At 72.9% G+C, this 115,343-nt stretch carries 90 protein-coding genes and 2 pseudogenes (2 of these 92 cut by a window edge); 48 read left to right on the top strand and 44 right to left on the bottom strand.

Annotated features, from left to right (window positions below; all coding sequences use genetic code 11):
• Both pknB and GA0070618_RS19155 read left to right on the top strand, forming a co-directional pair.
• Nucleotides 1–1,033 carry the 3' portion of a Stk1 family PASTA domain-containing Ser/Thr kinase gene (pknB, locus tag GA0070618_RS19160; RefSeq protein ID WP_088982858.1) on the top strand. 974 nt of this gene lie to the left of the window's left edge, so the window shows 1,033 of its 2,007 coding nt (coding positions 975–2,007); its start codon lies beyond the left edge, outside the window; the stop codon is at nucleotides 1,031–1,033.
• The gene (locus tag GA0070618_RS19155; protein ID WP_088982857.1) at nucleotides 1,034–1,897 is read left to right on the top strand and encodes a deoxyribonuclease IV; all 864 of its coding nucleotides are present in this window, start codon (nucleotides 1,034–1,036) and stop codon (nucleotides 1,895–1,897) included.
• Nucleotides 1,898–2,070: 173 nt separating this feature from the next.
• Here the strand turns inward: GA0070618_RS19155 and GA0070618_RS19150 are convergent, their stop codons facing one another.
• From GA0070618_RS19150 to GA0070618_RS19135, 4 genes are all read right to left on the bottom strand, one after another.
• Nucleotides 2,071–3,090, bottom strand: coding sequence for a threonine aldolase family protein (locus GA0070618_RS19150; RefSeq protein WP_088985663.1), 1,020 nt, complete (start codon nucleotides 3,088–3,090; stop codon nucleotides 2,071–2,073).
• Between the two features lie 141 nt (nucleotides 3,091–3,231).
• The gene (locus GA0070618_RS19145) at nucleotides 3,232–4,638 is read right to left on the bottom strand and encodes a class II 3-deoxy-7-phosphoheptulonate synthase (protein WP_088982856.1); all 1,407 of its coding nucleotides are present in this window, start codon (nucleotides 4,636–4,638) and stop codon (nucleotides 3,232–3,234) included.
• 169 nt (nucleotides 4,639–4,807) lie between these two features.
• Complete coding sequence (locus tag GA0070618_RS19140) at nucleotides 4,808–5,317, bottom strand: hypothetical protein (protein ID WP_088985662.1); 510 nt, start codon at nucleotides 5,315–5,317, stop codon at nucleotides 4,808–4,810.
• A gap of 374 nt (nucleotides 5,318–5,691) precedes the next feature.
• A complete protein-coding gene (locus GA0070618_RS19135) occupies nucleotides 5,692–7,299 on the bottom strand; it encodes a glycosyl hydrolase family 18 protein (protein ID WP_088982855.1) in 1,608 nt (535 codons plus the stop codon).
• Between the two features lie 227 nt (nucleotides 7,300–7,526).
• Between GA0070618_RS19135 and GA0070618_RS19130 the strand changes: the two genes are divergently transcribed.
• Complete coding sequence (locus tag GA0070618_RS19130) at nucleotides 7,527–8,021, top strand: glutathione peroxidase (protein ID WP_088982854.1); 495 nt, start codon at nucleotides 7,527–7,529, stop codon at nucleotides 8,019–8,021.
• Between the two features lie 139 nt (nucleotides 8,022–8,160).
• Nucleotides 8,161–8,595 (top strand): MarR family winged helix-turn-helix transcriptional regulator, encoded by a 435-nt coding sequence (locus GA0070618_RS19125; protein WP_088982853.1) that lies wholly within the window; start codon nucleotides 8,161–8,163, stop codon nucleotides 8,593–8,595.
• 67 nt (nucleotides 8,596–8,662) lie between these two features.
• On the opposite strand, the gene GA0070618_RS19120 is transcribed toward GA0070618_RS19125, so the two are convergent.
• From GA0070618_RS19120 to GA0070618_RS19110, 3 genes are all read right to left on the bottom strand, one after another.
• Complete coding sequence (locus tag GA0070618_RS19120; RefSeq protein ID WP_231931370.1) at nucleotides 8,663–9,403, bottom strand: SGNH/GDSL hydrolase family protein; 741 nt, start codon at nucleotides 9,401–9,403, stop codon at nucleotides 8,663–8,665.
• A 193-nt stretch (nucleotides 9,404–9,596) separates the two neighbouring features.
• On the bottom strand, nucleotides 9,597–10,814 hold the full coding sequence (locus tag GA0070618_RS19115; protein WP_157748962.1) for an McrC family protein: 1,218 nt from the start codon (nucleotides 10,812–10,814) through the stop codon (nucleotides 9,597–9,599).
• On the bottom strand, nucleotides 10,811–13,516 hold the full coding sequence (locus GA0070618_RS19110) for an AAA family ATPase (protein WP_157748961.1): 2,706 nt from the start codon (nucleotides 13,514–13,516) through the stop codon (nucleotides 10,811–10,813). Before GA0070618_RS19110 ends, GA0070618_RS19115 begins: the two co-directional genes overlap by 4 nt.
• A 240-nt stretch (nucleotides 13,517–13,756) precedes the next feature.
• Here GA0070618_RS19110 and GA0070618_RS33540 point away from each other — a divergent pair, with 240 nt between their 5' ends.
• Nucleotides 13,757–14,590 carry an exonuclease domain-containing protein gene (locus tag GA0070618_RS33540; RefSeq protein WP_157748960.1) on the top strand — a complete coding sequence of 278 codons (834 nt, stop codon included), beginning with the start codon at nucleotides 13,757–13,759 and terminating at the stop codon, nucleotides 14,588–14,590.
• A 133-nt stretch (nucleotides 14,591–14,723) separates the two neighbouring features.
• Here GA0070618_RS33540 and GA0070618_RS19100 read toward each other — a convergent pair whose 3' ends face one another.
• From GA0070618_RS19100 to GA0070618_RS19075, 6 genes are all read right to left on the bottom strand, one after another.
• Nucleotides 14,724–21,665 (bottom strand): laminin G domain-containing protein, encoded by a 6,942-nt coding sequence (locus GA0070618_RS19100; protein ID WP_088982850.1) that lies wholly within the window; start codon nucleotides 21,663–21,665, stop codon nucleotides 14,724–14,726.
• A gap of 850 nt (nucleotides 21,666–22,515) precedes the next feature.
• Nucleotides 22,516–22,950 carry a DoxX family protein gene (locus tag GA0070618_RS19095; protein WP_088982849.1) on the bottom strand — a complete coding sequence of 145 codons (435 nt, stop codon included), beginning with the start codon at nucleotides 22,948–22,950 and terminating at the stop codon, nucleotides 22,516–22,518.
• Between the two features lie 611 nt (nucleotides 22,951–23,561).
• Nucleotides 23,562–24,380 (bottom strand): pyrroline-5-carboxylate reductase, encoded by an 819-nt coding sequence (gene proC / locus GA0070618_RS19090; RefSeq protein WP_088982848.1) that lies wholly within the window; start codon nucleotides 24,378–24,380, stop codon nucleotides 23,562–23,564.
• A gap of 109 nt (nucleotides 24,381–24,489) precedes the next feature.
• Nucleotides 24,490–25,518, bottom strand: coding sequence for a 6-phosphofructokinase (locus GA0070618_RS19085; RefSeq protein ID WP_088982847.1), 1,029 nt, complete (start codon nucleotides 25,516–25,518; stop codon nucleotides 24,490–24,492).
• Between the two features lie 180 nt (nucleotides 25,519–25,698).
• Entirely contained in the window at nucleotides 25,699–26,202 is a 504-nt protein-coding gene (locus tag GA0070618_RS19080) for a pyridoxamine 5'-phosphate oxidase family protein (protein ID WP_088982846.1), read from the bottom strand.
• Nucleotides 26,203–26,363: 161 nt separating this feature from the next.
• Entirely contained in the window at nucleotides 26,364–26,861 is a 498-nt protein-coding gene (locus tag GA0070618_RS19075; RefSeq protein WP_088982845.1) for a polyadenylate-specific 3'-exoribonuclease AS, read from the bottom strand.
• 443 nt (nucleotides 26,862–27,304) lie between these two features.
• Here GA0070618_RS19075 and GA0070618_RS19070 point away from each other — a divergent pair, with 443 nt between their 5' ends.
• On the top strand, nucleotides 27,305–27,997 hold the full coding sequence (locus tag GA0070618_RS19070; RefSeq protein WP_088982844.1) for a Crp/Fnr family transcriptional regulator: 693 nt from the start codon (nucleotides 27,305–27,307) through the stop codon (nucleotides 27,995–27,997).
• A 220-nt stretch (nucleotides 27,998–28,217) separates the two neighbouring features.
• On the opposite strand, the gene GA0070618_RS19065 is transcribed toward GA0070618_RS19070, so the two are convergent.
• Complete coding sequence (locus tag GA0070618_RS19065; RefSeq protein ID WP_088982843.1) at nucleotides 28,218–28,406, bottom strand: hypothetical protein; 189 nt, start codon at nucleotides 28,404–28,406, stop codon at nucleotides 28,218–28,220.
• Between the two features lie 227 nt (nucleotides 28,407–28,633).
• Between GA0070618_RS19065 and GA0070618_RS19060 the strand changes: the two genes are divergently transcribed.
• The gene (locus tag GA0070618_RS19060; RefSeq protein ID WP_088982842.1) at nucleotides 28,634–32,278 is read left to right on the top strand and encodes an adenylate/guanylate cyclase domain-containing protein; all 3,645 of its coding nucleotides are present in this window, start codon (nucleotides 28,634–28,636) and stop codon (nucleotides 32,276–32,278) included.
• A gap of 41 nt (nucleotides 32,279–32,319) precedes the next feature.
• Here GA0070618_RS19060 and GA0070618_RS19055 read toward each other — a convergent pair whose 3' ends face one another.
• Nucleotides 32,320–33,012 carry a lysophospholipid acyltransferase family protein gene (locus tag GA0070618_RS19055; protein ID WP_088982841.1) on the bottom strand — a complete coding sequence of 231 codons (693 nt, stop codon included), beginning with the start codon at nucleotides 33,010–33,012 and terminating at the stop codon, nucleotides 32,320–32,322.
• A 369-nt stretch (nucleotides 33,013–33,381) separates the two neighbouring features.
• On the opposite strand from GA0070618_RS19055, the gene GA0070618_RS19050 reads away from it, so the two are divergent.
• Both GA0070618_RS19050 and GA0070618_RS19045 read left to right on the top strand, forming a co-directional pair.
• Nucleotides 33,382–34,212: a DUF308 domain-containing protein gene (locus GA0070618_RS19050; protein WP_088982840.1), complete on the top strand. Its 831-nt coding sequence runs from the start codon at nucleotides 33,382–33,384 to the stop codon at nucleotides 34,210–34,212.
• A 190-nt stretch (nucleotides 34,213–34,402) separates the two neighbouring features.
• Nucleotides 34,403–35,806: an alpha,alpha-trehalose-phosphate synthase (UDP-forming) gene (locus GA0070618_RS19045; RefSeq protein WP_088985659.1), complete on the top strand. Its 1,404-nt coding sequence runs from the start codon at nucleotides 34,403–34,405 to the stop codon at nucleotides 35,804–35,806.
• Nucleotides 35,807–35,870: 64 nt separating this feature from the next.
• On the opposite strand, the gene GA0070618_RS19040 is transcribed toward GA0070618_RS19045, so the two are convergent.
• The 6 genes from GA0070618_RS19040 to GA0070618_RS19015 form a co-directional block, all read right to left on the bottom strand.
• On the bottom strand, nucleotides 35,871–36,701 hold the full coding sequence (locus GA0070618_RS19040; RefSeq protein ID WP_088982839.1) for an alpha/beta hydrolase: 831 nt from the start codon (nucleotides 36,699–36,701) through the stop codon (nucleotides 35,871–35,873).
• A gap of 52 nt (nucleotides 36,702–36,753) precedes the next feature.
• On the bottom strand, nucleotides 36,754–38,163 hold the full coding sequence (locus GA0070618_RS19035) for a flavin-containing monooxygenase (protein WP_088982838.1): 1,410 nt from the start codon (nucleotides 38,161–38,163) through the stop codon (nucleotides 36,754–36,756).
• A 106-nt stretch (nucleotides 38,164–38,269) separates the two neighbouring features.
• On the bottom strand, nucleotides 38,270–38,962 hold the full coding sequence (locus tag GA0070618_RS19030) for an endonuclease/exonuclease/phosphatase family protein (RefSeq protein ID WP_088982837.1): 693 nt from the start codon (nucleotides 38,960–38,962) through the stop codon (nucleotides 38,270–38,272).
• On the bottom strand, nucleotides 38,962–39,918 hold the full coding sequence (locus GA0070618_RS19025; RefSeq protein WP_172900308.1) for an ROK family glucokinase: 957 nt from the start codon (nucleotides 39,916–39,918) through the stop codon (nucleotides 38,962–38,964). Before GA0070618_RS19025 ends, GA0070618_RS19030 begins: the two co-directional genes overlap by 1 nt.
• A gap of 59 nt (nucleotides 39,919–39,977) precedes the next feature.
• Entirely contained in the window at nucleotides 39,978–40,619 is a 642-nt protein-coding gene (locus GA0070618_RS19020; protein WP_088982835.1) for a hypothetical protein, read from the bottom strand.
• Nucleotides 40,620–40,658: 39 nt separating this feature from the next.
• Nucleotides 40,659–41,114, bottom strand: a complete 456-nt coding sequence (locus GA0070618_RS19015; protein WP_088982834.1) for an SRPBCC family protein — start codon at nucleotides 41,112–41,114, stop codon at nucleotides 40,659–40,661.
• A gap of 153 nt (nucleotides 41,115–41,267) precedes the next feature.
• Here GA0070618_RS19015 and GA0070618_RS19010 point away from each other — a divergent pair, with 153 nt between their 5' ends.
• The 5 genes from GA0070618_RS19010 (at nucleotide 41,268) to GA0070618_RS18990 (ending at nucleotide 48,264) form a co-directional block, all read left to right on the top strand.
• The gene (locus GA0070618_RS19010; RefSeq protein ID WP_088985658.1) at nucleotides 41,268–43,079 is read left to right on the top strand and encodes an AMP-dependent synthetase/ligase; all 1,812 of its coding nucleotides are present in this window, start codon (nucleotides 41,268–41,270) and stop codon (nucleotides 43,077–43,079) included.
• A gap of 14 nt (nucleotides 43,080–43,093) precedes the next feature.
• Nucleotides 43,094–44,794 carry a sensor histidine kinase gene (locus tag GA0070618_RS19005; protein ID WP_088982833.1) on the top strand — a complete coding sequence of 567 codons (1,701 nt, stop codon included), beginning with the start codon at nucleotides 43,094–43,096 and terminating at the stop codon, nucleotides 44,792–44,794.
• A gap of 7 nt (nucleotides 44,795–44,801) precedes the next feature.
• A complete protein-coding gene (locus GA0070618_RS19000) occupies nucleotides 44,802–45,470 on the top strand; it encodes a response regulator transcription factor (RefSeq protein ID WP_088982832.1) in 669 nt (222 codons plus the stop codon).
• A gap of 186 nt (nucleotides 45,471–45,656) precedes the next feature.
• Nucleotides 45,657–46,463, top strand: a complete 807-nt coding sequence (locus GA0070618_RS18995) for an SAM-dependent methyltransferase (protein WP_088982831.1) — start codon at nucleotides 45,657–45,659, stop codon at nucleotides 46,461–46,463.
• Nucleotides 46,464–46,551: 88 nt separating this feature from the next.
• Nucleotides 46,552–48,264: a putative bifunctional diguanylate cyclase/phosphodiesterase gene (locus tag GA0070618_RS18990; protein WP_088982830.1), complete on the top strand. Its 1,713-nt coding sequence runs from the start codon at nucleotides 46,552–46,554 to the stop codon at nucleotides 48,262–48,264.
• Nucleotides 48,265–48,409: 145 nt separating this feature from the next.
• Here the strand turns inward: GA0070618_RS18990 and GA0070618_RS18985 are convergent, their stop codons facing one another.
• From GA0070618_RS18985 to GA0070618_RS18970, 4 genes are all read right to left on the bottom strand, one after another.
• On the bottom strand, nucleotides 48,410–49,534 hold the full coding sequence (locus tag GA0070618_RS18985) for a glycosyltransferase family 4 protein (protein ID WP_088982829.1): 1,125 nt from the start codon (nucleotides 49,532–49,534) through the stop codon (nucleotides 48,410–48,412).
• Nucleotides 49,531–50,790 (bottom strand): M48 family metallopeptidase, encoded by a 1,260-nt coding sequence (locus GA0070618_RS18980; RefSeq protein ID WP_088982828.1) that lies wholly within the window; start codon nucleotides 50,788–50,790, stop codon nucleotides 49,531–49,533. Before GA0070618_RS18980 ends, GA0070618_RS18985 begins: the two co-directional genes overlap by 4 nt.
• A gap of 138 nt (nucleotides 50,791–50,928) precedes the next feature.
• Nucleotides 50,929–51,138 carry a hypothetical protein gene (locus tag GA0070618_RS18975; RefSeq protein WP_088982827.1) on the bottom strand — a complete coding sequence of 70 codons (210 nt, stop codon included), beginning with the start codon at nucleotides 51,136–51,138 and terminating at the stop codon, nucleotides 50,929–50,931.
• Nucleotides 51,139–51,321: 183 nt separating this feature from the next.
• Entirely contained in the window at nucleotides 51,322–52,749 is a 1,428-nt protein-coding gene (locus GA0070618_RS18970) for an NYN domain-containing protein (protein ID WP_088982826.1), read from the bottom strand.
• Nucleotides 52,750–52,877: 128 nt separating this feature from the next.
• Between GA0070618_RS18970 and GA0070618_RS18965 the strand changes: the two genes are divergently transcribed.
• The 5 genes and pseudogenes from GA0070618_RS18965 to GA0070618_RS18945 all read left to right on the top strand — a co-directional run bounded on the left by GA0070618_RS18965 (nucleotide 52,878) and on the right by GA0070618_RS18945 (nucleotide 58,716).
• Nucleotides 52,878–54,632, top strand: a complete 1,755-nt coding sequence (locus GA0070618_RS18965) for a DEDD exonuclease domain-containing protein (RefSeq protein ID WP_088982825.1) — start codon at nucleotides 52,878–52,880, stop codon at nucleotides 54,630–54,632.
• Between the two features lie 129 nt (nucleotides 54,633–54,761).
• Nucleotides 54,762–56,546, top strand: coding sequence for a RelA/SpoT family protein (locus GA0070618_RS18960; RefSeq protein ID WP_088985657.1), 1,785 nt, complete (start codon nucleotides 54,762–54,764; stop codon nucleotides 56,544–56,546).
• 55 nt (nucleotides 56,547–56,601) lie between these two features.
• Nucleotides 56,602–57,123, top strand: a pseudogene (locus tag GA0070618_RS18955) (NUDIX hydrolase); the annotation flags it as partial.
• Between the two features lie 149 nt (nucleotides 57,124–57,272).
• Nucleotides 57,273–58,121 (top strand): nucleotidyltransferase family protein, encoded by an 849-nt coding sequence (locus GA0070618_RS18950; RefSeq protein ID WP_088985656.1) that lies wholly within the window; start codon nucleotides 57,273–57,275, stop codon nucleotides 58,119–58,121.
• A gap of 307 nt (nucleotides 58,122–58,428) precedes the next feature.
• Entirely contained in the window at nucleotides 58,429–58,716 is a 288-nt protein-coding gene (locus GA0070618_RS18945) for an Lrp/AsnC family transcriptional regulator (protein ID WP_088982823.1), read from the top strand.
• 122 nt (nucleotides 58,717–58,838) lie between these two features.
• On the opposite strand, the gene GA0070618_RS18940 is transcribed toward GA0070618_RS18945, so the two are convergent.
• The 5 genes from GA0070618_RS18940 to ctaE all read right to left on the bottom strand — a co-directional run bounded on the left by GA0070618_RS18940 (nucleotide 58,839) and on the right by ctaE (nucleotide 64,025).
• Nucleotides 58,839–59,576, bottom strand: a complete 738-nt coding sequence (locus GA0070618_RS18940; protein WP_088982822.1) for a DUF4142 domain-containing protein — start codon at nucleotides 59,574–59,576, stop codon at nucleotides 58,839–58,841.
• A gap of 180 nt (nucleotides 59,577–59,756) precedes the next feature.
• Nucleotides 59,757–61,382 carry a cytochrome bc1 complex cytochrome b subunit gene (gene qcrB, locus GA0070618_RS18935; protein WP_088982821.1) on the bottom strand — a complete coding sequence of 542 codons (1,626 nt, stop codon included), beginning with the start codon at nucleotides 61,380–61,382 and terminating at the stop codon, nucleotides 59,757–59,759.
• The gene (qcrA, locus tag GA0070618_RS18930; protein WP_088982820.1) at nucleotides 61,379–62,458 is read right to left on the bottom strand and encodes a cytochrome bc1 complex Rieske iron-sulfur subunit; all 1,080 of its coding nucleotides are present in this window, start codon (nucleotides 62,456–62,458) and stop codon (nucleotides 61,379–61,381) included. Before qcrA ends, qcrB begins: the two co-directional genes overlap by 4 nt.
• Nucleotides 62,459–62,525: 67 nt before the next feature.
• Complete coding sequence (qcrC, locus tag GA0070618_RS18925) at nucleotides 62,526–63,362, bottom strand: cytochrome bc1 complex diheme cytochrome c subunit (RefSeq protein WP_088982819.1); 837 nt, start codon at nucleotides 63,360–63,362, stop codon at nucleotides 62,526–62,528.
• A gap of 63 nt (nucleotides 63,363–63,425) precedes the next feature.
• Nucleotides 63,426–64,025, bottom strand: coding sequence for an aa3-type cytochrome oxidase subunit III (gene ctaE, locus GA0070618_RS18920; RefSeq protein WP_088982818.1), 600 nt, complete (start codon nucleotides 64,023–64,025; stop codon nucleotides 63,426–63,428).
• A 129-nt stretch (nucleotides 64,026–64,154) separates the two neighbouring features.
• Here ctaE and GA0070618_RS18915 point away from each other — a divergent pair, with 129 nt between their 5' ends.
• The 4 genes from GA0070618_RS18915 (at nucleotide 64,155) to GA0070618_RS18900 (ending at nucleotide 67,273) form a co-directional block, all read left to right on the top strand.
• On the top strand, nucleotides 64,155–65,084 hold the full coding sequence (locus GA0070618_RS18915; protein ID WP_088985655.1) for a cytochrome c oxidase assembly protein: 930 nt from the start codon (nucleotides 64,155–64,157) through the stop codon (nucleotides 65,082–65,084).
• Between the two features lie 94 nt (nucleotides 65,085–65,178).
• Nucleotides 65,179–65,586, top strand: a complete 408-nt coding sequence (locus GA0070618_RS18910; protein ID WP_088985654.1) for a response regulator — start codon at nucleotides 65,179–65,181, stop codon at nucleotides 65,584–65,586.
• A 117-nt stretch (nucleotides 65,587–65,703) separates the two neighbouring features.
• The gene (gene trpD / locus GA0070618_RS18905) at nucleotides 65,704–66,750 is read left to right on the top strand and encodes an anthranilate phosphoribosyltransferase (protein WP_088982817.1); all 1,047 of its coding nucleotides are present in this window, start codon (nucleotides 65,704–65,706) and stop codon (nucleotides 66,748–66,750) included.
• A gap of 316 nt (nucleotides 66,751–67,066) precedes the next feature.
• On the top strand, nucleotides 67,067–67,273 hold the full coding sequence (locus GA0070618_RS18900) for a hypothetical protein (protein ID WP_088982816.1): 207 nt from the start codon (nucleotides 67,067–67,069) through the stop codon (nucleotides 67,271–67,273).
• 121 nt (nucleotides 67,274–67,394) lie between these two features.
• Here the strand turns inward: GA0070618_RS18900 and GA0070618_RS18895 are convergent, their stop codons facing one another.
• Both GA0070618_RS18895 and ctaC read right to left on the bottom strand, forming a co-directional pair.
• The gene (locus GA0070618_RS18895) at nucleotides 67,395–67,820 is read right to left on the bottom strand and encodes a cytochrome c oxidase subunit 4 (RefSeq protein WP_088982815.1); all 426 of its coding nucleotides are present in this window, start codon (nucleotides 67,818–67,820) and stop codon (nucleotides 67,395–67,397) included.
• 10 nt (nucleotides 67,821–67,830) lie between these two features.
• Nucleotides 67,831–68,805, bottom strand: a complete 975-nt coding sequence (ctaC, locus tag GA0070618_RS18890; protein ID WP_088982814.1) for an aa3-type cytochrome oxidase subunit II — start codon at nucleotides 68,803–68,805, stop codon at nucleotides 67,831–67,833.
• 196 nt (nucleotides 68,806–69,001) lie between these two features.
• Here ctaC and GA0070618_RS18885 point away from each other — a divergent pair, with 196 nt between their 5' ends.
• The 3 genes and pseudogenes from GA0070618_RS18885 to GA0070618_RS33535 all read left to right on the top strand — a co-directional run.
• A complete protein-coding gene (locus GA0070618_RS18885; protein WP_088982813.1) occupies nucleotides 69,002–70,153 on the top strand; it encodes a cysteine desulfurase family protein in 1,152 nt (383 codons plus the stop codon).
• A gap of 146 nt (nucleotides 70,154–70,299) precedes the next feature.
• Entirely contained in the window at nucleotides 70,300–70,527 is a 228-nt protein-coding gene (locus GA0070618_RS18880) for a sulfurtransferase TusA family protein (RefSeq protein WP_088985653.1), read from the top strand.
• A 312-nt stretch (nucleotides 70,528–70,839) separates the two neighbouring features.
• Nucleotides 70,840–71,040: pseudogene (locus GA0070618_RS33535) on the top strand (Scr1 family TA system antitoxin-like transcriptional regulator); the annotation flags it as partial.
• An 89-nt stretch (nucleotides 71,041–71,129) separates the two neighbouring features.
• Here GA0070618_RS33535 and GA0070618_RS18875 read toward each other — a convergent pair.
• From GA0070618_RS18875 to GA0070618_RS18865, 3 genes are all read right to left on the bottom strand, one after another.
• On the bottom strand, nucleotides 71,130–72,107 hold the full coding sequence (locus GA0070618_RS18875; RefSeq protein ID WP_088982812.1) for a carbohydrate kinase family protein: 978 nt from the start codon (nucleotides 72,105–72,107) through the stop codon (nucleotides 71,130–71,132).
• Nucleotides 72,108–72,373: 266 nt separating this feature from the next.
• Nucleotides 72,374–72,742, bottom strand: coding sequence for an iron-sulfur cluster insertion protein ErpA (gene erpA, locus GA0070618_RS18870; RefSeq protein WP_088982811.1), 369 nt, complete (start codon nucleotides 72,740–72,742; stop codon nucleotides 72,374–72,376).
• Between the two features lie 226 nt (nucleotides 72,743–72,968).
• Nucleotides 72,969–74,129 carry a glycerate kinase family protein gene (locus GA0070618_RS18865; protein WP_172900307.1) on the bottom strand — a complete coding sequence of 387 codons (1,161 nt, stop codon included), beginning with the start codon at nucleotides 74,127–74,129 and terminating at the stop codon, nucleotides 72,969–72,971.
• Nucleotides 74,130–74,172: 43 nt separating this feature from the next.
• Between GA0070618_RS18865 and nadA the strand changes: the two genes are divergently transcribed.
• The 3 genes from nadA (at nucleotide 74,173) to GA0070618_RS18850 (ending at nucleotide 77,669) form a co-directional block, all read left to right on the top strand.
• Nucleotides 74,173–75,348: a quinolinate synthase NadA gene (gene nadA, locus GA0070618_RS18860; protein WP_088985651.1), complete on the top strand. Its 1,176-nt coding sequence runs from the start codon at nucleotides 74,173–74,175 to the stop codon at nucleotides 75,346–75,348.
• 213 nt (nucleotides 75,349–75,561) lie between these two features.
• Complete coding sequence (gene murA / locus GA0070618_RS18855) at nucleotides 75,562–76,917, top strand: UDP-N-acetylglucosamine 1-carboxyvinyltransferase (RefSeq protein ID WP_088982810.1); 1,356 nt, start codon at nucleotides 75,562–75,564, stop codon at nucleotides 76,915–76,917.
• Between the two features lie 113 nt (nucleotides 76,918–77,030).
• Complete coding sequence (locus tag GA0070618_RS18850; protein ID WP_088982809.1) at nucleotides 77,031–77,669, top strand: DUF3043 domain-containing protein; 639 nt, start codon at nucleotides 77,031–77,033, stop codon at nucleotides 77,667–77,669.
• 104 nt (nucleotides 77,670–77,773) lie between these two features.
• Here GA0070618_RS18850 and GA0070618_RS18845 read toward each other — a convergent pair whose 3' ends face one another.
• From GA0070618_RS18845 to GA0070618_RS18835, 3 genes are read right to left on the bottom strand one after another with little or no spacing between them, the layout of a single operon-like run.
• Nucleotides 77,774–78,745, bottom strand: coding sequence for an ABC transporter ATP-binding protein (locus GA0070618_RS18845; RefSeq protein ID WP_088982808.1), 972 nt, complete (start codon nucleotides 78,743–78,745; stop codon nucleotides 77,774–77,776).
• Entirely contained in the window at nucleotides 78,742–79,557 is an 816-nt protein-coding gene (locus GA0070618_RS18840) for an ABC transporter permease (RefSeq protein ID WP_088982807.1), read from the bottom strand. The genes GA0070618_RS18845 and GA0070618_RS18840 overlap by 4 nt, the downstream gene beginning before the upstream one ends.
• The gene (locus tag GA0070618_RS18835) at nucleotides 79,550–80,401 is read right to left on the bottom strand and encodes an ABC transporter permease (RefSeq protein WP_088982806.1); all 852 of its coding nucleotides are present in this window, start codon (nucleotides 80,399–80,401) and stop codon (nucleotides 79,550–79,552) included. Before GA0070618_RS18835 ends, GA0070618_RS18840 begins: the two co-directional genes overlap by 8 nt.
• Before the next feature lie 162 nt (nucleotides 80,402–80,563).
• Between GA0070618_RS18835 and GA0070618_RS34740 the strand changes: the two genes are divergently transcribed.
• Nucleotides 80,564–85,798 (top strand): WG repeat-containing protein, encoded by a 5,235-nt coding sequence (locus tag GA0070618_RS34740; RefSeq protein WP_231931368.1) that lies wholly within the window; start codon nucleotides 80,564–80,566, stop codon nucleotides 85,796–85,798.
• 61 nt (nucleotides 85,799–85,859) lie between these two features.
• Nucleotides 85,860–86,858: an aldo/keto reductase family protein gene (locus tag GA0070618_RS18825; RefSeq protein ID WP_088982805.1), complete on the top strand. Its 999-nt coding sequence runs from the start codon at nucleotides 85,860–85,862 to the stop codon at nucleotides 86,856–86,858.
• Nucleotides 86,859–86,972: 114 nt separating this feature from the next.
• Here GA0070618_RS18825 and GA0070618_RS18820 read toward each other — a convergent pair whose 3' ends face one another.
• Together GA0070618_RS18820 and GA0070618_RS18815 are read right to left on the bottom strand one after the other, a co-directional pair.
• Nucleotides 86,973–87,770 carry a site-2 protease family protein gene (locus GA0070618_RS18820; RefSeq protein WP_088982804.1) on the bottom strand — a complete coding sequence of 266 codons (798 nt, stop codon included), beginning with the start codon at nucleotides 87,768–87,770 and terminating at the stop codon, nucleotides 86,973–86,975.
• Nucleotides 87,767–87,967, bottom strand: a complete 201-nt coding sequence (locus GA0070618_RS18815) for a hypothetical protein (RefSeq protein ID WP_088982803.1) — start codon at nucleotides 87,965–87,967, stop codon at nucleotides 87,767–87,769. Before GA0070618_RS18815 ends, GA0070618_RS18820 begins: the two co-directional genes overlap by 4 nt.
• 211 nt (nucleotides 87,968–88,178) lie before the next feature.
• On the opposite strand from GA0070618_RS18815, the gene GA0070618_RS18810 reads away from it, so the two are divergent.
• The 6 genes from GA0070618_RS18810 (at nucleotide 88,179) to GA0070618_RS18785 (ending at nucleotide 96,770) form a co-directional block, all read left to right on the top strand.
• Nucleotides 88,179–90,029: an AMP-dependent synthetase/ligase gene (locus tag GA0070618_RS18810; protein WP_088985649.1), complete on the top strand. Its 1,851-nt coding sequence runs from the start codon at nucleotides 88,179–88,181 to the stop codon at nucleotides 90,027–90,029.
• 52 nt (nucleotides 90,030–90,081) lie between these two features.
• Nucleotides 90,082–92,031, top strand: coding sequence for a bifunctional adenosylcobinamide kinase/adenosylcobinamide-phosphate guanylyltransferase (locus GA0070618_RS18805; RefSeq protein WP_088982802.1), 1,950 nt, complete (start codon nucleotides 90,082–90,084; stop codon nucleotides 92,029–92,031).
• A gap of 191 nt (nucleotides 92,032–92,222) precedes the next feature.
• Nucleotides 92,223–92,996: an adenosylcobinamide-GDP ribazoletransferase gene (cobS, locus tag GA0070618_RS18800; protein ID WP_088985648.1), complete on the top strand. Its 774-nt coding sequence runs from the start codon at nucleotides 92,223–92,225 to the stop codon at nucleotides 92,994–92,996.
• Between the two features lie 65 nt (nucleotides 92,997–93,061).
• Complete coding sequence (locus tag GA0070618_RS18795) at nucleotides 93,062–94,351, top strand: DUF2314 domain-containing protein (RefSeq protein ID WP_088985647.1); 1,290 nt, start codon at nucleotides 93,062–93,064, stop codon at nucleotides 94,349–94,351.
• A gap of 119 nt (nucleotides 94,352–94,470) precedes the next feature.
• Nucleotides 94,471–94,884 (top strand): effector-associated constant component EACC1, encoded by a 414-nt coding sequence (locus GA0070618_RS18790; RefSeq protein ID WP_088982801.1) that lies wholly within the window; start codon nucleotides 94,471–94,473, stop codon nucleotides 94,882–94,884.
• Nucleotides 94,881–96,770, top strand: a complete 1,890-nt coding sequence (locus GA0070618_RS18785; RefSeq protein WP_088982800.1) for a caspase family protein — start codon at nucleotides 94,881–94,883, stop codon at nucleotides 96,768–96,770. Before GA0070618_RS18790 ends, GA0070618_RS18785 begins: the two co-directional genes overlap by 4 nt.
• A 157-nt stretch (nucleotides 96,771–96,927) precedes the next feature.
• Here the strand turns inward: GA0070618_RS18785 and gcvT are convergent, their stop codons facing one another.
• Entirely contained in the window at nucleotides 96,928–98,058 is a 1,131-nt protein-coding gene (gene gcvT, locus GA0070618_RS18780) for a glycine cleavage system aminomethyltransferase GcvT (RefSeq protein ID WP_088982799.1), read from the bottom strand.
• 158 nt (nucleotides 98,059–98,216) lie between these two features.
• Between gcvT and GA0070618_RS18775 the strand changes: the two genes are divergently transcribed.
• A complete protein-coding gene (locus GA0070618_RS18775) occupies nucleotides 98,217–99,785 on the top strand; it encodes a leucyl aminopeptidase (protein ID WP_088982798.1) in 1,569 nt (522 codons plus the stop codon).
• A 171-nt stretch (nucleotides 99,786–99,956) separates the two neighbouring features.
• Here the strand turns inward: GA0070618_RS18775 and GA0070618_RS18770 are convergent, their stop codons facing one another.
• Nucleotides 99,957–100,292, bottom strand: a complete 336-nt coding sequence (locus GA0070618_RS18770) for a hypothetical protein (protein ID WP_088982797.1) — start codon at nucleotides 100,290–100,292, stop codon at nucleotides 99,957–99,959.
• A 122-nt stretch (nucleotides 100,293–100,414) separates the two neighbouring features.
• Here GA0070618_RS18770 and lpdA point away from each other — a divergent pair, with 122 nt between their 5' ends.
• From lpdA to GA0070618_RS18750, 4 genes are all read left to right on the top strand, one after another.
• Complete coding sequence (gene lpdA, locus GA0070618_RS18765) at nucleotides 100,415–101,860, top strand: dihydrolipoyl dehydrogenase (RefSeq protein WP_172900399.1); 1,446 nt, start codon at nucleotides 100,415–100,417, stop codon at nucleotides 101,858–101,860.
• Between the two features lie 74 nt (nucleotides 101,861–101,934).
• Nucleotides 101,935–103,782: a 2-oxoglutarate dehydrogenase, E2 component, dihydrolipoamide succinyltransferase gene (gene sucB / locus GA0070618_RS18760; protein ID WP_088982795.1), complete on the top strand. Its 1,848-nt coding sequence runs from the start codon at nucleotides 101,935–101,937 to the stop codon at nucleotides 103,780–103,782.
• Between the two features lie 263 nt (nucleotides 103,783–104,045).
• On the top strand, nucleotides 104,046–104,390 hold the full coding sequence (locus GA0070618_RS18755) for an antibiotic biosynthesis monooxygenase family protein (RefSeq protein ID WP_088982794.1): 345 nt from the start codon (nucleotides 104,046–104,048) through the stop codon (nucleotides 104,388–104,390).
• A gap of 112 nt (nucleotides 104,391–104,502) precedes the next feature.
• A complete protein-coding gene (locus tag GA0070618_RS18750) occupies nucleotides 104,503–105,420 on the top strand; it encodes a TIGR01777 family oxidoreductase (protein WP_088982793.1) in 918 nt (305 codons plus the stop codon).
• Nucleotides 105,421–105,672: 252 nt separating this feature from the next.
• Here the strand turns inward: GA0070618_RS18750 and GA0070618_RS18745 are convergent, their stop codons facing one another.
• Complete coding sequence (locus GA0070618_RS18745; RefSeq protein WP_088982792.1) at nucleotides 105,673–106,881, bottom strand: extracellular catalytic domain type 1 short-chain-length polyhydroxyalkanoate depolymerase; 1,209 nt, start codon at nucleotides 106,879–106,881, stop codon at nucleotides 105,673–105,675.
• Nucleotides 106,882–107,060: 179 nt separating this feature from the next.
• Between GA0070618_RS18745 and GA0070618_RS18740 the strand changes: the two genes are divergently transcribed.
• Nucleotides 107,061–108,887 (top strand): glycosyltransferase family protein, encoded by a 1,827-nt coding sequence (locus GA0070618_RS18740; RefSeq protein ID WP_088982791.1) that lies wholly within the window; start codon nucleotides 107,061–107,063, stop codon nucleotides 108,885–108,887.
• 140 nt (nucleotides 108,888–109,027) lie between these two features.
• A complete protein-coding gene (gene lipB, locus GA0070618_RS18735) occupies nucleotides 109,028–109,666 on the top strand; it encodes a lipoyl(octanoyl) transferase LipB (RefSeq protein ID WP_088982790.1) in 639 nt (212 codons plus the stop codon).
• A 140-nt stretch (nucleotides 109,667–109,806) separates the two neighbouring features.
• Here the strand turns inward: lipB and aspS are convergent, their stop codons facing one another.
• Nucleotides 109,807–111,093 (bottom strand): aspartate--tRNA(Asn) ligase, encoded by a 1,287-nt coding sequence (gene aspS / locus GA0070618_RS18730; RefSeq protein ID WP_088982789.1) that lies wholly within the window; start codon nucleotides 111,091–111,093, stop codon nucleotides 109,807–109,809.
• Between the two features lie 426 nt (nucleotides 111,094–111,519).
• On the opposite strand from aspS, the gene lipA reads away from it, so the two are divergent.
• The 4 genes from lipA to GA0070618_RS18710 form a co-directional block, all read left to right on the top strand.
• Nucleotides 111,520–112,506, top strand: a complete 987-nt coding sequence (gene lipA / locus GA0070618_RS18725; protein ID WP_088982788.1) for a lipoyl synthase — start codon at nucleotides 111,520–111,522, stop codon at nucleotides 112,504–112,506.
• Between the two features lie 148 nt (nucleotides 112,507–112,654).
• Nucleotides 112,655–114,142, top strand: coding sequence for an NAD(P)/FAD-dependent oxidoreductase (locus GA0070618_RS18720; protein ID WP_088982787.1), 1,488 nt, complete (start codon nucleotides 112,655–112,657; stop codon nucleotides 114,140–114,142).
• A 64-nt stretch (nucleotides 114,143–114,206) separates the two neighbouring features.
• Nucleotides 114,207–114,896: a DUF4191 domain-containing protein gene (locus GA0070618_RS18715; protein ID WP_088982786.1), complete on the top strand. Its 690-nt coding sequence runs from the start codon at nucleotides 114,207–114,209 to the stop codon at nucleotides 114,894–114,896.
• Between the two features lie 77 nt (nucleotides 114,897–114,973).
• On the top strand, nucleotides 114,974–115,343 hold the 5' portion of the coding sequence (locus tag GA0070618_RS18710; RefSeq protein WP_088982785.1) for a SigE family RNA polymerase sigma factor. 170 nt of this gene lie beyond the right edge of the window; 370 of the gene's 540 nt are visible here — the first part of the coding sequence; its start codon is at nucleotides 114,974–114,976; its stop codon lies beyond the right edge, outside the window.

Below are 115,343 nucleotides of genomic sequence, written 5' to 3'. Positions count from 1 at the left end.
GCCGGTCCGGCCCGCCGAGCGTCCCTCCTGGGCCCGGCTGCCCGAGCCGAAGACCGGCCGCCGGTCGCGGGACACCACCGCGCCGGACCGACCGCACCGGCGTCGGGCCGTTCCCGACGGGGACACCCCGTGGAGCCGGCTGCGCCGGCAGCTGTCGGAGGCCACGTCGGGCCGGCTGCCACTGATCGCCGCCGTGCTGGTGGTCGCGCTACTCCTCGCCGGCGGTGGCTGGTGGTTCGGCGTCGGGCGGTACACGGCCGCCCCCGAGCTGGTCAGCCTGACCAAGGCCGAGGCGGAGGCGCAGGCCTCCCGTGCCGGGCTCTCCCTCACCTACGCCGAGCCGAGGTACGACGCGAAGGTGCCCCGCGACAGCGTCCTCACGCAGGACCCCCCGTCGGCCGACCGCATCGTCCGGGGCGGCACCATCACCCTCACGCTCTCCCTCGGGCCGGATCGTCTCCCGGTGCCGGACGTGGTGGGCAAGGAGTACGAACTCGCCGAGGCGGACCTGCGCCATCTGGGCCTGGAGGTGGTCAAGGGCAAGGCCCGCTACGACGACAACCTGCCGGCCGGGGTGGTGCTGGACACCGACCCGAAGGCGGGCGCCGAGGTCAACGTCGGCGCCAAGGTCACCGTGGTGCTGAGTCGGGGACGCGCCCCGATCACCGTGCCGAACCTGGTCGGCAAGAGCGTCACCGACGCCCGGAGGGAACTCCAGCAGCTCGGCCTGGTGCCGGTGGAGACCTACCGCGACTCCGACCGGCCGAAGGACGAGGTGATCGGGCAGTCGCCCGCCGACGGCTCCGGCGTGGAGAAGGGCACCGACGTCAAGCTGGAGGTCAGCAAGGGGCCGGCCCCGGTTGCCGTACCCCGGGTGGTGGACATGCCCTGCCCGCAGGGCAAGCAGGTGCTGGAGAGCCAGGGCTTCCCGGTGGTGGTGCAGTTCAACCCCAACGGCGTGGTCCGCTTCCAGAACCCGGGCGAGAACTCCCAGGTCGCTCCGGGCACCCCGATCACCATCGGGTGCTTCTAGATGGCCGGCACCGACCGGCCCGTCGGATCGCACACCCCCACCTCGGGCGGGTTGGCGAAGGCGGCCCTGCCGTACGCCGACGCCGCCGGCTCCGAGGTGGTGCAGGTCTACGTCTCCAACTCGCGGGGCTGGGCGCTGCCCCCCGGCGACCCGGCCCAGGACGCCCGCTTCACCGAGGGCTGCGCGGCCCGGGGGATCCCGGTCTTCATCCACGCGTCGCTGCTGGTCAACCTCGGCTCCCCCACGCCGGCGACGGTGACCCGTTCGGTGGAGACCCTGGACCACGCGCTGCGGCGGGGCCGGGCGATCGGGGCACGGGGGGTGGTGTTCCACGCCGGCAGTTCGGTCGACGCGGCCCACGACGCCGCCGCCATGCGGCAGGTCCGTGAGTCCCTGCTGCCGCTGCTGGACGCCGCCGCGGCGGCCGGCGGGCCGATGCTGCTGGTCGAACCGAGCGCCGGGGGCGGCCGGTCACTGGCGTCACGGGTGGAGCATCTCGGGCCGTACCTGGACGCGGTGGACCGGCATCCCGGGCTCGGGGTCTGCTTCGACACCTGCCACGCCTGGGCGGCCGGGCACGACCTGGCCGCCGAGGGCGGGATGACCGCGACCCTGGACACCCTGGTGGCCACCGTCGGGGCGGACCGGCTGCGGCTGGTGCACGCCAACGACTCGAAGGATCTCTGCGGCTCGACCCGGGACCGGCACGAGAACATCGGCAAGGGCACCATCGGCGAGCCCGCCTTCGCCGAACTGATGACCCACCCGGCCACCGCCGGCGTTCCGGTGGTCGTGGAGACCCCGACCGAGAAGCACGTCGGCCACGCCGCCGACATCGCCACCCTCCGCCGCCTGCGTCCCTGACCCCCGCCCTCGACCCGCCCCGCCCCCGACCCGCCCCGGCCCCGTCGATCATGGAGTTCGGGCACCACCCGAACCTCGCGATCGTCACCACATCGCACACCACAACTCCGTGATCGACGAAGCGGTGGTGGGGGGCGTGACGGGTGGCGGGCTGGTACGGCGCGTCGGCTACGTCAGCCGGTCAGGATCCGGGTCAGCACGGCGATGGCACGGTCGATGCCGGCGTCGTCGACGTCCATGTGGGTGACCAGGCGGGCGGTACGCGGCCCGAGCACCGACACCAGCACCCCCTCGGCACGGGCGGCGGCGGCCAGCGCGTGCGCGTCGAGGGACGCCTTGGTCAGGTCCAGCGGGACGATGTTGGTGCGGACCGTGGTGGCGAGCAGCCCGAACGGGGCGATCGCCTCGGCCAGCCGGGCGGCCTTCGCGTGGTCCTCGGCGAGCCGTGGCACGTGGTGGGCCAGCGCGTACCGGCCGGCGGCGGCCAGGACACCGGCCTGCCGCATGCCACCGCCCATCCGCTTACGGATGAAGCGGGCCCGCTCGATCTGCTCCGCGCTGCCGATCACCAGCGAACCGACCGGCGCGCCGAGCCCCTTGGAGAGGCAGACCGACAGGGTGTCGAAGAGCGCGCCGTACTCGGCCAGGGGCACCCCGTCGGCGACGTGGGCGTGCCAGATCCGGGCGCCGTCGCAGTGCAGGGCCACCCCGGCGTCGTCGGCGACCCGACGCAACGCGCGCAGGGTGTCCAGCGGGATCACGCCGCCACCGCCCCGGTTGTGGGTCTGCTCCACGGCGATCGCCCGGGTCGGCACCGCCCAGTAGCCGTCCGGGCGGACCATCGCGGCGACCACGTCCGGGTCGACGTCCCCGCCGACCGCCGGCCAGGTCCGCGACGAGATGCCGCCGTACGCCGCCGCCGCGCCGATCTCGTACGTGACCACGTGCGCGTCGGCGTCGCAGAGCAGCTCGTGGGCCGGGGGCACGACCAGTTGCAGGGCGATCTGGTTGGCCATCGACCCGGTGGGGGCGAAGAGCGCCGCCTCGTGCCCGAAGAGCGCGGCGACCTCGGCCTCCAGCGCGTTGACCGCCGGGTCCTCGCCGTAGACGTCGTCGCCGACGTCGGCGGTGGCCATCGCCTCCCGCATCCCGGCGGTGGGCCGGGTGACGGTGTCCGAGCGGAGGTCGACGATCGTGCCCACAGGCTCACTCCTCGCGTCAGCCACGGTGCCTCCTTCGGCTGTCGACTGCGGGGCTCGCAAGCTCACTCCTCGCGTCAGCCACGGTGCCTCCTTCGGCTGTCGACTGCGGGGCTCGCAAGCTCACTCCTCGCGTCAGCCACGGAGCATCTCCGCCACCAGGAAGGCCAGCTCCAGCGACTGCTGGGTGTTCAGTCGCGGGTCGCAGGCGGTCTCGTACCGGCCGGGCAGGTCGAGATCGGCGATGTTCTGCGCACCACCGAGGCACTCGGTGACGTCCTCGCCGGTCAACTCGACGTGCAGCCCGCCCGGGTGGGTGCCCAGGTTGCGGTGCACCTCGAAGTAGCCGAGCACCTCGTCGACGATCCGGTCGAAGTGCCGCGTCTTGTAACCGTTGGAGGACTCGTGCGTGTTGCCGTGCATCGGATCGCACTGCCAGACCACCTTCGCCCCGGCGGCGTCGACCTTGGCGACGATCGGCGGCAGCGCGTCCCGGACCTTGTGGTTACCCATCCGGCTGATCAGGGTGAGCCGGCCGGGAACGTTCTCCGGGTTGAGCTTCTCGCAGAGCTCCAGCGCCTCGTCCGGCGTGGTGGTGGGGCCGAGCTTCACGCCGATCGGATTGGCGATCCGGGAGATGAAGTCGACGTGCGCGCCGTCGATCTGCCGGGTCCGCTCGCCGATCCAGAGGAAGTGCCCGGAGAGCCCGTACGCCCGGCTGTCGGAGACCCGGGTCAGCGCCCGGTCGTACTCCAGAGCGAGGGCCTCGTGGGAGCAGTAGAGCGTGACGGTGCGCAGCGCCTCCTCGTCGGTCATCCCGCAGGCGCGGATGAAGGCCAGCGCCCGGTCGATCTCCCGGGCGATCGCCTCGTAGCGCTCACCGGCCGGGGAGTGCTTGACGAAGTCCTTGTTCCAGTCGTGCACCGCGTGCAGGTCGGCCAGCCCACCGGCGAGGTACGCCCGGAGCATGTTCATCGCGGCGGCGGAGTTCGCGTACGCCCGGATCATGCGCTGCGGGTCGGCGACCCGGGCCTCCGGCGTCGCCTCCAGCGAGTTGATCATGTCGCCGCGGTAGGCCGGCAGGCCACGCGCGTCGGTCGGCAGCGACCGGGGCTTGGTGTACTGCCCGGCGACCCGGGCGACCTTGACCACCGGCAGGGACGCGCCGTAGGTCAGCACGATCGCCATCTGGAGCAGGGTGCGGGCGTTGGCGAGCAGGTGGCTCTCGGTGTTGTCGGCGAAGGTCTCCGCGCAGTCGCCGCCCTGGAGCAGGAAAGCCCGCCCCTCGCAGACCAGCGCCAGCCGGTGGCGCAGCTGGTCGACCTCGTACGGGGCGACGACCGACGGGACGGTGTCGAGCACCGTGCAGACCTCGGCGACCGCCGCCGGGTCGGGCCACGGCGGGGTCTGGGCGCGCGGGAGGCTCCGCCAGTGGTCCAGGCCGAGCGCGGCGTCCTCGGCGGAGTCCGCGGTCGGGCGGCTGGTCTGGAGTCCGGGGCCGCCGACGGCGGGGTGGGTCAGCTGATGCCACTCTTGGCGCATGCCGGAAAGCCTACGGCGACGACGACGGCGGGTCCCCGCCGAGGGGGCGGGTTCCGGTGGTTGGGAGCCACCCCGGCGGCCCGCCCGCCGGGGCGAGAGGCACCTGCCGGGGTAGGCCCGGCAGCGGGTGCGGGCCGGGCGTGACCACCGGGACGACGCCCAGGGGCAGCTACGGCGCGGACGAGGTGCTCGGCTCCGCGGTCGCTCCCGGCGGGGCACCCGGAGCCGTCGGGTCGCCCGGGACCTCGTCGGCGATGCACCAGTCGGCACCGGTGCGGGTCACCGTGAACACCAGCGCGCGGGTGGTCGACTGACCGCCGACGGAGACCGTCACGGAGGCGCTGACCTCCTGCCCGCGCGCCCCGGACCGGACGTCGGTGACGGTCGCGGCCGGGACGGTGAAATGCTCGGCGAAGTCGCCGTTCGGGCTGGTCGCGGCGGCGTCGAAGGCCGCGTGCGCGGTGGCGCAGAACTGGCTGCGTCCGGCGGCGACGTCCTTCGCGACCATCGCGTCGAGGTACGCCTGCACCCGCTCCCGGGACCGGGTGGCCGCCTCCTCGGCGGGTGCGCGGTCCGGCTCCTCGGCCGGCTCGTCGTCGCCCATCCCGCAGCCGGACAGGGCGAACGTCAGCGCGGCCAGTACGACCGCCAGGGGCAGCGCCCCCCGCTTCACCGCCATCAGAGCCTCCTCGCACGCCACGTCGAGCCGACCGAGCCGCGAGTCTGTCACATCGACTCTCTTCCAGGCGATGTCACCATCGACTCGGGCGTTCGGCCACCTCCGTCCGCCGTCGGCCGGAGCATCTGACGGATCAACGACGCAGTGCCCCGCACCGTCGCACCACCGGCCGGTGCCGCGTCGCCGGCTCGACGCCGCCCGCCGCGGGGTGACAGCCACCCCGCCACGTGGTAGCAGGGGTCCCCTGTTCTGCAAAAAGCGGTAACAGGGGACCCCTGCTACCACACACCCCGCAGGGAGCCAGCCACCGGCACGGCGTCGGGGGTGGGGATCGGCTGGGCCGATCCCCACCCCCGACGGGTGGTGCGGTCGGGTCAGCCGAGGCTGCCCTTCATGGCACCGATCAGTTCACCGTTGCTGGTGTCGCCGGAGAGTTCCCAGAAGAACGCCCCACCGAGGCCCTGGTTCCTCGCGTACGTCATCTTGCCGCCGATGGTGGCCGGGGTGTCGTAGCTCCACCAGTTGCTGCCGCACTTGGCGTACGCCGTGCCGGCGACGGTGCCGGTCGACGGGCAGGTGTTCTTGAGCACCTTGTAGTCCTCGATGCCCTGCTCGTAGGTGCCCGGCGCCGGTCCGGTGGCGGTGCCGCCCGGGGCGGCCTGGGTGACGCCGGTCCAGCCTCGGCCATAGAAGCCGACACCGAGCAACAGCTTGTTGGACGGGATGCCCTTGCCCTTCAGTTTCTGGATCGCCGCGTCGGCGTAGAAGCCCTGCGTCGGGATGCCGTTGTACGAGTACAGCGGCGAGTGCGGGGCGGTCGGACCCTGGGCGTTGAACGCGCCGAAGTAGTCGTAGGCCATCACCATGATCCAGTTCAGGCTCCCGGCGGCACCGGCGTAGTCGGCGGCGTCGATCTTGCCGCCGTTGGTGCCGTCGGCGGTGATCGCGGCGGTGACCAGGTTCGAGGAGCCGAACTTCGACCGCAGCGCGGAGGCCACGTTCTTGAACGCGGCCGGACCACTGTTGTCACAGGTCAGGCCGCAGGCGTTCGGGTACTCCCAGTCGATGTCGATGCCGTCGAAGACGTCCGCCCAGCGCGGGTCCTCGACCAGGTTGTAGCAGCTCTCGGCGAACGCGGCCGGGTTCTGCGCGGCCTGGGTGAAGCCGCCGGACCAGGTCCAGCCGCCGAAGGACCAGACCACCTTCAGGTGCGGGTACATCTTCTTGAGCTTGCGGAGCTGGTTGAAGCTGCCGCGCAGCGGCTGGTCCCAGGTGTCCGCCACACCGTCCACGCTCTCCGCTGCGGTGTACGCCTTCTCGTAGTCGGCGTAGCTGTCACCGATCGTGCACCGGCCCCCGGTGGTGTTGCCGAAGGCGTACATGATGTGGGTCAGCTTGGCGGCCGAGCCGCTGGTGTGGATGTTCTTGACGTGGTAGTTCCGGCCGTAGACGCCCCACTGGGCGAAGTAGCCGACGAGCTTCTTGTCCCCGGTCGGCGGCGGCGTGGTGGGGGGCGGGGTCGTCGGGGGCGGGGTGGTCGGCGGGGCCGTGGTGGGCGGCGCGGTGGTCGGCGGTGGGGTGCCACCGCCACACGGCGCGCCGTTGATCGTGCAGCTCAGCGGGGCCTTGTACGCCCCGGTGCCGTTGTAGCCCCAGCTGAAGGTGGCACCCGGCGCGATGCCGCCGGCCCAGCTCTTCTTCACCGCGACGTACCGGTTTCCGCTGCGGGTGACGTCGGCGTCCCAGGAGCTGCTGACGCTGGTGCCCGAGGGGAGCTCGAACTCGATACGCCAGGTGCTGACCGTGGCGTCCGAACCGTTGGTGATGGTCACCCGCGTTTCGTGGCCGGTGCCCCAGTCCGATGCCTTGGTAAAGGTGGTGGTCACGCTGCCGGCGCCGAAGGCCGAGGTCATCGGGACCGCGGCAACGGTCACGGCGACCACGGCGCTGGCCCAGAGGGCTCGGCGGAGTGATCTTCTCATGCGGCGTCTCCCTAAACAGTTAGGAAACTTTCCAGATGGTGGTTGAGACGCTACTCACGCCGTCATCACTTCGTCAAGATGCGCATGTATCGATTTACATCTCGGATCCCCGCCGGTCAGCGGGGCAGACCCCGCACAGCTTGTCGACCAGCCGTCACCCGGGGTTCATCGCCCCGGCCGGCCCGTCGTCTGCCCAGGTACGCCTACGCGGCGGTAACCTCGCCGGCATGAGCGTCTTCGACATCGAGATCAACGCCCTCGCCGGCGGCGCGGCCGATCTCTCCGGCCACCGGGGGCATGCGCTCCTCGTGGTGAACGTGGCCTCCCAGTGCGGCCTCACCCCGCAGTACGCCGGCCTACAGAAGCTGTACGACGCCTACGCCGGACGCGGGCTGGTGGTGCTCGGGGTGCCGTGCAACCAGTTCGCCGGACAGGAGCCCGGCACGGCCGACGAGATCGGCGAGTTCTGCCGGATCTCCTACGGGGTGACCTTCCCGCTGACAGAGAAGGTCGAGGTCAACGGTCCCGGCCGGCACCCGCTGTACGCGCTGCTCACCCAGACGGCGGACGCCGACGGCCACACCGGCGACATTCGCTGGAACTTCGAGAAGTTCCTCGTCGCGCCGGACGGCACGGTGGCCGCGAGGTTCGCCCCCACGGTCGAGCCGGACGCTCCGGAGCTGCACGCGGCGATCCAGCGGGTCCTGCCGGCGACGGACTGAGGTCCACGCCCCGTCCGGCACGCCCGACCGACCGAGCCGGGACACCCCACCCCTACACCTCGCCTCGACCGGGTCGATGGCGCGTCCGTCCACACTGCGGACCGACCATCGTCCCGCACGTCGAGCGACCGGGAGCGCCATGAAACCGACCAGCCGGCCCATCGGCTACTGGCTGCGACACCTACACAACCTGATCGAGGCACAGTTCGAGGCCGCTCTCGCCGAGGACCGGCTCGGCCGGCGGCACTGGCAGACCCTGCACCTGCTGCACGAGGCCGCGCGGACCCGGGCGCAACTGGACGCCGCCCTGGCCCCGTTCGGCACCGACGGCGACGGCGCCGTGGACGATCTCGCCCGGCGCGGCTGGGTGGCGCGGGACGACGACGGCCGGCTCGGTCTGACCACCGCCGGTCAGACCGCCCACGCGCAGGTGGCCGCCCGGGTCGAGGAGGCCCGCGCTCGGCTGATGTCCGGGCTCACCACCGAGCAGTACGTGGAGACGGTCCGGGTGCTCGCGGTGATGGCCGGCAACCTGGAGTCGGCCTCGCCGACAGCCGGGGCGGAGACCCGGTAGGGGCGCACCGACACACCGGGCCCGCCGCGTCGGTGCGCGGCGGGCCCGGTGCGGACGAGATTCCGGTTCAGCCCGCGACGGAGCGGAAGACCGGGTAGTTGCCGCCGGACTGACCGGCCGCGGTCGGGTGGTACGAGACGCCGATGTCCAGGATGTTCAACGCGTGCAGCCACTTCTCGCCGTAGCTGCACAGCTGGTGCCCGACGAAGGCGCTGCGCACGTCGGCGAAGCGGAAGCCGTGCGAGGTCGCCCGGCTGCGGATGATGTCGTCCACCAGGTTGATGCCCTCGTTGATCTTCGCCCGCGCGGTGTCGGTGAGCCCGACGCAGGGGGTGTTCAGCTGGTAGAACACCGGGTAGCCGACGACCACGACGCGGGCCGAGGGCGACCGGGTCTTGATGCCGTTGTAGACGTTGTCCAGCAGGCGCGGCAGGTCGTTGCGGGCCTTGACCATGGCGGCGTCCACCGAGGCCACGCACTGGCTCGTGCCGTAGAGCACGCAGGTGGTCATGATGTTGGCGAAGCCGACGTCGTTACCACCGACCTGGACGCTGACCAGCGTGGTGGTCGAGGTGAGCGCCGAGAGCTGGGTGTTGATGACGCTCGTGGTGGTGGCCCCCGAGCAGGCGACCGACTTGTAGGAGGCCGGCTTGATGTTGGCGGCGTACAACGCGGGGTAGGCGTTGGTACTGCGCTTGCAGCTGCCGCTCTCGCTCGTGTAGCTGCCGGCACCCACGCCGGAGGCGTACGAGTCGCCGAGGGCGACGTAGCGGTCGGTGGCCGCCGCCTGGGCGGGAACGGCCGTCACGATGGTGGCACCGAGAGCCGCTGTGAGGCTCAGGGCGAGGGTTACCAAGCGGGATCTCCGCACGTCGCACACTCCCGGGGGCTAGGAGAAAGATCAGCAAGAGATAGATATCACTTAATGGCCCCGCCCGGAAGACCAAGTAGGGGTGTCCGTCGATATTTTTCGATTCCGAACCCCTAGCCGAAGATCGTCGTCAGGGTGCGCCACCCCGGTCCGGGGCGCCCCTACCCGGTGCGGATCGAGCAGACTCGGCGGCGATCTCGGCGGCCAGGTCATCGACCCGGGCGAGTAGGTCCGCTGGGCGGAGGTCCAGGTCGAGCAGGTGGCAGACGATCTCCACGTCGACATTGCGGACTAGGTGCCGTCGGGGCAGGTCTTTGCCGGCGACGTAGACGAGATGTCCGCGGGGCAGGCCGTACGCGACGCAGTAGGCCAGCATCTGGTACGTGTCCCCACGCGCCTCGTCGAGTTTGTACTTCGCGTCGACGATCGCCGCGTACCGGCCGGCCGGGTCACGCCACAGCACGTCCGGGCGCAGTTCCAGGCGTTCCGCGTGGTCGAGATGGTGCCGGTGCTGCGCGAGCACCGTGCCACCGTGCCGTGCCTCGATGGCCGTGCGCAGCGCCTCGGCGAGGAAGTCCTCGTACACCCGCCACATGTCGAGCAGAAAGCCGTTGGCGAGAGTACCGCCACGTCCCGCCTCGACACTGGTTCCCGAGAGCACCAACTCGGCCAGCCGGAGGGCCACCCGCAGGTGCGCGTTGAGCCGGGTCGGTCGCCAGATCGGCGCGGGCACGCCGGCCCGCAGCCGGGTCACCCCGACGAACCGGGCCGCGAGACGCCGCAGCATCCGCCGGGACTCCGGATCGATTCCGGGTACGCGCAGCATCCGGTCCACGGCGGTGGCCAGGATCCGGTTTTCCGTGGTGTCGACGGTGTACTCGTCGTACCGGATCTCCAGCGGCTGCGGTGCGGTGAGCCAGCGGCTGAGCTGAGCGGTCTCCCGCAGCCGACCGCGCAGCACCGGCGAGGTCGCGTCGAGCGTGCGGTAGCCCTGAATCAGGCCGGGACGCAGCGCCCGCTCGGTCTGCCGCCACAGCGCGATGGCGAGCGCCGGTACCAGGTCCTTCTCATCGGGCAGGGCGACCGTCTCGTCCCGCCACCGCTGTGGATTTCGGGCGTACCCGAGCAAGAAGAGCAGCCGGGCGACCGGCACCTTCGGCGTGATGTGCAGCTCCACCCCGCCGATCCGGGCCACCCCGACCTTCCGGCCAGCCCGGACCACCCACCGGCCCGGGTCCGGCCCCGGGCGCACCTCGACCACGTCGGTGGCACCGAGCAGATGGGCATCCCCGACGTCCAGCGGCACCGTCACCGCCGGGCCGAGTTCCGCCAACCGGAGAACGGTCACGGCTGGTCGGACGGCAGGGAGGCGAGCAGGTCGTCGAGGTTGTACCGCTTGTCCACGTCGACGTCGTCGGCGTAGTGGTGCTCGCGCAGCAGGGGCAGAACGTCGTACTCCCACACCTGCCGCAGAGCGTCCGGACCGGCGTGGACCGAGGGACGCATCAGGTACGAGGGGCCGACCGCATAGTCGGCGTCGTCAAGCCGGACGTTGAGCGCGTCGAGGAGGCCGGCCCGGCTGGGGTCGAGGCCGTGGCGCTCCAACCAGCGACGCAGCAGCCCGTTCACCGGCGGCTTCGCCGGGTGCAGCTCCACGAACGCGAAGCGGCGACGCATCGCCGCGTCGAGCAGCGCGATCGAGCGGTCGGCGGTGTTCATGGTGCCGATGAGGTAAAGGTTCGGCGGGAGGGTGAAGGGCTCGGCCGAGTACTGGAGCCGGATGGCCTCGTCACGGTACTCCAACAGGAAGTACAACTCGCCGAAGACCTTCGCCAGGTTGCCCCGGTTGATCTCGTCGATCACCAGCACGTACGCGGTGGAGGGGTGTTCCCGGGCCTCGTCGGCGAGTTGCCGCAGCGGCCCGGGGGTCAGCTTGAACCGCAGCGTGCCGTCGTCGGCGCTCTGCGGCCGGAAGCCCTCGAAGAAGTCCTCGTACGTGTACGACGGGTGGAACTGGACGAGCCGCACCGCGTGCGCCTCGGTCAGCTTCGCCGCCAGCCGGGTCGCCAGGTACGTCTTCCCGGTGCCGGGCGGCCCGTAGAGGATGACCTGCTTCCGCTCGGCGAGCAGATCACGCAGTCGGGTCAGCCAGTCCAGTTCGGTGAGGAGTTCGGCGGCGACGTCCTCGGTCACCTGCGCCAACCGCGCCTCGGGTGCCGGGGCCGCCGGCGGAGCCTCGGGCGTCAGGTCCGCGTGGAGCCGCTCCACCGCGTCGAGCGCGTCGGTCAGGTCGATCAGATCGTCCTGGTTCTGGAGCAGGGTGGGCAGGGAGCCGGTCAGCTCGGTGAGGTCCCGCGCGGCGTCCACGGTCAGCCACTCCACGTCCCGGCGCAAGTTGGAGCGACGGTCCGGGGACTCGACGAACCGGGCCGGGCCGTCGACTAGGCCGAGGTGGATCTCGCCCTGCTCCACGGTCAGCACGAAGTCACCGGGACGTATCCCGCGCAGGAACGCCTCGAAGTAGCCGCGCAGCTTCTCCCGGACCGAGTAGCTCTTGTGTCGGTACTCCTCCTCAATGATCTGCGCGAGCCGCTGCGGGCCGACCGCCTCGACCGCACCGGTGAGCTGGGATGCCGCCAGGGAGACCCACCCCTCGGCCAACCAGCGGGGCACCAGGTCGTACCCGTCGACGTTGGCACCGCGCACCAGCCACGCCCGCCGGGCCACCGCTTCCGTCGCCGGGGACGGCTCCAACTCACCGCGCAGCAGGTCGGCGGGGATCCGCTGCTCCTGGTTGGCCGTGCGACCGGTGAACTCGACGCTCTCCTCCACCAGCCGCGCCCGCAGGTCGGAGCCCCGGTGCCGGACGTGCTGATGCTCGGCCGGCGGTATCCGGCCGGCGGCGTCGAGCACCCGGTGGGAGTTCTCCACGTACGTGTCGGCGAGCAGATGAGCGATGTCGTCGGGGGTGCCGTCCACCAGTTCGGCGAGATCGTCGTACGCCGTCCATGAGCCGGGTTCGACTCGCTGCAACGCCGCAGCTAGCACGTGCAGCCGGTTGTCGTACTTTTTCCGGGCCTGCTTGCGGTTGCGGTAGACCTCGCGGTAGCGGCGGCCGATCTCGGCGTAGAACTCGTCCCGGCCGGGATACTCCTCCAGCGCAGCCCGACCGGCATCGGTGATCCACCAGTCACCGGCCCGCTTCACCATCCAGCCGATGGTGGCGGCGTCCCCGGTGTGGAAGCGGGCGGCAATGGTCCAGACCGGCACACCGCTCTTGTGTGGCCGCAACTCGGCCTCGGTCAGCGTGATCCGCTTCGCCACCTCGTCGAGGACGGTCCTGCCGTGCATCCGTTCGCCGCTGTCGCTCAGCACCTCCAGGCAGGTCCGCACCAGCAAGGAGTTGCGCATGGTGTCATCGACCACCGGCGGATCGACGGGAACGGTCCGGCCGAGCACCGCGTCGGCGAGCGGGTAGTTGTGATGACGGGCGTGGCTCGTCCGGCCGGTCAGCAGATCGGTGGCGAGTGCCCGCGCGGCGGCGGCGAAGGTCTCGTCCGCGAAGGCCGCGACCAAGGCGCGACGCGGGCCGAGTACGCGGATCTGGTCCTCGCCCGCGTCGTGGTACGGGCTGTCGGTGCGGAAACTCAGCCCCGGATACTGCTGTTCCAGAGAGCGGCCTGGAGGCAGCGCGGCCTTGAGCACCGACTGTCGGACGCTCACGAACCCGGTGACGTCCCCGTCGCCGAGGATGACCGGTTCCAGGAGTACGAGAACCTCCATCGTCCGCATGCTGAGGACGGAGAGCCGCTGGGTGTGCGCGTTACCCGGCAGGCAGGTGAGCACCCACCGTTCACGTTCCGTGACCGCCGCGTCGGGCACGGCGGCGGCCAGGTAGGCGCGGTTCGCCTCGACCACGGCCGAGAAGTACGGCCCGGAGTGGAGTCTGTCGAACCTCGCCTGTTTGGCGGGGTCTTTCCGCAGCTCGGCCTCAGCCGTCGACATCTCCGTCAACTTCGTCCCGCCTGCCTCTCCGGTCGGCTCACGCACGCGATCACCTTAAGGGCCGGGTCGACTCCATACAGGACGAAAGACGATCCGACGGCTCGGGACGGTCTGGCCGGTTCGGCATCAGGCCCCGCCGGACACCGCAGACTGTCCACTAAGGTCGGTAGTCGACCTGTTCGGCCGCGCCGCGACCGGGCAACGGCCGGTCACCATGATCCGGATTCCCGTACGCGGCGGCCGGCACGGCCCCACGTCACCAGCCCCACCAGGAGACGACAGAACGTGATCAACAAGTACGGCGGAAGCTGCGGCGCGTGCCGCACCTGGGTCGAGGCCGGAGCCGGCCAGGCGATCAGGGTCGATGGCCGCTGGAGTTCGTACCACCACCGGTGCGCTCCGGCGCGGACCGCGCCGCCCCGGGGCGCCCATGCCGGCTGGCACGACCTGCCGCTGGTCGGCTTCGACCTGGAGGCGACCGTGCCGCAGCCGATGCGGACCCGGATCGTGTCGGCGGCCCTCACCCACACCGACGGCACCGAGCGCACCTGGCTCATCGATCCCGGCGTGCCGATCCCGCCGGACGCCACCACCCTGCACGGCATCAGCGACGACATGGTCCGGGCACACGGCCGGCCGGCCCGCGAGGCGCTGGCCGAGATCGGCACCGCAGTGGCGAAACTGATCGCCGACGGCACCCCGCTGGTCGCCTTCTGCGCGTCCTACGACATCACCGCCCTGCACACCGAACTCGCCCGGCACGGCCTGCCGTCGATCGCCTGGGACCAGGCCGTCGTCGTCGACCCGTCCGTGCTGCACCGGGAGGTGGAACGGTACTGGTCGGGCGGACGGCAGCTCGGCGACCTCTGCCCCTACTACGAGGTCGAGCTGGACACCGCACACGAGGCGACCAGTGACGCCCGCGCCGCCGTCGGCCTGGCCCGCTCCATCGCCGCCCGGCACGAACGCATCGCCCGGATGCCGCTGCCCGAACTACACCAGGCCCAGATCGACTGGTACGCCGAACAGGGCCGCGACCTCCAGCGCTACTTCGACCGCACCGGCCAGGGCAAGACGGTGAGCCTGGAGTGGCCGCTGGAGACCGTGGACCGCGACTGACGCCCACTCCGCCCCGCCACCCCGGCACCTCGCCGATCTTGGACAGTTACCGTCGTATCCGAGCGGTAACTGTCCAAGATTCACCGCCACCTCGTCCGCTTTCCGCCGCCCATTCGCAGCGTGGCTCCTGTGGTTACCGGTCGATGCCGAGGTAGCGGGCGACGTGGACGATGATCTCCTGGGTGTGGGGCGTGAGTCGGTACAGCTTCTTGGTGACGATCTCGGTGGTGGCGGTGGTCAGGCTGGCGAGGCTGGCGAGGTTCGCGGGGCTCTTCCTGACGTCGGGTTCGATGGTCTGGATCAGGTCGTAGATACTGCTGAACCCCTCGCTCTGCAGTGCCTTGGCCAGGGATGCCGGGGCGTAGGGGCCGGCGGCGACCGGGTCGAGGAGGCGGCTGACGAAGGTGACCCGGTGGAAGACGCGCCAGCAGGGCGGTTTCTGATCGGCCTGGTGCGCCTGGCGGAGGGCAGCGGCCTGGGGTGAGGTGGCGAGCCAGATCGGGTCGACGACCTTGCCGTAGAAGTCCTCGAAGTTGTCCTTGGTGACATCGAGGTAGAAGGTCATGAATCGGTAGGCGTCCACCCTGCCGGGGCTGGTGACGGGCTGCTTGGTGGTGGGGTCGTAGACGGGGACGCCAGCGTCGGTGTAGCGCTGGAGGTCCCGGCCACCGGTGCAGGCGACGTCGAGCCCGAACGTCTTCGTCGACGACTTGGCCCTGGTGCGGGTGACGCTGGTGCCGCCGGCGATGCTGGCCTCGAAGCCCAGCTTCATGCCGCCGGCGGCTCCCTTGACCTCGAACATGCCGCCGCCGCTGATGGTGCCCTTGACCGAGTAGGAACCGCCGGTGGTCTCGGTCACCGTGTCGGTGGTCTGGGTCGACTCGGCGAAGAAGCCGCCGCCGGCGGTCCAGACGTAGGTGTTGACCAGGTTGCGCCGGGCCGACGACTTGTTGGCGATCTCCTTGGCCTTCTCGGCGGTCCGGTCCGGAGCGTGGGTCTGGGTGGACACCGAGTCGTAGTAGCTCTGCAACTGCTGGGCCTGCCGCTCGACCCGGCGTTTGAGGGCGTACGCCTCGCGGGGTTTGAAGTAGCTGTACTCGGCGCCGTCACCGGCGGTCGGGTAGTGGGTGGGGTCGGGGAAGGGACCGGCCAGTCCGTTGCCGACGAGCCCGTCGAGGGTGCCCTGTTTGGTGTAGAGCGGGTTGATCTGGAACTCGATGATGTTCCAGTCCCGGGGGATGTCGGGGTTGGGCATCATGCGGTACGCCACCAGCGCACCGGTGTGTCCGAGGCGCAGGGCGAAGACGTCGGCGGTCTCGGACTGGACGAGGGCGTAGCCGGTGTTGGCCGGTACCCACCGCTGGCCGGCGGCGGGGTTGGTCGGGTTGTTCGGGTCCTCCCACGCGCCGCTGAGGGCGACGGTGCTGGTGCGGGTGGTGTTGCTGCCCTCGGACACCTCGGTGTCCCTGGTCCAGCCGTTGGAGTAGTCGAGGCCGAACTCGAGGTTTCCCTCCTTGGAGAGCTTGGCGAGCGGTTGGGCGGTGCCGAAACCGAGGGGCGCGGTGATGTTCAGGACGTCCGCCGAGACCTCCCAGGAGAACTTGAGTTTCGCCGAGACGTCCATGCTGGACTCCTGGCTGGACGACAGCGTGTTGGTGACCTCTTCGGCCTGGACGAAGGAGACCGTCGCTGCGCCGACGTAGTCGTCGGTGCCCGGACGCTTGACGAGGTTCTCGGACGGGACCGGCGGCGCGCCCTCGATGTAGCCGACGAGTTGCGGGTCGAACTGGGCCTGGCCGACCCACTTGCTGACCAGGTTGCCGACCTTGTAACCGGTGATGAGATACCAGCGTCCGGCCTGCTGGTAGGTGTAGCAGCGTTTCATCACCCCTCGCACGCCGCGGTGCGGGACGCGTTGGACGTCGGCGTACTCGGCGACGGCGGGAGAGCTTCCGACGAGGCCGTGGAAGGCGGTGCGGATGCCGGTGAGCGCCGAGCGGACCTCGGCGGTGTCGGTGGAGATGGGTGCCGTGGAGAGCACGATGACAGGCTCGCTGCCGGCGGTGGTGGTCAGGTTGTTCCCGCGTGGGCCGGCGTCGAGGATCGGGGCACCGGTGGCGGTGGAGGCGGCGTCGAACGGGTAGTAGCAGACGAGGTCCTCCGACTCGCCCCGCAGTCGGCCGAAGGTGTTGTCGAGGATCTGTTCACCGGTCCGCGCGGTCTGCCACACCCGGATCTCGTCGAGAGCGCCGGCGAAGCCGTCACGCAGGGTGTTTCCGGTGGTCGTGCACCCGCCGACGGTGAACTGTTCCGGTCCGTAACCGGCGGTGACGACGGCTTCGGTGGCCGGGACCGGGTCGGCGGGGGTCGCGTCGCCGTTGCAGTACAGCCGGAACCGGTTACCGTCCGGGTCCGGGGTCTTGACCCACGCGACACCGTGCAGCCTGCCGGTGTAGGTGCCGGCGACGTCGGCGGTGGTGTTTCCGGCGTTCTCCGGGAACGTCCACTGGGCGACCAGGCCCGGCGTGCTCCCGCTGACCGCCGCGCCGATCTTTGCCGCTTCCCGGGCGACGTTCCAGAGTCGTACCTCGCTGAGCACGCCGCGCAGCCCGTGGCCGGTCTGGCCGCTGCGGTAGCGGCCGATCTCGAGAGCCCCGTCGTTGCCCGTCGGCGCCGGTCCGGTGAGTGTGGCGCTGCCCGCCTGCGCGCCGTTGACGTAGAACACGATCTCCTGCGTGTTCAGCAGGACCGGGCTGGGTCTGCGGGTCACCGCGACCCGGGTGAAGGTGCCTGCCGGCACCTTCGTCGTCGAGACGGCAGTGCCCGGCTGGGTGCTCGCGGTGTTCTCGTACCGGAACGCCAGCGCACCGTCGGGCTGCACCCAGAAGGCGTACGGCACCGTGCCGCCGGCGCCGTCGGCCAGCCCGCCCTTGCAGACCAGTCCCTGGGCACTGCCCAGCGCGTCGAGCCGGAGCGCGACCTCGATCGTCAGGTCGCCGGTGACGTCGAGGGCGGCGGCGCGGCCGGTGTCGAGCCACGCGGCGCCGTCGAAGCGCAGCGCCCAGTCCTGCTCGAAGACCGCCGCCAGGTGGCCCCACTGGCCGGCCGGGTAGATGTCCCGGCTGCGCACCAACTGGTCGCCCACCCCGGCGAGGATCCTGTACCCGGGGAACCGGGAGTCGACGACCCTGGGGTTCCCGGCGATCGTGGCGTCGTTGCCCCGCCCGGTCAGGTCCGTGGTCCGCCGGCCGAGGAAGTTCCAGTAGCCGAGCAGCCCGGTCTCCCGCCCGGTCAGCCGACGGTCCTTGTCCGCCGTCACCTCCTGAGCGGAGCGGGCGCGGCCCCAGATCCGCACCTCGTCGAACTGGACGTACGCCTTGTTGGCACCGACCGGGGCATGGCCGAGCAGGAGTTTGCCCCTGCCGGCGAAGTGTCCGGTGGCGGGGCGGCGGGCGACCTCCACGCCGTCCCGGTAGACGATCTGGTTGCGGTTGGTGCCCTCCCGGTCGTACACGCACGCCCAGTGGTGCCAGTTCTGGTCGCTGTAGGAGCTCGACACGTCCAGGTCGTCGCCCCAGAAGGCCAGCGTGAAGTTGTTGTTGGAGCGGAACCCGATGTGCAGGCTCTGGTCCACCGAACTCGCGCCACCGAGGCCGACGACGTAGTCGTCCCGGCCGCTCGTCAGGCGCCTGGCCCAGAACTCCACGGTGAAGGAGGTGCTGGTCAGGTCGATGCCGGTGCCGCAGTCGAGATAGTCGTCGCTCCCGTTGAGTTCCAGGGCCGAGGGGTAGGGCGTGCCGGAGACACCGAGGGTGTACCGGGTGGTGGGGCTGCCGGGCAGGTTGGCGTGCAGGATCCGGCTCTGCGGGCCGGCGAAGCCCGGATTGGCCCAGGCTTCCAGGGTGAGGTCGCCGACCATCGTCGCCCGGGGGTGTTGGGCTGCCGGGAGAGCGAGCCGCTTGGTGCCGTCGAACGCGTACGCCCGCCCGGGGGCGTGGCCCTGCCACCGGTTGCCCCGCCCGGCCACCACGTCGGCGGCGGTGCCGTTGGGCACGGCGGCGGTGGCCGTACCGGCGTCGACCGCGACGAACAGGCTGCCACGGTCCAGTCGCGCGCCGGGGCGGCTGGAGGTGGCCGAGGCGTAGTCGTAGACGACCCTGCGTACCTCGGTGCCGGCCGGTACCGCGGCCGGGCTCGCGGTCAGGGTGAAGCTGGAGACGGCGGGCACGGAGTCCCGCAGTTGGTAGACCGACCCGGCCATGCTGATCCTGGTGCCCGCCGCCAGTCCTGCGGCCAGCGGCGCGGCGAGGAGCACGGTGTTGCCCTGGATCGAGGCCACCCTGCCCAGCAGGTCCCCGACCGGATTGCCGTTGAGGACGGCCGCGAAGTGGTCCGCGCGCCTCGGGACCGCATTGAACGTCTCGGTGTGGGTCGTGTTGTTCGCCGTACGGGTGACCACCACCGTGCAACGGTCGGCGTCCGGACCGGCCGAGACGGTGAGACCCAGTTCGGACAGGGCGACCCCGGTGTCCCGGCTGGTGACCTGGAGCCGGCCGGAGGCAAGCGTGATCTTCTTGGTCGCCCGGGAGGCGGTGACGTCGTAGTAGACGGAGAAGAACTGCCCGTCGACACCACGGAAGTACAGCACCACCTCGCCGGTCGCGCTGTCGAGCAGGACCGGGGCGTTCCGGCTCCACGCGAAGGCCAGCAGAGCTCCGAAGATGCTCAGTCCGGTGTGGTCGACGGCGACCGTCGGCATCGCCAGCAGCACGTCGTCGCCGCCCTGCAATCCTCCGCTCAGCGCGGCCAACGCGGCCTGTCGGTCCGCCAGTAGCGTCTGGTCCCGGGCGAGTTGTGCCTTCGCGTCCTCCTGGGAGCGGAGGGCGGCGTGGTAGGTCGAGGATGCCGAGCCCAGCGCTGCGAGCAGATCGTTCGCCCGGCCCGAACGTTCGTGGGGCCACACGAAGTGTCCCTGGTCGTAGCAGTAGCCGGAGTTCACGAAGGCCCAGTACCTGTCGTTGCGGTACTGGTACTCCGGGTAGGAGTTCCGTACCGCCTGGTCCGCCTGGTCGAGGAGATGCTGGTCCATGACCAGTTTCGCCTGCGCGGCCGTGACCGCGGCCTGGGCCGCGCTGAGCGCGTCCATGTCCTTGGTCGGGTCGGGGCGCCCGATGGTGGCCAGGGTGACCGACCGGGGCACCTGCGCGAGCCGGCCGTCGGCGGCGAGAGCGAGGTCGAGGGTCGCCAGCAACGGAGTGCCGCCCGGGGCGGCGGAGTCGACCGTCGAGAACGCCAGCAGGACCCGCGCCTGCCGCTTCGCCGGGCTGGGCTGCTCGGCGTAACCGGCGGCAGTCTCCTCCTGCTGGAAGTACAGCACCGCGGCCACGCCGGAGGCGAGGGACCGGCCCGTGACACCGAAGGTCTCCCGGGACAGTCCCGGGCTGTCGCCCACCGGCGCGCCCGAGGTCACCCAGGCCGCGCCGCCCCGGACGGTGCCGTTGAACCCGTTGTCGGTGTGGTCGGCGACGCTGCTCCCTCCGCCCTCGTCGAAGCGGTAGTAGGCGACCAGACCCGGCTCAACCCCGGCGAGGCGGCGACGGACGTCGCGGGCCAGGTCGACGGCGGACCGCGCCTGACTCCAGATCCGCACCTCGTCGACGTCGCCGTGGAGGAACTCGCCGACACCGGGCCCCGACCTCCGGGCGCCGACGCAGGTCACGACCCCCGAGGAGGACGGGGTGAACGACATCGCGAGACTTCCCACCTCCACGCCGTCGACGTACAGCCGGCCCGTGGCCGGCGTGCCGCCGAACACCGCGGCGACGTGGGAGTAGCGCCCGACCGGCACCACGCCGTCGGCCGAGCTGACCGTGTTGCCGCTGCCGGGATGGGCCAGCACCAGCGCCCCGGCGGGGGTCAGGCGCAGCGTGAACGACCCCGCCTGCGACCCGTCCCCGGCGGCCACGAGGACCCCACCGGCGGCGGCCGGGCTGACCCACGCCTCCACCGTGTACGCGCCCGTCAGCCGCACGTTCGCGGCACTCCCCAGCTCCAGGTAGTCGTCCTGGCCGTCCAGACGCAGCGCGGTCCCCGCGCGGTCGGTCGGCAGCGGGATCGGCACCAGCGGCTTCTTGGTGAACGGGTCCGCGCCGGGCTCGCGTTCGAACACCGAGGCGGCGTACCTCGGGTCCGGGCTGGTGTAGAACTGGGTGCCCGCCAGGTTGAACAGCCCGTCGTCGGCCCGTTCGACGTTGAACCCGTCGATGCGGCCGGTCACCGCGTTCGCGGTGAACAGCTGCCACCGCGACACGTCGTTGACCTGCGTCGGCAGCAGCATCACCGCGAACTGGCCGTCGGTGACGTTCCGGACGAACGACAGCTGCCGGGTGGGCTCGTAGAAGGGATTGCCGTCCAGGTCCCTCGTCCCCAGGGTGTCACCGGTATAGGCGGGCGACGTCTTGCTCCGGCTGCGGCGGTAGCGCACCTCGAGCACCGGCTTGACCGCCGCGCCCACCTGCACGAACCGGTCACAGAGGATGGTGCGGGACACCAGCGGCACCTTCGCCCCGCCCCCCTGGGCGTAGTCGGTGCGGCCCGCGTCCCCGGAGACGCCGCCGCCGGCCAGCCGGAACAACGCGTCCGGGTGCGTCGCGTCGAGCGCCTGACGGAACAGCAGCAGGTACCGGCCGTCCGAGACGACCTGGAACGGCGCCTGGGCGCCCAGCCGGGCCGTCGTGGACAGGAACGCGTCCAGATCCTCGGGCTGGAGCTGCGTACCAGCAGCGGCCTCGGCCCGCCCACCCAGTCGTACCGGCGGCACGCCCACCGTCTCGCCACCACCGAAACCGACCTCGGTGATCTCGCTCGGGAACACCAGCAGCGGCGGGTTGTCGTTCCAGTACGAGCTGTCGATCTCGCCCCGCTCGCGGCTGCCCAGGTCCAGGTTCAGCACGTTGTAGTAGATCCGCCGCGAGTCGTCCATCGCGAAGGCCACTGTCGCGCCCTGGTGACGGACCATGGTCGTGTACACGTACTTCCGGTCGCTGTACGTCCTGACCACGTTCTTGTTCGGCACTCACTTACCCCCAGGTCGATGGACCGCTGATGTGAGAAGCACAGGAAAACGCCGGGACCGTTCCGGACGCACCGAACCGATCCTTTTCGGGTAGCAGGGTCCGCCTCGGAATCCGGGCGGCCGAGTTCTGCGGGATTACGACGCGGTCAGTGCGGCGATACGAGGAGGTGGCGCCACCGGAATAGCGCTCACCGGCTGCTCGTCGTGCCGGAAAGGCGCTCCGCGGCGAGACCTGACGCAGATGAGGAGGGTGTGTGGTGGTCGGCCTGCTCCGGCACGAGGTGACTGGCGCTCCGGTCGGCAGGGGCTCCGTCAGCAGCAGGACCGCGCCCCAGTGAGCCAGGTCCCGTGGACGGGACTGCGTGCCGCACCGCTGACATGCCTGTCCTTTCGAGAGCCACGGCACACCCACGCCACCCGGCAGCGGACCTGCGCCGGCCGGTTCAGGAAGGATGCGCGAACAAATCCCCAGCCCACATAACGAGCCGCCTTTCGGCGGCCCGACGATTCCGGGGACCAATCCACCATACACACAGAGCAAGATTAATGTAACTGGCCGAACGGCAGGCTCCCAAAACTCACTGAATCGGCGACCAAGCCACTAAACCTGATGATAGTTGTCGAGCATTGCCGACCGACCACCAAAACAGCCATTCCGGACGCGGCATGCGGTCGAACAATAACGAACCGGTGACCAAGTCGAGACACCCCGACCGAAATCCAATCCCCCGAGGTTGCGAGTGGGATCACCTTCATCCACCACACCGGCATCCGCCCGTGGAGACCGAGGGGCAGCACGAGACGCGGACCGGGTGGCCCACCCAGGCGGGCCACCCGGTCGGCGCCGTCGTCAGACGGCGGCCGTCTCCCTGCCGCGCACCCCTTCCCGCCGCCGGCCGAGCAGGGCGTCCAGCGACCAACGGCCCGCGCCGACGACCGCGATGAGCAGGAACGACCAGCAGAACAGCGCGGCCAGCTCACCCCGGTTGTTCATCGGCAGCAACGCCATCGGCTGGTGCACCACGAAGTAGGCGTAGGCCATCGATCCGGAACAGATCACGGCGGCCGGGCGGGCCCAGAGCCCGACCAGGACGAGCAGCCCTCCGGCGAGTTGGATCAGCGCGGCCCACCAGTGCGGCCAGACGCCGACCTCGATGGCTTCCCCGCTGCCCTGACTGCCCCCGAAGACGCCGAATATCGAGGACATACCGCGTATCAGGAACAGCAGTCCGACAACCATGCGGAACAGGCTGATCACCGGGTCGGTAAGGCGGTTGACAGTCACGATCGTCCCTTTCCGTCGACACGTACCTGCAGGCGTTGCGCGGATCGGTGCCGGCTCGCGTGGCACCACGGACCCCCGGCCCACTCCCCCACGCCGCAGGTGACAGCCGTTACGGCCCAGCACTACGGGAGGAGTCGACTGTTGACCGAGCAAGAAGTCCGCTAAGTCCTTTATGCTCTATTGATAGAGTTAAGTCAATAGATGTCACACGGACTGTTGCCGAGCCGTGGCAGAGACGGGACGAGCGGCCGACGGGGGTCGGAACGGCTCCCCGGCGATACGTACGAGCGGAGCGGCGCAACGGTTCAGCGCCCAGGACGGCGACCTCGTCGAATTCGTCGCCGGTCGGTCGTCGGCACGTCCCGGACAGGGTCACCGAGCACCCGGGGACCGACCCGCGCCGGGGACGACCCCGCCGACTCGCCGGATTCGCTCGTTGTCACCCCACGCGCGGGCACCGACGAGAGCGGTCAATCCCCCCGACAGCGGCAAACCGCATGGCGGCGCGGGTAACCGCAAAGGTGGAAGCGGTCCGACAGGCGGTCCGGTCCCCGGTTCCGACCGGAGACCGGAGACGGGGAGGGCGTCACGTCGCCCCGGCCGGCGCCGGGTCAGGTGGCCTGGGCGGCCAGTTCCCGGGCCCGGTCACGGGCCGCCTCGAGGGCGGCGAGCAGCGCCGCCCGTACGCCGTGCTTCTCCAACTCGCGCACGGCGGAGATGGTGGTACCGGCCGGCGAGGTGACCGCCTCGCGGAGCTTCACCGGGTGTTCCCCGGAGTCGCGCAGCATCACCGCCGACCCGATGGCGGTCTGCACGATCAGCTCGTGGGCCACCTGACGGGGCAGGCCGAGCAGGATCCCGGCGTCGACCATCGCCTCGACCAGCAGGTAGAAGTAGGCCGGTCCGGAGCCGGAGAGGGCGGTCACCGCGTCCTGCTGCGACTCGGGCACCCGGATCGTCGCGCCCAGCGGCTTGAACATCTCCTCGGCCAGGGCGAGGTGCTCCCCGGTGGCGTGCGCGCCTGCCGAGATCGCGGTCATCGCCTGGTCGACCAGGGCCGGGGTGTTCGTCATGACCCGGACGACCGGGGTGCCGGCGGGCAGCCGCCGGCTGAAGAAGCCGGTGGGCAGGCCGGCGCAGAGCGAGATGACCAGCTTCCCGTCGGGGACCTTGGGGCCGATCTCGTCGAGCAGCACTCCGGCGTCCTGCGGCTTGACCGAGACCGCGAGCACCTCCGCGTCCTGCACCGCGGTCAGGTTGTCGACCACCCGGACGCCGTAGCGGGTGGCGATCTCCTCGGCACGTTCCCGCCGCCGCGCGGTGGCCAGCAACCGGTCGGCCGGCCAACCCGAGCGCAGCAGCCCGGAGAGCATCAGCTCACCGATCTTGCCGGCGCCGATCACCGCGACCGTGTGCACCCCAGTCGACATCCCGCCGTACCCCTCTCCTGTCCCGCCCGCGCCGACGGCGACGGCCGTCGGATCCACCGACCCGGTACGCGGGGCGGCGGACGCCGGAACGCCCACCGCCCCGCACCGGTCAGCTGCCGAAGAAGACCTCGGCCTCGGCGTACCGCTCCAGCGGCACGGTCTTCAGCTCGCGGGTGGCGTCGGCGAGCGGAACCCGAACGATGTCCGTGCTCTGCATGGCGACCATCTTGCCCCAGTCGCCCTCGTGCGCGGCGTCGATCGCCTGGAGGCCGAGCCGGGTGGCCAGCACCCGGTCGAAGGCGGTCGGGGTGCCGCCCCGCTGGATGTGGCCGAGCACGACGGTGCGGGCCTCCTTGCCGGTCTTCGCCTCGAGCTGCTCGGCCAGCCACTGGCCGATGCCGCCGAGCCGGACGTGCCCGAAGGCGTCCAGCTCCTGGTTGTGCAGGACCATCTGGCCGTCGAGCGGCTGCGCGCCCTCGGCGACCACGACGATCGGGGCGTACTGGTGCTGGAAGCGCTTCTCGACGTAGCCGGCGACCTGCTCGACGTCGAACTGCCGCTCCGGCAGCAGGATCACGTTGGCGCCACCGGCCAGGCCGGCGTGCAGGGCGATCCAGCCGGCGTGCCGACCCATCACCTCGACGACCAGCGTCCGGTGGTGGCTCTCGGCCGTGGTGTGCAGCCGGTCGATCGCCTCCATCGCGATGTTGACGGCGGTGTCGAAGCCGAAGGTGTAGTCGGTGGCGCCGAGGTCGTTGTCGATGGTCTTCGGCACGCCGATGACCTTGACGTCCAGCTCGTGCAGCTTGGTGGCGACACCGAGGGTGTCCTCACCGCCGATCGCGATCAGGGCGTCGACGCCCTGCGCGGCGAGGTTCTCCTTGATCCGCTCGACACCGTTCTCGATCTTGAACGGGTTGGTACGGGACGAGCCGAGGATCGTGCCGCCCCGGGGCAGGATGCCGCGGACCTCCGCGATGCCCAGCGGACGGGACAGGCCCTCCAGCGGGCCCTTCCAACCGTCCCGGAAGCCCACGAACTCGTGGCCGTAGCTGGCGACGCCCTTGCGGACCACCGCCCGGATCACCGCGTTGAGACCGGGGCAGTCGCCACCGCCGGTGAGCACGCCGATACGCATGATCTGCTCATCCTCCTGGAGCCTCTTAGCCCAACAAAGCCCCAGGATATGGGTCAGATCCGACCATCGGCGCCGTTGCCGGCCCGGGGCGGGCCGTCAGAGCGCACTGTAGTCGGCACGGCTGTGCCCCGACAGCGCGCCCCGGAAGGTGTCCACCCACCGGCCCCTGCCGTTCACGGCTCAGTAATCGACCGCGCGGTTCTCACCCGGTCGGGGTGGCCGGCCGGTCACCACCGCCCGGGCGGCACCGAGCAGGTTGACCACCGTGCTGCCCGGCGAGTCCCAGTAGTGGGCCGAGCTGGCGTGCAGCCTGATCAGAGTCAGTCCGGGCGTGTCCGGCCCGTCCGGGAACCACACCCGCAGCGCGGGATGCCAGAGCCGCTCGACGTCGGCCCGGCCGTTCTCCTCCCGGGCGGTGCCGGAGACGGAGATCCAGGTGTGTCGCCGCTGGTCGCCGAAGGCCGCGTTGACCTCCGGGTTGACCCGGATCTGCCGGATCTTGGCCGAGTCCGCCCGGGCGAAGAACCACAGGTCGCCGTCGAACTCCACCTCCTGCAACACCATCGGACGGCTGACCTGCCGCCCGTCGACGGCGATCGTGGTGAGCATGCAGACGCGCGCGGCGCGGATCAGTTCGGTGACCCGGTGCCGCGCCTCGGCGTCCGTGGTCGGCTCAGGACTCATGGTGGCACTCCCTCGCGTCGGTTCCGCGCGGGCCGGGGTGCGGTGCCCGGCACCGGCATCGAAACCGGTGCCCGGGACGGAACCACCCAAACCTGGTACGACCGACCTGATGCCGGGACGGTGCGGAGATCCCCACCCGGCGTGCCGGGGAGGCTCCCGGTTCAGTCGCCGGTCATCGCCCGCCACCGGGCGAGGTTGTGCCGGGCGTCGACCAACGCGTCGTGCCGGGCCGCCTCGGCTGACGGCAGCGGTGGCCGGCCCCGGTCGTCCCAGAGCTGACGGAGTTCCTTGGTGAACCGGGGGATCTCCCGGGGCAGGGTGATCATCGAGCCCCAGAGCTGGGCGAGCGCCACGTGGTCGTAGGCGGCGTACCACGCCCAGAGTTCGATCTGCTCGCCCGACCGGCCACGCACCGGCTCGGCCAGGAACTCGAGCAGGTCCTCGCGGATGCGCTCGCGGGAGCGCCAGGCCCGGTCGGCGGGCGAGGGCAGCTTGTCGAGCACGTTACGACGCACCCAGGGCACCGCGCGGGAGTCGTCGAACTCGGTGGAGACCGCGTAGAACTCACGGCCGTACTCGTCGACGACGCCGATCGACACGAGGTCGATGGTGCGGCCGTCCTCGATGAACTCGCAGTCGTAGAAGTAGCGGTAGACCATCCCGGTCATCCTCGCGCACCGTCGGAGCGGTCCGACCGGCGGGGGCGACCGGGCCGGCGAGGGCAGCCGGGCCGGCGAGGGCAGCCGGGCCGGCGAGGGCAGCCGGGCCGGCGGGGGCGGTCGGCGGCGGTCGGGCGGTCGGGCGGTCGGCGCGAGGGTGGTCCCGCCCCCCGCGCCGGCCGGTCGCGGCGGTCCGCGACCCGCTCCACCGCGCCCCCGTACGGTCGTCGCCCGACGGTGGACCGGTCCTCTCACCTTGGCATCCTTCGCAGCTCAGGATTGTCACGGAAGTGATTTCAGGGGTGTACAGCAAGCGACATGGACGTCATGATCTGATGTGTACCGCTACCGGACGCCGAACCGGTGTCAGTTCACCTCCACCCGGGGGCTGTCAGGTTCACCCGGCTGCGAGTTGTGGTCCTTGACCGGGGAGGGGTTGGGCCGTGGAGATGCGCCTGCCGGAGCCGGGTGACGCGCTTACGGGAGTCGAGATGTTCGCCGGCCTGGAGCCGGAGGTCCGCCAGCGGGTGATCGCGGCGGCGGTGCCGCGCACCTACCGCAAGGGGCAGCTGCTCTTCGTGGAGAACGACCCCGGCGAGTCCCTGATCGTGCTCCGGCGGGGCGCGGTCGCGGTGTTCCGCACCGCGCCGACCGGAGAGCGGGCCGTACTGACGGTGATCCGACCGCCGGACGTGCTCGGCGAGGTGTCCCTCCTCGACGCCTCGACCCGGTCGGCGTCCGCCGAGGCGATCGAGGACTGCAGCGCCCTGGCGCTGTCCCGACCGGCCTTCATGGAGCTGGTGCACTCCAACCCGCGCATCCTGGACGCGGTGATGCGGTCGCTGGGCGGCCTGATCCGCCGGTTGACCGAGCAGAACGCCGACCACGTCTTCCTCGACCTGCCCGGCCGGGTGGCCAAGACGCTGGTCCGGCTGGCCGGGGAGAGTCAGGCTCCGATGATCACGATCGAGCTGAACCAGTCCCAGCTGGCGGAGATGGCCGGGGGCTCCCGGCAGAGCGTCAACCAGGCGATCGGCTCGTTCGCCAGCCGGGGTTGGCTGCGGACCGAGGGACGCCGGATCGTGGTGACCGACGTGGCGGCGCTGCGCCGCCGGGCCGGCATGGCCGACCGCTGACCACCGGGTCACGGGCCACGCCCGTCCGCCCCGCCGCACGCGTGTCCGGGACGGGCGCGCAACCGTGCTCCGGGCCGCGCCGGGGCGGCTACCGTGCCCCCGCACGCCGCAGGGACACGACGGCGCCTGGGCACACGACAACGCCTGCGCACACCGGGGGCGGACGCGACGGTGCCCCGCACGCCGGATGGCACGCGGGGCACCGGGTGGAGCGCGTCGGTCAGGGCTTCGTGCTGGTCGGCCCGACCCAGTCGGTGGTCGCGTCGCCGCCCGACTTCGGCACTTCGGTCACGATGCCGGCGGCCTGGAGCTCGGCCAGGGTCGCGGCGTCCACGTCGACGGTCTCCCCCGCGGCGTGGTTCACGCCGTCGATGTCGGTCCACTCCGCTTCCAGTCGGACGTACACCATGGAATTCTCCCCCTGTGTGATCGAATCTGGGCTGACTGAATGTAGCCGTTGCCAGCAACAAAGACACTGTCCGTAAGCCAACAGGCGGGTACCCGACAGCAGCTTGTTACCGGGATACTGACGGTGGACGGCCCCCGTGGGCCGTCGACGGCCACTTTCGGTCACCGCCGCGCCGGCGTGACGCGCCCGGCCGGCTCGCTCAGCTCGGATCGTCCCGGGAGGTTGGCATCGCCGCCCACTGTGCCCAGTGCGGCCGACCCACCGCGCCCGACGACCGCTTCTGCGGTGGCTGCGGTGCGGAACTGGCCCTGACCTGCGAACACTGCGATCGGCCGCTCGCCTCGGACGCGGCCTTCTGCACCGGTTGCGGACGGGCCCGCGCGGGCCGCGACACGCACCCGACGGCCCGGGTCGGTGGCGCCGCCCCGACCGCGCCGCCGCAGGAGGACCGCCGCCGGGTCAGCGTGCTCTTCGTCGACCTGATCGACTTCACCCCGTACGTCGAACAGTCCGACCCGGAACTGGTCCGGGGGTTGCAGACCGGCTTCTTCTCCGCCGCCCGCCGGGTCATCGGCCAGTACGGCGGGGTGGTGGAGAAGTACATCGGCGACGCGGTCATGGCGCTGTTCGGTGCGCCCGTGGCCACCGAGACCGACGCGCTGCGCTGTGTCCGGGCCGGACTGGAGCTGCAACGGGTGCTGGCCCGCTTCGCCCCGGTCGGCGCCGACGGACTCCGCTTCCGGGTCGGGGTGGCCACCGGCGAGGCGCTGGTGGACGTGGCCGCCGCGCACCACGGTGGTCAGGCCATCGTGGCCGGTGACGTGGTCAACACCGCCTCCCGCATGCAGTCGGTGGCTCCGCCCGGCGGCGTGCTGGTCTGCGGGACGACGTACGGGCTCACCCGGGGCGCGGTCCGGTACGAACAGCAGCCGGCGGTCACTCTCAAGGGACGCTCGTCGCCGACGGAGGTGTGGCTGGCGCTCGGCGCGGCCCAGCGACGGCAGCCCGACCGGGAGCCGGACGCCACCCCGCTGATCGACCGGGAACACGAGCTGGGCCTGCTGGTCAACGCGCTGGACCGGGCGGCCCGGGAGCGGATGCCGCAACTGGTCACCGTGTTCGGGCGGGCCGGGATCGGCAAGAGCCGGCTGGTCCGGGAACTCTACCGGCACACCCGTGCCAGCGCGGACGCGTCGCTGACCTGGCGTACCGGCCGGTGTCCGCCGTTCGGCGAGAACGTCACGTTCGCCGCGCTGGCGGACATCGTCAAGTCCGAGGCCGGCATTCTCGACACCGATCCGGCCACCGCCGCCGCGCCCCGGCTGCGGGCGGCGGTGGCCGACCTGGTCGGTCCGGGTGAGGCGGACCGGCTGGTCGACGCGCTGCGCCCGCTGGTCGGCCTGCCGGGGCCGACGCTGCCGGCCGAGGAGACCCAGTCCGCCTGGCGGCGGTTCCTGCTGGCGCTGGCGGCCCGCCGTCCCACCGTGCTGGTCTTCGAGGACCTGCACTGGGCCGACGAGAAGATGCTGCGCCTGGTCGAGCTGCTCGGGGCGTCCGCCCGGGATGTGCCGCTGCTGGTGCTCTGCACCGCCCGACCGGAGCTGATCAACCGCGATCCCACCTGGGCGGGCACCATCGGCGGGTCGCTGACCATCACCCTGCCGCCGCTGCGCCCGAGCGGGATCACCTCGCTGTACGCGCACCTGTTCGGCCAGTCCGCCTTCTCCCCGGACCTGATCAACCCGCTGGTCGAGGTCGCCGACGGCAACCCGCTCTACGCCCACGAGTACGTGCGGATGCTCATCGAACAGGGCTTCCTGCGCCAGTCGGGGCGGGGTTGGCTGCTGAAGAAGCAGGACGGGCTGCCGATCCCGGACAACGTGCACGCGGTGATCGCCAACCGGGTCGACCTGCTCGACCCGGCCGACCGGGCGGTGCTGCTGGCCGCCTCGGTGGTCGGCACCCAGTTCTGGCCGGGTGCGGTCGCCGCCGCGCTCGGGCAGCCGGTCGAGGCGGTGGAGCGGGCCCTGCGCCGGCTCGGGCAGCGGGACTTCGTCGTCGAGCTGCCGGCGTCCACGATGGCCGGCCAGGCCGAGTACCAGTTCCGGCACGTCCTGGTCCGGGACGTCTGCTACCAGCGGCTGCCCCGCACCGAGCGGGTCGCCCGGCACGAGCGGACCGCCGACTGGGTCGACGCGCTGGCCCGGGGGCGGGACACCGACCTGGCGGAGGTGCTGGCCAACCACCGGTGGGCGGCGCACGAGATCGCCCGTACCCTCGGGCTGGACACCCGCCGGTACGCCACGGCGGCGCGCGAGGCGCTGCACCGGGCGGCGCGGCGCGCCTACACGTTGCACGCCCTGGACGCGGCGGCGCACCACACGACCCGGGCCCTCGGCCTGGCCGACGACGCCGACCCGGTGGGCCGGCTCCAGTTGGAGCTGCTCGGCGCGGAGATCTCGTTCTTCCGCGACGGCGGGGCCTTCCTCGACGCCGGCGGCACCGAGACGCTGACCGACCTGGCCGAGCAGTTGTTCACGCAGGGCGACGTCGGCTGCGCCGCCCGGGCGTGGACGTTGCTCGGGCGGGCGGCGTGGATCCGGACCGACCGGGACACCGCGCTGGCCCGGCTGGCCCGGGCGGTGGAGCTGTTCGCGGGACTGCCCGACAGCGAGCAGAAGGCGGACGCCTACGCCGAGCTGGGGCGGCTGCACATGCTCAACAACGAGAGCGCCGAGGCGGTGGCGGCGGCCAGCACCGCCGCCGGCATCGCCGAACGGCTGGGCCTGGTGGAGGCCCGGGTGGACGCGCAGATCACCGCGGCCACGGCCCGTTACCAGGCCGGGGACCGGACCGGGGTGGACGAGCTGCACGCCGCGTTCGAGACCTCGCGGGCGCAGCAGTTGCTCGCCCTGCCCCGGGCGATGCAGAACCTCGCCTACGTGGTCTGCGAGGAGGGCGACTGGATCCGCTCCAACGAGCTGCTCACCGAGGCGGCGGCGCTGTCCGGCTCGCCCGGGCTGACCACGGGCTACTCCGGCGACGCGATGCGGGCGTACTTCGAGGGCGAGTTCGGCGCGCTGCTGGCCGCGGCGGACGCCTTCGTGGACACCCCGACCGGCCGGTGGGACATGCAGGTGCGCGGGCTGCGGGCCTGCCTGCGGATCCTGCGGGACGAGCCGGTGCCGGGGGAACGGGGCGGACCGGGTGCGGTGTCGGCCGAGCGGGCCGGCCGGGCGTCCGGTGCCGGTCCGGTGCTGACCGCGGTCGGCAGCCAGGCACCCCGGCCGGTCGACGACGTGAGCGACGCGTTGGACACCGCCCGGCGCAGCGGGTTCCGGCGGCTGCACTGGACGACGCTGGGCATCAGCGCGCTCTGCCGGGCGTTGCAGGGGCGTACCGGTGAGGCCGGGGAACTGTTGGCGGAGCTGGACGACTCGTGGTCGGCGGTGCCGGCGTTGCTCAGCGGTGAGTGGATCGCGGCGGCGGCGTACGCGGCGGTGCTCTGCGGACGGGACACGGCGGTGCGGGTACGCGGGATGCTGGAGCGGGCGCCGCACCGGACCCCGTGGACCGACGCCGCGCGGCAGACCGTCACCGCGACGCTCGCCGCGACCGACGGCGACCACGGTCGGGCCGGTCAGCTCTACGGCGCCGCCGCCGAGCTGTACGGACGGATCCCGGCGGTGACCGACCGGATGCTCGCGCTCGCGCTCGCCGCGAAGGAACTGGGGCGGGCGGGCGACCCGGCGGGGGCGGCCACCGTGCTCGGTGAGGTGCGCGCGTTCGCCCTGCGCAACCGCGCCCCCGGCCTGCTCCGCCTCGGCGAGGCGGACGTGTCCACCTACTCCTCCCCCACCCTCGCCTCCTGACCCGCCCGACCCGGTGACGGGCGGGCGGGGCGGGCGGGGCGTCAGGCGGGGACGGGGGTGGCCGGCTGGTTCTTGATCTTCTGGGCGTAGATGTCGACGTACTCGCGGCCGGAGAGTTCCATCAGCTCGTACATGATCTCGTCGGTGACCGCCCGCTCGACGAAGCGGTCCCCGGCCAGGCCGGCGTACCGGGTGAAGTCGAGGGGGGCACCGAACCGGATCCGCACCTGGGCCACCTTGGGGACGAGTTTGCCCGGGGGCTGGATCTCGTCCAGGTTGAGCATGACCACCGGCACCACCGGGGCGCCGCTCTCCAGGGCCAGCCGGGCCACACCGGTCTTGCCCCGGTAGAGCCGGCCGTCCGGGGACCGGGTGCCCTCCGGGTAGATGCCGGCGACCCCGCCGGCCCGGAGCACGGCGAGTTGCGCGTCCAGCGCCGCCTGGGCGGCCCGTCCGCCGGACCGGTCGATCGGCAGGGTGCCGGTGCCGACGAAGAACAACCGGGTCAGCCAGCCCTTGACGCCCTTGCCGGTGAAGTACTCGGCCTTGGCCACGAAGGTCACCCTCCGGGGGACGATCAGCGGCAGGAAGATCGAGTCCGAGAAGGAGAGGTGGTTGCTGGCCAGGATCACCGGCCCGGTGGCGGGCAGATGAGCGAAACCCTCGACGTGAGGTCGGAAGATCAGCCTCAGCCAGGGACCGAGGATGACGTACTTCATCAGCCAGTACAGCACCGCTGTCCTTCCCGAAGGGGTCCGTGACGGCACCGCCGAGCGTCCGGGGCGAACGCCGAGCGTCGGCCGGGGGCCCACGAACCGTCGGCCCTGAGCCTACGAACCGGAAGCCAAGCCTCACAACGCGCGTCCCGCACGATCGGGGACGGGTAGGTCACACTCGGGCGGGCCGGTCCCGCCGCATGCTCGCACTTCCCGCACAAACAGACAAAAATCCATGGCCCCGACCTGCGATGGCGTCGTTGACTTTCGGCAACGCGCCACAACGCACTCCCGGAACCGGGGGCGGACGTGTCACGATTCAGGACACGGCGTGCGGGCGGGGGCGCCGGAGGACCTGCGCCGCCAGGTGCGAGGAGGAGGACGCCGGTGTCAGCGGGTGGGGCACGCCGGGGACGGCGGGACAACGGGCTCGACGCGAACGAGTACGCCGTGGCGGGCGACGTGGATCCACGCGTCGGTGAGCACCTGCTCGACGTGCTCGCCGCCGGCGGCATCGCCGCCTACCTGCAACCGTCCGCCGACCTGAACCCGGTGACCCGGACGACCACCGTTCCCGCCCGGCCGGTCGACCGGCTCTACGTCGACCGTTCCCACCTGACCACCGCCCGGGACTACCTCACTCAGCTCAGCGACGAGGGCATCAGCGGGCAGACCCGCCCCGGCGAGCCCGACGTCGAAGCCGAGTGGGCCCGCATCGTCGCCGGCTTCCACCGTGACCCGACCCCCGGTCCCACGCCCTGGCCGGCCGCCGAGGAACTGGACGAGCCCCCGCAGACGGGCGGCACGCTCAGCCGCACCGAGGAGGGCACCGCCCCGACCGTCACCGGGGTCCGTCCGCTCCCCTCCGCCACCGACTTCTCCGGCGTCTCGGTCGGGCGGCGGCACGACGAGCCGTCCCTCCTGGACGGCCTGGACACCTTCGGCGCGGACCTGCCCGACGACCCGGACGACGAGGGCGGCTACACCCCGCCGCCGCCCCCACCGCTGCCTGCGGTCTCCAAGTACGCCGTGGCCGGCGTGCTCTCCGTCGTCGTCGGCTTCGTGCTCTTCCTCTTCCCGTCGGTCCTGCCGGCGGACCGCGCGGTGGTGACCCTGCTCGGCTTCACCGGCATCCTCGCCGGTTTCGTCACCCTGATCTGGCGGCTGCGCCCCGGCGACACGGAGGACCACGACCCGGACGACGGCGCGGTCGTCTGATCGACTTCGGTCGTCGGCGCGGTTCCGCCCGAGCGTCCGGATGACGGGACGTCCACCACCCCGGACGTGGGAAGTAACAGTGGTGTAACTTACGGTCAGTAGGAATACGGCTGTAACGTCACTTCCCTTGCTGGCTGCCCGTTTCCTCCCCGCACGGGCGGTCATCCCTCGGCAGATCGGAATGACCGAGATGCGACAGAGCTCCCTCGTGGTGGTGGCCAACCGCCTTCCCGTCGACAACAGCGTGGCCCCCGACGGCGCCTGCGAGTGGCGCCGCAGCCCCGGTGGCCTGGTGAGCGCCCTGCACCCGCTGCTGAAGCACACTCCCGCCACCTGGATCGGCTGGGCCGGAGGCACCGGCCCGGCCCCCGCCCTGCCCGACGTGGACGGCGTCCGGCTGCACACCGTTCCGCTCACCCCGGAGGACTTCCGGGACCACTACGAGGGCTTCGCCAACGCGACCCTCTGGCCGCTGTACCACGACGCGGTCGAGCAGCCCGAGCACCACCGCCGCTGGTGGGAGGCGTACCAGCGGGTCAACCGGCGGTTCGCCGAGGCCGCCGCCGCGGTGACCGAGCCGGGCGGCGTGGTCTGGGTGCAGGACTACCACCTGCAACTGGTGCCCGCCCTGCTCCGCGACCTCCGCCCCGACCTGCGGATCGGCTTCTTCCTGCACGTGCCGTTCCCGCCGCCCGAGTTGTTCATGCAGCTCCCCCGCCGGGCCGAGCTGCTGCGCGGGATCCTCGGCGCGGACCTCGTCGGCTTCCAGCGGGCACAGGCCGCGCACAACTTCGCGCAGCTGGTGGCGAAGGTCTTCGGCGTGCCCGCCACCGACCGGCAGATCGAGGTGGACGGCCGCACCGTGCGGGTGGGTGCCTTCCCGGTCTCCATCGACACCGCCGAGATGGCCGCGCTGGCCGCCCGGCCGGACGTGGTGGCCCGGGCCGAGCGGCTCCGCAACGACCTCGGCAGCCCGGAAAACGTGATCCTCAGTGTCGACCGGATGGACTACACCAAGGGCATCGAGCACCGGCTCAAGGCGTACAGCGAGCTGATCGCCAGCGGTCACGTCAAGGTCCGGGACACGGTCATGGTGCAGGTGGCCGTGCCCAGCCGGGAACGGGTCGGGCAGTACCAGATCCTCCGGGACCGGGTCGAACGCGAGGTCGGACGGATCAACGGCGAGTTCGGCCGGGTCGGCGAGCCGGCGATCCACTACCTCACCCAGCCCTTCGACCGGGCCGAACTGGCCGCCCTCTACCGGATGGCGGACGTGATGGCGGTGACCCCGCTGCGGGACGGGATGAACCTGGTCGCCAAGGAGTACGTCGCCGCCCGGGTCGACGACTCCGGCACGCTGCTGCTCAGCGAGTTCGCCGGAGCCGCGGCGGAGCTGCCCGAGGCCTACCAGGTCAACCCGCACGACCTGGAAGGGCTCAAGCAGGGGCTGCTCGCGGCCCTGGAGGCCGACCCGGAGGACGCGGCGACCCGGATGCGGGCGATGCGCGAGCACCTGCACCGGTACGACATCCGGTCCTGGGTCCGCTCCTACCTGAGCACGCTCGACGAGACCGTCTCCGCGCCGACCGGGTGACCACCGGCTGAGCGGGCCGCCCGCCGACCGGCAGACCGGTACGACCGAGCGGGCCCGCGAACCGTCAGACCGGAACGACGGCCGACGCCGGCTCCTTGACCAGCCAGTCGAGGACCGCGTCGATCGGCTCCCGCCACCGCGCGTCGAGCATCAGGTCGTGCCCCATGCCGGGGAAGAGCAGCGGGGCCGAGCCGTACCGCCGGGCGGCGCGGGTCAGCGCCGTCGCCGGGACCACCCGGTCGTCCGGGCTGCCGAGCACCAGCATCGGCGGGCGGCCCACCGCCGGTTCGAGCGCACCGGGAAAGAGCAGCCGCCACTGGGCGCGTCGACCGGCCCGGCCCAGCCGGGCCAGGTGGGCGTCGGCGACGTTCTCCGGCAGCTCCGGACCGAACAGCTGCCGCCGGTTCAGCCGCAGCCGGCCGCCCCAGAACGCGGGGATCGTGCCGACCGGGTTACGGCGCAGCGCCGCGCCGAGCGTGCCCCAGCCCCCGAACACCGGGGCGGCCAGCACCCCGGCCCGTGCCGGGTAGCGGGCCAGCGCGTGCGCCACCACCAGGGCCCCCGCGCCGTGCCCCACCAGCACCGCCTGGCGCGGCAGCTCCGCCGCCACCTGGACCACGTCGTGGGCGTACGCCCGCAGCGACGCCTCCGGTGCCGGTTCGCTGCCGCCGTGCCCGCGCAGGCTCACCGCGTACGCGGGGAAGCCCCGGGAGGCAGCGTGCTCCAGCCAGTGCTCGGCGAACGCCCACGCGCCGTGACCGAAGCCCGGGACGAAGAGCAGCGGCGGTCGCCCCTGCTCCAGCTCGGGCAGCGCGCTGAGCACCTCGCGGCGGACCGGGCGCACCGGCCGGGCCCACTCCCGCCCCCGGACGATCCGCACCCGCCCGCCACTCAACTGGGCCGCCTTCCGTTCGCGACTGCGGGGCTCGCAAGCTCACTCCTCGCGCTCACCGAACTGCCTCCAACTCGTTCAGGGCGCGCTGGACGGCGCGCAGGTAGTCGACGTGCCCCACCTCGAACCAGTGCCGGCTGCTGTCCTCGACCCGGCCGGAGTAGCGCTTCCCGGCCCGGGCGGCGACCGTCGCGGCGAACGCCTCCGCCCGCTCCGGGCGGTACTGGCGCGCCTGCCACAGCCGCGCGACCAGCACCGCCTGCCAGTGCGAGATCGGGAAGAGCCCCGAGTCCGGCTGGACCAGTCCGACGACGGCGAGCGTCGGGTGGTTCCGGGGGAAGGCGTTCAGGTGGAGCGTGGGACGTCCGACCCCGGCCTCGTCACCGAGGAGCCGCGCGTCGAGGAACTCGAAGCGGGGCAGGTAGCCGGTGGCGAAGACGACCAGGTCCGGATCGATCTGACGGCCGTCGGTCAGCTCGACGGCGTACGGGTGGAAGCGGCGGACGTCCGGCGCCGGGGTGATCCGGCCGTGCCCGACGTAGTAGACGAGCTGGCTGTTGGCGATCGGGTGGGTCTCGTACACCCGGTGGTCGGGGGCGGGCAGCCCGAACCGGGTCAGGTCGCCGACGGTCAGCCGCATCGTCCGGTGGTAGAGCCACTGCCGTACGCGCAGGGGCACCCGGAGCGCCAGCAGCAGGTCGTTGATCTGGTCGGCGGGACGGCCGAGGACGTACTTCGGCGCGTACCAGTAGCCGCGCCGGGTGGAGTGCCAGCAGGTGGCGGCCTGCTGGGCGGCCTCCACCGCGATGTCGCAACCGGTGTTGCCGGCGCCCACCACCAGCACCCGCTTGCCGCGCAACTGGGCCGGGTCCTTGTACGCCGAGGCGTGCATCGTCTCGCCCCGGAAGTCGGCCAGCCCCTCGTACTCCGGCAGCTTCGGCGACCAGTTGTGGCCGTTGGCGACGACGACGGCGGCGTACCGGGAGGTGCGCTCCGGGCCGTAGCCGCCGGTGCTGCGGGTGGTCACGTCCCAACGGTCACCGGCGACCGGCTCGACCCGGACCACCTCGGTGCCGAACCAGATGTGCTGGCGCAGGTCGAAGTGGTCGGCGTACCGCTCGAAGTACGCCAGCAGCTGACTGTGGTGCGGGTAGTCCGGCCACGAGTCGGGCATCGGGAAGTCGGGGAACTGGGTGAACGGCCGCGACGAGATCAGGTGGGTGCTCGCGTAGACCGGACTGCGGTCGTGCCGCCAGTTCCACGCGCCGCCGACGCCGGTCTCCCGCTCGTAGCAGTCGACGCCGAAGCCGTGCTCCTTCAGGTTCTTGACCGTGGTCAGGCCGCTGGCCCCGGCGCCGATCACGCAGACCGTGTCACCACGGTCGGAGACCGGACGGCCGTCGGGGGTGAGGGCGATCGTGACCGACGGATCGTCGGGACCGCCGTGGTCGGTGGAGGTGGACACCGGGTATCTCTCCTTGGGGACGCCGTACGCGTGCCGGGTCGCCGCCGCATCCTCTCCACTTCGGAGAGTGTTTGTCCAGCCCTGCCCGGCGGCCCGGCCGGGTCGGTCAGTCGGTGACCGGCAGCAGCAGGTCCGCCAGGACCGGAAAGTGGTCGCTGGCCCGGCGGGTCTGCGGGGTGTCGACCACGTCGTAGTCGACCACGGTGATCCGGGGGTCGACGAAGAGCGCGTCGATCCGGCGGCGCGGGTCCGCACAGGAGTAGGTGAGCCGGTCGGCCCGGTCGGCGGCGACGGCCGCGTCGGTGAGTCCGTCGGCGATCGTCCGCCAGGCGGCGCCGCCCGGTCCCTCGTTGAGGTCCGCCCCGACGAGCACCGGCCACCGCGCCGCCTCGACCTCCGCCCGGAACAGGGCGGCCTGGTCGGGGCGTTCCGCCGGGTCGGTCGACAGGTGGGTGCCGGCCAGCACGAACCGGGCCCCGCCGACGGCGCACTCGGCGAACGCCGCGCCGCGCAGGTGCCGGCCGGGGGTGAGCGGGAACCGCTGGCAACGGGTGGCGTGCACCCGCACCCGGAGACTGGTCAGCAGCAGGTTGCCCAGCGCCGGCAACCCACCGGCGCCCACCACGAGGCCGAACGACTCGGCCAGGGCGGCGCACTTGCTCCGCCAGCGGAACCGGCGTGGCCCCTCCTGCACGATCACCACGTCCGGCCGGGCGGCCCGGACCACCTCCGCCAGCGCGGCCGTGTCGTCCCGCTGGGTGTGGATGTTGTACGACACCACCCGCAGCGGCACACTCATCAGAACCGCCGGGCCAGGTCGGCGGCGCCGATGACGCCGGCGGTGTTGCCCAGTTCGGCCGGGCGTACCTCGGCCACCGGGAGGCGGCCCCGCTGGGCGAGCGCGTCGGCGTAGGACCGCCGGGTCGGGCCGAGCAGCAGGTCACCGGCCTCGACCACGCCGCCGCCGACGACCAGCACCTGCGGATCGAGGATCTGGGCCATGTCGGCGAGGCTGGTGCCCAGCCAGCGCCCGATCTGGGCGAACGCCTCGCAGGAGACCGGGTCGCCGCCCTGGGCGGCGGCGGTGACCATCGGGCCGGTGATCGACTCGGCGTCCCCGCCGGCCAGCCCGAGCAGCGCGGCGGCGCGCTGCGGCTCCTGCCGGGCGCCGGCCCGGGCGAAACGGACCAGGGCGTTGCCGCTGGCGTACTGCTCGATGCAGCCGAGCCGGCCGCAGCCGCACTGGTGGCCGTCGGGGACGGTGAGCATGTGCCCCAGTTCGGCGGCGATGCCGTGGGCGCCCCGGACCAGCTCGCCGCCGAGGACGATGCCACCGCCGACACCGGTGCCGATGGTGAACATGACCATCGAGTCCTCGGCGTGCCGGGCGGCGCCGTAGCGGAACTCCGCCCACGCGGCCACGTTGGCGTCGTTCTCCACGATCACCGGCAGGCCGACCGCGGCGCTGACGTACGCCCGCAACGGCTCGTCCCGCCAGGCCAGGTTGGGGGCGAACAGCACGGTGGAGCGGGTGGCGTCGATCCAGCCGGCCGCGCCGATGCCGACCGCGCCGACCGGGCGGCCGGTGGCCAGTTCGGTGACCACCTCGATGATGACGTCCCGGGTCTTGCCCACGTCCTCGGCGGGGGTGTCCCGTCGGGCCTGCGCCAGCACCCGGCCGGTGTCGTCGACCACACCGCCGGCCACCTTGGTGCCACCGACGTCGACTCCGATGGTCAGCGTCACCGCTGCCACTCCCCTCTGCTGTGCCGCCCGCGCCGCCGGCCGGTGGCCGGGGGTCGGGATGTCGTGGGTCAGGCCCCGTCGCCTGCTGGGTCCCCGTCCGCACCGTCGGGCACGCGTGCTGCGGGCACCACGGGATCCGCGGTCGGGGCTCGCTCCGGGTCCGGCCCGGCGGCGTCGACGGGCGGTTCGGCACCGGACGGGCTCGCCGCGTCCTCCGCGCGGGTCGCGGCGGACCAGACGTCCCGCGCGGGCGCCGGCTGAGAATCATGCCCGGTGCGGGTGGCCTCGCGCCACACCTGATCATCGTTGGCCGGGGCCGGCCCGGGGGCGGTGGTCGCCGTGGGCTCGGGGGCGAACGCCCTGAGCAGGCTGGCGACGCCGGCCGCCAGGTCGCCCACGCCGGTGGCCAGGCGCTCGGCGAACTCGGGACTGGGGTCGCGCAGGGCACGCATCGCACGACAGATCGGACATACTTCACATTCGGCCGCACCGGTGGCGAAGCCGTGCGGCGCGCCGGCCCCGGTGCTCCCGCCCGGAACACCACCGGCCCCGGGCTGCCCACTGTGACCGAGGACACCGGCGAGCATCCCACCGAGCGGACCCCACGACCCGGTCGGCGTTCCGGCCGCCGCCAGTCGCGCGGTGGCCAGCACGGTGGCCACCAACCGCTCCGCCTCCTCCCGGGCCGAACCCGGATCGGTACCTCCCACGTTCGGCTCCTCTACCCCGGCGACACCGCGCCGGTCGGTTCAGCGGGTCGCACCGGGTGCTTCTACCCGATGCTTCAACTGCTTCAACGCCGTATCCATGATCATTTTCTCGGCCTTGCGGCGGAACATGCCGAGCATGCCCACGGAGAGCTCCACCTCCAGGGTGTAGGTCACCGTGGAGGTGCCGTCCGGGTTGCCGACGACGTCGTACGACCCACGCTGGGCGCGCTGCATCCGGGACGGGGCCACCAGGTGCCACTCGATCCGGGAGAGGTCCTCGGCGTACTCGTACGCCAGCACGTACTCGTCGGTCATCACCTGGGCGTCGATGGTGAACCGGACCTGGCTGGCGTAGCCGTCCTCGTACTCCTCGATTACCTCGACCCGGCGCAACGCCTCGGTCCACTCCGGGTACCGGGCGAAGTCGCAGATGACCGCGACCACCCGGTCGGGGGGCGCGTCGATGGTGATCGACTGGGTGGAGGAGTCCGCCATGGGGGGGAGGCTACCCGGCCGGGCCGGACCTCGCCCCGGTCCACCCCCGCGAACCCGGTCCACCTGCTGACCGGGGGTTGCGGGTAGGTTTCGACGAGGCCGTCCCTCCTCGCTGACGGCCCGGCCGACCGTCCGCGAGCACGAGGAGTGCAGGTGCGCGAGTTCTCCGTCCCACCGATCGTCACCGTCGGCGACGCGGCCAACCTCACCGACCCGGTCTGGGCGAACGCCGACGCCGCACCGGACGCGGTGCAGTTCGCGCGGCCGGTGCCGGCAGCCGACGGGACGGGCCGGACCTGGACGGACGTGACCTGCCGGCAGTTCCGTGACGAGGTGGTCGCGGTGGCCCGGGGCCTGGTCGCGGCCGGCATCACCCGGGGCTCCCGGGTCGGGTTGATGAGCCGCACCCGCTACGAGTGGACCCTGTTCGACTACGCCATCTGGGCGGCCGGCGCGGTGACCGTGCCGATCTACGAGACCTCCAGCGCCGAGCAGGCCGCCTGGATCCTGGCCGACTCCGGAGCGGTCGCCTGCGTGGTGGAGACCACCGCGCACGCCACCCTGGTCGCCGGGGTCTCCGACCGGCTGCCCGAACTCGACCGGGTCTGGCAGATCGACCTCGGGGCGGTGGACGAACTGGTCACCCTGGGCGCGCCGGTCGACCCCCGGGAGATCGAACGGCTCCGCAAGGAGGTCCGCGCCGACGACGTCGCCACCATCATCTACACCAGCGGCACCACCGGCCGCCCCAAGGGCTGCGTGCTGACCCACCGCAACATGTACGCCGACATCGCCAACGCCGTCCCGGTGCTGCCGAACCTGTTCAACGCCGGCGCGTCCACCCTGCTCTTCCTGCCGCTGGCGCACGCCTTCGCCCGGCTCGTCCAGATCGGCGTGGTGCACGCCCGCGCCACCATGGCGCACTGCGCCGACACCACGAACCTGGTCGCGGAGTTGCAGGAGTTCCGCCCGAGCTTCGTGCTCTCGGTGCCCCGGGTCTTCGAGAAGGTCTACAACGGGGCCCGGCAGAAGGCCCAGGCCGAGGGGAAGGGCCGGATCTTCGACCGGGCCGAGGCGGTGGCGATCGCCTGGAGCGAGGCGCAGGACCGGCCGGGCGGCCCGGGGCTGGCCCTGCGGGCGCAGCACGCGCTCTTCGACCGGTTGGTCTACCGGAAGCTGCGCGCCGCGCTCGGCGGCCGGTGCCGGGACGCCATCTCCGGCGGCGCCCCGCTCGGCGCCCGGCTCGGGCACTTCTTCCGCGGCATCGGGGTGACGATCCTGGAGGGCTACGGCCTCACCGAGACCTCCCCGGCCGCCGCCGCCAACCTGCCCGACGCCACCCGGATCGGCTCGGTCGGGCGGCCGTTGCCCGGGGTCACCGTCCGCGTCGCCGACGACGGCGAGATCCTCATCGCCGGTGACCTGGTGTTCCAGGGGTACTGGCGCAACGACGAGGCGACCGCCGAGGTGCTCTCCGACGGCTGGTTCCACAGCGGGGACCTGGGCCGGCTCGACGCCGACGGCTTCCTCAGCATCACCGGCCGCAAGAAGGAGATCATCGTGACCGCGGGCGGCAAGAACGTCGCCCCCGCAGTGCTGGAGGACCAGGTGCGGGCGCACCCGCTGGTCAGCCAGTGTGTGGTGGTCGGCGACCGGCAGCCGTTCATCGCCGCGCTGATCACCGTCGACGAGGAGGCGCTGCCGAAGTGGCGGGACGCGGCCGGCCTGCCGGCCACCGCCACGGTCGACGAGCTGCGGGAGCACGAGGCACTGCGCGCCGAGATCCAGGGCGCGGTCGACGCGGCCAACCGGACCGTCTCGAAGGCCGAGGCGATCAAGGTGTTCCGGATCCTGCCGCGTGACTTCACCGAGGCGACCGGCGAGCTGACCCCGTCGCTGAAGGTGAAACGCAACGTCGTGCACGAGACGTACGCGGCCGAGATCGCCGACATCTACGCCCGCTGACTACGATCCGTCACGTGTCCGCCTCCACACCCACCCGGCCCCGGCCGCACCCGCTGGCCGTCACCGCCCGCGTGGTCATGCTCGCGCTGGTCGCCGTCCTGACCCTGATCGCCACCCGGGAGGTCGACCAGCTCTGGTGGATCGCCCTGCTGGCGCTGGCCGGCGTGCCGGCGCTGCTCGCCCCGACCGACCGGCTCCTCGGTCCGCTCAGTCGCGCCGCCGAGGTGGTGGTGCTGGGCCTGGCCGCCAGCCAGGTGGCCGCGGTGGCCACCATCGGCGGCCCGATCGGCGGGCTCGGCGCCTCGGCCGTCCTGCCCTACCTGGCCGTGCCGGTCACCGTGACCGCGCTGCGGCGCCAGTTCCGCGAGGGCGCGACGCTGCTCGCGGTCACCGCGGCCACCCTGCTGCTCAGCGGGGCACTGACCGAGGTCGGCGGCGAGCGGCAACTCGGCCAGCTCGGGTACCTCGCGGTCTGCGCCCAGTGGCTGCTGCTGGCCGGGCTCGGGCTCTACGCCGCCAGCACCCTGCACCGGGTGATGGCGGTCCGCACCGAGGTCAAACCCCAGCACCAGCCGTACGCCGAGGCGACCCGGCTGCTGACGCAGCTGCGCGGCGTCGCCCGGCAGCTCCCCGGCGCCACGCTGGACCCGGGCGGCATCTCCGAGCACCTGCTGGAGGAGTTGCGCACGGTCACCCGGGCGGACCGGGCGGCGGTGCTCTCCGCCAGCGGCGGCGGCCGGCTGGTGGTGCTCGCCCAGGTGGGCGTGGACCGGGTGGACTGGGAGACCACGCTCGACGCCGACTCGGCGATCGCCGACGCCTGGGCCAGCCAGCAGCCGCAGACCGCCAACCGGTCGCAGGCCCGCTCGCACCGGGGCGGCGACGTCTCCGCGCTGATCGTGCCGCTGGTCGCCGGGGTCCGGACGGTGGGCCTGGTGGCGTTGGAGGCGGACGTGGCGCAGGCGTACCCGGCCCCGGTGGTGGCGAAGGTGACCGCACTGACCCGCCCGGCGGCGTTGCGGCTGGAGGCGGCGCTCCTCTTCGACGAGGTGCGCTCGCTGGCCACCAACGAGGAGCGGCAGCGCCTGGCCCGCGAGATCCACGACGGGGTCGCCCAGGAGCTGGTGATGGTCGGCTACGGCATCGACAACGCCCTGGCCACCGTGCACGACGACACCGAGGAGACCGCCGAGAGCCTGCGCACGCTGCGCCAGGAGGTGACCCGGGTGATCACCGAGCTGCGGCTGAGCCTGTTCGAGCTGCGCAGCGAGGTGGACCGGCACGGCGGGCTGGCCGCCGCGATCGCCGAGTACGCGCGGACCGTCGGCGCCTCCGGCGGACTGCGGGTGCACCTGTCGCTGGACGAGTCGACCGCCCGGCTGCCCGCCGCCACCGAGGCCGAGTTGCTGCGCATCGCCCAGGAGGCGGTGACCAACGCCCGCAAGCACGCCGGCGCGTCCAACCTCTGGGTCACCTGTGAGGTGGACCCCCCGTACGCGCAGATCGAAGTGTCGGATGACGGTCAGGGAATCGCCGACCAGCGCCCGGACGGCCGGTACGGCCTTGCGATCATGGCAGAGAGGGCGGAACGTATCCGGGGCCGACTGGAGATCCGTCCACGGCAACCGAGCGGCACGACGGTGGCGGTGGTTCTCGGCACCTCGCCCCGACGCGATAACGTGCGCGGTAGCGCGACCGCAGGAGAAGGGAAGTAACCCGAGGATGACCACCAGTCCGATACCGGCCACCCGCACCAAGGTCCTCCTTGTGGACGATCATGACCTGATCCGCAAGGGCCTGCGGCACGCCTTCGAGCGGGACCGTCAGTTCGAGGTGGTCGGCGAGGCCGCCACCGCCGCCGAGGGGGTCCGGCAGGCCGGCGCGCTCCAGCCCGACGTGGTGATCATGGACCTGCGCCTGCCCGACGGCAGCGGTTTGGAGGCGACCCGGGCGCTGCGCAAGTCCAGCGCCACCATGGGCATCGTCGTGCTCACCATGTACGCCGGTGACGACCAGCTCTTCGGTGCCCTGGAGGCCGGGGCGAGCGCCTTCGTGCCGAAGACCGCGCCGGCCGACGAGGTGGTGGCCGCCGCCCGGCACGCCGCTTCCTCCCCCAGCGCCTTCACCGCCGCCGACCTGGCCGAGGCGATGAAGCGCCGGCTCGCCCCGTCCGGTCCCCAGCTCTCGCCCCGGGAGGGCCAGGTGCTGCGGCTGCTGGCCGACGGGATGAGCGTCGCCGGCATCGCCAAGCAGCTCTTCGTCAGCGAGTCGACGGCGAAGACGCACATCTCGAAGCTCTACGAGAAGCTCGGCGCCGCCAACCGGGCCCAGGCCCTGATGACCGCCCTGCGGCTGGGTCTGCTGGAGGCCCCGGACGCGCCGAAGTTCTGACGACGCCCGTCGAGCGGGGGTCCGCGTCCACCCGGGGTGGAGGACGCGGGCCCCCGTTCGTTTGCGCCCGGGGTCGGACATGAAGCCGATTTGACGTGCTCTGGTCACTCGGGCGGCGAACGGGCAGAATACCCGGGTGGCCCACGGGGGCGACCGTTGTCGTGTACGTGTCAAAAGGGGTAGGGCATGCGGCCGGACTGGGCACCCGACACCATCGACGTCGAGCGCCCGAGCGTGGCCCGCATGTACGACTACTACCTCGGGGGCTCGCACAACTTCGCCGCCGACCGGGCCGCCGCAGGGGCGATGATGGCCGCCGTCCCGGAGGCGCCGCTGATGGCCCAGGCCAACCGGGCGTTCATGCGGCGGGTCGTGCACTTCCTGGCCGAGACGGGCGTGCGCCAGTTCCTCGACATCGGTTCGGGGATCCCGACCGTCGGCAACGTGCACGAGGTCGCGCAGCGGGTCGCGCCGGACTCCCGGGTGGTGTACGTCGACGTCGACCCGGTGGCGGTCGCCCACAGCCGGGAGATCCTCAGCCGCAACGACCAGGCCGTCGTCTTCCAGGAGGACCTGCGCCGACCGGAGCGCATCCTGGACCACCCCGACCTGCACGGCCTGCTCGACCTCGCCGAACCGGTCGCCCTGATGATCGTCGCCGTGCTGCACTTCGTCGCGGACGACGACCGGCCGGCGGAGATCCTGCGCACCCTCCGGGACGCCCTCCCCCCGGGCAGTTACCTGGTCCTCTCCCAGGCCAGTGACATCGGCCAGTACGGCGACGCCCGGGCCGACGCGGAGCGGGTCTACCGCAACACGGACAACCCGCTCATCCTCCGGGACCGCGCCGAGCTGACCGCGTTCTTCGACGGTTTCGAGCTGGTCGAACCGGGTCTGGTGTGGGTGCCGGCGTGGCGGCCGGAGTTCCCCGAGCACGCCGAGGACGCCGCCCGGTCGGGGTTCCTGGGCGGGGTGGGGCGGCTCGGTGGGTGAGCCGACCCCGGCGACGGGGTCCCGCCCGTGCCCCGGCTCCTTCGCCCGCGCCTGGGCCAGGGCGGTCTCCGGCACGAGCTACCTACCGATGACGCAGGAGCAGTTGGAGGTCTTCCTCCAGGGGCTCACCGACCGGCTCGCCGACGCGATGCGCGCCGAGCCCTTCGACCCACGGGTCGGTCACCAGGTGGGGATCGAACTGGTGGCCGCGCACATCGCCTCGGCCGAAGGGCTCGGCCGGACCATCGAGATCATCCAGCTCCGGCTACTGCACGACCTCGGGCTGGTCGCCGACGACGCGGAGGACCGGCTGGCCCGGCTGCTGGCGACCGTCGCCACCGGTTACGCCCGGGCGTTGCGGGACCGGACACTCGACGCCCAGGAGTCGCTGCGCCGGGCCGCCATGATGGCGCGGGCGGAGGCCGAACGGGCGCTCCGGGAGAGCGAGGCGCGGTTCCGGCACCAGGCCACCCACGACCCGCTGACCGGCCTGCCGAACCGCACCCTGTTCACCGAGCGTCTGGCAGCGGCGATCGACCGGCGGGGCCGCGACGGCCAGCGGGTCGGCCTCTGCTTCCTCGACCTGGACCGATTCAAGGTCGTCAACGACACGCTCGGCCACCAGGTCGGCGACTCGCTGCTGGTCTCGGTGGGCCGGCGGCTGCACGAGGCGGTCGGTGACCATCTGGTGGCCCGGCTCGGTGGCGACGAGTTCGTGATCCTGGTGGAGCGGACCACCGGCACCGAGGACGTGGTCCGGGTCGCCGAGGCGGCGCTGCACGCGGTCAACCGGCCCGCCCTGGTGGACGGGCACGAGCTGACCGTCTCCGCCAGCATCGGCATCGTGGAACGTCCGGTCGCCGGCACCACCCCGAGCGACCTGATGCGGGCCGCCGACAGCACGCTGCACTGGGCGAAGGGCGCCGGCGGGGCCCGCTGGGAACTCTTCGACGTCGACCGCAACCAGCAGGAGCTGGCCCGGTACGCGCTATCCGCCGCCATCCCCGCCGCGCTGGAGCGGGGCGAGTTCTACCTGGACTACCAACCCCTGACCTCGCTGCGCGACGGCAGCGTGGTCGGGGCGGAGGCGCTGGTCCGGTGGCGTCACCCCGAGCTGGGCGAGCTGCGGCCGGACCGCTTCATCGGGCTGGCCGAGGAGACCGGCCTGATCGTGCCGCTCGGCGGCTGGGTGCTCGCCGACGCGGCGCGGGAGGCGGAGGCCTGGCCGACGGGCGGCCGGCCGCGCGCGCCGTTCGTCAGCGTCAACCTGGCCGTCCGCCAGGTGCACGGTCCGGGTCTGGTGCGGCAGGTACGGGACCTGCTGGAGGACACCGGTCTGCCGCCGGAACGGCTCCAGCTGGAGATCACCGAGAGCGCCATGATGAGCACCACCGGGGAGCCGGTACGCGCGCTGCGGACGCTGGCCGACGCCGGCGTACGGATCGCCATCGACGACTTCGGCACCGGCTACTCCAACCTCGCCTACCTGCGCGACCTGCCGGTGACCGAGCTGAAGTTCGCCGGGAACTTCGTCGCCGGGCTGCGGGGCTCCCCGAACGACCCGTCGAGCCGCACCGACGAACGGATCCTCGCCTCCCTGGTGTCGTTGGCGCACGCGCTGGACCTCACCGTCACCGCCGAGGGGGTGGAGACGGCCGCCCAGGCCGAACGGCTGCGGGCGATCGGGTGCGACGCGGCCCAGGGCTGGCACTTCGGCCGGCCGGGCCCCTCCGGGCAGATCCTCGACCTGCTGCACCGGGAACGGCAGCCCACACCGACCGTCATCGCCGCACCCCGCTGAGCCGCGCCACGGCCGGACGCCGCGGGTGCCCTGCACGCGGGGCCGAGCCCGGGGCCGCCGCTGGGCGGGGCCGGTGAGCGGTGCGGGGTCGGCCGACCAGGAGCGCGGTCAGCCGGTGAGCGGTGCGGGGTCGGCCGACCGGCGGTCAGCCGGCGAGCAGGGCGGCCAGACGTCGGGCCTGGGTCTCCCAGCGCCACTCCCGCTCCACCCAGGCCCGTCCCGCCGCGCCGAACTGACGGGCCAGGTCCCGGTCGGCGAGCAGGGTCGCCACCCGGTCGGCGAGCTGCGCGGTGTCCCGTCCGCGCACCACGTACCCGGTCTCGCCCTCGCGGACCGCGTCCGGCGCGCCGCCGGAGTCTCCGGCCACCACGGGCAGGCCGGTGGCGGACGCCTCCAGGTAGACGATGCCCAGCCCCTCCACGTCCAGCCCGCGGTTGCGGGTGCGGCAGGGCATCGCGTACACGTCGCCGGCGGCGTAGTGGGCGGGCAGCTCGGCGGCGGGGACGGTGCCGGTGAAGACCACGTCCCGCTCCACCCCCGTCTGGCGGGCGAGCTTCTCCAGGGTGCCCCGGTACGGTCCGCCTCCGACCACCAGCAGCGCGGCGTCCGGCACCCGGCGGCGGATCTCCGGCAGGGCCCGGATGAGGGTGTCCTGCCCCTTGCGCGGCACCAACCGGGAGACGCAGACCACCACCGGCCGGTCGGTCAGGCCCAGCCGCATCCGGACCGCCTCCCCGTCGACGTCCGGGTGGTACGCGTCGACGTCCACTCCCGGTGCCAGCCGTCGCAGGTCGGTCAGTCCGTGCAGGACCCGGTCGAGCCGGACCCGGGTGTAGTCGCCGAGATAGGTGATCACGTCCGCGCCCCGGCCGATGCGCCGCAGGGCCGTCCGGGCGACCGGCAGCGCGGCCCAGCCGACCTCGTGCCCGTGGGTCAGGGCCAGCACGCGGCGGATTCCGGCCCGGCGGCGCAGCCCGGGGGCGAGCAGCCCGAGCGGGGCCGCCGCCCCGAACCAGACGGTGTCGCAGTCGTACCGCCGGGCCAGCGCGGCGGCGCGCCGGGCGACCAGCGGAGTGGGCAGCAGCACCCGGGTGCGTTCCCGGACCACCTCGAACGGCTGGTCGGCGTCGAACTTCTCGGCGTCCCGCCAGGTCGACGCGTAGACCACCACCGAGCCGGCCGGCTGGTGCAGCGCCAGGTTGTGGACGAAGGACTGGATGCCCCCGGGGCGGGGCGGGAAGTCGTTCGTGATCAGCAGCGTACGGCTCATCGGCCGGTCTCCCTGGCGTGTGCGCGGGCGGCGGCCATCCGCTCCACGGTGGACGGGTGCGACGCGGAGTAGAGGTACTCCCAGCGGGGCGGATCGGGATCGGCGAGGTTCGCCCCGGCCAACCGGCGCTGCATCGCCTCGAACGTCGCCGGGTCGCCGGTGAGCGCCATCGCGTGCGCGTCGGCCCGGGCCTCGACGCGGCGGGACAGCATCGCCTGGACCGGTGTGCTCACCACCCCGACCAGGGTGACCAGCGCGAGCAGCAGCGGGAACGCCCGGGGGTCCCGGATCGAGTCGACCCCGGCCAGGCGCAGCAGCCCGCCGGCCGAGCCGAGCAGGTAGAGGACGATCACCGCCGCCGCCGCGCCGAGCGCGCCGGTGACCGTGCCGACCAGCACGTCCCGGTGCCGGGCGTGGGACAGCTCGTGGGCGACGACGCTGGTCACCTCCGCCGGCGTCGCCTCCCGCAGCAGCGTGTCGTAGACGACGATCCGGCGGGTCGGGCCGAAGCCGGAGACGTAGGCGTTGACCGCGCGGGTGCGTCGGGAGGCGTCGGCGACCAGCACGTCGCGGACCGGCACGCCGTCGCGGGCGGCGAGGTCCATCACCTCGGTCCGCAGCGGGCCGGGCTCCATCGGCGTGAACCGGTTGAAGACCGGTTCGACCAGCACCGGCAGGGCGAAGGAGAGGAGCAGCACCAGCCCGGCCGCGCCGGCCGCCCCGAACGCCCACCACCAGCGGGGGGCGAGCCGGAGCACGGTGTAGAAGCCGAGCAGCGCGACCGCGCCGACGACCGCGCTGAGCGCGTACGACTTGAGCAGGTCGACCGTCCAGCCACCCCAGCCGTGGGTGCTCATCCCGTACCGGGTGAGGACCGCCTGCCGCCACGCGGCGAACGGAAGGGTGACCAGGTCGGCGACGAGCACCACGGCGAGCCCGCCGGCCAGCGCCTCGGCGGTCCAGTGCCCGCCGAAGGGGCGCCCGGCCAGCTCGACCAGGCGCGCGCCCAGCGGGGTGAGCCCGAGCAGGAGCGCCACCAGCAGCCCGACGGCCAGGGCGGCCCAGCCGCCGGGGCGCAGCGCGGCACGGAACTCACGGGCCCGCTCCACCTGGTCGACGGGGAGATCCCGCAGGGCGGCGAGCTGGTCGGCGCGGGGCGCGGGCGGGCGGTGCCACGGGATCAGCAGCGCCACGGTGAGCAGTCCGGCGGTGACCAGGACCGCGAGGGTGAGCACCGCCCAGCCGCGCGGGCTCACCGGCGTGCCCCGCCGCGTACCCGAACCATGCCGTCTCCCTCTCGCCGTGACCGCCCATCCTAGGGCCCGGCCGGAGCGGGCGGAGATCTCGGTGGAAAGTGGCCCGGACGGGTCGATCCGGCCAGGGCCCGGGCGATGCTACGCGGCGCGGAACGGACGGACGGGCGCGGCCGGGACGGTCGCCGGGAGGATCTCGACCTCGAAGCCGGCGCGGGCGAGGACCTCGACCGCGTGCTGCTCGGCGGCGCCGAGCCCGGCGACCTGTTCCGGCGTGTCGAACAGCACGGTGACCAGGCAGTCGGCACAGCCACGGTGTCGGATCTCGCATCTGGCGCAGTCGATGAGCATGGCTTCCTCCCGAAGCGGTGCGGTGCGGCACCCGGGCGACCGCCGCGCGGCCTCCCGACCTTCCAACCACCCAGCCCTCCGGACACCGGCCACCGCGACACCGCCACCCGGACACCGGCGGCCACGGGCACCGTCGGTGACCCCGACGCTACGCCGGGGGTACGACAGGTTCGCGCCGGTCGCTCAGGAACGGGCCAGGCGGCGCAGCAGCGCGTCCGCGCCGAGGGGGTAGGCCCCGTGCCGCCGGACGCCGTCGGCGACCTCCCGGTCGGAGGAGACCACCACCACCGGACGCCCCGGCGGCTCGGCCCGGACCAGCCGGCGAATCAACTCGTCGGCGGTCTCCCCCTTGCGGGAGAAGAGCACCCGCACCCCGCGCGGCGTCGGCGGCAGCCCGTGCATCCGCTCCGCGCCGTCGAAGACCACGGTCACCTCGTCCCCGGTCTGCGCGGCGATCCCGCCCAGCCCGGTGATCAGCCGCTTGCGCTGCTGTTCCAGGGACATCTCGCCGAACCCACGCTTGGTCACGTTGTAGCCGTCCACCACCAGGTGCGCCTTGGGCAGGGCGAGCAGCTGGTCCAGCCGGGCCGGGTCGTCGGTGTCCCGGGCCCGCGCGGACGGGCCGGCCGGGGCGGCGGTGGGCTGGTCGGCGAAGGCGTCGGCGACGAAGTCGGCGGGGAGCCGGTCCACCGGGTCCAGGGCCAGTTCCCGGCGCAGACCGACGGCGGCCTGGCCGATCGTCTCCAGCAGCAGCCAGAGCTTCGCGTCGTCGACCGACCGGGCCTCCTTGGCGCTGGCTCGGGCGACACCGGCGACGGCCTCCGCCTCGGCCAGCCGGGTCCGGACCCGGCGCAGCTCGGCGTCGGCGTCCGCGGCGGCCCGGCTGGCCCGGCCCCGTTCGGTGGCGAGCAGCTCGTTGGCCCGGCGTTCCCGGGACTGGGTCTCACGCAGCGTCCGGGCCAGCACCCGGTGCTCCTCGCGGAGCTGGCCCAGCTCGTCGCGGACCCGGGCCAGTTCGTCGCGGAGCTTCTCCGCCTCCACCCGGGCCACGGCCCGGTCGTGTTCGGCCCGGGTGGCCCGCTGTTCGGCCTCGCGGACCAGTTCGGCGACGACCGCGCTGTCCGCCTCGGCGCGTACCGCCGCGCCGCTGGCGTCGACCAGGTCACGCCAGCCCGCCGGGCGGGCGAGGTACGCCAGCGCGGCCACCTCGACCGGGTCGGCGGCGGCCGGGGCCGTCCCCTCGACCACGGCGGCACCGAGGTCACCGGCGTCGGCGAGCACCCGGGCGGTGACCCGTTGCCGGAACAGCGGATCGGCGGTGAGCTGGGCGGCGATGGCCGGCGCACCGAGCCGGGCACGCCGGTTGGGGGCGAACTTGGCCACCCGGCGCAGCGGCACGGGAACCTCGTCGGCCGGCAGGCCGGGCAGCACCGCCGCGGTCAGCGCGACGATCCGCTGCCGGACCGGCTCGGGCAGCACCGGCTCGGGTTCCGAACTCCCCGCCTCCGGCGTGCGCGCAGCCGTGTCTTCGCCGCCATCGGCGGCGTCGAGCCCCGTGGCGACCGTCCCCGGGTCGGGGGTGTGGTCGTCGTACGGCTCGGTGAGGGGCATGTGGCAAGTCTCCCACCGCGAGCGGGCCCACCGCCCGGTGAGTGAGCCGATCTCTCATCCTAGTCGCGTGGTAACGCCCGGGGCACGTGTTGCGGGAGTGTCGGACCAGGGCACTACCGTGCCGAGGCGTGACCGCAGGGGAATACGTGCAGGAGACGCTGGCCGGGCTGGGTCCGGCCGGCGAGGGGACGGATCCCGATCTCCCGCTGCACGCGGTGACCTTCGTCGTGGTCGACCTGGAGACCACCGGCGGGGCGCCGGACGGCGGCGGGATCACCGAGATCGGCGCGGTGAAGGTCCGGGGCGGCGAGGAGCTGGGGGTGCTCGGCACCCTGGTCAACCCCGGGCAGCCGATCCCGGCGTTCATCACCGTGCTCACCGGCATCACCGAGGCGATGCTGCTGCCGGCGCCCCCGATCGAGGCGGTGCTGCCGAGCTTCCTGGAGTTCCTCGCCGACGCGGTGCTGGTCGCCCACAACGCGCCGTACGACGTGGGTTTCCTCAAGGCCGCCTGCGCGAAACACGGCCACCGCTGGCCCAACCCCCGGGTGCTCGACACCGCCGCGCTCGCCCGCCGGGTGCTCACCCGCGACGAGGTGCCCAACCGCAAGCTGGGCACCCTCGCCGCGTACTTCCGCACCGCCACCCAGCCGAACCACCGGGCGCTGGACGACGCCCGGGCGACGGTGGACGTGCTACACGGGCTGATCGGCCGGCTCGGCGGGCACCGGGTGCACACCCTGGGCGAGGCGATCGAGTTCGCCCGGGCGGTCACCCCCACCCAGCGCCGCAAGCGCTACCTCGCCGACGGGCTACCCAAGGCCCCCGGGGTCTACATCTTCCGGGCCGCCGACGACCGGCCGCTCTACGTCGGCACCTCCGGCGACATCGCCACCCGGGTGCGCAGCTACTTCACCGCCGCCGAGAAGCGGGCCCGGATGTCGGAGATGCTGGCCGCCGCCGAACGGGTGGAGGCGGTCGAGTGCGCCCACCCCCTGGAGGCCGAGGTACGCGAGCTGCGGCTGATCGCCGCGCACGCCCCGCCGTACAACCGGCGGTCGAAGTTCCCCGAGCGGATGCTGTGGCTCAAGCTCACCGACGGGCCGTACCCGCGCCTGTCGGTGGTCCGGGAGATCGGCCCGGCCGACGTGGCCTACCTGGGGCCGTTCGGCTCCCGCCGGGCGGCGGAACTGGCGGCGGCCGGGTTCCACGACGCGCTGCCGCTGCGTCAGTGCACCCACCGGCTCTCGCTGCGCACGGTCACACCGGCCTGCGCGCTGGCCGAGCTGGGTCGCTGTCCGGCGCCCTGCGAACACCGGATCACCCCCGAGGAGTACGACCACCGCGCGGCGGCGCCGTTCCGCTCCGCCACCGCCGCCGACCCGCAGCCGGTGGTGGACGCGCTGCTGGCCCGGATCGAGGCGCTCGCCGGGGCACAGCGGTACGAGGAGGCGGCGGTGGTCCGCGCGCGGCTGGCGGCGGTGCTCCGGGCGACCGTACGGATGCAGCGGCTGGCCGGACTGACCCGGATCGCCGAGCTGGCCGCCGCGCACCCCGCGCCCGGCGGCGGCTGGCAGCTGGCCCTGGTGCGACACGGCCGGCTGGCCGGAGCCGGGGTCTCCCCGCCGGGCGTCCACCCGCGACCCACGTTGCAGGTGATCCGGGCCACCGCCGAGACGGTCTCCCCCGGGCACGGTCCGGTCCCCGCGGCCACCGCCGAGGAGACCGAGCGCATCCTGTCCTGGTTGGAGCGACCGGAGACCAGGCTGGTGGAGTCCTCCGCCGGTTGGTCCTCCCCGGTGGCCGGTGCGGCCCGGTTCCGGGCCCTGCTGACGAAGGCAGATCAGGCGGTGTCGGCCCAACTATCGACCGAACGCCCATGAGCAAGTAACCGATCGGATGACGTCACCTCACATAGGCTGTTAGAGAAGTGCAGTCCTGCCCGATTCGTGGGCCTGCTCCCGGACGCCGGTCACCGGCGGCCGTGGGGCCGGGGTGAGGAGGTGTCCCAGGTGGACGTCGACGCCGGACACGGCGCCGCCCTGGGGGGCGCCCTTCCCACACCCGCCGGCGAGCTGCCGCTGGCCCGCCGACTGCGGTCCCTGCTCTCCTGGCCGACCACCGACAACGACCCGGTCAACCCGCTGGTCCGGGCGCACCGCGGCATCCATCCCAGCGCCGACACGGCGGTGCTGCGCAAGGCGTACTCCATCGCGGAGAACATGCACCGCGGCCAGTTCCGCAAGAGCGGCGAGCCGTACATCACCCACCCGCTGGCGGTGGCGGAGATCTGCGCCGACCTCGGCATGGACACCACCACCCTGGTCGCCGCGCTGCTGCACGACACCGTGGAGGACACCCGCTACACCCTCCAGGCGCTCGCCGAGGACTTCGGTCCCGAGGTGGCGCACCTGGTCGACGGGGTCACCAAGTTCGACAAGGCGTTCTACGGCAAGGCCGCCGAGGCGGAGACCACCCGCAAGATGATCATCGCGGCCGGCAAGGACGTCCGGGTGCTCATCATCAAGCTGGCCGACCGGCTGCACAACATGCGCACCCTCGGCGTCCGCTCGGCGGCGTCCCGCAACCGGATCGCCACCAAGACCCTCGACGTGCTGGTGCCGCTCTGCGACCGGCTCGGCATCCAGGCCCTCAAACGGGAGCTGGACGACGTGGTGCTGCTGCACCTCCAGCCGGAGGAGTACACCCGCATCCAGCGCCACGTGCACGACCGGCCGGGCTGGGACGCGTACCTGCGCGAGGTGGTCGCCCGGAGCCGGGTGGCGCTGCGCCGCAGCAAGGTCGACGCCACCGTCGCCCCCCGCCCGCGCCACCTCTACTCGATCTGGAAGGACACCGTGGCCCGGGGCGACACCGTCCCGTTCGACCTGCCCCGGATCGCGATCGTGGTGGATGGCCCGGCCACCGACTGTTACGCGGCGCTCGGCGCGGTGCACGGGCTCTGGCGGCCGGTGCCGGGCCGCTTCAAGGACTTCATCGCCTCCCCGAAGAACAACCTCTACCGTTCGCTGCACACCACGGTGCGCGGCCCGCAGGACCGCACGGTCGAGGTGCTGATCCGCACCGAGGAGATGCACCGCCTGGCCGAGTACGGCGTCGCCGCCGACTTCCGCTTCCCCCGCACCGACGGGACGGCGGTACGCGCCCGGCAGCTGGACTGGCTGCGCCGGGTGCTCGACTGGGAGCAGGACGCCCCCGACCCGAACCAGTTCCTCCATTCGTTGCGTTGCGACCTCGCCGAGGCCCAGATCCAGGTCTTCGCCGACGGGCGGCAGGTCGTGCTGCCGGCCGGCGCGACGCCCGTCGACCTGGCGTACGAGCTGGGCACCGAACGGGGCGACCGATGTCTCGCCGCGAAGATCAACGGTCGGCTCGCCCCGCTGTCGTCCGAACTGGACGAGGGCGACGTGGTGGAGATCTTCACCGAGACCGACGACCAGGGCTTCGACGCGCTGGCCGCCCCCCGGGGACCCCGCCGCGAGTGGCTGGACTTCGTCAAGTCGCCCCACGCCCAGATGCAGATCAACCGGTGGTTCGCCGAGCACACCGAACCGGGCATCTCGATCGCCGACAAGGTCCGCCTGGGCCGGGCCACCATCGGGCTGGCGCTGCGCCGGCACGACCGGGGCCTGGCCAGCGACCTGCCGCTGCTGCGGCTCTCCGAGGAACTGGGCTACCCCGACCTGGAAACGATGTTGGTCGCCGTCTTCGACCGGGTGCTCGACCCGGACGCCGTCGTCACGCAGCTCATCGACCTGGTCGACCACCGACAGTGAGGGATTCTCTCCCCCGGTGACCCGGCCACCGCACCGGGGCCACTAACCTGGAGTCATGATCCCCCGCTCCCGGGCAGTCGTCCGGGCCGTCGTCTACCGGACCTTCTACCGCCTGCCGGTGTCTCTGCGCCGGCGGCTGGTCCGGCTGGCCGTGCCGAAGTACATCGTCGGCGCGGTCACCCTGGTCCGGGACGCCGAGGCGGACGGCGCGGGTCGCCTCCTGCTGCTGCGCCAGCCCCCCGGCCACAGCTGGAGCCTCCCCGCCGGGCTGCTGCGCCGGGGTGAGGCCCCGGTGGTGGGCGCGGCCCGCGAGCTGGCCGAGGAGTCCGGGGTCCGACTCTCCCCCGACCAGTTGCGTCCCGCCGTGCCGAACGCGGTGGTGCACGCCCTGGGCTGGGTGGACGTGGTCTTCGAGGCGGAGGTGCCGGCGTCGCGGACCGAACTGGTGGTCGACGGCGCGGAGGTCTTCGAGGCCGCCTGGCACCCGCTGGACGACCTGCCCAGGCTGAGCCGGGCCACCGCCCGGTTGCTCGGGTACTACGGCATCGGACCGCTTGCCGGCCAGGACCCGCCCTCCAGCCAGCACCCGCCCTCCGGTAAGCACCAGTCGAAGGGCCAGGACCCGCCGTCCGGCCAGCGCCCACCGGAGGACCAGGTACCGCCGTCCGGCCAGGAGCCGCCGGACGGGCGGCCCGCAGCGTGACCCCCTCCGGAGAGACCCGCGGAGTGACCACCTCCGGAGAGATCTGCGCGGTGGTGCTCGCCGCCGGGGAGGGCACCCGGCTGCGCCCGCTGACCGAACACGTGCCCAAGGCACTCTGCCCGGTGGGCAACGTCACGCTGCTGGGCCGGGCTCTGGCCCGGGTCGCCGGCCTCGGTCTGACCGGCCCGGACACGGTCGCGGTGAACGCCTGCTATCTCGGCGGGCAGGTGGTCGACCGGGTCGGCTCCCGCGCGCACCTCTCGGTCGAGCCGGGCGATCCACTCGGTACGGCCGGCGGGATCGGCAACCTGCGGGACTGGATCGCCGGCCGGGGCGTACTGGTCGGCAACGCGGACGCCTACCTGGCCGATCCGCACGCCGCACCCGGTCCGGACATCGCCGCCCTGCTCGACGGCTGGGACGGCGAGACCGTCCGCCTGCTCGGCCAGCCGGCGCCCGACCCCCGTGAACCCGGCACCTTCAGCGGCCACCGGTTCGTCGGTTTCTCCCTGCTGCCCTGGCAGCGGGTCCGTGACCTGCCGCCGACCTTCGGCGACCTGGTCCGGACCGTCTGGCGGCCCGCCGAGGCAGCCGGGGCGCTGGAGGTGGTGGCCTTTCCCGGCACCTTCTACGACACCGGCACCCCCGGCGACTACCTCGCCGCGAACCTGCACGCTGCCGGGGACGGCAACCTGATCGACCCGGCCGCCACGGTGACCGGCCACTGCGAACGATCGGTGGTCGGCGCGGACGCGGTGGTGGCCGGCGCGGTGACCCGTTCGGTGGTCTGGCCCGGCGCCACCGTCCGCCCCGACGAGCGGCTGCACGGGGTGATCCGCGCCGCCCACGGCCTCACCGTCACCACCTGCTGACGCCCGGGAGCCCACCCGCCCCTCGCGGCTCACCGCTGCACTGCTCGCCGCTTCACCGCTCGCCGCCTTCCGCTCACCGCTGCACTGCTCGCCGCTCGCAGGGGCTTGCGTGGTAGCAGGGGTCCCCTGTTACCGCTTTTTGTCGTGCAGGGGCCCCTGCTACCACCCAACGCGGCACGGCGTCTGCGGGGCGGGGAGGGCGACGGTGGGATCCGGCGACCGGGCGGTGTCGTCGCCCGGCTGGCGGAGTCCGGGAACTCGCCAGCCACTAGCATGGGCCTGACGTCGACGAACGGAGAGATCGCCCGTGATCACCGCCATCGTGCTGATCGACTGCGCCACCGACGCGATCCCCGAGGTGGCCGAGGCACTGGCCGCCCTGCCCGGGGTCAGCGAGGTCTACTCGGTGGCCGGTCACGTGGACCTCATCGCCATGGTCCGGGTACGCGAGTTCGAGCAGATCGCCCAGGTGATCGCCGGCCGCATCTCCAAGGTCCCCGGGGTGATCAACACCGAGTCGCACATCGCCTTCCGGGCGTACTCCCAGCACGACCTGGAGGAGGCGTTCGCGATCGGGCTGGCCAACGCCGACTGAGGCCACTCCGGGCCGGGCCCGCTCAGGGTTCGGCGCGGGCCACGGCACCCGGCCGACACCGGATCTCCGGCGCACACACGTACGCCGGCCCACCCGGAGGTGGACCGGCGCTCGTGCGATGGTCAGCTACTGGTCGGGGCCGGCGACTCGGTGACGCCGCCCTGCCCCGGGCCGGTGGTACCGCCCTGACCCGGGCCGGTGGTGCCGCCCGGAGCCGGCGTGGTGGCCGTACCCCCCGGAGCGCTCGGCGAGCCCGGTCCGGTCACCGACGGGGTCGGCGCGGGCGTCCCGCTGCCACCCGGCCCCGGGGTGCCACTGGCACTGGCCTGCGGCACCGGCACGCCCAGTTCCTCCGCCAGCGTCACCAACTCGTCGTAGTGCGCCTGGAGCACCGGCAGGGCGTCCTGGGCCAGCTGGACCACCGACTGCTCGGCGCCCTGCGAGATCTCCGTCTGGGTGGCCTGGATGGCCTGGACGTGCCCGGCCAGTTCGGAGGTCACCCACTGCCGGTCGAACTCGGCACCGTTGACGTTGTTCAGCTGGTCCACCACGGCCTGCTGGTCGGCGGTCGGCTCGGTCGGCAGGTCCACCCCGAGCTGCTTCGCCGTGTCCTGCACGGTCTGGTCGAGCTGGGTGTGGTCGGTGACGAACTTGGCGCCCAGGTCCTTGACGCCCTGGTTCTGCCCCTTCTGCTCGGCCAGCTTCCCGGTGACGATCTCGGCCAGGTTGACCTGGTGGATCGCCTGTAGGTACTGCCGGTCCTGGGTCGACGGCTGGGCCTGCGCCTGGGCTGCGGCGGCCGGCGCCAGCCCGACCAGCGTCAGGGCGGCCACCACCCCGAGCCGTTTGATACCCAACATGTTCCCTCCCCGTGGTCGTTGGACCGCACGGATACCCGGCTGGCCGGGTTTAACCCCCGACACCGCAGGGGCCGACGGACAACTCGTTCAGCTAGCCGTCCGACGGACCGGGGCGGAAACGGGCGTGGCGCCCGCCGGTGATCCGGCGGGCGCCACGGGTGCTGCGGTCGGGTCGGGCGATCAGTGGCGGCTCGGGCCGCTGCCGATCTCCTCCCGCTCGGGACGGGCCTCCACGGGCGGGTGCCCCGGGGAGACCGGTGCCTCGACCGGCTTCTCGATCGGGTAGAAGAAGCCCTTGATGGCCGGGCCGAGCGCACCGAGTCGGTTCATCTTCTTCGGTACCACCCAGCCGACGTACTCCAGCTCGCCGTGGCCGTGGCCGTCCACCGCGCTGAGCGGCTGGTGGACCTCCTCGAACCGGCCGTCCGGCAGCCGCCGGATGATGCCGGTCTCCACGCCGTGCGCGAGGACCTCGCGGTCGTGCTGCTGAAGGCCGAGACAGATCCGGTACGTGACGTAGTACGCCAACGGCGGCAGGATCAGCAGGCCGATCCGGCCGGCCCAGGTCATCGCGTTCAGGCTGATCAGGAACTTGTCCGCGATCACGTCGTTGGCACCGGAGAGCGTCAGGACGAGGTAGAAGGCGATGGCCATCGCACCCAGACCGGTGCGGTGCGGGACGTCCCGGGGGCGCTGGAGCAGGTTGTGCGCCCGGTAGTCCTTGAGTTGGCGGGCCTCGACGAACGGATAGAGCATCGACAGACCCACCAGGATGCCGGGTAGCACCACCGTCGGCCAGAACAGCGGTGGGATCACGTAGCCGTCGCCGATCGGGATGTTGATCTCCCAGGCGGGCATCAGTCGGGTCGAGCCGTCGAGGAACATGACGTACCAGTCGGGCTGGCTCGCCGCCGACACCACCCACGCCTCGTACGGGCCGAACAGCCAGATCGGGTTGATCTGGAACAGACCGCCCATCAGCGCGATGACGCCGAAGACGACCATGAAGAAGCCGCCCTGCTTGAGCGCGTAGCGCGGGAACATCCGCTCGCCGACCACGTTGTCGTTGGTCCGGCCGGGGCCGGGCCATTGGGTGTGCTTCTGCTTGAAGACCAGGCCGACGTGGGCACCGATCAGCGCCACCAGCAGGCCGGGGATCAGCAGCACGTGGGCGATGTAGAACCGGCTGATGATGATGTCGCCGGGGAACTCGCCACCGAAGATCGACGAGGTGACCCAGGAGCCGATCACCGGGATGGAGAGCATGATCGCCGAGGCGATCCGCAGGCCGGTGCCGGAGAGGCCGTCGTCCGGGAGCGAGTAGCCGGTGAAGCCGGCCAGGAAGCCCACCCAGAAGAGCAGCGAACCGATGATCCAGTTGGCCTCACGCGGCTTGCGGAACGCGCCGGTGAAGAAGACCCGGAGCATGTGCACCACGATCGCGGCCATGAACAGCAGGGCGGACCAGTGGTGCATCTGCCGCATGATCAGGCCGCCCCGGACGTCGAACGAGATGTCCAGGCTGGAGGCGTAGGCCGCCGACATCGGCGTGCCGCGCAGCGGCGCGTAGCTGCCGTTGTAGATGACCTCGGTGAGCGCGGGCTCGAAGAAGAAGGTCAGGAAGACACCGGTCAGCAGCAGGACGATGAACGAGAAGAGCGCGATCTCGCCCAGAAGGAAGGACCAGTGGTCGGGGAAGACCTTGTTGAGCACCCGGCGCAGCGGGGTCGACACGCCGAACCGGTCGTCAACTCCGGCAGCCGCCTTTCCCGGCACCGCTGCCATGTCAAACTTTCGGCGCTTCATGGCCGCTCCCAGAAGTCGGGCCCGACGGTCTCGGTGTAGTCGGACTTTGCCACGAAGAAGCCCTCGTCGTCCACCTCGATCGGCAGCTGCGGCAGGCGGCGGCTGGCCGGACCGAAGATGGGTCGGGCGTTGTCGGTGATCAGGAACTGCGACTGGTGGCAGGGGCAGAGCAGCCGGTTGGTCTGCTGCTCGTAGAGGCTGGCCGGGCAGCCCGCGTGCGTGCAGATCTTGGAGTACGCGGCGTAGTTGCCCCACATGTAGTCGCCGTGGCCCTCCCGCTCGTTGGCCGCACGCGCCTCGACGGCGTCGGACTCCCGCAGGTGGATCAGCAGCGTCACCGAGTCGGCGTGCTTGTTGCTCACCCCGTGCTCGATGCCGGGGAAGACGGTGATCTGGCCACCGGCGCTGACATCGGCCGGACGGACCGGGCGGCCGTCCTCGCGGACCAGGCGGATCTTCTCGCCGTTCTCACCGGGGTGGAAGCCGGTGGTGAACATCTGGTTGTTCTCGTGCGGCTGCTTGATCAGGCCACCGACCAGCGGCGCGGCGGCGACCGCGCCGACCGGCGCGAGACCGGCCAGCAGCGAGATCCCCAGCAGCGGACGACGCTTCACGCCCAGCTCGTCGGCGACGAAGAGCATGGTCTGCCCAGTGATCTTGCGACCCTCCTGGTCCACCTCGCCCTCGTGCCGGTCCTGGATGGCGACCTCCTTGGGCAGCAGCTTCTTGCCCCAGGTGAGGATGCCGAAGCCGATGCCGAGCAGGGCCACGCCGAGCGTCAGGCCGAGCAGCGGGGTGTAGAACTTGTCCCCGCCGTGACCCGGCTCGTACTGCCAGGGCCACCAGATGTAGACCACCAGGAAGGCGGTCGCGGCGAGCCCGGTCAGCAGGAAGAAGGAGGCGACCAGGCGGGTGGTGCGGCGCTCGGCCTTGCTGCCCGGGACGAACTGCGGCTCGTAGTGGACGATCTCGATGTCGTCCCGGCGCAGCCCCTCCTGGACGACGTCGAACCGGGTCAGCTCCGGGTCGTCCAGGTCGATCGGCTCCCGAGCCGACTTCTCGGTGTGCGTGCTCATGCCGTCACCTCGCTACGGGCGGTGCCGAGCGTGGGCACCGCGGCGCTGAATCCGACGATTCGCTCGGTCACGACTTGCCCGCAATCCACAGGCTGGCGAAGACGAGCGCGACGATGCCGACCAGGAAGATGGCCACGCCCTCGGTGGAGGGACCGTAGCGGCCCAGGTTGAACCCACCCGGGTCCCGGTCGTCCTTCAGGGTCTCCTGGATGTAGGCGATGATGTCCGCCTTCTGCTCCGGGGTGATCTGGTTGTCGCCGAACACCGGCATGTTCTGCGGACCGCTCAGCATCGCGGCGTAGATCTGCCGGTCCGTGGCGGGGTGGAGGCTCGGCGCGTACTTCCCGGAGGAGAGCGCACCGCCGCCACCGCCGAAGGCGTGGCACTGCGAGCAGTTGATCCGGAACAGCTCACCGCCGGTGGCGAGGTTGGCGTCCGCGCGCAGGTCCCCCTCGGGGACCTCCGGGCCGCCACCGAGCTCCTGGATGTACTGGGCGAGCTGGCGGGTCTGCTCGTCGGTGAAGACCGGGGTCTTCCGCTCCGCCTGGGCCTCCTGCCGGGCCATCGGCATCCGGCCCGAGCTGACCTGGAACTCGACCGAGGCCGCGCCGACACCGATGAGGCTCGGCCCGCGCCCCTCGACGCCCTGCGCGTTGCGGCCGTGGCAGCTCACGCAGCTCACGTCGAACAGCGCCTTGCCCTCGGCTGCGGCACCGGTGAGCGGCGGGTTGTCCTGCGCCTGGGCGCCCGGGGCGAAGACGGCGTAGGCACCGCCGGCCAGCATGAGCGCGGCGATCAGCCGGACTGCGGCACCCAGCCGGCGGCGGCCCCTGCTGGGTGCCACGGACCGCTGGCGGCGCAGCCGCGCGAGCAGGCCGCGTCGGCGGTCGTTGTCAGAAGTCATGACCTGTGTCCTTAACCGGTTGGACCTTGTGTCTCGGGGACGGAGCGGCGCGCGGCGCCAAGATCACTGAAGCCAGTAGATCATGAAGTAGAGGCCGATCCACACGACGTCGACGAAGTGCCAGTAGTACGACACGACGATCGCCGACGTGGCCTGGGCCGGGGTGAACCGACCCATGGTGGTGCGGATCATGAAGATGATGAAGGCCACCAGACCGCCGGTCACGTGCAGGCCGTGGAACCCGGTGGTCAGGTAGAACATCGACCCGTACCCGTCCGCGTTGATCTTGACGCCGTGGTGGACCAGCTCGCGGTACTCGTTGAGCTGACCGAGGACGAAGATCAGGCCCATCACGAAGGTGATCGTGAACCAGCGCCGGAGCGCGTGCACGTCGCCCTTCTCCGCGGCGAAGACGCCGAGCTGGCACGTCACCGAGGACGCCACCAGGATCAGCGTGAAGGTCGTCGCGTACGGGATGTTCAGCACCTCGGTGTGCTTCTCCCACTGCTCCGGCGCCGCCGCGCGGATGGAGAAGTACATCGCGAACAGCGCCGCGAAGAACATGAGCTCGCTGGAGAGCCAGACGATCGTCCCGACACTGACCATGTTGGGTCGGGTCAGGGAATGGATCCGGCTCTTGTCAATGGCTGGGGCCGCAGTCACGCCGTCATTATTGCGCCCGATCAGGCCCGGCGAGCATCGGGGTGGCATAACGGTCGTTCCGGCGGGCCGACGGACGGCGTCCGGTTCGCCTGGCCTAGCCTGAAAAGCGTGTGGTACCTCGATCCGATCATGACCGCCGCCCCGGCCGCCGGAGCGGGGCCCGCGCTCGCCGCCGAGCCGCCGCCGCCGTTCGAGATCACCCGGGTGTTCACCGAGACCCGGCTGGACTCCTGGCTGGCGGTCGGTCTGGTCCTGGCCGCCGGCCTCTACCTCTACGGCGTGCACCGGCTACGGATGCGCGGCGACCGGTGGCCGGTCGCCCGGACGGTGTTCTTCCTCGGGCCGGGGCTGGGCGGCATCGCCTCGGTCACGGTCAGCGGACTGCACGCGTACGACACCGCGCTCTTCTCGGTGCACATGGTGCAGCACATGGTGCTCTCCATGATCGCGCCGATCTTCCTCGCGCTCGGCGCCCCGGTCACCCTCGCGCTGCGCACCCTGCCCAAGCGTCCGCGCCAGCGGCTGGTGGCGGTGGTGCACAGCCGGGTCGCCCGGGTCTACACGTTCCCGCTGGTCGCCTTCACGATCTTCGTGGTGAACCCGTTCGTGCTCTACTTCACCGACCTCTACCGGTACACCCTGGAGCACGCCTGGGCGCACGAGGTGGTGCACGCGCACTTCATCATGACCGGCTGCGTGTTCTTCTGGCCGATGCTCGGCCTCGACCCGATCCCGAACCGCTGGCCCTACCCGGGCCGGGCGCTGCTGATGCTGCTGTCGGTGCCGTTCCACACCGTCCTCGGGCTCACCATCATGCAGAGCAGCACGCTGTTCGGCGGCGACTGGTACCCGTCGCTGAACCTCGCCTGGTCGGACCCGTGGAACGACCAGGTGGTGGCCGGCGGCATCGTCTGGGCCGGCGGCGAGTTCGTCAGCATCACCATGCTGGCGGTGCTGGTGGTGCAGTGGGTCCGCCAGTCCGAGCGGGAGGCCCGCCGGATCGACCGCGACCTGGACCGCCAGGAGGCCCGGCAACGCGCCGCCGGCACCCCGGCCTGACCCGGGCCGTCGGGCCGCCGTGGGCACCGACGCGACCGGCCCGACCCGACCGGTACGATCAGCGGGCAGCTACGACGTGGGAGCCAAGCCAGCGATGAGCGATCGTCTTTACACCGTCCTGCTCTACAGCGACGACCCGCAGGTGCGTGACCGGATGCGGCTCGCCGTGGGCACCCGTCCCGCCGCCGACCTGCGGGTCGAGTTCACCGAGGCGGCCAGCTACGCCGAGTGCATCCGGCTGGTCGACGACTACGAGATCGACCTGATGATCCTCGACGGCGAGGCGACCCCGGCCGGGGGCATCGGCATCGCCCGCCAGGTCAAGGACGACCGGGCCGACGCTCCCCCGACCTGCGTGGTGATCGCCCGCGCCGCCGACCGCTGGCTGGCCGCGTACGCCGAGGTCGACGCGACCCTGGTGCACCCGCTGGACCCGGTGACCACCGGTTCCACCGTCGCCGAGCTGCTGCGTCGGCACGCCGGCGCCGGCCGCGCCGCCTGAGGCGACGCTCCACCTCCACGGTCCGGGCCCGCCCGGGTCCGCGATCGTCCGGCCCGGTCCGTCACCGTCGACACCGGTGCCGTCACCCGCATCCCACGCCTGCTCGGGAGGCCCACCATGGGCGATCGGACCTGGCCACACCTGCTCGCCGCGCTGCTGCGCGGTGAGGAACTCCCCACCGCCGACACCTCGTGGGCGATGGGCGAGATCATGACGGGCGCGGCCACACCGATCCAGATCGCCGCCTTCGCGGTGGGCCTGCGGGCCAAGGGCGAGACTCCGACCGAGCTGGCCGGCCTGGTCGAGGCGATGCTCGGCAACGCCGTCCCCGTGGAGCTGCCCGAGGATGTCCGGGCCAGCGCCCTCGACGTGGTCGGCACCGGCGGTGACCTCGCCCACACGGTCAACATCTCGACCATGGCGGCGCTGGTGGTGGCCGGGGCCGGGGTCCGGGTGGTCAAGCACGGCAACCGGGCGGCCTCCTCCTCCTGCGGCACCGCCGACGTGCTGGAGTTCCTCGGCGTCCCGCTGGACCTCGACCCGGCCGGGGTCACCCGCTGCGTCACCGAGGCCGGCATCGGCTTCTGCTTCGCCGCCCGGTTCCACCCGGGCATGCGGCACGCCGGCCCGGTCCGCCGCGAGATCGGCGTGCCCACCTTCTTCAACTTCCTCGGTCCGCTGACCAACCCGGCCCGGCCGCGCGCCGGCGCGGTCGGCTGCTTCGACCTGCGGATGGCGCCGGTGATGGCCGCCGTCTTCGCCGCCCGGGGCGACTCGGCCCTGGTGATGCGGGGCGAGGACGGGCTGGACGAGTTCAGCACCGCCGCCCCCACCCGCTTCTGGGTGGCCCAGCAGGGCACCGTCAGAGAGGCGCTGCTCGACGCGACCGACCTCGGGGTACCCCGGGCCACCCTGGCCGACCTCCGCGGCGCTGACGCGGCGTACAACGCCGGTGTCGTCCGGCGACTGCTCGCCGGCGAGCGGGGCCCGGTACGCGACGCCGTGCTGGTCAACGCCGCCGCCGCGCTCGCCACCCAGGGGCCGCTCGACGGCGACCTGCTGACCGCCGTCCGGGCCGGGCTGGACCGGGCCGCCGAGTCGATCGACTCCGGCGCGGCGGCGCGGGCCCTCGACCGCTGGATCGAGGTGGCCCGCTCGGCCTGAGCGGCGGAGACCGACCGCTCCCCGGCCGGGCTTCCGACGAGGTTGTCGGACCCGCGTGCCAAACTACAGCCGAGTAGTTTTCGCTGCTGCCGTGCCGAGCGGTCCACAGGTGGAGGTGGTCCAGAGGCCCCGGATGTCCACCGGTGCCGGATGTCCACCGGTGCCGGATGTCCACCGGTGCCGGATGTCCACCGGTGCCGGATGTCCACCGGTGCCGGGTGTTCACCGGCCCCCGGTGGTCCCCGGTGCCGGCCCGCGCCGTCCGGGTCGACCGGAGGCCCGCCCCGCCGGCAGCCCGCACAGAGAGGAGACGCCCGTGTCGGAGCGCGAGCTGTACTGCGACAGCTGCCAGGGCGTCCAACTGTTCGAGGTCCCGCCCTGCGAAGACGGGCACGGGGCGGACTGCCCCGAGCTGAGTTGCACCGGCTGCGGCTCGGCGGTGCTGATCGCCACCTTCCGGTTCACTCCCGCCCGGCTGGCCGACCGCCGACCGGTGTCGCGCGGACACCGTAGGGCGGCCTGACCCGGCACGTCGGCGGCCCGTCCTCGTTCCGCGAGGATCCTCCCGCCGGGCCGGAGCGCCCACACGACGAGGGCCGCCTCCCGAAGGGGAGGCGGCCCTCGTCGTGGTCGGACGACGCCGGTCAGTGCTCGGCGGTGCGCCGGGTGCCGGTGTAGTACTCGAAGAGCAGACCGGACGTGGCCAGGGCGACCGCCACCAGGCCCAGGGCGATCAGCCAGTACTGCCAGATCACCAGGCCGAAGCCGGTGACGGCGGCGGCGAGCGCCAGGCCGAACGGCCAGTAGCTGCCGGGGCTGAAGAAGCCGACCTCGCCGGCGCCGTCGGCGATCTCCCCGTCGGCGCGGTCCTCCGGACGCAGGTCGATCCGGCGGGCGACGAACCAGAAGAACCCACCGCACATCGCGCAGAGCCCGAACGACAGCAGCAGGGCGACGGTGCCGACCCACTCGACGTGACCGGTCTCACCGGCCGTCCAGGCGCCGTAGAGGACGCTGACAGCGAGCAGGAACGCCGCGATGATGGAGAAGATCTTCCACTCGGTCCTCATGCCGGCCCCCTCAGCGTCCCGCGCCGGCCGGCGTGCCGGCCGCGTTGTTGAAGTTGCTCTCGGTGCGCCGGGTCTCGAACGGCCGGGTGGTCGTCGCGTACGGATCCTCACCGATCGACTGGAGCGCCTCCTGGGTCGACCGGCCGTCCCGCTTGGCGGCGAGGAACTGGTCGTACTCCTGCGGCGACACGACCCGCAGCTCGAAGTTCATGAAGGCGTGGTAGCTGCCGCACAGCTCGGCGCAGCGGCCCACGTACGCGCCCTCGGTCACCAGCTCGGAGATCTCGAACTCGTTGCGGATCTTGCCGGGGAAGACGTCCCGCTTGAAGAGCAGCTCCGGCACCCAGAAGGAGTGGATGACGTCCTTGCTGGTCTCCTCGAACCGGATGGACCGGTTGGTCGGCAGCACCAGCACCGGGATGACCTCGCTGGTGCCGAGGACCGACGCGACGGTGTTCGCGTCCTTGCCCAGGCCGTCCCGGTAGTTGAACTGCCAGTTCCACTTGAAAGCGACGATCTCGACGACCACGTCCGGGTTCGCCGTGCGCTTCTCCACGTCGGTCTGCACGACCGCGGTGTAGTAGAAGAGCACCGAGACGATCAGGATCGGCGCGATCGTGTAGAGGAACTCCATCGGCATGTTGAACCGGGTCTGCACGGGCAGCTCGTTACCGCGCTTGCGGTACCGGATGATGCACCAGAAGATCAGGCCCCAGACGAAGACCCCGACCGCGAGCGCCGCGATGCAGGACGCGATCCAGAGGTCGTACATCCGCCGGGACTCGGCCGAGATGCCGCCCTGCGGCCAGCCGAAACCGTCGAACGCCGCACCGACGTCACAACCCGTCAGCAGGACCAGAGTCGCCCCTGCGCTGAGACCGAGACCGGCGAGCCGCCCGGCACCCCGTCCCCGGCGCCCACCGGCTCCCGGGGAAGCGTTGTGCCGTACGGCCGTCGGCCGTACCTCCGAACTCCTTGCGACCACCTGGTCCTGCCTCCCTAGCGCGCCGCGGTGTCTGACCCGGTTCCGCCGGCCCGGCCGGCGGATTGACAGCACCGGCGGCAAAGGCGTCACCGACGGTCGCAGATTACTCGACCATGACGGACCGGAATGCCCTGGGGTCGCGTGTCCGCCCCGGTCGAGGGATCGCGAACACCCCCCGCACGCTACGTTGGCACCCGTGAGCGCTCCCCCGGTCTACCTGGACGCGGCCACCGCCACCCCGTTGCACCCGGTGGCCAGACAGGCGCTGGCCGCCGCCCTGGCCGACGGCTGGGCCGACCCCGGTCGGCTCTACACGTCCGCCCGCCGGGCCCGTCAACTCCTCGACGCGGCGCGGGCCGCGGCAGCCGAGACCCTCGGGGTACGCCCCGACGAGCTCTCCTTCACCGCCAACGGCACCACGGCGGCGCACGGCGCGGTGCTGGGCGGCCTGGCCGCTCGACGGCGGGTCGGCCCGGTGCTGGTGCACTCGGCGATCGAACACTCCGCCGTCCTGCACGCCGCCGAGCGGCACGTCGCCGACGGCGGTCAGGCGGTGTCCGTGCCGGTCCACCGGTCGGGCCGACTCGACCTCGACGCGTGGGGGACGGCGGTCCGGTCGCCCGGGGTGGCCTGGGCCAGCCTGATCGCGGCCAGCCACGAGGTGGGCACCGTGCAGCCGGTCGCCGAGGCCGCCGCCGCCTGCGCCGGGGCGGGGGTGCCGCTGTACGTCGACGCCGCCCAGGTGGTCGGCCGGGCCCCCGTGCCCACCGGCTGGTCGGTGCTGACCGCCAGCGCCCACAAGTGGGGCGGCCCGTCCGGCGTGGGACTGCTGGTGGTCCGCAAGGGCACCCGGTGGGAGTCGCCCTGGCCGGCCGACGAGCGGGAGTCGGGCCGTACGCCGGGGTCGTTGAACCTGCCGGCGGTGGTCGCGGCGGCGGCGAGCCTGCGCGCCGCGGCGGCCGACGCGGCGGCCGAGGCCGCCCGGCTCACGCCGCTGGTGGAGCGGATCCGGGCCCGGATCGCGGCGGACGTGCCGGACGTCGAGGTCGTGGGCGACCCGGTGGACCGCCTCCCCCACCTGGTGACCTTCTCCTGCCTCTACGTCGACGGCGAGGCGCTGCTGCACGCGCTGGACCGGCGGGGCTTCGCCGTCTCCTCCGGGTCCTCGTGCACCGCGTCGACGCTGCGGCCGTCACACGTGCTGGAGGCGATGGGGGTGCTCTCGCACGGCAACGTCCGGGTCAGCCTGCACCGGGAGACCACCGAGGCGGACGTCGAACGGTTCCTGACCGAGCTGCCGGAGATCGTCGCCGGCCTGCGCGCCGAGGCCGGGGTGGTGGGGCTGTGACCGCCGTACCGCCCGCCGGGGCCGACCCGCAACGTGCCACGGCCGCCGGGCCGGAACCTCCCGGACCGGCTGGGCCGGGCAGCACTCCGACCAAGAACGCGACCACGAGGCCAGAGCAGGCGGCGACGGGCGGGCCGGAGCAGGCCGTGACGACTGGGCCGGACGAGGTGCTGGACTGTCTCGGGCAGCGCTGCCCGCTGCCGGTCATCGCGCTCGCCCGCCGCCTGCCGGACCTGCCGGTCGGCGCGGTGCTGCGGGTTCTCGCCGACGACCCGGCGGCAGCGGTGGACATCCCGGCCTGGTGCCGGATGCGCGGGCAGGAGTTCGTGGCCGCCGTCGACGGACCCGGCTACGACGTCCGCCGCACCCGCTGAGTCCCTCCGCCCGGCCCTCAGCCAGCGTCCCGCCACAACGTCCCACGCGGCGACCCGGCCGCGCTTCCACTTGACGCCCCCGGCTGTGCTCGGCGTACCGGCCGCGCTCCCCACTGACACGACCTTGGACAGTTACCGTTCCATTTGAGCGCTAAGTGTCCAAGATCTGCGCTGTCACGCCCGTCGGGTGGACCGACTCGTCGATCCAGATCAGCCGTAACCGCCGTCCGGCGCGGCTGAAGATCCGTACGGCGCTGTCGGCGCTCGGAAACCGTCCGGCGTACGTCCGCTGGTCGCCACAGAGCAGGTCCCCGTCTCCGGCAGACCCGCGCGCGGCTCACCGACGAGAAGCCGTTGACCCTGCACGCGGTGATCGGCGAGGCGGCGCTGCGGTTACGCGTCAACGGCGAGGAGCCCCGTCGGGCCCAGCTCCGCCACCTCGCCGCGATGTCCGAGCTGCCCCACGTCAGTTTGGTGCGAGTGCGGACCGATCCACGAGAGCACCGCCCCTGAGTCGCCCGTCGGCGCCGACGGTTGGCACCGTGCCCTCCGGGCGGCCACCGGCACGCGGCGGCTGCCCGGAGCGGCGTCTGCGGAGGCGGTCAGCCGAGCAGGTGGGGGCGGACCTGGTCGGCGACGGCGTCGCCGTAGGACTCGGCGAGGCGCTTGACGAAGGCGTCCCGGTGGATCTGGTACTCCTGCGCGCCGTGGTTCTCCAGCACCATCGCGGCGGAGAGGCAGCCGACCTGGGCGGCCTGCTCCAGGCCGAGACCCCAGGAGAGGCCGGCGAAGAAGCCGCCGCGGAAGCCGTCACCGACGCCGGTCGGGTCGACTTCGCGGACGTCCCGGACGGCCGGCACGTGTAGCCGCGGGACGTCCCGCCCCTCGATCTCCACGCCGTCCTTGCCGAGCGTGGTGACCCGGATGGTCACCCGGTCGAGCAGTTGGGCATCGGTGAGGCCGGCCTTGCTCTGCAGCAGCGACTTCTCGTACTCGTTGGTGAGCAGGTAGGTGGCGCCGTCGATCAGGCCGGCGACGTCGCTGCCGTCCATCCGCGCGAGCTGCTGGGAGGGGTCGGCGGCGAAGTGGTAGCCGCGCTCCCGGCACTCGGCCGAGTGACGCAGCATCGCCTCGGGGTCGTTGGCGCCGACCAGCACCAGATCGAGGCGACCGACCCGCTGCGCGACCGGGGCCAACTCGATGTTGCGGGCCTCGCTCATCGCCCCGGCGTAGAAGGAGGCGATCTGGCACATGTCGGTGTCGGTGGTGCAGACGAAACGAGCGGTGTGCGCGACCTCGCTGACGTGCACCGAGTCGCAGTCGACACCGTGCCGCTCCAGCCAGGAGCGGTAGTCGGCGAAGTCGGCACCGACCGCGCCGACCAGCACCGGGGTCAACCCGAGCTGGGCCATCCCGAAGGCGATGTTCGCGGCCACACCGCCACGCCGGACGATGAGGTCGTCGATGAGGAAGGACAGCGAGACCTTGTCCAGCTGGTCGGCGATGAGCTGGTCGGCGAACCGGCCGGGGAAGCTCATCAGGTGGTCGGTCGCGATCGAGCCAGTCACGGCGATCTTCATGTCAACCCTCGCGGTCGGGGAGCAGAGCGCCGGTCAGCCTACCGGCCCGGTCATCTTTCCACCGGCCCGCCGATTGGGACATGGCCCTTCGAGCGACGCTTGAGCGCCCGGGTGGTAGCAGGGGCCCCCTACAGGTGATTTTCGCCCTGCAAGGGGCCCCTGCTACCACTAGAACGCGGGCGGGCGGAACCGTGACGGGGCGGTACGAAAACGGCGGGGCCGCCCCGGAAGAGGGGCGGCCCCGCCGTCGGGCCGAGGTCAGCGACTCAGCTGAACGAGTCACCGCAGGCGCAGGAGCTGCCCGCGTTCGGGTTGTCGATGGTGAAGCCCTGGGCGTCGATCCGGTCGGCGAAGTCGATCGTTGCGCCGGTCAGGTACGGGGCGCTCATCCGGTCGACGACGACCTCGACACCACCGAAGTCAGTGACGACGTCCCCGTCGAGGGAACGCTCGTCGAAGAAGAGCTGGTACCGCAGGCCGGAGCAGCCACCCGGCTGCACCGCGACCCGGAGCCGCAGGTCGTCGCGGCCCTCCTGCTCGATCAGGGCCTTGACCTTCTGCGCCGCGACGTCGGTGAGGACGACGGTCGTGGGGGCCTTGGCCTCGGTCGAGTCGGTCTGCGCTGGCGTGGTCACGTGGAATTCTCCCTGCGCGCGTCGGTGTGGTCTCTCCGGGCCAACGTCCTCGCCGGTCCAGTGATTCCCACTGTGGTCCAGGTCTGATTGTAGGCCGCTCCGGGGCGGGGTGGCCCGGTCGGCCGTGGGTCAGCAGTCAACGCCGCCCTGCGGACCGGCGGTCGACGGCTCACGCCGCAGCTTCTCCGGCGGCTCGCCAGGCTGACCCCAGGTGGGGACCCGGCGGTCAGCGGCTCCACTGTCCGGCCAGTCGGGCACCCAGCGCCCGGAGTCCCTCCGCCGGACGGCTCATGGCCGCCTCGACTCCGCCGTGTTCCTCACCCCCGAAGTGTTCCACCAGGCTGTGGGTGTCGGTCACCCCGGCCGAGGCGGCCTCCCGCCGGCCGGTACTGACCCGGCCGGCCACCACCACGCAGGGCACGCCCCGGTCCCGGGCCGCGCCGGCCACCCCGGCGACCACCTTGCCGCGCAGCGACTGGTGGTCGAAGGAGCCCTCCCCGGTGATCACCAGATCCACCGCGTCCAGCGCCGCCTCCAGGCCGATCGCCCGGGTGACCAGCCCGATGCCGGATTCGCACCGGCCGCCGAGGGCGAGCACCGCCGCGCCGAGCCCACCGGCCGCGCCACCGCCGGGCAACGCGCCGAGCCCGGCCGGGCAGCCCGGCAGGTCTTTCTCAAGTACGCCCGCGAAGCGCTCCAACGCCGCGTCGAGCAGCAGCACGTCCTCGCGGGTCGCCCCCTTCTGCGGGCCGTAGACGCTGCTCGCCCCGTGCAGCCCGAGCAGCGGGTTGTCCACGTCGCTGGCGGCGACCAGGGTGGCGTCGCGCAGCCGGGGCACGCCGTCCAGGCCGGCCACGGCGACCAGCGCCGCCCCGCCGTACGGCAGTGCCCGGCCGGCCTCGTCCAGCGGGGTCGCGCCGAGCGCGGCGAACATGCCGGCGCCGGCGTCGTTGGTGCCGGAACCGCCCAGCCCGATCACCACGGTCCGCGCGCCGTGCTCCACCGCCGCGGTGACCAGCAGCCCGAGCCCGTACGAGGTGGTGGTCTTCGGGTCACGCTCGTCCGGAGCGAGCAGGTGCAGGCCGCACGCCTGGGCGCTTTCGAGGTACGCGGTCCCGTCGTCGGTGAGCAGGATCTCCCCGGCGGTCGGGCGGCCCAGCGGGTCGACCGTCGGCACCGGTATCCGCCGGCCGCCGAGCGCGTCGGCGAGGACCGCGACGAAGCCGGGCCCACCGTCGGCGAGGGGCCGGATGAGGAGTTCGTCACCTTGGGCGACCTCGCGCCAGCCGGTGGCCACCGCGTGGGCCACCTCCTGGGCGGGCAGGGTGCCGGCGAACTTGTCCGGACAGAGCAGCACACGCATGCCCAGCAGTGTGGCAGCCCACATCCGGGAAGGCTGCACCACGGCCACGCTGTGGGACCATGGGGTCGTGACTTCGACCTGGGTGGAACCCTCCAACACCGCGACGGCGCTGCTTCTCCTCGGCCGGGGCAGTGATCCCGCCACCGAGCGTGGCGTGGAGTGTCCGGGTGACCTGCCGGCGCCGAGCGACCCCGGCCTGGTGGCCCGGGCGGCGGCGGCCAAGGCGGCGCTGGGCGAACGGGTCTTCGTGCTGGGTCACCACTACCAGCGCGACGAGGTGATCCAGTTCGCCGACGTGACCGGCGACTCGTTCAAGCTGGCCCGGGAGGCAGCGGCCCGCCCGGACGCCGAGTACATCGTCTTCTGCGGTGTGCACTTCATGGCGGAGAGCGCCGACATCCTCACGTCGGACGCCCAGAAGGTGATCCTGCCCGACCTGGCCGCCGGCTGCTCGATGGCGGACATGGCGGTGCTCTCCCAGGTGGAGACCGCCTGGGACGTGCTGACCGAGCTGGGTGTCGCCGCCGACACGGTCCCGGTGACGTACATGAACTCCTCGGCCGACATCAAGGGCTTCGTCGGCCGCAACGGCGGGGTGGTCTGCACCTCGTCGAACGCCAAGCGGGCCCTGGACTGGGCGTACCAGCAGGGCTCGAAGGTGCTCTTCCTGCCCGACCAGCACCTGGGCCGCAACACCGCCGTGCTGGAGATGGGCTTCTCGCTGGACGACTGTGTGCTCTACGACCCGCACAAGCCGAACGGCGGGCTGACCGCCGAGCAGCTGCGCGACGCGCGGATGATCCTGTGGCGGGGACACTGCTCGGTGCACGGCCGTTTCACCCTGGACAGCGTCAACGACGTCCGGCAGCGGGTGCCCGGGGTCAACGTGCTGGTCCACCCGGAGTGCCGGCACGAGGTGGTCAACGCCGCCGACCTGGTCGGCTCGACCGAGTACATCATCCGGACCATCGAGGCGGCCCCGGCCGGCTCGGCCTGGGCGGTGGGCACCGAACTGAACCTGGTCCGCCGGCTCGCGCTGGCCCACCCGGACAAGCAGATCATGTTCCTCGACAAGGCGGTCTGCTACTGCTCGACGATGAACCGGATCGACCTGCCGCACCTGGTGTGGGCGCTGGAGGAGCTGGTCGCCGGCCGGGTGGTGAATCAGATCACCGTCGATGCGGACACCGCCCACCACGCCCGGGTGGCCCTGGACCAGATGCTGGCCCTGCCCGGGGCCTGACGACCGCAGGTGACGTGTGGGGTGCGGTTACGTACCCCCGTCACCCTTTCACGGCATCCGATGCGGTCTGCCCGAGTCATTCTCGTCACCGAGGGCTATGCTGCCCCTGCGACGACTGAGCGAGCCGTTTACCACCGGCCGCCGTCCGGGTAGCGACGAGTCGCCGGCCCCTCAATCACCCCACACGGCAGCACCGACGCGCTGGAGGTTGCGTTGACCAACGACGTCCTGGTCGTACACGGAGGAACTCCGCTGGAAGGGCGGATCCGCGTGCGCGGCGCGAAGAACCTGGTCTCCAAGGCGATGGTCGCCGCCCTGCTCGGCGACAGCCCGAGCCGACTCTTCGACGTACCGAAGATCCGGGACGTCGAGGTGGTCCGGGGTCTGCTCGGCCTGCACGGCGTGAAGGTCAGCGACGGCCAGGAGGACGGCGAGCTGGTCTTCGACCCCGCGAACGTGGAGAGCGCGAGCACCGACCAGATCAACGTGCACGCCGGGTCGAGCCGGATCCCGATCCTGTTCTGCGGCCCGCTGCTGCACCGCCTCGGCCACGCGTTCATCCCGGACCTGGGTGGCTGCCACATCGGCCCCCGTCCGATCGACTTCCACCTCCAGGCGCTGCGCGAGTTCGGCGCGACGGTCGAGAAGACCCCGGAGGGGTTGCACCTGTCCGCCCCGAACGGCCTGCACGGCACCAAGTTCGCGCTGCCGTACCCGAGCGTGGGCGCGACCGAGCAGGTGCTGCTGACCGCGGTGATGGCCGAGGGGGTCACCGAGCTGCGGAACGCGGCGGTGGAACCGGAGATCATCGACCTGATCTGCGTGCTCCAGAAGATGGGCGCGATCATCAAGGTGCACACCGACCGGGTGATCGAGATCCAGGGTGTGCCGAAGCTGCACGGCTACACCCACCGGCCGATCCCGGACCGGATCGAGGCGGCGAGCTGGGCGGCGGCGGCGCTGGCCACCCGGGGTCACGTCGAGGTGCTCGGCGCGCAGCAGGCCGACATGATGACCTTCCTGAACGTCTTCCGCTCCGTCGGCGGCGAGTACGAGGTGACCGACACCCGTCCGCCCCGGTTGGGCGACCTCGGCCAGGAGGGCGGCATCCGGTTCTGGCACCCGGGCGGCGAACTGCACGCCACCGCGCTGGAGACCGACGTGCACCCCGGCTTCATGACCGACTGGCAGCAGCCGCTGGTCGTCGCGCTGACCCAGGCCCGGGGCCTGTCGATCGTCCACGAGACGGTCTACGAGCAGCGGCTCGGCTACACCGAGGCGCTCAACTCGATGGGCGCGAACATCCAGGTCTACCGGGACTGCCTGGGCGGCACCCCGTGCCGCTTCGGCCGGCGCAACTTCAAGCACTCCGCGGTGATCGCGGGCCCGAGCAAGCTGCACGCCGCCGACCTGGTCATCCCGGACCTGCGCGCCGGGTTCAGCCACCTGATCGCGGCGCTCGCCGCCGAGGGCACCTCCCGGGTGTACGGCGTCGACCTGATCAACCGGGGCTACGAGGACTTCGAGGCGAAACTCGCCGACCTCGGCGCGCACGTCGAGCGTCCGTGACCGGCGGAGCCGGCTGGGCCGCGTGGGCGGCCCGGCCGGCTGCCCCGGAAGTCCGGTCGGACCAGCCACCGGGCATGACCTGACTCACCCCTGCCGGCGGCCGGCGCACCGTGATGTGCACCGGCCGCCGACGGTTGGCTACCCTTCACCACGTGCCCTCGCTGTTTCGCCGCAAGTCCACCGACCTCGTCGACGAGGCCGTCACCGAGGTGACGGCGGACGAGACGCCCGATTCCACCCGCCCGCGTGGCTACACGCCGGCGAAGGGACGGGAGACCCCGAAGCGACCCACGGCCAACCGCCGGGTCGCCGCCGCCACCAAGCCGCTGAGCAAGGAGGAGGCCAAGGAGCGGCGTCGTCGTCTGCGGGCCGAGGCGGCGGAGGAGTTCCGCCGCGAGGGCGGCCCCCGGGACCGGGGGCCGGAACGGGTGCTGGCCCGTAACGTCGTCGACTCCCGACGTACCGTCGGCACCTGGTTCTTCGGCGGCGCGCTGGTCGTGCTGATCGGCTCGTCGGCGGCGATGCCGCCGACCGTGCGCCTGGTGTCGAACCTGCTCTGGGCGGCGCTGGCGATCGGTGTGGTGATCGACTCCATTCTGATCAGCCGCAAGATCAAGAAGCTGGTCCGTGAGCGCTACCCCAATACCGGCCAGCGGATGGGCTCGCTCTACCTCTACGCGATCATGCGCTCGATCACGTTCCGCAAGATGCGCGCCCCGGCGCCCCGGGTCAACCTCGGCGATCCGATCTGACGTCTCCCGACGGTGGTGGCAGGCTTCTGCGGTGGTAGCAGGGGCCCCTTCCTCATCATCAGGTGGTAACAGGGGTCCCCTGCTACCACCGGACGCCCCCCCGCTCACACCGGATGTGGGCTGCGGTAGAGGCGGGCCACCACGTCCTCGATGTCCGGCTCGACGATCGAGATGTCGCGGAGCGTGGCGAGCCCGGCCAGTCCGGCGACCACCTCCGCCGCGCCCGCCGACTCCAGCGCGTAGACCAGCCGGTGCCCGTCCGCCTCCACCCGCTGCAACGGCGCACCGGGCAGCGTCGGCGGCTCGGGCAGGGCGACGTCGAGTTCGGCGACCACCAGCCGGCGGGAGCCGTACCGGCTGTGCAGGGCGGCGATCGAGCCGTCGTGCACCACCCGGCCGTGGTCGATCACCACGAGACGTCGGCAGAGGCGCTCGATGTCGGCCAGGTCGTGGGTGGTGAGCACCAGTGTGGTGTCCCCGGTCCGGCCCAGCTCGGCGAGGAAGCCACGGACCGCCTGCCGGCTGACCACGTCCAATCCGATGGTCGGCTCGTCGAGGAAGAGCACCTGCGGGCCGTGCAGCAGGGCGGCGGTCAGCTCGCCGCGCATCCGCTGACCGAGGGAGAGCTGGCGGACCGGGGTGTCGAGGAAGGCGTCCAGGTCGAGCAGGTCCCGGCAGCGGCGCAACCGGGCCGCGTGGTCGGCGGCCGGCACCCGGTAGACGTGCCGCAGCAGGTCGAACGAGTCGCGCAGGGGCAGGTCCCACCAGAGCTGGGAGCGTTGCCCGAACACCACGCCGATGCGCAGGGCCAGCCGGGTCCGCCGGGCGACCGGCTCCAGGCCGCAGACGCGCACCTGGCCGGCGGTGGGGGTGAGCACGCCGGTGAGCATCTTCAGGGTGGTGGACTTCCCGGCCCCGTTCGGCCCGATGTAGCCGAGCATCTCGCCCCGCTCCACCCGCAGGTCGACCCCGTCGACGGCGGTGACAATCCGCTTGTGCCGGCGCAGCCGCCCGGCCCGGACCCGCACGGTGAACTCCTTGCGCAGCGCGTGCGCCTCGATCACGGTCGCGCTCATGACCCCGTACTCCGGTAGTGTCGGACGCCGGTCCGCCACGCCGTGGCGGCGATCGCGGCGGCGACCACCGCGACGCCCGGCGAGGCCCAGCCCACCCAGGCCGGCAGGCCGAGCGGGTCGTCCCGGCCGAGCAGCGCCAGCGCCGGGTGGTAGCTGACGAAGGCAAAGCCGAGACCGTACGCGAAGACCGCCCGGAACCAGCCCCCGAAGACCGTGATCGGGTACGAGGTGAAGTCCCGCCCGCCGTAGGTGACCGAGTTGGCCAGCTCCCCCGACTCGACCCAGTAGAACGAGACGGTCGCGGTGGCCACGAAGACCGAGCCGAAGAAGACCACCCCGGCCAGCGGGGCGAGGACCACCAGTGCCGCCCGGGCCGGGGTCCACTCGATCCCGGCCGTGCCGACCGCCACCACCAGGACGGCCAGCCCGAAGAGCACCCGGGAGACCTTGCGCAGCGGCAGGTCCATGAGCAGCAGTTGCGGCAGCGCGCCGAGCGGGCGCAGCAGCACCGTGTCGAACAGGCCGGTGCGGACGTACCGGGGTAGCCGTTCGATGTTGCCGACCAGCAGGTCGGCCGTGGCGAAGGCGCAGGCGGAGAGGGCGACCATCACGAACGTCTCACGCAGGGTGAAGCCGCCGAGTTCCCGGGTCACCCCGAAGAGGACGAAGACGGTGAGCACGTCGAAGACGGTCGCCCCGACGTTGCCCACCAGGTCCACGGTGAACGACACCCGGTACGCGGTCTGCGACCTGGCCTGCGCACCGAGCAACGCCCGGTACGCGCCGAGCGTCGTGCCGGCCGGGTCAGCCACCCTGCACCACCAGCCGAAGCTCGGCCCGGCGCTGCACCAGCCGGCAGGACGCCAGGATCAGCACCGTCCAGACCACCTGGATCCCGACCAGGGCGAGCGAGACCGGCGGCGGGTCGACCTCGACCAGCACGTCGAGCGGGGTCTGGAAGAGACTCGGAAACGGGGTGACGATCCACAGCGTCTGGTGGAGCCCCGCCGGCAGGAAGCGCAGCGGGAAGTAGAGCCCGGCCAGCAGACCCGAGCTGAGCGTCCACAGGATCATCGCGCCGCGGACGTCGTGCAACCAGTAGGCGGTGGCGTTGACCAGGTACCGGCAGCCGAAGCAGGCCACCACCGCCAGCAGCACCGACAGCGGGAACAGCAACGCGGTGGACCAGCGGGTCGGCAGGTATACCTCGAAGAAGAGCGGGCCGACCAGCACCGGCGGCAACATGCGGGCCAGCACCGCGTAGCCGGCGCGACCCAGGTCGGCGGCGAGGTGGCTGGTCACCGGATCGACCGGGCGGAGCAGGTCGCTGACCACGTCCCCGGTGCGGATCCGGTCGGCCAGTTCGGTCCAGCCCCAGAGCAGGACGACGGTGAGCAGCCCCTGCCCCATCCAGACGTAGGTGGCGAGCCGGGCCGGGTCGTAACCGGCGACCGAGCCGGCCTGCCGGGCCACGGCGAGCAGGAGGTAGCAGCGGAGGAAGCCGAAGACGGTGTTGGTGACCACGCCGGCCACCGCAGCCTGCCGATACGTGGAGTAACGCCGGAATCCTGATCCGACTATCGCGCCAAATGTCCGAAACCATAGGATAACGTTTGAGTGCCGGGCCGGTCCCACAGTGGCGGTGACGGAGCCCACGCCGTTACCCTCCTTCCGCAGCCACCCAGTGCCGGACCGGGCGACTCTACAGACACGCCCCGGCTGCCAGCGCGACAATTTCCGACGAGGTGACACCGCCGTGAGCGACCGACGCGATCCGGCCCCCCGGGCGCGGCGCGCGGGCGGGCGGAAGGTCACCGGATGAGCGGATACGACCGCTGGCGCGACCCGGCCGAACCGTCCTGGATGGTCGAGCCGACCACCGAGTGGCATCCCCAGTTCCCGGGGCAGCGCTACCCCGGCGACATCGGCATCCAGCAGGTCCCGTTCCGCAGTGACCGCAACCGGGCCACCGCCACCGGCCGGGCCGAAGTCGTCCCGCTGGTACCGCTCGACCAGGACGGCCGGTACCGGCGCGGGCCCGCCCGCAACGACCACGGCGGCCCCGCCGGACAGGGCTGGCCGGGCCGGTGGGACGAGCAGCGGTCCCCGGTCGACGACCCGTACGCCCGGCCGTCCGCAGGATGGCCACCGCCGCAGGACCGCCACCCGGTGGAGCCGCCCCCGACCGGGGGACGGCGGATCGGTCCGCCGGCCGACCAGCCCCGCCCTGACCTCCGGCACCAGCCGCCCGGGTGGACGGTCGACCGCGACCGGCCACGCGACCGGGACCGGGAGCCGGAGCGCTCCGGCGGCTGGCACGGCGACCGCCCGCAGACCGGCCCCGACGGGTGGGCGGCGTCGAGCCGCGACCCCCGGCCGTACCCACCGGTCTCCCCCGCGCCCCGGCAGGAGCCGGGGTGGTTGCCGGAGCCCGGGGAGCACCCCCCGTACGGCGGGCGCCGGCACGACGCACCCGAGGAGCCACCGTACGGCGCACGCTGGCACGACCCACCGGAGCGGCGGGGATACCCGGTGCCCCATCGCACGACGCGCGGACACGACGCGTCCGAGCGCCCGGTTCCCCGACACGACGCGCCCGAGCACACCGGGCCCGGACACGACCGTCCGGACGGCGCGACGGACGGCCGCCGGGACGGCTGGACCACACACCGCGCCCCGGAACGGGAGCCGTTCCGGCCGCCGGTCACCCCACCCCCGCCGCCGGCCGACGCCACCTCCCCGTGGCCCGACCGCCCGGCCACCGGACCCGACCGGCGCTGGTCCAGCGAACACCGCTCCGGAGACGACCGCCACGCCCGTCCGCAGTGGTCCCGGGACGACACCCGGGCCTACCCTCGGCAGCCCGTCGCCCGGGACGACGTGTCGATGCCTCCACCGTGGTCGGCCCCCCGGAGCAAACCCGTTCCCCGCGGCCGGGACTGGTTCCCGGCCGACGACGAGACCACCCAGGCGTGGTCCCGCCCGGGACGGCCGGGCGTCCCCGAGGACGCCCGGCCGCAGCCGCAGGACGACCCCGGGCACATGCGGCCGGGAAGCGCCCCCGAGGACGCCCGGTCACAACCGTGGGACGCCGGGGCCCGCCGGTGGGACGCCCGGCCGGAGGAGTCGACGCGGACGCGGCAGGAGTGGTCCCCGGAGGTCGAGGACACCGCCCGTATCGGGCCGGCCCGGTCGACGGCCTGGGACGAGCAGCGCGCCCCCGACTGGGAACGCCTGACGGCGGAGGATCTGCGCCCGGTCACCTCGCCACCGGCCGAACCACCCACCGGCACACCGACCGTGGCGCCGACGCCGGCTCCGGCCACGGACGAAACCGGACCTGTGCCGGAGGTCGGCGGAGCCGCTGCCGTACCGGCCGACGGTCCAGCCGCGTCCGGACCGGTCACCGCGCCGTCCCTCGGGGGGCTGCGCCTGGAGTTCCTGCCCTCCCCCGGGGCCATGGACACCCCTGGACAGGCCACGGACGACGATGCCCCCGCCCCGGACGCGTACCGCCGCACGCCGGATGCAGACACCGCCCCGGCCGAGGCGGTACCCGGTCACGACCGCCCCGCGCCGGAGGCCGAGGACGCCGTCGCGGGCACCCCGACGGACCATGCCGCCGACGAGGCGGGCCGCGAGGGCGACGCGGATCTGTCCGAGTCCACGGACGGGGAAGCAACGGCCGGCGCCTACCCGACCTTCGATGCCCCGGAGACGAGGGACGACCGGCTCGGCACGCTGGTCCCGGCCAACGGCATCGACGGACCGGCACCGGGGACGACCGTGGTGGAGGAGCCGACCGACACCGTCGACACCGGACCGGAGCCGGAGCCGATCGACCACGACCGGCCCGAGCCCGTCGACCACGAGTGGCCTGATCCCGTCGGCGACGAGTGGCCTGATCCCGTCGGCGACGACCGGCCGGCGGGATCAGCCGGTGACGCTGACGACCCGACGCGCGTTCCCCGCACCGGCCCTGCCGACGGCGACGGCGACGGCGAGGGCGGACGCGAGGTCACGTCTCGGGGCCTCGACCACGAACGGGCCCCGGACGCACCAGCCGACCCGGTGGAGGCCGAGGCGGGCAGCGCCACAGCGGAACAGGCTGCCGTAGCGGAGACGGCTGCCGCGCCAGAGACGGTCGGCACGCCCGAGCCGACCGGCACGGTGGACACGGTCGGCGGGGTGGAGGCCGACGCGGGCGCCACCCCGCCGGAGACGGCCGGCGCGCCCGAACCGGTCACCGGCATGGTGGACGGCGTCGAGCCGATGCCGCCGGCCACGCCCGTCTCCGCTCCTCCGGCGACGGCTACGGATCTGCTCATGCCCGGCTCCGCCCCGCCGACTCCGGCCACACCCGTCTCCGCCCCGCCGGTGGTCGACGCTCTCGTGTCCGCTCACCCGCTGCCGGCCGTGCCGTATCCCGCACGCCCTACGGTCGGCGCACCCGTGTCCCCGCCGTCGCCGGACGGTCCGCTCGTGTCGGCACCGCCGGAGGACGCAGCGCCGCTGCCCGACGCACCGCCGCCGAACGCGGCAGGGCCCGACGCGCCGCTACCCGAGGCGACGGTGCCCGACGCGTCGCCACTCGACGCTCCGGTGCTCACACCACCGGTCTCCCCCGCCATGCCGCTCTTCCCTGCGCTGCCGGCAGCGCAGGAGCCGGCCGGCGACGAGTCCACCACCGTCGGCCCGGCGGTGACCGGCACCGGGTCGACCGAGGACCTCGACGAGGCGGCACCGGTGCCGGTGAAGACCGTCCCGCTGACGTCCGCCACCGGGTCCGCTGCCGTCCGACCGGTGTCCGCGTCCCCGGTGGACGGTGCCGAGGTCCCGCCCGGCGATTCCGCCACCGCCCCCGTCTCCGCGCCGCCCGTCCCCGCGCCGCCGGTCCCCGCGCCGCCGGTCGCGCCACAGCCGGTCCCCGCGCCGCCGGTCGCGCCACAGCCGGTCTCCGCGCCGCCGGTCGCTCCACAGCCCACGGCCGACGCGCCGGTGTCCATGCCGCCCGAGCCCGTGGTTCCCGTGTCCGCGCCGCCCGTGTTCGGCACGTCGTCGCCACAGGACGCACCGGAACCCGGGGCGTCCAGCACGTTCCGACCGTCCAGCGCTCCGGTGTCGCCGCCGGCCGCCGTGCCACCGGGCCCGTCGCCGCGGGTTCCGGTCGATCCTCAGGGGGCGGACGCCTGGTTCCGACCGAAACAGCCGGTGTCCCCCGCGCCACCGGCCCCGTCGACGCCAGTGCCCGACCGGTGGCGCACGGTGGCCGGCACCCCACCGGAACCCGCTCCCGACCCGGCCCGCCCGCCTGCCACGCCCCCGGTCTCGGCGCCCCCGGCCTTCCGTCCCGTCGTCGCGCCCGCAGGCTCTTCCGTTTCCGCCCCGCCGGAGCGCTCCGGCTCCGTGGCGGCGGACCGGCCGACCTCCGCGCCACCACAACAGCCCGGCTCACCGGCACCGATCTCCGGACCACCGGCACGGCCCGTCTCACCGGCACCGGGCCGCCCGGTCTCCGGACCACCGGCACGGCCCGTCTCCGGGCTGCCGCACCGACCCGTCTCCGCGCCACCGGGGCAGCCCGTCTCGCCGGCGCCGGGCCGACCGACTGCGGCGCCGCCCGGACGTCCCGTCTCCGGACCACCGCACCGACCGGTCTCCGCGCCGTCCGGCCCCTCCCTGTTCGCGCCGTCCGTGGGGCGGGCACGGGACGGCGACGGCCCGGCATCCGACCGGACGGGACCGTTCCGCTCGGATCCGGAGCAGTGGCTGGCCGGGCTCCGCTGGCGGCTCCACCCGGACACCCTGCGGGAGGTGGTCGACGCGCCGGACGCCCTCCGGGAGGCCCGGCACGGCCTGACCGAGAAGCTGGGCAACGTCGCCGACAACCGTTCGCGGGCGCGGCTGCTCAGCCTCCGCGCCGTGACCAACCGGCTGCTGGGTGACCTCGACGACGCGCTCGACGACGGCCGGCTCGCGCTGACCTACGCCGAAGCCACCGGCGAGCTGCGGCGCACCGCGCTGGTGCGGGCCCGGCTGGCCCGGGTGCTCCAGTGGCGAGGCGAGTTCGCCGAGGCCGACCGTCTCCTCACCGAGGCGAACTCCCCGGAGCTGCCCGACCGGCTCCGGGCCACCCTGCACGAGCACCTCGCCCGCTCCGCCTACCAGCAGGGTCGGCTCGTCGAGGCCTGCCAGCACTTCGAACGGGCCCTGGACCTGCGGCGGGGCGAGGACCGCGAGCAGATCGCGCGGACCGAGGTGGCGCTGGACGCGGTCCTCGCGAAGGCCGCCGCGGAGGGCTTCGGACCACTCCCCCGGGCCCGGGAGGAGATCCTCCGGACGCGTCGGCCACCGGTGCCGACCCTCGACGAGGAGCACCAGCTCTGGGGGTACGCCGACGCCGAGGGCGAACTGGTCGTGGCCGCCGGGTACGCCGAGGTGCAGCCGTTCCGCGAGGGGGTCGCCTGGGTACGCCGCCCGGACGTCGACGGCTGGGAGCTGATCGACGACACGGGGACGACCCTGATCGATCCGTCCTACCTCGACGTCCGCTCGTTCTCCGACGGCCTGGCCTGGGTGTCCCCGGACTCCTCCGGTGGCTGGCAGGCGGTCGACACCGCCGGCGTGGTGGTCGTCCCGTCGCGCTTCGACGACGTGCGGCCGTTCCGGCGGGGGGTCGCGGCGGTCCGGGTCGACGACGCCTGGGGCGCGGTCGACCGGTCCGGGCGGATGGTGGTGCCCCCGAGGTACGACGGCTTCACCACCCCGCTCGCCGACGGCCGGTACGTCGACGGCTTCACCGACGAGGGGCTGGCCGTGGTGGATCTCGGCGGTCGGCGCGGTGTGCTGGACCGGTCCGGTCGCGTGGTCGTCGCGCCGGAGCACGCCGCGGTGGTCGTCCACCCGGTCGCCTTCCTGGTCCGGGACCCGGCTGGTCGGTGGGGCGCGCTGGACCGACGGGGCGAACCGCTGATCGAGCCGGCGTACGGCAGCCGGGACCGGCTGATGGCGGAGATCGACCACCTGCTGGCGGACACCGAGCCGCTGCTCTGACGGGCGCCGGCACGCCGGGGCGTCCTCCTGGCGAGGGCCGGATCCGGGCTAGGGTCGGGGCATGAAATTCCGTCACCTGGGCCGTTCGGGCCTGATGGTCAGCGAAATCTCGTACGGCAACTGGATCACCCACGGATCGCAGGTCGAGGAGGACGCCGCCCTGGCCTGCGTCCGGGCCGCTCTCGACGTCGGCATCACCACCTTCGACACCGCCGACGTGTACGCCGCCACCCGGGCCGAGGAGGTCCTCGGGCGGGCTCTGCGCGGCGAGCGCCGCGAGGGGCTGGAGATCTTCACGAAGGTCTTCTGGCCGACGGGTCCGGGGCGCAACGACCGGGGACTGTCCCGTAAGCACATCATGGAGTCGATCAACGGCTCGCTGCGTCGGCTGGGCACCGACTATGTGGACCTCTACCAGGCCCACCGGTACGACTACAGCACCCCGCTGGAGGAGACGATGGAGGCGTTCGCCGACATCGTGCGTGCCGGCAAGGCGCACTACATCGGCGTCTCGGAGTGGAAGGCGTCGCAGATCCGCGAGGCCCACCAGCTCGCCCGTGAGCTGCGCATCCCGCTGGTCTCCAACCAGCCGCAGTACTCGATGCTGTGGCGGGTCATCGAGGCCGAGGTGGTCCCCACCAGCGAGGAGCTGGGCGTCGGCCAGATCGTCTGGTCGCCGATGGCGCAGGGCGTCCTCTCCGGCAAGTACCTGCCGGGGCAGCCGCCGCCGGCTGGTTCCCGGGCGACCGACGAGAAGTCCGGCGCGGCGTTCGTGGCGAAGTTCCTCACCGACGAGGTGCTCACCGCCGTGCAGCGGCTCAAGCCGCTCGCCGAGCAGGCCGGGCTGAGCATGGCCCAGCTCGCCATCGCCTGGGTGCTCCAGAACCCGAACGTCTCCTCCGCCATCATCGGCGCCTCCCGTCCGGAGCAGGTGCACGACAACGTCAAGGCGAGCGGCGTCAAACTGGACGCGGACCTGCTCAAGGCGATCGACGAGATCGTCGGCCCGATCAGCGAGCGGGACCCGGCCAAGACGGAGAGCCCCGCCAAGCGGCCCTGACCGCCGGGACCGGTCCGGACCGTCGTCGTGGTCGACCGACGGCCCGGACCGGCCAGCCGGCGAATCGCCGGAACCTGGAACGTGGACCGGCCGGCGGAACCGGGACCGGCGGGGTCAGGACTGCCAGAAGCGGATCAGGTCGAGCCCGTGTGCGTACAGCGGCGCGGGCAGGCCGAGGACGTCGCCGACGGCGAAGACCGCGCCGAAGAACCACCCGGCGATACGCGGGTTCCACAGCAGCGCGAAGAGCAGGATGAACCCGTACGGCGCGAACAGGTCGTACATCCGTCGCCACTGCGGGTTGAGCCACGGCTGGATCATGTTGCCGCCGTCCAGGCCCGGCACCGGGAGCAGGTTGAGCGCGCTCGCGGTGAGCTGGAGGAAGGCCAGCAGCGCCAGGGCGGCGAGGAACTCCAGCGGGGCGGGACCGGTCAGTCGCAGGGCCACGATCAGCACCAGGGTGAACACCACGTTGGTGGCCGGGCCGGCGAGGCTGACCAGCGTGTGCCGCAGCCGGCCGGGGATCCGGTGCCGGTCCACCCAGACCGCGCCGCCGGGCAGCCCGATGCCGCCGAGCAGCACCACCACCACCGGCAGCACGATCGACAGCAGCGGGTGACTGTACTTCAGCGGGTTGAGCGTCAGGTAGCCCCGGTGCGCCACGCTCCGGTCGCCGGCCCGGAAGGCCACGATCGCGTGGGCGTACTCGTGCAGGCAGAGCGAGACCAGCCAGCCGGAGACGACGAAGAGGAACACGTCCAGCCGGACGTTGCCGACCCGGTGCCAGGTGAGGACGGCGCTGGTGACGAAGAGCGCGACCAGGGCCAGGAAGACCGGGCTGGGCCGGAACGCCGCCCGGGGCACGCCGAGCACCAGCCGCTCGCCGCCGCCCGGGCGGTCGTACCCGGTCACTCGGCGACGGGCGCGAGGCTCATCCGGTACTCGACCCGGTCGTCCTCGACCAGGTCGACCGCGGTGACCCCGGACGAGGCGAGCTGCCGCCAGGTCTGCCCGATCCAGGACTCGGCGTCCGCCTGGCTGCTGAACGACTCGGTGGGCCCGTCCACCGACTCGCCGTTCGCGCCCTCGTACCGCCAGCTCCACGGCATGCCGTGTCTCCCCTCGCTGATGCGTCCCGCCCAAGACGGCCGTTGCCAGCCTAGTCGGCGTACCGGCTGCGGGACATGGACGGCCGTCGCCGCTGGCGACGCCTAGCACCCCGGGCGGCGCGGCGCGGCGGTTCACGCGTTCCCCGCCGGCACCGCCCTGTGCCGAGACATGATCGGCCGGAACTCCTCGGGTGGCGCTGGAGGTGCGGTGGTGCGGGACGTGGCGGTGGCGCCGGTGGTCACCGGCGTCGGGGTCGGCGGCGTGGCCGGCATGGTGTGGGAGAACGCCCGCCGGGACCCGGAGGCGGTGCTGTTCCTCCGTCCGGACCCGGACCACCGGGCCTGGCCGTCCCCGCAGCGGGTGGCCGACGGCGTCGCGCCGGTGACCTGCCGGCAGTTCCGCGACGAGGTGGTCGCCCTGGCCCGGGGGTTCGTGGCGGCCGGCGTGGCGGCCGGGGACCGGGTGGGGCTGATGAGCCGGACCCGGTACGAGTGGACCCTGGCCGACTACGCCCTCTGGTCGATCGGCGCGGTGCCGGTGCCGGTGTACGACACGTCGAGCCCGGACCAGGTGGCCTGGATCCTCGCCGACGCGGGGGCGGTGGCGTGTGTGGTGGAGACCGCCGGTCACGCCCGGACGCTGGCCGGTCTGCGGCCCGACCTTCCGGCGCTGCGGCTCGTCTGGCAGATCGACGCCGGCGCCCTGGTGGACCTGGTGGAGCGGGGACACATCGTCGACCCGGAGACCGTGGCCGCCCGGCGGTGCGCGGTGGGCGGCGACGACATCGCCACGATCGTCTACACCAGTGGCACCACCGGCCGCCCCAAGGGCTGCGTGCTGACGCACCGCAACATCCTGCTCGACGTGGGCAACGCGACCGCCGTCCTGCCGGAGCTGTTCCGCGCGGAGGCGTCCACGGTGCTGTTCCTGCCCCTGGCGCACGCGTTCGCCCGGTTGGTGCAGGTCGGGGCGGTACGGACCCGCGCGACCCTGGTGCACGTCGCCGACCCGTCCGGCCTGGTCGACCAGCTCCAGCGGTTCCGTCCCACGTTCGTGCTGGCCGTGCCGAGGGTGTTCGAGAAGCTGCACGACCGGATCCGGCAGCGCCCCGGCGGGCGGCGGCGGGCCGGGATCGCGCTCCGGGGCTGGGCGACCGAGGCCGCGTACCGGGTGGCGGTCGCGTACAGCCGGCGTCTGGACACCCCCGCCGGGCCGGGGGCCGCGCTGCGCCTGGCCCGCCTGCTGTGCGACGTGGCCGCGTACCGACGGGTGCGGCGGGTGCTGGGCGGCCGGTGCCGGGTGGCCATCGTCGGCGGCGCGCCGGTGGGCGAGCGGATGACGCACTTCTTCCGGGGGGCCGGGATCCTCCTGCTGGAGGGGTACGGGCTGACCGAGACCTCGCCCGCGCTGGCGGTGAACCGTCCCTCGGCGCTACGGATCGGCACGGTCGGCCGCCCCCTGCCCGGCGTGCGACTGGCGATCGCCGGTGACGGTGAGGTCCTCGTCCGGGGCGACGTGGTGTTCCGGGGGTACTGGAACAACCCGGAGGCCACCCGGGAGGCGTTCACCGCCGACGGGTGGCTGCGCACCGGTGACCTCGGCAGCGTCGACGCCGACGGCTACCTGCGGATCACCGGGCGGAAGAAGGAGCTCATCGTCACCGCGTCCGGCAAGAACGTGGCGCCCGCGCCGATCGAGGCCCGCATCCGCGCGCATCCCCTGGTCAGCCAGTGCATGCTGGTCGGTGACGGCCGGCCGTACGTGGCCGCGCTGGTCACCGTCGACCCGCGCCGGTTCGCCCGGTGGCGGGACGCGCACGGACGGCCGGGCGCCTCGGTGGCCGAGCTGCGCGAGGACCCCGCGCTGCGCCGGGAGATCCAGACCGCGGTCGACCTCGCCAACCGGTCCGTCTCGCACGCGGAGGCGGTGAAGACCTTCCGGATCCTGCCCGGGGATCTCACCGAGGCCGCCGGGGAACTCACCCCCACCCTCAAGGTCCGGCGGGACGTGGTGCGCGAGCGGTACGCCGCCGACGTGGCCGCCCTCTACCCCGACCGTTGAGGTACGTCGCACCTGCGGGGTCGGAACGCGAACGGTGGCCTAAGGTACGGGCATGTCCGTAGACGGCTGCAACACGGTCCTGGTGCTCGGCGGTATCCGGTCCGGCAAGTCCGAGTTCGCCGAAGCGCTGGTGGCCGACGCGGTCACGGTCCGCTACGTGGCGACCGCGACCGGCGGGGACCCCGACGACGCCGAGTGGGCGGCCCGGTTGGCGGCGCATCGCAACCGTCGCCCGGAGACCTGGACCACCGAGGAGACCGGTGACGATCCGCGCCGGCTGGCCGACGTGCTCGCCTCGGCGCAGCCGCACGAGACGCTGCTCGTGGACGACCTCGGCGGCTGGGTGACCGTGCTGCTCGACCCGGCCCACCAGCCGGCCGACGACACGGTCACCATCGCCGAGCTGGCCGAGGCGGTCCGGGCCTGCCCGGCGCGTCTGGTGCTGGTGAGCCCGGAGGTGGGGCTGTCGCTGGTGCCGACCACCCCGCTCGGGCGGGCCTTCGCCGACGCGCTCGGGTCGGCCAACCGGGCCGTCGCCGACGCCTGCGACGCGGTGGCGCTGGTGGTGGCCGGGCAGGCCTGCTGGCTGAAACGGTCCGACGCCCCGTCGTCCGACGCCGCCGGGTCGCCGTCCGTCCCGTCCCCGGTCGATCCGGCCCCGGTGGACCCGGCCGCGCCGAACGGGCACCGGGCGGGCATCCCGGCGCAGGCTGGCCCGTCGGAACCGGACACCCCGGCCACCACCGTCGCCCCGGGCGCCGGTGCTCCGGTGGCGGAAGCCGTCCTGCCCGAGGTGCTCACCCCGGCTGTCCCGCCCGCGGCGCAGCCGGCGGACGGCGCCGGGTGGGCCGCGCCGACCATGACCCTGCCGATGGTCGCCACCGGCCTGGTCATCCAGAGCGGCATGGAACTGCCCCTGCCCGACGAGTACGCCGGCCCGCAGGCCGTGGAACGCCTCGCCACCCGGGACGTGCCGGGGGCGGGCCTCGGCGTCCTGGAGCGGGTGGTCGGCTTCGCCGCCGCCACCCAGGGCACGCCCACCCCGCAGCCGTGGGGGCCGGTGCGTGTCCTGCTGCTGCACGGCGACCACGAGGGTGGGGCCTCCGCCGGGTCGACCGCCGGCGAGTCGGCCCGCCGGGCCGCGCAGGCACGCGCTGGCGTCGGGGTGCTGGCCCGCCTCGCCGCCGAGAACGGCGCGACCCTCCAGGTGGTGGACGCCCCCACGGCCGCGCCGATGGAGGTCGGGGCGGCGCTGACCGCCGAGGCGGTCGAGTCGGCGCTGCGGCACGGCTGGCGTCTCGCCGAGGAGGCCGCCGACGCGGGCGTACACCTGCTGGTGCTGGCCGCCTGCGGCGCCGGCACCGAGGCCGCTGCGGCGGCGGTGCTGGCCGCCACGGCCGGGGCGGAACCGCCGGCTGTGCTCGGCCGGGTGGTCCGCGACGGCACGGTCGACGACACCGCGTGGATGATCCGCTGCGCGGCGGTCCGCGACGCCCTGCACCGGACCCGCCACGCGTCCCGCGACGCGAAGACGGTCCTGACCGAGCTGGGCGGCGGTGACATCGCGGTGGCCACCGGGATCCTGCTCGGCGCGACCGCCCGCCGTCTGCCGGTGCTGCTGGACGGTCCGGTGGGCGTGGCGGCCGGCATGGTCAGCCGTGACCTGGCCGGGCAGGCCCGACACTGGTGCCTGCTGCCCGACCACGGCGGGCACCCCGCCGTCCGGCTCGCCGCCGACGTGCTCGGCCTCTCCCCCCTGCTCGACCTGCGGCTCGACCTCGGGGAGGGCGCGAACGCCCTGGCCGCGCTGCCGCTGCTGCGCTCGGTGCTGGCGCTGTCCGCCGCGCTCCCCGCCCGGGAGGGCGACGCCGGCCCCGCAGGTGAACCGGCCGACGAGGAGTCGCCCGAGTTCGCCGAGCCGGAGCCGGCCGGCCCGGGACCGGCCACCACCGGCTCGGACGACGAGGAGCGGACGGACGCTCCCGACCGGCATGCCGGCTGAGCCGCCGACCCGCCCGCCCGGCACGCCGGCACCGACCCGTCCGGCCGGTGCGCCGCCACCGGCCCGACCGACCGGCACTCCGCCGCCGCCCCGCCCCGCCGGTCGTTCGCGGTGCCACCGGCACGGCGTGACACCGGCCGGGCCGCCGCCGGGCCGGCCGGGCGGGGCGCGGGTCGCACCCGGTGTCGGCCGTGCCGGCTGAGTCCCGGCTCGGGGCCGGCCTGCGGCTGGCGGTCACCACGTTCACCACCGCGCCGGTGCGTGCCGGTCGGGTGGACCGGGCCGCCGCCGGCACGGCGATGGCGGTCGCGCCGCTGGTCGGGGCCGTGCTCGGGGTGGTCCTGGGCGGGGTGCTGCTCGGCCTGGCCGTGGTGGCCCCGCCGCTGGTCGCCGCCGTGGTGACGGTCGGCGCCGGCGCGCTGCTCACCCGGGGGCTGCACCTGGACGGGCTGGCCGACACGGTCGACGCGCTCGGCTCGTACCGACGGGGTTCCGCCGCGTTGGAGATCATGAAGAAGCCGGACGTGGGGCCGTTCGGGGTGGCCGCGCTGGTGCTCGTCCTGCTGGCGCAGAGCGCGGTGCTCGCGGAGCTGGCCGCCCGGTCGTGGCCGGCGGCGCTCGCGGCGGTGGTCACCGCGACCGCCGCCGGCCGGTTCGGCGTCACCCTGGCCTGCCGGCGTGGGATCCCGGCGGCCCGCCCGGAGGGGCTCGGCGCGCTGGTGGCCGGCACGGTCGGGCCGGTCGCGGTGGCCGCCGGGGCGGTCGCCGTCGCGCTGCCGGCGCTCGCGGCGGTGCCGGGTCGCCCGTGGCAGGGGCCACTCGCCGTCGCCGTCGCGCTCGGCGCCGTGCTGCTGCTCCTGCGCCATCTGGTACGCCGGCTCGGCGGGATCACCGGCGACGTGCTCGGCGCGAGCGTGGAGGTCGCCACGACCCTGGTCTACCTGGGAGTCGTGCTGTCCGGCTGAGGACGACTCACCATGCCGGGTAGCGTTCTTCCCCGACAGCACCCGGCGCGGCGATGGGGGACGAATTGCTCATCACGGACGACTTCCTGCCCGTTCCGGTCCCGGAGACACTGACCGCGACCTACCTGGCGCCGATGCGCGGCCTGCCGAGGGTGGCCACCCGGACGGCGGTGACGGCGCTGGCCGGGCGGCTGGCCGAACCGGTGTACGGGCTGGCCCGGCAGATGCTGGCGAGCCCGTTGATGAGCGTGGACACCCGGCCGATCGACGAGTTTCCCGCGCTCCCGCCGGACCTGCTGACCGCGTTCGGCGCGACCCGCGAGCAGTTGGCGCGGCTGGCCCAGGCGACGCACGTGGTGGTGGTCCGGGCCGAGTACCGGCCGGGGTGGCCGCCGGCCCACGAGTGGGCGGCCCGGGCGGTGGCCGCCGCCGTCGCCGAGACCGTCGACGGGGACGTGGTGGACGTCTTCGGGTTGCAGTTCCTCGACCCGGCGACCGCGCTGCGGTCGCTCCCCGACGAGCAGGGCCGGATCCGCCTGGTCGACTGGGTGCTGGTGCCGTACTCCTCCGACGCCGACGGACTCTGGTTCACCACCAAGGGGCTGCGCCGGTTCGGGCTGCTGGAGTTGCAGACCCAGGGCGTGCCGGACCACCTGACCCGCGCCTGGGGGGCGGTGCTGACCGGGGTGGCCCGCCGGCTGCTGCGGACCTGGACCGACGGGCTGACCGGCGAGGAGGTGCCGGCGTTCGTCCAACTGCCGGTGCTCACCACGGTGACCGGGCACGACATCGCGGTGGCGTACGGCAACCCGGAACAGCACGGCGCGACCGCGCCGGTGCTGCTGCGGCTGGAACTGGACCCGGCGACGGATCCGGAGGCGGACTCGTTCCTCAGCCTGCACCCGCCGGCCGGCAACCCCGGACCGCCCGGGCGCTACTTCGCCTCGGCGTGCGCCACGCTCTTCTCCGGCATCCAACCCGACGTGCGGTACGCCCGCCGGGGCGACGCCATGTCGAAGGCGGTGGCCACCGCCCGGGCCGGACTGCCGGACGTCCGGGCCCGGTTCCTGGCCGGGGCGCTGCCCGCCGAGACGCAGCTCGTGGTGAAGTACGGCCTGCCGGGTGACGACGGTCCGGAGTTCGTCTGGGCGGCGGTGACCTCCTGGGAGACCCCGGAGCGGCTCGCCGGCACCAGCGCCAGCGACGCCACCAACGACCCGGAGGTCCGCATCGGCGCCCCGGTCGTGGTGGAGGCGACGGACGTCGTCGACTGGGCGCTGCTCGGCCCCACCGGCGTCCTCGAGGGCGGCTGGACCCAGGCGGTCCTCGACTCCGGCGACCGCCCCCACCCCTGACCGGCGAACCCTCCGGCCCCGCCCCCGGCCCGATCGATGTCGCGAATCGGACTGCCAGCAAGGCGGGTGGGATAGGCCACTATGGAAGGTGTGGCGTATCGGCCGGGCGGGAGGAAGAAGTGTCAGTTCCGCTGGAGACGGTCACCCTGGTGGTGTATCCGGACCATCCCTCCGCCGACGGCCGGCGGTCCCTGGCGTCCTGGCTGCGCCTGACGGACCAGCTGCGGGGGCGGGTCACCTGGGCGGTCGCCCCTGACCCGTCGGTGCCCGCCGGATCGATGACGGGCGTGACGGACGTGCTGGTGGTGGCGGTCGGGGGCGGGGGCGCCCTCGCGGTCCTGGTGCAGGCGATCGCCGGTTGGTTGAGCCGGCGCGGCGAGGACGTCACGGTGCGGATCACCGGCGCGGACGGGCAGTCGGTGGAGCTGGAGGTGCGCCAGGTCCGGGACCTGACACAGGTGGCCACGCTCGTCGAGAACACCGTACGCGCGTTGGAGCAGAGCCAGCCCCCGGCCGGCACGGAACAGCGGTGAAGCGCCCGGAACCGAGCCGGTCGGTGGCGGTCCTGATCGGCACGGCGACCCACGACGGGGGCGGGCCGCACGCGCTGCAGAGCCTGCCCGCGGTACGCGCCAACGTCACCGAGCTGGCGCGGTTGCTCACGGCGCCCCCGGTCGACCTGGTCGCCGCCGATCGATGCCTGCAACTTCTCGACCTTCCCCATCCCGACCAGGCGGGGGTCACCCTCGCCGACCGGTGCCGCGAGGCCGAGGACCTGCTGCTGGTCTACTACGCCGGCCACGGGCTCCTCGACGACAACGGTGAGCTGTTCCTCGCCCTGCCCGGCACGGACTCCCGTCCCGACCGTCTGAAGTTCACCGCGATCCCCTACTCCTGGATCAACGAGGCGGTACGCGACAGCCCGGCCCGCACCCGGGTGGTCATCCTCGACTGCTGCTACGCGGGGCGCTCCCTGAACGCGATGTCCCCCACCGACGCCGGAACCGTGGTCGCCGACCACACCCAGATCGAGGGCACCTACACGCTCGCCGCGACCGCCGCCACCGCATGGGCGATCGCCCCGGGTGGCGCCGACCACACGGCCTTCACCGGAGTGCTGCTGGACCTGCTACGCGACGGGCCCCCGGCACGCGACGGCGACCCGGCCGACGGTGACCTGACCCTCGACGGGATGTACAAGCACCTGCACATCGAGCTGCGTAGCCGTGGTCTGCCCCGGCCGACCTGCCGCAACACCGACTTCGCGGCCGACCTCGTCCTGCGCCCCGGCCGCGCGGTCGAGGGTTCCGGCGCGCCACCGGGTACCGACCCGCCCTCCGGGCCGCCCACCACCGCCGTGCCAGCGGTCCAGACTGCTCACGCCGCGCCGCAGCCAGTGATCGACACTCTCCGCCGACCACAGACCCTGCTCCACCCGCTGCACTGGAGACTGCTGGCCACCCCGTGGCGTCGATTCGGCCAGGCGGTTCTCGCCCTCGCTCTCGGCGGCTTTCTGCTGGGGGTATGGGGCACCGTCAGGGACCGCAACCCGCTCGCCTGGTGGCAGGACGGCCGGCTCGGCGGTCCGGTGCGGGACGTGGTCGGCGCGGTCCTCGTGATCATGCTCGCGTCCAGCGCCCTCGCCGACTGGAGACGCGGATTCCGCCGCGACGCGCGCATCAAGTGGGGACCTCTCGTCTTCGCGGCGGCCAGCCTCGCGATCGTCGTGGCGTTGGGCATCCTTGACGACAGGCTCGCCGGGATGGGCGTCCGAGCGAGGGGCCGTTCCCTGGCACCCCTCGTACTGACGATCTGGGCGACAGCCGTCGGGCTGTTGATCGGCGCCCTCACGAACAGATCGCACATGTGGTGGGGGGTGCCGGCGGCCCTGGCGCTCTTTGTCGGCCCGGTCGAGACAGGGCGGATGGACGGGCCCGGCGATTCCGCTCTCGGCGCGCTGGCGGTCGTGAGCGCGTTCGTGGCGGTCGCGTTGCTCGCCGCCGTCCGACTGTTCGACTGCCTGAGCGGGCACCTGGCGTTGGCCATGCGGCCACGTACCGTCACCCTCTCGCGGCGGGGCCTGAGTATCCGGACCGCGACCGGGGACAGGCTGATCATGTGGCACCACCTGGACCGGGTGTTCGTCGCGGGGCACGTCCTGGCGGTAACGTTCATGCGGGACTACCCCGAGACGGAGAAGCCACACGAACTCGCCCGCTCGGCGGCGCTGGGCGGCTTCGCCATTGCCGACATCCGGCACTTTCCACATTCGCGCGGCGAGATTCTCCATGCCATCGCGCATTTCGCCGGTGCCACCTTCCACGGCACGACCGAACCGACCGCCCGCGACGACGACCGGCCCACCCGGGCGGACGGCAGGCCGGCTTCGTGGTACCACCAGCGCTGGAGCAGCCAGTGACCGCTCCGGCCCGCTCTCCCACCCGATCCGGATCCCGCCACCGCCAGCGGCGTTCCCCGTCGGGCTAGCCGGTGGCCCCGAAGCCCAGGAACCCGATCCAGCCACATCCGATGCAGACCGCTTTGATGTCGGCGAATTCCTCGCCAATCAACCGGCGCTAGCGGACCGAAGGGTCGACGAAGGGGGGCCGAGTGACACGCATCCGGGCGCGGCGGCCCCGGACGTCGATCTCCACCTCGTCGCCGTCGGCCAGGTTCACCGCCGTGTCGAGCAGGGCCAGGGCGATGCCCTGCTTGAGGGTGGGCGAGAAGGTTCCGCTGGTGACCGTGCCGACCGTGGCGTCGCCGACGTGCGCGGCCATGCCGGCACGGGGGATCGCCCGGTCGACCGCCACCAGACCCCGCAGGGTACGACGGGGGCCGGCGGCCTTCTCGGCCAGCAACGCGTCCCGCCCCCAGAAGGCCGGCTTGGTCCAGCCGACCGCCCAGCCGCACCGCGCCTGCACCGGGGTGATGTCCAGCGACAGGTCCTGCCCGTGCAGGGGGTACCCCATCTCGGTGCGCAGGGTGTCCCGGGCGGCCAGGCCGCAGGCGCGCAGCCCGAACTCCGTCCCGGCGGCGAACAGGGCGTCCCAGACGGCGACCGCGTGCGCGGCGGGCACCACCAGTTCGTAGCCGAGCTCGCCGGTGTAGCCGGTACGGCAGACCGTCAGCTCCACCCCGTCGAGCGTGGCGGTGGAGAAGCTCATGTAGTCGTGCCCGGTGGGCAGGCCGAGGGCGTCCAGCAGTTCCGCCGACCGTGGGCCCTGCACGGCCAGCACGGCGTACGCCTCGTGCTCGTCGGTGACCGTGACCGACGGCGGTGCGGCGGCGCGCAGCCGGCGCGTCACCTCGGCGGTGTTCGCGGCGTTCGGGATGAGGAAGACGTGCTCGTCGTCGTGCAGGTAGGCGATGATGTCGTCGACCACGCCGCCGGTCGCGTCGTCGCAGCACAGGGTGTACTGCGCCCGGCCGGGGCCGATCCGGTCCAGGTCGTTGCTGAGGCAGGAGTTGACGAACCCGGCCGCGCCGGGGCCGGTCACCCGCACCTTGCCGAGGTGCGACACGTCGAAGACCCCGACGGCCTCCCGGACCGCGGTGTGCTCCTTGAGCACGCCGCCGCCGGCGTACTCCAGGGGCATCTCCCAGCCCCCGAAGGGGGCGAACTTCGCGCCCGCGGCGGTGTGCCGCTCGTGCAGCGGGGAACGACGCGGCTGGGTCGCGGTCACGTCGGAGGTCACGTCGGTCATGGTGGCAACTTACCGGGGACCGCGCCGCTGGTTAGCATCGGCGGGACTCGCCCGATCAACGGGCGGGACAGCCCTGTCCCCGGCGGGTAGGTTGCCCCCGGAGACCCCCACCGCCGGACGCAACCCGCGACCGGCCCGGCCCGCCCGGAGTAGCTTCAGTGACATCGCCCAGCACCACCCTGAGCCTGGTCGACACCGACCCCGCCGAGCTTGCCGTCGACGCGATCGTGATCGGTGTGCACAGTCAGACCGGCGAGGACGCCACCAGCGGCCCCGCCGGTTCCCTGCTCCTCGGCAGCGGCGCGGAGAGCATCGCCGCCGCCTTCGACGGCAAGCTGACCGAGACGCTGGCGCTGCTCGGCGCGACCGGCGCTCCCGGCGAGGTGATCAAGCTCGCCACGCTGGGCACGATCACCGCGCCGCTCGTCGCCGCGGTCGGGCTGGGTCCGGAGCCGACCGGTGCCGCCCCGGCGCCGGAGACGCTGCGCCGGGCCGCCGGATCGGTGGTCCGGGCGCTGGCCGGCGCCGCCCGGGTGGCGCTGAGCCTGCCGTTGCCGGACGACGCGGACGCCCCGGCGGCGCTGCGCGCGGTCGCCGAGGGCGCGCTGCTGGGCGGCTACCGGTTCGCCGGCTACAAGACCAAGCCGCAGCCGACCCGGCGGGACCCGGTGGCCGAGGTGCTGGTGTCGGTGCCGGACGCCGCGGACGCCACCGCGCAGGCGGAGATCGTCCGCGCGACCACCGTGGCGGGCGCGGTCCGGCTCAGCCGGGACTGGGTGAACACCGCCCCCAACGACAAGCGTCCGCCGGCCTTCGCCGACACGGTGGCCGAGGCCGCCCGGGCGGCCGGGCTGACCGTCGAGGTGCTCGACGAGACGGCCCTGGCCGAGGGGGGCTACGGCGGCATCATCGCGGTCGGACAGGGCTCGGAGGCCCCGCCGCGCCTGGTCAAGATCACGTACACCCCGGAGGGCGGGGCGACCGGCAAGCGGATCGCGCTGGTCGGCAAGGGCATCACCTTCGACACCGGCGGCATCTCCATCAAGCCGTCGCAGGGCATGTGGGAGATGAAGTCCGACATGGGCGGCGCGGCGGCGGTCGCGGCGACCATGCTGGCCGTCGCGGCGCTGAAGCCGTCGGTGGCGGTGAACGCGTACGTGCCGATCGCGGAGAACATGCCGTCGGGTACGGCGTACCGGCCGGGCGATGTGATCACCATGTTCAACGGCAAGCGGGTCGAGGTGCTCAACACCGACGCCGAGGGCCGGATGGTCCTGGGCGACGCGATGGCGCGGGCCTGCGCCGACGGCTGCGACTACCTCTTCGAGACCTCCACGCTGACCGGCGGGCAGGTCATCTCGCTGGGCAAGCGGGTCGCCGGGGTGATGGGCACGCCGGAACTCTGCGAGCGGGTGCGGACGGTCGGCGACGCGGTCGGCGAGCCGGCCTGGCCGATGCCGCTGCCGGACGACGTGCGCAAGGGCATGGACTCCGAGGTGGCCGACATCTCGCAGGTCAACGCCGGGATGGACCGCGCCGGGCACATGCTCCAGGGTGGCACGTTCCTGCGTGAGTTCGTCACCGACGACGTGGCCTGGGCGCACATCGACATCGCCGGTCCGAGCTACCACTCGGGCGAGCCGACCGGCTACTGGACCAAGGGCGGCACCGGCGTGCCGGTCCGGACCCTCGTCCAGCTCGTCGAGGACATCGCCACCGAGGGCTGAGGTGGTAGCAGGGGTCCCCTGTTACCGCTTTTCGAGTAACAGGGGACCCCTGCAAACACCCGGGGCACCGCCCCGCACACGGCACCGCCCACACACCCGGGGCAACGCCCCGCACATGGCACCGCCCGGCGCGGCCGGAGCGCCGCCGGGCCGGGCCGGCACGACTCCGCCTCAGTACAGCTCGGGACGGCGCTTACGGCGCTCGTTGAAGTCGCGCATCCGTTGCGGGTACCCGACCAGGCGCACGTCGTAGATCGGGATGGCGAGCCGGTGGGCGAAGCGGCGGGCGTTCTCCGGTGAGTCGATACGGCGGCGGGTCCACTCCCCGTCGTCGGCGATCAGCATCACCGTGGTCTCGGTGACGGTGGTCTGCGGTTCGATGAACGCCTCGACCCCGCGTCTGGTCCGTACGAAGTTCTCCAGGTGTTCGAGGTCGGCGCGACTGGCCGCGCGCCCCGGACCCGAGTCACCACCGCTGGGCTTGCGTCGTCGTCGGAACAGGGCCACCGGCCATCCCCTCCACCCGCCGTCTCGAGAAGGCTTCCGCCAAGCGTACGTGTCCTCGACGTGTCGTTGAGCACCTCAGTACGCGCCCTGCGAGGGCAGGTGACAAGATGACCGAGGCGAGTATGCCCTTTTCCTGGCATGACCCTCGTAGCAGCGACGCGACCTGGGAGTTGAGTGTGAGCGAGCCGAACGACGCGACCTTCGACGTTGTCATCCTCGGAGGAGGCAGCGGCGGCTATGCGGCGGCGCTGCGCGCCGCCCAGCTGGACCTCAAGGTCGCCCTGATCGAGAAGGGCAAGCTCGGCGGGACCTGCCTGCACAACGGCTGCATCCCGACCAAGGCCCTGCTGCACGCGGCGGAGATCGCCGACAGCACCCGCGAGTCGGAGCAGTTCGGCGTCAAGGCCGAGCTGGTCGGCATCGACATCGCCGGCGTCAACTCGTACAAGGACGGTGTGGTCGCCCGCCTGTACAAGGGTCTCCAGGGCCTGGTCGGCGGCTCCAAGAACATCACCTTCGTGTCCGGCGCCGGCCGGCTGGTCGGGCCGAACGTCGTCGAGGTCGACGGCAAGCGGTACACCGGCCGCAACGTCGTGCTGGCCACCGGCTCGTACGCCCGTAGCCTGCCCGGCCTGGAGGTCGACGGCGAGCGGGTGATCACCAGCGACCACGCGCTGACCCTGGACCGGGTGCCCGCGTCGGCGATCGTGCTCGGCGGCGGCGTGATCGGCGTCGAGTTCGCCAGCGTCTGGAAGTCCTTCGGGGTGGACGTGACGATCATCGAGGCGCTGCCCCGACTGGTCGCCGCCGAGGACGAGGAGTCGTCGAAGGCGCTGGAGCGGGCGTTCCGCAAGCGGAAGATCAACTTCAAGGTCGGCAAGCCCTTCGAGAAGGTCGAGAAGACCGAGAAGGGCGTCAAGGTCACCATCGCCGGTGGCGAGACCGTCGAGGCCGAGCTGCTGCTCGTCGCCGTCGGCCGCGGCCCGGTGACCGCCGACCTCGGGTACGAGGAGCAGGGCGTCAAGATCGACCGCGGGTACGTGCTGACCGACGAGCGGCTGCGCACCGGTGTGCCGAACGTCTACGCCGTCGGCGACATCGTCCCCGGTCTCCAGCTCGCGCACCGCGGCTTCCAGCAGGGCATCTTCGTCGCCGAGGAGATCGCCGGCCGGAACCCCACCGTGATCGACGAGGCGGGCATCCCCCGGGTCACCTACTGCGACCCGGAGCTGGCCTCGGTCGGTCTCACCGAGGCCAAGGCCAAGGAGCAGTACGGGGCTGACAAGATCAAGACTTACAACTACAACCTGGGTGGCAACGGCAAGAGCCAGATCCTCAAGACCACGGGCTTCGTCAAGCTGGTCCGGGTCGAGGACGGACCGGTGGTCGGCGTGCACATGGTCGGCGCCCGGGTCGGTGAGCTGATCGGCGAGGCGCAGCTCATCTACAACTGGGAGGCCTACCCGGCCGAGGTGGCGCAGCTCGTGCACGCCCACCCGACCCAGAACGAGGCCCTCGGCGAGGCGCACCTCGCCCTGGCGGGCAAGCCGCTGCACGCACACGCCTGACCACACCCACATCCGCGACGTCCGGCGGCAAGCGGGCGAGGATCCGTACCCAGGCTACGAAGGAGTCTTGAAAGATGCCGGTATCGGTCACCATGCCCCGGCTCGGCGAAAGCGTCACCGAGGGCACCGTCACGCGCTGGCTCAAGCAGGAGGGCGACACGGTCGAGGTCGACGAGCCGCTGCTCGAGGTCTCGACCGACAAGGTCGACACCGAGATCCCGTCCCCGGCGGCGGGCGTGCTGAGCCGGATCGTGGTGGGCGAGGACGAGACCGCCGAGGTCGGTAGCGAACTCGCCGTCATCGCCGGTGAGGGCGAGCAGGCCGGCGGCGGCGCGGGCGCGCCGCAGGAGGAGCAGGAGGCCCCGGCGGAGAAGGCCGAGCCGACCGCCGCGGCCGAGGGCACCGGCCCCGAGCCCGAGCAGCCCAAGGAGCAGGAGCAGCCGAAGGCCGAGGCCGCCCCGGCGCCGTCGGGCGAGGGCACCCCGGTGAAGATGCCCGCGCTCGGCGAGAGCGTCACCGAGGGTACGGTCACCCGCTGGCTGAAGCAGGTCGGGGACAGCATCGAGGTCGACGAGCCGCTGCTGGAGGTCTCGACCGACAAGGTCGACACCGAGATCCCGTCGCCGGTCGCCGGCACCCTGCTGGAGATCAAGGTTCCCGAGGACGAGACCGCCGAGGTCGGTGCCACCCTGGCGGTGGTCGGCGCGGCCGGTGCCGCCCCGGCCGAGGCCAAGCCCGAGCCGAAGCCCGAGCCCGAGGCCAAGCCGGAACCGAAGGCCGAGGCCAAGCCAGAACCGAAGCCGGAGCCGAAGGCCGCGCCGGCCGTCCAGGAGCCGACTCCGGGCCTGTCCTACAACGAGCCGTCCGCCGAGGCCGAGAAGGCGGCGCAGCCCGCCAAGGCCGAGCAGCAGGCGACCCCGGCCGCCCCGACGGCCGCCCCGCAGCGTCCGTCCGCCCCGGCGCAGGGCGGCGGCGAGGAGGCCGCCGGTTACGTGACCCCGCTGGTACGCAAGCTGGCTGCCGAGCACGGCGTCGACCTCTCCTCGATCAGCGGCACCGGTGTCGGTGGCCGGATCCGCAAGCAGGACGTGCTGGACGCGGCGGAGAAGGCCAAGGCGGCCAAGGCCGCTCCGGCGCCCGCCGCCCCGGCGCAGGCTCCGGCCGCCCCGGCCCAGCCGAAGGCGCAGCCGAGCGCCAAGCGCGGCACCACCGAGAAGATGCCCCGGATCCGCGCGGTCATCGCCAAGCGGATGCAGGAGTCGCTGCACGAGATGGCGCAGCTCACCACCGTGGTCGAGGTGGACGTCACCAAGGTCGCCAAGCTGCGGGCCCGGGCCAAGGACGCATTCCTGGCGCGGCACGGCGTAAAGCTGTCCTTCCTGCCGTTCTTCGCGCTGGCGGCGGTCGAGGCGCTCCAGGCGTACCCGGTGGTCAACGCCAGCATGGACCTCGACGCCGGCACGATCACCTACCCGAAGTCCGAGAACCTGGGCATCGCGGTGGACACCGAGCGGGGCCTGATGGTGCCGGTCGTGCACGACGCCGGTGACCTCAACCTGGGCGGTCTGGCCAAGCGCATCGCCGACCTGGCCGAGCGCACCCGGACCAACAAGATCAGCCCGGACGAGATCGCCGGGGCGACCTTCACCCTCACCAACACCGGCAGCCGGGGTGCCCTCTTCGACACCCCGATCGTGCCGTCGCCGCAGTCGGCGATGCTCGGCACCGGTGCGGTCGTCAAGCGTCCGGTCGTGGTGAACGACCCGGAGCTCGGCGAGGTGGTCGCCGTCCGGTCGATGGTCTACCTGGCCCTCTCCTACGACCACCGGCTGATCGACGGCGCCGACGCGGCCCGTTTCCTGGTCGCGGTCAAGGAGCGCCTGGAGGCCGGCAACTTCGAGGCGGAGCTCGGCCTGTCCTGACCCTGTCCCCGAAGGGGCGTCCCGGTCACCGGGGCGCCCCTTCGGCGTCTTCTCCGACCGCCGATCGTGGTGGCTGATGGCCGCTCCCGGGGCCGTCCACCACCACGATCCACGCTCGAGAAGGGCTGGAGGGGCGAGCGGACGCAGAGGTGGCGCGAACGGGGGTCCACTAGGGTGATCGTCAGCGTCGCGGTGCACCCGGCAAGGAGACCCTGCGGGGTCTCCCCCTTCCGACCGACACCTCCGGCTGACGAGGACGAACGATGTCGACCACCCCGCAGACCGTGATCAGCACCGACGCCGACCTGGTCACGTTGATCAACATGTTCACCGTGGCGCCCGGGCGACAGGCCGAACTGGTCGAGGCCCTCGACCGGACCACCCGGGCCTTCTTCGCCACCGTGCCGGGATTCCGGTCCGCCAACGTCCACGCCAGCCACGACGGCACCCGCGTGGTCAACTACGCGCAGTGGGACAGCGCCGCGCACTTCCAGGCGATGCTCCGGATGCCCGAGGCCCGTCCGCACCTGGCCGAGATCGGCGCGCTCGTCGAGCAGAGCGACCCCAAGTTGTACGAGGTCCGCAGCACCCACCACGGCGCACCCTGACCGCGCCCCACCACTGCCCGCCGGTCGTTGGTCGCCGGCACCGGGGACGTCGGCAGGGGTGGGATGATCAGGGTGACCGCACCCCCGGCCTCGTTCCGGGTGAAGATTGGGCATGCGGATCCTCATGGCCGGCGCCTCCGGCTTTCTCGGCACCCGACTGGCCGCCCGGCTCGCCGACGCCGGGCACGAGATCGTCCGGCTGGTCCGCCGCCCACCACACGGCCCCGACGAGGTGCGGTGGAATCCGGGGACCGCGCAGCTCGACCCGGCGGTGGTCGCCGGGGTCGACGCGGTGGTCAACCTGGCCGGCGCGGGCGTCGGCGACAAGCGGTGGAACGACGCGTACCGGGCGCTGATCCGGTCGAGCCGGGTGGAGACCACCAGCACGCTCGCCATCACCATGGCCGGGCTGCCCGCCGAGGATCGTCCGACGGTGCTGCTGAACGCCTCGGCGATCGGCTGGTACGGCAACACCGGCGACCGGGTCGTGGAGGAGGACGCCCCGGCCGGCGAGGGGTTCCTCGCCGACGTCGCCCGCGTCTGGGAGGCGGCGACCCGCCCGGCCGAGGACGCCGGGGTGCGGGTGGTGCGGCTGCGCACCGGCCTGCCGCTGCACCGCGACGGCGGGCTGCTCAAGCCGCAGCTCCTTCCGTTCCGGCTGGGCGTCGGCGGGAAGCTCGGCAACGGCCGGCAGTGGGTGCCGTGGATCTCGATGGTCGACTGGCTCGACGCGGTGGTCTTCCTGCTCGACCGGACCGACGTGGCCGGCCCGGTGAACGTCGTCGGCCCGAACCCGGTCCGGAACGCGGAGTTCACCCGGGAGTTGGCCCGGCAACTGCACCGGCCGGCGGTCATGCCGATCCCGGCCCTGGCGTTGAAGGTCGCGCTGGGCGGTTTCGCCCAGGAGGCCCTGACCAGCACCCGGGTCCTGCCCGGGGTGCTGACCCGGGCGGGCCGCCCCTACCGTTCCGGCTTCTCCTTCCGGCACCCGGACCTGCCGGGCGCCCTGCACGCCGCCCTGCACGGGTAGCCGCTCCACACGCCGGGCTCCCGGCCTCGCTCGTCGCCTCGGTTGGGCACGCCCGCGCGCCCGGGTTTGTTGGTTGCAGGGGACCCCTCCTCGGCAAAAAGCGGTAGGAAGGGTCCCCTGCAACCACCTCAGCCCTGCGCAACCACCCCGGCCGCCGGCAACCACCTCAGCCCCGTGCAACCGCCTCGGCCGTCGGCGATCACCTCGGGTGGCGGCGACCACCTCGGGTGGCGGCGACCACCTTCGGGCGGCTCAGCAGCCGACGACCCAGTAGTTCGGGGCGGTCTGCTTGAGGGTGGCGTTGCTGAACGTGTTGTAGAGGCCCATCCGCTGTCCGGAGCCGGTCGCGTAGGCGTACCCGGCGGAGTGGTAGGCCCGCCCGGCGGTGACGTGGGCGTAGTTGCTGGCGGTCACGCAGGTCGGCGCGGCGGTGGGCGTCGGGGTGGGGCCGGCGGTCGCGGTCGGGCTTGGGGCCGGGCCGCCGGAGCCGTTCAGGCCGAAGTAGAGCGCGTCCCGGTACGCCGAGCAGATGGTGTCCAGGAAGTACGCGGCTGCGGTGCCGCACTGCTCGGCGCCGCTGCCCGGGTCGATCGGGGTGCCGTGGCCCATGCCGGAGACACGGTAGACGCGTACCTGGTCGTTGCCGTAGGTCTCGAGGGTGGTGCCGGCGGGCAGGTTGGTGGTGCTGCCCGGGGTCTGGGAGAGGCCGGCCACGTTGGTCCACTGGTCGCGGGACTCGGTGGCGTTGGCCGTGGCCACGGTGTAGTCGGCGGTGCCGTGCCAGATGGCGACCTTCGGCCGGGCGCCGGTGTAGCCGGGGTGGGCGTTACGGACCAGGTCGCCCCACTGGGCGGGGGTCTTGTTGACGCCGGGGTTCATGCAGGAGAACGCGTTGATCATGCTGGTGGCGCAGCGGTACGGCACGCCGGCCACGATCGAGCCGCCGGCGAAGACGTCCGGGTACGCGGCGAGCATGGTGGCGGCCATCGCGCCGCCGGCGGAGAGGCCACTGACGTACACCCGGTTGGCGGCGGTGCCGTAGTTGGCCTTCGCGTGGTCCACCATCTGCTTGACGGAGAGCGCCTCGCCCTGGCCCCGGGCGGTGTCACCGGTCTCGAACCAGTTGAAGCAGGAGGACGAGTTGTTGGCGGACTTCTGCTCGGCCAGGATCAGTGTGAACCGCCACTGGTCGGCGAACTTGCGCCAGCCCGAGTTGGTGAAGTAGCCGGTGGCGTTCTGCGCGCAGCCGTGCAGCAGCACCACGGCGGGGGCGTTGGCGGGCAGGCCGTCCGGTCGGTAGGCGTACATGGCGAGGTTGCCGGGGTTGGAACCGAAGCCGGTGACCGGGGTCAGGCTGGCGGCCTGTGCGGGCGCGGCGGCCACGGCGGCGGCCGTGACGGCGAGGACGGCTCCGGCCAGCGCGGCGGCCAGCCGGGTGAGGACGGACGGGGGTCGACGCACGGCGGCCTCCAGGGTGTGAACTGAGTCACTTGAATTGCCGCGACGTTACGCCGGGATGACGAAGGTGTGACATGGCGACCGTTAACACATTCACGATTGCCAAAGTGTGGACGTACGCGGGCTCCCGGAGGTTCCGTGTCCGGCCGGTCTGTCCTCACACGGTTGGTAACGTCCGCTCCGTGCCGACTTCCCCGTCCCTGCTCACCGGGCCGCCCGCGCCGTCGTCCGCCCCGACCCGGAATCGCCGGGCAGACCTGGTGATGGTGCTGGTCGCGCTCGCCCTGGCGGTCTGGGTGACCAGCGGGCTCTGGCGGGACCCGAACGGGCGGGCGATCACCGTCAACTCCAGCGACCAGGCCCTCTTCGAGTGGCTGCTGGCCTTCGGCGCGCACGCGCTCACCCACGGCGACAACCCGCTCTTCACGTACCTGCTCAACGTCCCGGACGGGGTCAACCTCGCGGTCAACACCTCGATCACCGTGTACGCGGCGGTGTTCGCGCCACTGACGTATCTGATCGGCCCGCCCGCGACGTTCCTGGTGATCCTCACCCTCAACCTGGCCGCCACCGCGCTGGCCTGGTACTGGCTGCTCTCCCGGCACCTGGTCCGCGCCCCGCTCGCCGCCGGTGTCGGGGCGCTGGTGATCGCCTTCTCCCCCGGCATGGTGTCGCACGCCAACGCCCACCTGAACTGGTCCGCCGGGTGGCTGGTGCCGCTCCTGGTCTGGCGGCTGTTCGCGTTCCGGGAGCCGGGGCGCTGGCTGCGCAACGGGGTGATCTTCGGGGTGCTGGTCGCGGTCGCCTTCTCGATCGCGGCCGAGGGGCTGTTCTTCACCGCCCTCGCCCTCGTCGTGTTCCTGGCCGTCTGGGCGGCGCACCCGGCGAACCGGGCCACGGTACGCGCCGCGCTGCCGGACTTCCTGCGCGGCACCGCGGTCACCGCCGTGGTCGCGGGGGTGCTGCTGGCGTACCCGCTCTGGCTGCACTTCGCCGGGCCGCAGCGGTTCCACGGCACCGGGTTCGACCCGGTGGTCCACTCCGAGGACATGGCGGCCTACCTGGCGTACCCTCGCCGCTCCGTGGCGGGCGAGGCCGGCCTCGGCACCTCGCTGGCTCCGAACCCGACCGAGGAGAACTCGTTCTTCGGTGTCCCGCTGCTGCTGCTCGCCGTGGCCTGCTTCGTCTTCCTCTGGCGGCACGCCGTCGCCACCCGCCGGGCCACCCTCCTCGCGCTCGGGGTGACCGCCGTGGTGTTCACCGTGCTCTCCTGGGGGCCGCAGGCCGTCGTCGACGGCGAACGGACCGGGTTCCCCCTGCCGTTCGAGTGGCTGGGCCGGCTTCCGGTGATCAACGCGGCACTGCCGGCCCGGCTGGCGCTGGTGGTCGCACCGGTGATCGGGCTGCTGCTGGCGTACACCGTCGACCAGCTCCGCGCCGATCCGCCCCGGCGCCGGTCGGCCGGGCTGGCCTGGGCGGTCGGGTACGCGCTGGCGCTGGTGCCGCTGCTGCCCACCCCGCTGCTGACCATCGCCCGGGAGCCGATCCCGGAGTTCGTCACCTCGGGCACGTGGCGCGAGCACGTCTCCCCCGGCGGGGTGCTGACCCCGATCCCGTTGACCGTGGACGTCACCCCGGACGGGCAGCGCTGGCAGGCGTACGCCCTCGCCCACCGGCAGGGTGAGTTCGCCCTGCCGGCCGGCTTCTTCCTCGGCCCCGGCGGGCCGGACGGACGGGGCCGGATCGGGCCGGTGCCGCGCACCTTCGACTCGCTGATGGACCAGGCCGGACGGACCGGACGGGTGCCGATCATCACCGAGGGGACCCGCGAGCTGGTCCGCGACGACCTGCGGCACTGGCGGGTCGAGGTGGTCGTCCTCGCCGACCGGGTGCACGGCGCGAAGTACGACCTCGACGAGGAGGCGCTGCGGCAGGCGGCCACCGATCTGCTCGGCCCCCCGCAGCGGGTCCGCGACGTCTGGCTCTGGAAGGTACCGCCGGCCGCCTGAACCCGGCCCGGGTTCCTGGACCGGCGGTGTGCGCGGGATGCCGGCCGGTGGTGAGCCGGCTCACCGGGATCGACCGGTCCGGCCGGTGGTGAGCCGGCTCACCGGGGTCGACGGGCCCGGCCGGTACTACGCTGGACGGCGTGACCACGACGACGTCCGGCCTGACCACGGTCCACGCCGGCCTCCTCGACTACCAGGCCGCCTGGGACGAGCAGCGCCGGCTGCACGAGGCGGTGGTGGCTGGCGAAAGCCCCGACACCGTGCTGCTGCTGGAGCACCCGAGCGTCTACACCGCCGGCAAGCGCACCGAGCCGTGGGACCGCCCGATGGACGGGACCCCGGTGATCGACGTGGACCGGGGCGGCAAGATCACCTGGCACGGGCCGGGGCAGCTCGTCGGCTACCCGATCGTGCGGCTGCCCGACCCGGTGGACGTGGTCGCCTACGTCCGCCGGACCGAGCAGTTCCTGATCGACGTCTGCGCCGAGTTGGGACTGGCCGCCGACCGGGTCGAGGGACGCAGCGGGGTGTGGGTGCCGGCCGACGACCGGGGCCCGGCCCGCAAGGTCGCCGCGATCGGCCTCCGGGTCTCCCGGGGCGTCACCCAGCACGGCTTCTCGATCAACTGCGACTGCGACCTGACGCACTTCGACCGGATCGTGCCCTGCGGCATCCGGGACGCGGGCGTCACCTCGCTCAGCGCGGAGCTGGGCCGGCCGGTCACCGTGGCCGACGCGCTCCCGGTGGTCGAGCGGCACCTGGGCACCCTGCTCGCCTGACCCGTCACCCCCCGTCGTCGCGCGCTGCTGCCGGGCCGCGCTGCGGCTCAGGTGTTTGCAGGGGACCCTTCCTCGGCAAAATCCGGTAACAAGGGTCCCCTGCTACCACCCCGACCCCAGCCCGGGCGGCGCTCACCGTCTCACGGGGTGAGGCGGTGCAGGTCGCGGGGGAACGCGGTGACCTCACGGACGTTGGCCGCCCCGACCAGGCGGGCGACCAGGCGTTCCAGGCCGATGGCGAAGCCGCCGTGCGGGGTCATGCCGTGCCGGAACGCCGCGACGTAGTCCGCGTACGGCTCGACCGGCTCGCCCCGGGCGGCCAGCGCCGCCAGGTAGTCGGCGTGCCGGTGCAGCCGCTGCCCGCCGGTGACCAGTTCCACGCCCCGGAACAGCAGGTCGAAGCCGTTGGAGTAGCCGGGGCGCGCCGGGTCGGGGTGGGTGTAGAAGGGGCGTTTCGTCATCGGGTACCCGGTGACGAAGAGGAAGTCGGAACCGTGCTCGGATCGGGCCCACTCCCCCAGGGCCCGCTCGTGCGCCGGGGCGAGGTCCGGCTCGTCGGCCGGGGCGCCCGCGATCGTCAGCGCCTCGGTGAAGTGCACGGCGGGGATCTCCGCCGGCACCTCCGGGACGCCCACGTCGAGCAGCGCCAACGCCGGCCCGGCCCGGTCGGCGACGGTGTCGAGGAGCCCGGCGAGGGTGTCCCGGAGCACGGCCATGACGTCCCGGTGGTCGGTGACGAAGCCCAACTCGGCGTCGAGCGAGGTGTACTGCGCCAGGTGGCGGGCGGTGTCGTGCGGCTCGGCCCGGAACACCGGCCCGACCTCGTAGACGCGTTCCAGGACGCCGACCAGGAGCTGCTTGTAGAACTGGGGCGACTGGGCCAGGTACGCCGGCCGGCCGAAGTAGTCCAGGGCGAAGACGTTCGCCCCGCTCTCGGTCGACGAGCCGACGATCTTCGGGGTGTGGACCTCCACGAAGCCCCGGGCGTCCAGGGCGGCCCGGAACCCGGCGACGGCCGCCGCCGAGACGCGCAGCGCCGCCGACCGGCGTGGGTGACGCAGCGCCACCGGCGCGTGGTCGAGCTGCGTCGGCAGGCTCGCGGTCAGGGTCGGCCGGAACAGGTCGAACCCCGGCGGTACGGCCGGCGGCCCGAGCAGGCGTACCGCCGGGTCGGTCAGTTCGACCCCGGCGGGCGCGGCCGGGTTCGCGGTGACCGTGCCGACCACCTCGACGACGGTCTCCTCGGTCAACGCCTCGACGGCCGCGCGGGCGGCCGGGTCAGTGACCACCACCTGGGCCGTTCCGGTGGCGTCGCGGACGATCAGGAAGGCCACCGACTTGAGCAGCCGGCGGCGGTGGGTCCAGCCGGCGATCCGGACGGTCGTGCCGACATGGGTGGGAAGTTCGGCGGAAAGGATGCGTTGCACGCTGGTTACCTCCTCGACAAATCGCAACGCGATCCCCAGGGAGGTGTGGGCGAGCGGGAACCTCGCGGTGCCACCACACCTTCGCCCCCGCTGTGGGCGGGAGCCTCGTTCGTCGCCTTTTCACCGGGGCCAGCCGGGCGGGGTCTACTGGGCGCGGGTCGTCCCGCCGCCGTTCTTCCCGCAGCTCGGGAGGGTCTTCACGCGCCGCCGCCAGACCGCCTCGCAGCACTTCGGCGGCTCTCTGCACTGACGTCGTCGGCGCGCTACTCGGCTCCGTCGTCGCTCGTGGGGCACGCTACCGCCACACTGTCGGCACGAACAGGCGTTTTACGGCAGTAGCCGGGTGAGTGGGCTCACGTGTCCGGCAGCGTGACCCCGGTCGCCCGAAGTGCATCGACAGGAGCCAGCGGGCGTAGGCTCGGTCGCGTGACCATCGAGCAGTCCGCGCCGACCACCGCCCAGGCTCCGCGCTCCGCCACCGTCGCCCCGGAAGGGCGGCGCCTCCTGCGGATCGAGGCACGCAACGCGGAGACGCCGATCGAACGCAAGCCACCGTGGATCAAGGTCAAGGCCAAGATGGGGCCGGAGTACACGTCGCTGCGGGGACTGGTCTCCCGGGAGGGGCTGCACACCGTCTGCCAGGAGGCCGGCTGCCCCAACATCTACGAGTGCTGGGAGGACCGGGAGGCGACCTTCCTCATCGGCGGTGACCAGTGCACCCGACGCTGCGACTTCTGTCAGATCGACACCGGCAAGCCGGCCGAGTTCGACGCCGACGAACCGCGCCGGGTCGCCGAGTCGGTGGCCACGATGGGGCTGCGGTACGCCACCATCACCGGCGTCGCCCGGGACGACCTGCCTGACGGCGGCGCGTGGCTCTACGCCGAGACGGTCCGGCAGATCCACGCCCTCCAGGCCGGCTGCGGCGTCGAGCTGCTGATCCCGGACTTCAACGCGGTGCCCGACCAGCTCGCCGAGGTCTTCGGTTCCGGGCCGGAGGTGCTCGCGCACAACGTCGAGACGGTGCCCCGGATCTTCAAGCGGATCCGCCCGGCGTTCCGCTACGAGCGCTCCCTGGACGTGATCCGGCAGGCGCGTGCCGCCGGCCTGGTCACCAAGAGCAACCTGATCCTCGGCATGGGCGAGGAGCGCGCCGAGGTCTCCCAGGCGCTGCGCGACCTGCACGAGGCGGGCTGCGAGCTGATCACCATCACGCAGTACCTCCGTCCCACGCCGCGCCACCACCCGGTCGAGCGCTGGGTCAAGCCGGAGGAGTTCGTCGAGCTGCGCGCGGAAGCCGAGGAGATCGGGTTCGCCGGGGTGATGAGCGGGCCGCTGGTGCGCTCGTCGTACCGGGCCGGCCGCCTCTACCGGCAGGCTCTCGACGCGCGCGCGGCCAGCCCGGTCGGCTGACCCCGCCCCGGGCCCGCCACGTCACCGTGTCGGGACGGACACGCACCGCGACGGCGTGCTAGATTCCGCGCGTCCCGCCCACGGCCATGCCGTCCCACCCTTCGATTTGACGGTTGCCGCCGCACGTCGAAGGTGATGAATTTATCTCATGGCCACGCCACACACCGTCGTCATCGGAGCCGGCCCCGCCGGTCTCACCGCCGCCTACGAGCTGACCCGGCGCAACGCGCCGGTGGAGGTCTTCGAGGCCGACGACGTGGTGGGCGGCATCAGCCGCACCGTCGAGCGCGACGGCTGGCGGTTCGACATCGGCGGGCACCGGTTCTTCACCAAGGTGCCCCGGGTCGAGGAGTTCTGGCACGAGATCCTGCCGGAGAGCGACTTCCTGCTCCGGCCCCGGATGAGCCGGATCCACTACCGGGGCCGGCTCTTCGACTACCCGCTGCGCGCCGGCAACGCCCTGGGCAACCTGGGAGTGGTCGAGGCGGTGCGCTGCGTCGGGTCGTACGTCTGGACCCGGGTGCGACCGCCGAAGGACCAGAGCCACTTCGAGGGATGGGTCTCCGCCCGTTTCGGCACCCGGCTGTACCGGATGTTCTTCAAGACGTACACCGAGAAGGTCTGGGGGATGCCGGCCACCGAGTTGCAGGCCGACTGGGCTGCCCAGCGCATCCGGAACCTCTCGCTGGCCGGCGCGGTGCGCAACGCGCTGCTGCCGAAGCGCAACCAGAAGGACATCACGAGCCTGATCGAGGAGTTCCAGTACCCGAAGTACGGGCCCGGGATGATGTGGGAGCGCTGCGCCGAGCTGGTCGCCAAGGCCGGCGGGACGGTCACCCTGAACACCTGGGCCCGGACGGTGCACCGGGCCGACGGACGCGCGGTCGCGGTGACCGTCGCCGACCCGGAGGGGCAGCGCCGGATCGAGGTCGACCACGTCGTCTCCAGCATGCCGATCTCCGAGCTGGTCCGGACGATGGACCCACCGGCCCCCGCGCACGTCCGGGCCGCCGCCGACGCGCTGCGCCACCGGGACTTCCTCACCGTCGCCCTGGTGGTGCCGGCGGACGCCGGTTTCCCGGACAACTGGATCTACGTACACACCCCGGGGGTACGGGTCGGCCGGATCCAGAACTTCGGTTCCTGGTCGCCGTACCTGGTGCAGGACGGGACGACCTGCCTGGGCCTGGAGTACTTCGTCAACGAGGGCGACGACCTGTGGACCTCGCCCGACGAGGATCTCGTCGCACTCGGCACCGCCGAGCTGGAGCGACTCGGTCTGGTTACGCCGGGCGCGGTCCGCACCGGGTACGTGGTCCGGATGCCGAAGGCGTACCCGGTCTACGACGAGGGGTACGAGCAGGCCGTCGACACCATCCGCCGCTGGCTGGCCGAGGCGGTGCCGAACGTGCACCCGGTCGGACGCAACGGCATGCACCGCTACAACAACCAGGACCACTCCATGCTCACCGCGATGCTCACCGCGGAGAACATCCTCGACGACGCCGGACACGACATCTGGGCGGTCAACGTCGAGGAGGAATACCACGAGGAGAAGGCGACCGACGGGCACGGCAACGGCCAGCACGGCACCGGACGGGCCGCGCCGGTCCTCCCCCGCCGCGCCGTCGACTGAGCCGTACGGGGCGGGCTGCCGGCCGTGGTGATCGGCCCGTACGGCGACCACTACACTTTGCGCCATGGCGAAGCCCCAGGAGAAGGTCTCGTTCGGCCAGCGGCTGAAGCAGATCGGGATGGTGTTCAAGTTCACCGCCAAGCAGGACCAGTGGTTCGCCCCGCTGGTCGCCGGCGCGGTGCTGATCCCGCTCGCGCTGACCGTGGTCGCGGTGATCCTCTGGGGCTGGCTCTGGCTGCCGCTGGGCATCCTGTTCACCCTGCTCGCCGTGCTGATCGTGCTGAACCTGCGGTCCAACCGGGCGATGATGAACGCCGCCGAGGGGCAGCCCGGCGCGGCGGCCTCGATCATGGAGAACATGCGCGGTGACTGGCGGGTCACCCCGGCGGTCAGCTCCACCACCCAGATGGACATGGTGCACCTGGTCATCGGCCGTCCGGGCGTGATCCTGCTCGCCGAGGGCAACCCGCAGCGGGTGCGCGGCCTGCTCGGCCAGGAGAAGCGCCGGCTGGCCAAGGTGATCGGCACCGCCCCGCTCTACGACTACATGATCGGCACCGAGGAGGGCGAGCTGCCGATCCGCAAGCTGCGCATGACGCTGATGCGGCTGCCCCGCAACCTCAGCGGCAAGGACGTCAACGCGCTGGACAAGCGACTCAAGGCGCTCACCGCCCGTCCGCAGCTGCCGAAGGGTGCCATCCCGAAGAACATGCGCCCGAGCAAGGGCCAGTTCCGCCAGACGCGGGGGCGTTGAGCCCCCTCGGCCCGATCCATCGACGGCGCCCCGCCACGAGGTAAACCCTCGGCGGGGCGCCGTCGTCTTTTCCGGTGATGGCTGACCTCGACGATCCCAACTCGGGTGGCACGGACTCGTTCGACGAGTTCGTCCGGACCCGCTCACCGGCGCTGCTGCGCTCGGCGTACCTGCTGACCACCGACCGGCACGCGGCGGAGGACCTGCTCCAGGACGTGCTGGAGCGGCTCTACGCCCGATGGCGGCGGGCCCGGGGCGCGCCGGACGCGTACGCCCGCCGGATCCTGGTCAACCGGGCCATCGACCGGTGGCGGTGGCGCGGGCGACGCCGGGAGGCGGCGCTGGCCGACCTGGAGGTGCCGGCGGCCGGCGACCACGCCGAGGAGGTCGTCGTCCGGCAGTTCGTGCTCGCCGCGCTGCGCACGCTGCCACCCCGGCAGCGCGCCG

Source organism: Micromonospora echinospora (assembly GCF_900091495.1).
Taxonomy (GTDB): Bacteria; Actinomycetota; Actinomycetes; order Mycobacteriales; family Micromonosporaceae; genus Micromonospora; species Micromonospora echinospora.
The sequence above is the reverse complement of the archived record's forward strand: the minus strand, read 5'-3'. Positions and strand labels throughout refer to the sequence as shown.

Bases quoted from the DNA above. Each gene is read 5' to 3' on its own strand.
- GA0070618_RS19155 (WP_088982857.1), top strand. From the start codon at position 1,034: ATGGCCGGCACCGACCGGCCCGTCGGATCGCACACCCCCACCTCGGGC.
- GA0070618_RS19145 (WP_088982856.1), bottom strand. From the start codon at position 4,638: ATGCGCCAAGAGTGGCATCAGCTGACCCACCCCGCCGTCGGCGGCCCC.
- GA0070618_RS19140 (WP_088985662.1), bottom strand. From the start codon at position 5,317: ATGGCGGTGAAGCGGGGGGCGCTGCCCCTGGCGGTCGTACTGGCCGCG.
- GA0070618_RS19135 (WP_088982855.1), bottom strand. From the start codon at position 7,299: ATGAGAAGATCACTCCGCCGAGCCCTCTGGGCCAGCGCCGTGGTCGCC.
- GA0070618_RS19130 (WP_088982854.1), top strand. From the start codon at position 7,527: ATGAGCGTCTTCGACATCGAGATCAACGCCCTCGCCGGCGGCGCGGCC.
- GA0070618_RS19125 (WP_088982853.1), top strand. From the start codon at position 8,161: ATGAAACCGACCAGCCGGCCCATCGGCTACTGGCTGCGACACCTACAC.
- proC (WP_088982848.1), bottom strand. From the start codon at position 24,380: ATGTCGACTGGGGTGCACACGGTCGCGGTGATCGGCGCCGGCAAGATC.
- GA0070618_RS19085 (WP_088982847.1), bottom strand. From the start codon at position 25,518: ATGCGTATCGGCGTGCTCACCGGCGGTGGCGACTGCCCCGGTCTCAAC.
- GA0070618_RS19080 (WP_088982846.1), bottom strand. From the start codon at position 26,202: ATGAGTCCTGAGCCGACCACGGACGCCGAGGCGCGGCACCGGGTCACC.
- GA0070618_RS19075 (WP_088982845.1), bottom strand. From the start codon at position 26,861: ATGGTCTACCGCTACTTCTACGACTGCGAGTTCATCGAGGACGGCCGC.
- GA0070618_RS19065 (WP_088982843.1), bottom strand. From the start codon at position 28,406: ATGGTGTACGTCCGACTGGAAGCGGAGTGGACCGACATCGACGGCGTG.
- GA0070618_RS19045 (WP_088985659.1), top strand. From the start codon at position 34,403: ATGCGACAGAGCTCCCTCGTGGTGGTGGCCAACCGCCTTCCCGTCGAC.
- GA0070618_RS19030 (WP_088982837.1), bottom strand. From the start codon at position 38,962: ATGAGTGTGCCGCTGCGGGTGGTGTCGTACAACATCCACACCCAGCGG.
- GA0070618_RS19015 (WP_088982834.1), bottom strand. From the start codon at position 41,114: ATGGCGGACTCCTCCACCCAGTCGATCACCATCGACGCGCCCCCCGAC.
- GA0070618_RS19000 (WP_088982832.1), top strand. From the start codon at position 44,802: ATGACCACCAGTCCGATACCGGCCACCCGCACCAAGGTCCTCCTTGTG.
- GA0070618_RS18995 (WP_088982831.1), top strand. From the start codon at position 45,657: ATGCGGCCGGACTGGGCACCCGACACCATCGACGTCGAGCGCCCGAGC.
- GA0070618_RS18990 (WP_088982830.1), top strand. From the start codon at position 46,552: ATGACGCAGGAGCAGTTGGAGGTCTTCCTCCAGGGGCTCACCGACCGG.
- GA0070618_RS18985 (WP_088982829.1), bottom strand. From the start codon at position 49,534: ATGAGCCGTACGCTGCTGATCACGAACGACTTCCCGCCCCGCCCCGGG.
- GA0070618_RS18975 (WP_088982827.1), bottom strand. From the start codon at position 51,138: ATGCTCATCGACTGCGCCAGATGCGAGATCCGACACCGTGGCTGTGCC.
- GA0070618_RS18970 (WP_088982826.1), bottom strand. From the start codon at position 52,749: ATGCCCCTCACCGAGCCGTACGACGACCACACCCCCGACCCGGGGACG.
- GA0070618_RS18940 (WP_088982822.1), bottom strand. From the start codon at position 59,576: ATGTTGGGTATCAAACGGCTCGGGGTGGTGGCCGCCCTGACGCTGGTC.
- qcrB (WP_088982821.1), bottom strand. From the start codon at position 61,382: ATGAAGCGCCGAAAGTTTGACATGGCAGCGGTGCCGGGAAAGGCGGCT.
- qcrA (WP_088982820.1), bottom strand. From the start codon at position 62,458: ATGAGCACGCACACCGAGAAGTCGGCTCGGGAGCCGATCGACCTGGAC.
- qcrC (WP_088982819.1), bottom strand. From the start codon at position 63,362: ATGACTTCTGACAACGACCGCCGACGCGGCCTGCTCGCGCGGCTGCGC.
- GA0070618_RS18915 (WP_088985655.1), top strand. From the start codon at position 64,155: ATGACCGCCGCCCCGGCCGCCGGAGCGGGGCCCGCGCTCGCCGCCGAG.
- GA0070618_RS18910 (WP_088985654.1), top strand. From the start codon at position 65,179: ATGAGCGATCGTCTTTACACCGTCCTGCTCTACAGCGACGACCCGCAG.
- trpD (WP_088982817.1), top strand. From the start codon at position 65,704: ATGGGCGATCGGACCTGGCCACACCTGCTCGCCGCGCTGCTGCGCGGT.
- GA0070618_RS18895 (WP_088982815.1), bottom strand. From the start codon at position 67,820: ATGAGGACCGAGTGGAAGATCTTCTCCATCATCGCGGCGTTCCTGCTC.
- GA0070618_RS18875 (WP_088982812.1), bottom strand. From the start codon at position 72,107: ATGAAGATCGCCGTGACTGGCTCGATCGCGACCGACCACCTGATGAGC.
- GA0070618_RS18865 (WP_172900307.1), bottom strand. From the start codon at position 74,129: ATGTGGGCTGCCACACTGCTGGGCATGCGTGTGCTGCTCTGTCCGGAC.
- GA0070618_RS18850 (WP_088982809.1), top strand. From the start codon at position 77,031: ATGTGCACCGGCCGCCGACGGTTGGCTACCCTTCACCACGTGCCCTCG.
- GA0070618_RS18845 (WP_088982808.1), bottom strand. From the start codon at position 78,745: ATGAGCGCGACCGTGATCGAGGCGCACGCGCTGCGCAAGGAGTTCACC.
- GA0070618_RS34740 (WP_231931368.1), top strand. From the start codon at position 80,564: ATGAGCGGATACGACCGCTGGCGCGACCCGGCCGAACCGTCCTGGATG.
- GA0070618_RS18825 (WP_088982805.1), top strand. From the start codon at position 85,860: ATGAAATTCCGTCACCTGGGCCGTTCGGGCCTGATGGTCAGCGAAATC.
- GA0070618_RS18815 (WP_088982803.1), bottom strand. From the start codon at position 87,967: ATGCCGTGGAGCTGGCGGTACGAGGGCGCGAACGGCGAGTCGGTGGAC.
- GA0070618_RS18805 (WP_088982802.1), top strand. From the start codon at position 90,082: ATGTCCGTAGACGGCTGCAACACGGTCCTGGTGCTCGGCGGTATCCGG.
- gcvT (WP_088982799.1), bottom strand. From the start codon at position 98,058: ATGACCGACGTGACCTCCGACGTGACCGCGACCCAGCCGCGTCGTTCC.
- lpdA (WP_172900399.1), top strand. From the start codon at position 100,415: ATGCCCTTTTCCTGGCATGACCCTCGTAGCAGCGACGCGACCTGGGAG.
- sucB (WP_088982795.1), top strand. From the start codon at position 101,935: ATGCCGGTATCGGTCACCATGCCCCGGCTCGGCGAAAGCGTCACCGAG.
- GA0070618_RS18755 (WP_088982794.1), top strand. From the start codon at position 104,046: ATGTCGACCACCCCGCAGACCGTGATCAGCACCGACGCCGACCTGGTC.
- GA0070618_RS18750 (WP_088982793.1), top strand. From the start codon at position 104,503: ATGCGGATCCTCATGGCCGGCGCCTCCGGCTTTCTCGGCACCCGACTG.
- GA0070618_RS18720 (WP_088982787.1), top strand. From the start codon at position 112,655: ATGGCCACGCCACACACCGTCGTCATCGGAGCCGGCCCCGCCGGTCTC.
- GA0070618_RS18715 (WP_088982786.1), top strand. From the start codon at position 114,207: ATGGCGAAGCCCCAGGAGAAGGTCTCGTTCGGCCAGCGGCTGAAGCAG.